Source organism: Companilactobacillus miaonis (assembly GCF_036913615.1).
Lineage (GTDB): Bacteria > Bacillota > Bacilli > Lactobacillales > Lactobacillaceae > Companilactobacillus.
In genome coordinates, this window is sequence record NZ_JAYKTX010000003.1 from 115,343 (window position 1) to 230,685 (window position 115,343).

At 35.9% G+C, this 115,343-nt stretch carries 125 protein-coding genes, 1 tRNA gene, 1 pseudogene and 1 other annotated feature (2 of these 128 running past the window's edge); of the genes and pseudogenes, 110 read left to right on the forward strand and 17 right to left on the reverse strand.

The features are described from left to right. Nucleotides 1-41, reverse strand: partial view of a hypothetical protein gene (locus U8521_RS03420; protein ID WP_334332989.1) — the start only. It extends 160 nt beyond the left edge of the window; only the first 41 of its 201 coding nucleotides appear in the window; it begins with the start codon at nucleotides 39-41; its stop codon lies beyond the left edge, outside the window. 182 nt (nucleotides 42-223) lie between these two features. Between U8521_RS03420 and U8521_RS03425 the strand changes: the two genes are divergently transcribed. The 15 genes from U8521_RS03425 to recN all read left to right on the forward strand — a co-directional run bounded on the left by U8521_RS03425 (nucleotide 224) and on the right by recN (nucleotide 12,113). Beyond that, a complete protein-coding gene (locus U8521_RS03425; protein WP_334351863.1) occupies nucleotides 224-1,627 on the forward strand; it encodes a carboxylesterase family protein in 1,404 nt (467 codons plus the stop codon). Between the two features lie 101 nt (nucleotides 1,628-1,728). Further along, nucleotides 1,729-1,980, forward strand: coding sequence for a hypothetical protein (locus U8521_RS03430; protein WP_334332987.1), 252 nt, complete (start codon nucleotides 1,729-1,731; stop codon nucleotides 1,978-1,980). A 100-nt stretch (nucleotides 1,981-2,080) separates the two neighbouring features. Beyond that, nucleotides 2,081-3,634, forward strand: coding sequence for a hypothetical protein (locus tag U8521_RS03435; RefSeq protein WP_334351864.1), 1,554 nt, complete (start codon nucleotides 2,081-2,083; stop codon nucleotides 3,632-3,634). 52 nt (nucleotides 3,635-3,686) lie between these two features. Next, nucleotides 3,687-3,754 (forward strand) — a sequence feature (ribosomal protein L21 leader region). Nucleotides 3,755-3,763: 9 nt separating this feature from the next. Then, entirely contained in the window at nucleotides 3,764-4,075 is a 312-nt protein-coding gene (rplU, locus tag U8521_RS03440; protein WP_059073571.1) for a 50S ribosomal protein L21, read from the forward strand. Nucleotides 4,076-4,077: 2 nt separating this feature from the next. Continuing rightward, a complete protein-coding gene (locus tag U8521_RS03445) occupies nucleotides 4,078-4,422 on the forward strand; it encodes a ribosomal-processing cysteine protease Prp (protein ID WP_334351865.1) in 345 nt (114 codons plus the stop codon). A gap of 12 nt (nucleotides 4,423-4,434) precedes the next feature. Beyond that, nucleotides 4,435-4,707 carry a 50S ribosomal protein L27 gene (gene rpmA / locus U8521_RS03450; protein ID WP_135374143.1) on the forward strand — a complete coding sequence of 91 codons (273 nt, stop codon included), beginning with the start codon at nucleotides 4,435-4,437 and terminating at the stop codon, nucleotides 4,705-4,707. 137 nt (nucleotides 4,708-4,844) lie between these two features. Further along, nucleotides 4,845-5,408 carry an elongation factor P gene (efp, locus tag U8521_RS03455; RefSeq protein WP_334332984.1) on the forward strand — a complete coding sequence of 188 codons (564 nt, stop codon included), beginning with the start codon at nucleotides 4,845-4,847 and terminating at the stop codon, nucleotides 5,406-5,408. Nucleotides 5,409-5,431: 23 nt separating this feature from the next. Further along, on the forward strand, nucleotides 5,432-5,851 hold the full coding sequence (locus U8521_RS03460; RefSeq protein WP_135374139.1) for an Asp23/Gls24 family envelope stress response protein: 420 nt from the start codon (nucleotides 5,432-5,434) through the stop codon (nucleotides 5,849-5,851). 5 nt (nucleotides 5,852-5,856) lie between these two features. After that, nucleotides 5,857-6,261 carry a transcription antitermination factor NusB gene (gene nusB, locus U8521_RS03465; RefSeq protein WP_334332983.1) on the forward strand — a complete coding sequence of 135 codons (405 nt, stop codon included), beginning with the start codon at nucleotides 5,857-5,859 and terminating at the stop codon, nucleotides 6,259-6,261. A gap of 28 nt (nucleotides 6,262-6,289) precedes the next feature. Next, nucleotides 6,290-7,150, forward strand: coding sequence for a bifunctional 5,10-methylenetetrahydrofolate dehydrogenase/5,10-methenyltetrahydrofolate cyclohydrolase (locus tag U8521_RS03470; protein ID WP_334332982.1), 861 nt, complete (start codon nucleotides 6,290-6,292; stop codon nucleotides 7,148-7,150). Further along, a complete protein-coding gene (xseA, locus tag U8521_RS03475; protein ID WP_334332981.1) occupies nucleotides 7,143-8,492 on the forward strand; it encodes an exodeoxyribonuclease VII large subunit in 1,350 nt (449 codons plus the stop codon). The genes U8521_RS03470 and xseA overlap by 8 nt, the downstream gene beginning before the upstream one ends. Further along, nucleotides 8,485-8,724 carry an exodeoxyribonuclease VII small subunit gene (locus U8521_RS03480; RefSeq protein WP_135374131.1) on the forward strand — a complete coding sequence of 80 codons (240 nt, stop codon included), beginning with the start codon at nucleotides 8,485-8,487 and terminating at the stop codon, nucleotides 8,722-8,724. Before xseA ends, U8521_RS03480 begins: the two co-directional genes overlap by 8 nt. A 2-nt stretch (nucleotides 8,725-8,726) precedes the next feature. Beyond that, nucleotides 8,727-9,575, forward strand: a complete 849-nt coding sequence (locus U8521_RS03485) for a polyprenyl synthetase family protein (protein WP_334332979.1) — start codon at nucleotides 8,727-8,729, stop codon at nucleotides 9,573-9,575. A gap of 10 nt (nucleotides 9,576-9,585) precedes the next feature. After that, entirely contained in the window at nucleotides 9,586-10,410 is an 825-nt protein-coding gene (locus U8521_RS03490; RefSeq protein ID WP_334332978.1) for a TlyA family RNA methyltransferase, read from the forward strand. A gap of 8 nt (nucleotides 10,411-10,418) precedes the next feature. Continuing rightward, nucleotides 10,419-12,113, forward strand: a complete 1,695-nt coding sequence (gene recN / locus U8521_RS03495; RefSeq protein WP_334351866.1) for a DNA repair protein RecN — start codon at nucleotides 10,419-10,421, stop codon at nucleotides 12,111-12,113. Here recN and U8521_RS03500 read toward each other — a convergent pair. Continuing rightward, nucleotides 12,105-12,425, reverse strand: a complete 321-nt coding sequence (locus tag U8521_RS03500) for a hypothetical protein (protein WP_334351867.1) — start codon at nucleotides 12,423-12,425, stop codon at nucleotides 12,105-12,107. The genes recN and U8521_RS03500 overlap by 9 nt on opposite strands. 179 nt (nucleotides 12,426-12,604) lie before the next feature. Between U8521_RS03500 and gmk the strand changes: the two genes are divergently transcribed. The 10 genes from gmk (at nucleotide 12,605) to U8521_RS03550 (ending at nucleotide 23,230) form a co-directional block, all read left to right on the forward strand. Beyond that, a complete protein-coding gene (gmk, locus tag U8521_RS03505; RefSeq protein ID WP_135374121.1) occupies nucleotides 12,605-13,216 on the forward strand; it encodes a guanylate kinase in 612 nt (203 codons plus the stop codon). Nucleotides 13,217-13,220: 4 nt separating this feature from the next. After that, on the forward strand, nucleotides 13,221-13,475 hold the full coding sequence (gene rpoZ / locus U8521_RS03510) for a DNA-directed RNA polymerase subunit omega (protein WP_135374119.1): 255 nt from the start codon (nucleotides 13,221-13,223) through the stop codon (nucleotides 13,473-13,475). Nucleotides 13,476-13,578: 103 nt separating this feature from the next. Beyond that, the gene (priA, locus tag U8521_RS03515) at nucleotides 13,579-15,984 is read left to right on the forward strand and encodes a primosomal protein N' (protein WP_334351868.1); all 2,406 of its coding nucleotides are present in this window, start codon (nucleotides 13,579-13,581) and stop codon (nucleotides 15,982-15,984) included. Between the two features lie 10 nt (nucleotides 15,985-15,994). After that, a complete protein-coding gene (gene fmt / locus U8521_RS03520; RefSeq protein ID WP_334351869.1) occupies nucleotides 15,995-16,945 on the forward strand; it encodes a methionyl-tRNA formyltransferase in 951 nt (316 codons plus the stop codon). Next, complete coding sequence (gene rsmB / locus U8521_RS03525; protein WP_334351870.1) at nucleotides 16,935-18,257, forward strand: 16S rRNA (cytosine(967)-C(5))-methyltransferase RsmB; 1,323 nt, start codon at nucleotides 16,935-16,937, stop codon at nucleotides 18,255-18,257. The genes fmt and rsmB overlap by 11 nt, the downstream gene beginning before the upstream one ends. 19 nt (nucleotides 18,258-18,276) lie before the next feature. Next, nucleotides 18,277-19,023, forward strand: coding sequence for a Stp1/IreP family PP2C-type Ser/Thr phosphatase (locus U8521_RS03530; RefSeq protein WP_334332972.1), 747 nt, complete (start codon nucleotides 18,277-18,279; stop codon nucleotides 19,021-19,023). After that, complete coding sequence (pknB, locus tag U8521_RS03535) at nucleotides 19,024-20,997, forward strand: Stk1 family PASTA domain-containing Ser/Thr kinase (protein WP_334332971.1); 1,974 nt, start codon at nucleotides 19,024-19,026, stop codon at nucleotides 20,995-20,997. 7 nt (nucleotides 20,998-21,004) lie between these two features. Then, the gene (gene rsgA / locus U8521_RS03540) at nucleotides 21,005-21,895 is read left to right on the forward strand and encodes a ribosome small subunit-dependent GTPase A (RefSeq protein ID WP_334332970.1); all 891 of its coding nucleotides are present in this window, start codon (nucleotides 21,005-21,007) and stop codon (nucleotides 21,893-21,895) included. 13 nt (nucleotides 21,896-21,908) lie between these two features. Beyond that, nucleotides 21,909-22,580, forward strand: a complete 672-nt coding sequence (rpe, locus tag U8521_RS03545) for a ribulose-phosphate 3-epimerase (RefSeq protein WP_334332969.1) — start codon at nucleotides 21,909-21,911, stop codon at nucleotides 22,578-22,580. Beyond that, the gene (locus tag U8521_RS03550; protein ID WP_334332968.1) at nucleotides 22,577-23,230 is read left to right on the forward strand and encodes a thiamine diphosphokinase; all 654 of its coding nucleotides are present in this window, start codon (nucleotides 22,577-22,579) and stop codon (nucleotides 23,228-23,230) included. The genes rpe and U8521_RS03550 overlap by 4 nt, the downstream gene beginning before the upstream one ends. Nucleotides 23,231-23,407: 177 nt before the next feature. Here the strand turns inward: U8521_RS03550 and U8521_RS03555 are convergent, their stop codons facing one another. Further along, nucleotides 23,408-24,220, reverse strand: coding sequence for a hypothetical protein (locus U8521_RS03555; RefSeq protein ID WP_334332967.1), 813 nt, complete (start codon nucleotides 24,218-24,220; stop codon nucleotides 23,408-23,410). 95 nt (nucleotides 24,221-24,315) lie between these two features. Continuing rightward, a complete protein-coding gene (gene rpmB, locus U8521_RS03560) occupies nucleotides 24,316-24,501 on the reverse strand; it encodes a 50S ribosomal protein L28 (protein ID WP_135371836.1) in 186 nt (61 codons plus the stop codon). 198 nt (nucleotides 24,502-24,699) lie between these two features. On the opposite strand from rpmB, the gene U8521_RS03565 reads away from it, so the two are divergent. From U8521_RS03565 to rplS, 14 genes are all read left to right on the forward strand, one after another. Continuing rightward, on the forward strand, nucleotides 24,700-25,068 hold the full coding sequence (locus U8521_RS03565; RefSeq protein ID WP_135371834.1) for an Asp23/Gls24 family envelope stress response protein: 369 nt from the start codon (nucleotides 24,700-24,702) through the stop codon (nucleotides 25,066-25,068). A gap of 63 nt (nucleotides 25,069-25,131) precedes the next feature. After that, nucleotides 25,132-26,766, forward strand: a complete 1,635-nt coding sequence (locus tag U8521_RS03570) for a DAK2 domain-containing protein (RefSeq protein WP_334333054.1) — start codon at nucleotides 25,132-25,134, stop codon at nucleotides 26,764-26,766. 75 nt (nucleotides 26,767-26,841) lie between these two features. Further along, the gene (gene recG, locus U8521_RS03575) at nucleotides 26,842-28,878 is read left to right on the forward strand and encodes an ATP-dependent DNA helicase RecG (protein WP_334351871.1); all 2,037 of its coding nucleotides are present in this window, start codon (nucleotides 26,842-26,844) and stop codon (nucleotides 28,876-28,878) included. A gap of 12 nt (nucleotides 28,879-28,890) precedes the next feature. After that, nucleotides 28,891-29,895, forward strand: a complete 1,005-nt coding sequence (plsX, locus tag U8521_RS03580; RefSeq protein WP_334332965.1) for a phosphate acyltransferase PlsX — start codon at nucleotides 28,891-28,893, stop codon at nucleotides 29,893-29,895. A 10-nt stretch (nucleotides 29,896-29,905) separates the two neighbouring features. Continuing rightward, nucleotides 29,906-30,148 (forward strand): acyl carrier protein, encoded by a 243-nt coding sequence (gene acpP / locus U8521_RS03585; RefSeq protein WP_135371828.1) that lies wholly within the window; start codon nucleotides 29,906-29,908, stop codon nucleotides 30,146-30,148. A gap of 85 nt (nucleotides 30,149-30,233) precedes the next feature. Further along, nucleotides 30,234-30,923, forward strand: a complete 690-nt coding sequence (gene rnc, locus U8521_RS03590; RefSeq protein ID WP_334332964.1) for a ribonuclease III — start codon at nucleotides 30,234-30,236, stop codon at nucleotides 30,921-30,923. 10 nt (nucleotides 30,924-30,933) lie between these two features. Next, nucleotides 30,934-34,479, forward strand: a complete 3,546-nt coding sequence (gene smc, locus U8521_RS03595) for a chromosome segregation protein SMC (RefSeq protein ID WP_334351872.1) — start codon at nucleotides 30,934-30,936, stop codon at nucleotides 34,477-34,479. Nucleotides 34,480-34,489: 10 nt separating this feature from the next. After that, nucleotides 34,490-35,956, forward strand: coding sequence for a signal recognition particle-docking protein FtsY (gene ftsY / locus U8521_RS03600; RefSeq protein WP_334351873.1), 1,467 nt, complete (start codon nucleotides 34,490-34,492; stop codon nucleotides 35,954-35,956). Then, entirely contained in the window at nucleotides 35,956-36,297 is a 342-nt protein-coding gene (ylxM, locus tag U8521_RS03605; protein WP_334332961.1) for a YlxM family DNA-binding protein, read from the forward strand. Before ftsY ends, ylxM begins: the two co-directional genes overlap by 1 nt. A gap of 9 nt (nucleotides 36,298-36,306) precedes the next feature. Beyond that, on the forward strand, nucleotides 36,307-37,743 hold the full coding sequence (gene ffh / locus U8521_RS03610) for a signal recognition particle protein (RefSeq protein ID WP_334332960.1): 1,437 nt from the start codon (nucleotides 36,307-36,309) through the stop codon (nucleotides 37,741-37,743). An 89-nt stretch (nucleotides 37,744-37,832) separates the two neighbouring features. Next, nucleotides 37,833-38,105, forward strand: coding sequence for a 30S ribosomal protein S16 (gene rpsP / locus U8521_RS03615; protein WP_334332959.1), 273 nt, complete (start codon nucleotides 37,833-37,835; stop codon nucleotides 38,103-38,105). Between the two features lie 67 nt (nucleotides 38,106-38,172). Continuing rightward, nucleotides 38,173-38,688, forward strand: a complete 516-nt coding sequence (gene rimM / locus U8521_RS03620; protein WP_334332958.1) for a ribosome maturation factor RimM — start codon at nucleotides 38,173-38,175, stop codon at nucleotides 38,686-38,688. Further along, nucleotides 38,688-39,416 (forward strand): tRNA (guanosine(37)-N1)-methyltransferase TrmD, encoded by a 729-nt coding sequence (gene trmD / locus U8521_RS03625; RefSeq protein WP_334332957.1) that lies wholly within the window; start codon nucleotides 38,688-38,690, stop codon nucleotides 39,414-39,416. Before rimM ends, trmD begins: the two co-directional genes overlap by 1 nt. Nucleotides 39,417-39,528: 112 nt before the next feature. Further along, the gene (rplS, locus tag U8521_RS03630) at nucleotides 39,529-39,882 is read left to right on the forward strand and encodes a 50S ribosomal protein L19 (RefSeq protein WP_135371810.1); all 354 of its coding nucleotides are present in this window, start codon (nucleotides 39,529-39,531) and stop codon (nucleotides 39,880-39,882) included. Between the two features lie 53 nt (nucleotides 39,883-39,935). On the opposite strand, the pseudogene U8521_RS03635 reads toward rplS, so the two are convergent. Both U8521_RS03635 and lexA read right to left on the reverse strand, forming a co-directional pair. Continuing rightward, nucleotides 39,936-40,554: pseudogene (locus U8521_RS03635) on the reverse strand (histidine phosphatase family protein). 45 nt (nucleotides 40,555-40,599) lie between these two features. Next, the gene (gene lexA, locus U8521_RS03640; RefSeq protein ID WP_334332955.1) at nucleotides 40,600-41,223 is read right to left on the reverse strand and encodes a transcriptional repressor LexA; all 624 of its coding nucleotides are present in this window, start codon (nucleotides 41,221-41,223) and stop codon (nucleotides 40,600-40,602) included. Nucleotides 41,224-41,318: 95 nt separating this feature from the next. On the opposite strand from lexA, the gene U8521_RS03645 reads away from it, so the two are divergent. The 13 genes from U8521_RS03645 (at nucleotide 41,319) to purD (ending at nucleotide 53,334) form a co-directional block, all read left to right on the forward strand. After that, complete coding sequence (locus U8521_RS03645) at nucleotides 41,319-41,561, forward strand: DUF896 domain-containing protein (RefSeq protein ID WP_334332954.1); 243 nt, start codon at nucleotides 41,319-41,321, stop codon at nucleotides 41,559-41,561. A gap of 62 nt (nucleotides 41,562-41,623) precedes the next feature. Continuing rightward, a complete protein-coding gene (locus tag U8521_RS03650; protein ID WP_056951281.1) occupies nucleotides 41,624-41,842 on the forward strand; it encodes a YneF family protein in 219 nt (72 codons plus the stop codon). A gap of 238 nt (nucleotides 41,843-42,080) precedes the next feature. Next, a complete protein-coding gene (gene purE, locus U8521_RS03655; protein ID WP_334351874.1) occupies nucleotides 42,081-42,566 on the forward strand; it encodes a 5-(carboxyamino)imidazole ribonucleotide mutase in 486 nt (161 codons plus the stop codon). Then, nucleotides 42,559-43,689 carry a 5-(carboxyamino)imidazole ribonucleotide synthase gene (purK, locus tag U8521_RS03660; protein WP_334351875.1) on the forward strand — a complete coding sequence of 377 codons (1,131 nt, stop codon included), beginning with the start codon at nucleotides 42,559-42,561 and terminating at the stop codon, nucleotides 43,687-43,689. Before purE ends, purK begins: the two co-directional genes overlap by 8 nt. A 2-nt stretch (nucleotides 43,690-43,691) precedes the next feature. Then, the gene (purC, locus tag U8521_RS03665; protein WP_334351876.1) at nucleotides 43,692-44,393 is read left to right on the forward strand and encodes a phosphoribosylaminoimidazolesuccinocarboxamide synthase; all 702 of its coding nucleotides are present in this window, start codon (nucleotides 43,692-43,694) and stop codon (nucleotides 44,391-44,393) included. Nucleotides 44,394-44,402: 9 nt separating this feature from the next. Further along, nucleotides 44,403-44,648, forward strand: coding sequence for a phosphoribosylformylglycinamidine synthase subunit PurS (purS, locus tag U8521_RS03670; RefSeq protein WP_135371796.1), 246 nt, complete (start codon nucleotides 44,403-44,405; stop codon nucleotides 44,646-44,648). After that, nucleotides 44,649-45,323: a phosphoribosylformylglycinamidine synthase subunit PurQ gene (purQ, locus tag U8521_RS03675; protein WP_334351877.1), complete on the forward strand. Its 675-nt coding sequence runs from the start codon at nucleotides 44,649-44,651 to the stop codon at nucleotides 45,321-45,323. Further along, nucleotides 45,323-47,530 (forward strand): phosphoribosylformylglycinamidine synthase subunit PurL, encoded by a 2,208-nt coding sequence (purL, locus tag U8521_RS03680; protein WP_334351878.1) that lies wholly within the window; start codon nucleotides 45,323-45,325, stop codon nucleotides 47,528-47,530. The genes purQ and purL overlap by 1 nt, the downstream gene beginning before the upstream one ends. Continuing rightward, on the forward strand, nucleotides 47,515-48,921 hold the full coding sequence (gene purF, locus U8521_RS03685) for an amidophosphoribosyltransferase (protein ID WP_334351880.1): 1,407 nt from the start codon (nucleotides 47,515-47,517) through the stop codon (nucleotides 48,919-48,921). Before purL ends, purF begins: the two co-directional genes overlap by 16 nt. An 11-nt stretch (nucleotides 48,922-48,932) precedes the next feature. Continuing rightward, nucleotides 48,933-49,952 (forward strand): phosphoribosylformylglycinamidine cyclo-ligase, encoded by a 1,020-nt coding sequence (gene purM / locus U8521_RS03690; RefSeq protein ID WP_334351881.1) that lies wholly within the window; start codon nucleotides 48,933-48,935, stop codon nucleotides 49,950-49,952. Beyond that, nucleotides 49,949-50,524 (forward strand): phosphoribosylglycinamide formyltransferase, encoded by a 576-nt coding sequence (gene purN, locus U8521_RS03695; RefSeq protein WP_334332946.1) that lies wholly within the window; start codon nucleotides 49,949-49,951, stop codon nucleotides 50,522-50,524. The genes purM and purN overlap by 4 nt, the downstream gene beginning before the upstream one ends. Further along, nucleotides 50,521-52,062 carry a bifunctional phosphoribosylaminoimidazolecarboxamide formyltransferase/IMP cyclohydrolase gene (purH, locus tag U8521_RS03700; protein WP_334351882.1) on the forward strand — a complete coding sequence of 514 codons (1,542 nt, stop codon included), beginning with the start codon at nucleotides 50,521-50,523 and terminating at the stop codon, nucleotides 52,060-52,062. The genes purN and purH overlap by 4 nt, the downstream gene beginning before the upstream one ends. Nucleotides 52,063-52,074: 12 nt before the next feature. Next, a complete protein-coding gene (gene purD / locus U8521_RS03705; protein WP_334332944.1) occupies nucleotides 52,075-53,334 on the forward strand; it encodes a phosphoribosylamine--glycine ligase in 1,260 nt (419 codons plus the stop codon). 41 nt (nucleotides 53,335-53,375) lie between these two features. Here the strand turns inward: purD and U8521_RS03710 are convergent, their stop codons facing one another. Beyond that, nucleotides 53,376-54,002 (reverse strand): lysophospholipid acyltransferase family protein, encoded by a 627-nt coding sequence (locus tag U8521_RS03710; protein WP_334332943.1) that lies wholly within the window; start codon nucleotides 54,000-54,002, stop codon nucleotides 53,376-53,378. 62 nt (nucleotides 54,003-54,064) lie between these two features. On the opposite strand from U8521_RS03710, the gene U8521_RS03715 reads away from it, so the two are divergent. The 26 genes from U8521_RS03715 to U8521_RS03840 all read left to right on the forward strand — a co-directional run bounded on the left by U8521_RS03715 (nucleotide 54,065) and on the right by U8521_RS03840 (nucleotide 85,319). Then, nucleotides 54,065-54,793: a tRNA1(Val) (adenine(37)-N6)-methyltransferase gene (locus tag U8521_RS03715; RefSeq protein WP_334351883.1), complete on the forward strand. Its 729-nt coding sequence runs from the start codon at nucleotides 54,065-54,067 to the stop codon at nucleotides 54,791-54,793. Next, nucleotides 54,783-55,070 (forward strand): GIY-YIG nuclease family protein, encoded by a 288-nt coding sequence (locus U8521_RS03720; RefSeq protein ID WP_334332941.1) that lies wholly within the window; start codon nucleotides 54,783-54,785, stop codon nucleotides 55,068-55,070. Before U8521_RS03715 ends, U8521_RS03720 begins: the two co-directional genes overlap by 11 nt. 121 nt (nucleotides 55,071-55,191) lie before the next feature. Then, complete coding sequence (gene rpsB, locus U8521_RS03725; RefSeq protein ID WP_334332940.1) at nucleotides 55,192-56,001, forward strand: 30S ribosomal protein S2; 810 nt, start codon at nucleotides 55,192-55,194, stop codon at nucleotides 55,999-56,001. 64 nt (nucleotides 56,002-56,065) lie between these two features. Further along, entirely contained in the window at nucleotides 56,066-56,941 is an 876-nt protein-coding gene (tsf, locus tag U8521_RS03730; RefSeq protein WP_334351884.1) for a translation elongation factor Ts, read from the forward strand. 168 nt (nucleotides 56,942-57,109) lie between these two features. Next, a complete protein-coding gene (gene pyrH / locus U8521_RS03735) occupies nucleotides 57,110-57,844 on the forward strand; it encodes a UMP kinase (RefSeq protein WP_334332938.1) in 735 nt (244 codons plus the stop codon). Further along, the gene (frr, locus tag U8521_RS03740) at nucleotides 57,834-58,391 is read left to right on the forward strand and encodes a ribosome recycling factor (RefSeq protein WP_334333053.1); all 558 of its coding nucleotides are present in this window, start codon (nucleotides 57,834-57,836) and stop codon (nucleotides 58,389-58,391) included. Before pyrH ends, frr begins: the two co-directional genes overlap by 11 nt. Nucleotides 58,392-58,399: 8 nt before the next feature. Further along, a complete protein-coding gene (uppS, locus tag U8521_RS03745) occupies nucleotides 58,400-59,143 on the forward strand; it encodes an undecaprenyl pyrophosphate synthase (RefSeq protein ID WP_334351885.1) in 744 nt (247 codons plus the stop codon). 14 nt (nucleotides 59,144-59,157) lie between these two features. Continuing rightward, the gene (locus U8521_RS03750; protein ID WP_334332936.1) at nucleotides 59,158-59,952 is read left to right on the forward strand and encodes a phosphatidate cytidylyltransferase; all 795 of its coding nucleotides are present in this window, start codon (nucleotides 59,158-59,160) and stop codon (nucleotides 59,950-59,952) included. Nucleotides 59,953-59,971: 19 nt separating this feature from the next. Next, nucleotides 59,972-61,234 carry an RIP metalloprotease RseP gene (rseP, locus tag U8521_RS03755; protein WP_334351886.1) on the forward strand — a complete coding sequence of 421 codons (1,263 nt, stop codon included), beginning with the start codon at nucleotides 59,972-59,974 and terminating at the stop codon, nucleotides 61,232-61,234. A gap of 12 nt (nucleotides 61,235-61,246) precedes the next feature. Then, nucleotides 61,247-62,953, forward strand: coding sequence for a proline--tRNA ligase (locus tag U8521_RS03760; protein WP_334332934.1), 1,707 nt, complete (start codon nucleotides 61,247-61,249; stop codon nucleotides 62,951-62,953). A gap of 37 nt (nucleotides 62,954-62,990) precedes the next feature. Next, a complete protein-coding gene (locus tag U8521_RS03765) occupies nucleotides 62,991-67,295 on the forward strand; it encodes a PolC-type DNA polymerase III (protein ID WP_334351887.1) in 4,305 nt (1,434 codons plus the stop codon). A 118-nt stretch (nucleotides 67,296-67,413) separates the two neighbouring features. Beyond that, a complete protein-coding gene (rimP, locus tag U8521_RS03770; RefSeq protein WP_334333052.1) occupies nucleotides 67,414-67,887 on the forward strand; it encodes a ribosome maturation factor RimP in 474 nt (157 codons plus the stop codon). Between the two features lie 10 nt (nucleotides 67,888-67,897). Next, nucleotides 67,898-69,103, forward strand: coding sequence for a transcription termination factor NusA (gene nusA / locus U8521_RS03775; protein WP_334351888.1), 1,206 nt, complete (start codon nucleotides 67,898-67,900; stop codon nucleotides 69,101-69,103). 11 nt (nucleotides 69,104-69,114) lie between these two features. Further along, entirely contained in the window at nucleotides 69,115-69,423 is a 309-nt protein-coding gene (rnpM, locus tag U8521_RS03780; RefSeq protein WP_334332931.1) for an RNase P modulator RnpM, read from the forward strand. Next, nucleotides 69,423-69,719 carry a L7Ae/L30e/S12e/Gadd45 family ribosomal protein gene (locus U8521_RS03785; RefSeq protein WP_334351889.1) on the forward strand — a complete coding sequence of 99 codons (297 nt, stop codon included), beginning with the start codon at nucleotides 69,423-69,425 and terminating at the stop codon, nucleotides 69,717-69,719. The genes rnpM and U8521_RS03785 overlap by 1 nt, the downstream gene beginning before the upstream one ends. A 13-nt stretch (nucleotides 69,720-69,732) precedes the next feature. Further along, nucleotides 69,733-72,525, forward strand: coding sequence for a translation initiation factor IF-2 (gene infB, locus U8521_RS03790; RefSeq protein WP_334351890.1), 2,793 nt, complete (start codon nucleotides 69,733-69,735; stop codon nucleotides 72,523-72,525). Nucleotides 72,526-72,534: 9 nt separating this feature from the next. Continuing rightward, entirely contained in the window at nucleotides 72,535-72,894 is a 360-nt protein-coding gene (gene rbfA, locus U8521_RS03795) for a 30S ribosome-binding factor RbfA (protein ID WP_334332928.1), read from the forward strand. Nucleotides 72,895-73,001: 107 nt separating this feature from the next. Further along, nucleotides 73,002-73,904 (forward strand): tRNA pseudouridine(55) synthase TruB, encoded by a 903-nt coding sequence (gene truB / locus U8521_RS03800; RefSeq protein WP_334351891.1) that lies wholly within the window; start codon nucleotides 73,002-73,004, stop codon nucleotides 73,902-73,904. Between the two features lie 13 nt (nucleotides 73,905-73,917). Further along, nucleotides 73,918-74,847 (forward strand): riboflavin biosynthesis protein RibF, encoded by a 930-nt coding sequence (locus tag U8521_RS03805; RefSeq protein WP_334351892.1) that lies wholly within the window; start codon nucleotides 73,918-73,920, stop codon nucleotides 74,845-74,847. Between the two features lie 160 nt (nucleotides 74,848-75,007). Next, nucleotides 75,008-76,054, forward strand: a complete 1,047-nt coding sequence (hrcA, locus tag U8521_RS03810; protein WP_334351893.1) for a heat-inducible transcriptional repressor HrcA — start codon at nucleotides 75,008-75,010, stop codon at nucleotides 76,052-76,054. Between the two features lie 16 nt (nucleotides 76,055-76,070). Continuing rightward, nucleotides 76,071-76,643 (forward strand): nucleotide exchange factor GrpE, encoded by a 573-nt coding sequence (gene grpE / locus U8521_RS03815; RefSeq protein ID WP_334351894.1) that lies wholly within the window; start codon nucleotides 76,071-76,073, stop codon nucleotides 76,641-76,643. A 34-nt stretch (nucleotides 76,644-76,677) separates the two neighbouring features. Beyond that, entirely contained in the window at nucleotides 76,678-78,534 is a 1,857-nt protein-coding gene (gene dnaK, locus U8521_RS03820; RefSeq protein ID WP_334332923.1) for a molecular chaperone DnaK, read from the forward strand. Nucleotides 78,535-78,658: 124 nt separating this feature from the next. Beyond that, nucleotides 78,659-79,798 carry a molecular chaperone DnaJ gene (gene dnaJ / locus U8521_RS03825; protein ID WP_334332922.1) on the forward strand — a complete coding sequence of 380 codons (1,140 nt, stop codon included), beginning with the start codon at nucleotides 78,659-78,661 and terminating at the stop codon, nucleotides 79,796-79,798. Nucleotides 79,799-79,971: 173 nt separating this feature from the next. After that, entirely contained in the window at nucleotides 79,972-81,819 is a 1,848-nt protein-coding gene (gene lepA / locus U8521_RS03830; RefSeq protein WP_334332921.1) for a translation elongation factor 4, read from the forward strand. 64 nt (nucleotides 81,820-81,883) lie between these two features. Then, complete coding sequence (locus U8521_RS03835) at nucleotides 81,884-83,188, forward strand: dihydrolipoyl dehydrogenase family protein (protein WP_334351895.1); 1,305 nt, start codon at nucleotides 81,884-81,886, stop codon at nucleotides 83,186-83,188. A gap of 193 nt (nucleotides 83,189-83,381) precedes the next feature. Then, nucleotides 83,382-85,319 (forward strand): Ig-like domain-containing protein, encoded by a 1,938-nt coding sequence (locus U8521_RS03840; protein WP_334351896.1) that lies wholly within the window; start codon nucleotides 83,382-83,384, stop codon nucleotides 85,317-85,319. A 111-nt stretch (nucleotides 85,320-85,430) separates the two neighbouring features. Here U8521_RS03840 and galE read toward each other — a convergent pair whose 3' ends face one another. After that, the gene (gene galE, locus U8521_RS03845) at nucleotides 85,431-86,420 is read right to left on the reverse strand and encodes a UDP-glucose 4-epimerase GalE (protein ID WP_334351897.1); all 990 of its coding nucleotides are present in this window, start codon (nucleotides 86,418-86,420) and stop codon (nucleotides 85,431-85,433) included. 163 nt (nucleotides 86,421-86,583) lie between these two features. Here galE and U8521_RS03850 point away from each other — a divergent pair, with 163 nt between their 5' ends. The 4 genes from U8521_RS03850 to U8521_RS03865 all read left to right on the forward strand — a co-directional run bounded on the left by U8521_RS03850 (nucleotide 86,584) and on the right by U8521_RS03865 (nucleotide 90,298). Further along, the gene (locus tag U8521_RS03850; RefSeq protein ID WP_334351898.1) at nucleotides 86,584-87,243 is read left to right on the forward strand and encodes a class A sortase; all 660 of its coding nucleotides are present in this window, start codon (nucleotides 86,584-86,586) and stop codon (nucleotides 87,241-87,243) included. An 86-nt stretch (nucleotides 87,244-87,329) separates the two neighbouring features. After that, nucleotides 87,330-89,636, forward strand: coding sequence for a single-stranded-DNA-specific exonuclease RecJ (gene recJ / locus U8521_RS03855; RefSeq protein WP_334351899.1), 2,307 nt, complete (start codon nucleotides 87,330-87,332; stop codon nucleotides 89,634-89,636). A 22-nt stretch (nucleotides 89,637-89,658) separates the two neighbouring features. Beyond that, complete coding sequence (locus U8521_RS03860; RefSeq protein WP_334332913.1) at nucleotides 89,659-90,177, forward strand: adenine phosphoribosyltransferase; 519 nt, start codon at nucleotides 89,659-89,661, stop codon at nucleotides 90,175-90,177. Between the two features lie 31 nt (nucleotides 90,178-90,208). Next, nucleotides 90,209-90,298: transfer RNA gene (locus U8521_RS03865), tRNA-Ser, on the forward strand. Nucleotides 90,299-90,502: 204 nt separating this feature from the next. Here the strand turns inward: U8521_RS03865 and U8521_RS03870 are convergent. The 8 genes from U8521_RS03870 to U8521_RS03905 form a co-directional block, all read right to left on the reverse strand. Further along, on the reverse strand, nucleotides 90,503-91,651 hold the full coding sequence (locus tag U8521_RS03870) for a site-specific integrase (RefSeq protein ID WP_334351900.1): 1,149 nt from the start codon (nucleotides 91,649-91,651) through the stop codon (nucleotides 90,503-90,505). A gap of 146 nt (nucleotides 91,652-91,797) precedes the next feature. After that, on the reverse strand, nucleotides 91,798-92,853 hold the full coding sequence (locus tag U8521_RS03875) for an Abi family protein (RefSeq protein ID WP_334351901.1): 1,056 nt from the start codon (nucleotides 92,851-92,853) through the stop codon (nucleotides 91,798-91,800). Nucleotides 92,854-93,077: 224 nt separating this feature from the next. Beyond that, the gene (locus U8521_RS03880; RefSeq protein WP_334351902.1) at nucleotides 93,078-93,653 is read right to left on the reverse strand and encodes a hypothetical protein; all 576 of its coding nucleotides are present in this window, start codon (nucleotides 93,651-93,653) and stop codon (nucleotides 93,078-93,080) included. A gap of 85 nt (nucleotides 93,654-93,738) precedes the next feature. Beyond that, the gene (locus tag U8521_RS03885) at nucleotides 93,739-95,112 is read right to left on the reverse strand and encodes an SNIPE associated domain-containing protein (protein WP_025084974.1); all 1,374 of its coding nucleotides are present in this window, start codon (nucleotides 95,110-95,112) and stop codon (nucleotides 93,739-93,741) included. A 115-nt stretch (nucleotides 95,113-95,227) separates the two neighbouring features. Next, on the reverse strand, nucleotides 95,228-95,896 hold the full coding sequence (locus tag U8521_RS03890) for a hypothetical protein (protein WP_334351904.1): 669 nt from the start codon (nucleotides 95,894-95,896) through the stop codon (nucleotides 95,228-95,230). A gap of 1 nt (nucleotide 95,897) precedes the next feature. Further along, on the reverse strand, nucleotides 95,898-96,266 hold the full coding sequence (locus tag U8521_RS03895; protein WP_334351905.1) for a transporter: 369 nt from the start codon (nucleotides 96,264-96,266) through the stop codon (nucleotides 95,898-95,900). 21 nt (nucleotides 96,267-96,287) lie between these two features. Continuing rightward, nucleotides 96,288-96,758 (reverse strand): phage exclusion protein Lit family protein, encoded by a 471-nt coding sequence (locus tag U8521_RS03900; RefSeq protein ID WP_334351906.1) that lies wholly within the window; start codon nucleotides 96,756-96,758, stop codon nucleotides 96,288-96,290. Continuing rightward, nucleotides 96,742-97,140, reverse strand: coding sequence for a helix-turn-helix domain-containing protein (locus U8521_RS03905; RefSeq protein ID WP_334351907.1), 399 nt, complete (start codon nucleotides 97,138-97,140; stop codon nucleotides 96,742-96,744). The genes U8521_RS03900 and U8521_RS03905 overlap by 17 nt, the downstream gene beginning before the upstream one ends. 145 nt (nucleotides 97,141-97,285) lie before the next feature. Here U8521_RS03905 and U8521_RS03910 point away from each other — a divergent pair, with 145 nt between their 5' ends. The 12 genes from U8521_RS03910 to U8521_RS03965 all read left to right on the forward strand — a co-directional run bounded on the left by U8521_RS03910 (nucleotide 97,286) and on the right by U8521_RS03965 (nucleotide 102,741). Beyond that, nucleotides 97,286-97,498: a helix-turn-helix transcriptional regulator gene (locus tag U8521_RS03910; protein ID WP_334351908.1), complete on the forward strand. Its 213-nt coding sequence runs from the start codon at nucleotides 97,286-97,288 to the stop codon at nucleotides 97,496-97,498. Between the two features lie 91 nt (nucleotides 97,499-97,589). Continuing rightward, complete coding sequence (locus U8521_RS03915; protein ID WP_334351909.1) at nucleotides 97,590-98,072, forward strand: hypothetical protein; 483 nt, start codon at nucleotides 97,590-97,592, stop codon at nucleotides 98,070-98,072. Nucleotides 98,073-98,077: 5 nt separating this feature from the next. Next, nucleotides 98,078-98,407 carry a DUF771 domain-containing protein gene (locus tag U8521_RS03920; protein WP_334351910.1) on the forward strand — a complete coding sequence of 110 codons (330 nt, stop codon included), beginning with the start codon at nucleotides 98,078-98,080 and terminating at the stop codon, nucleotides 98,405-98,407. After that, nucleotides 98,408-98,710, forward strand: coding sequence for a hypothetical protein (locus U8521_RS03925; RefSeq protein WP_334351911.1), 303 nt, complete (start codon nucleotides 98,408-98,410; stop codon nucleotides 98,708-98,710). Further along, nucleotides 98,703-98,861, forward strand: a complete 159-nt coding sequence (locus U8521_RS03930) for a hypothetical protein (RefSeq protein WP_334351912.1) — start codon at nucleotides 98,703-98,705, stop codon at nucleotides 98,859-98,861. Before U8521_RS03925 ends, U8521_RS03930 begins: the two co-directional genes overlap by 8 nt. A 46-nt stretch (nucleotides 98,862-98,907) precedes the next feature. Further along, a complete protein-coding gene (locus U8521_RS03935; RefSeq protein WP_334351913.1) occupies nucleotides 98,908-99,030 on the forward strand; it encodes a hypothetical protein in 123 nt (40 codons plus the stop codon). Further along, the gene (gene bet, locus U8521_RS03940; RefSeq protein WP_334351914.1) at nucleotides 99,030-99,827 is read left to right on the forward strand and encodes a phage recombination protein Bet; all 798 of its coding nucleotides are present in this window, start codon (nucleotides 99,030-99,032) and stop codon (nucleotides 99,825-99,827) included. The genes U8521_RS03935 and bet overlap by 1 nt, the downstream gene beginning before the upstream one ends. Beyond that, a complete protein-coding gene (locus U8521_RS03945; protein WP_334351915.1) occupies nucleotides 99,748-100,590 on the forward strand; it encodes a PD-(D/E)XK nuclease-like domain-containing protein in 843 nt (280 codons plus the stop codon). The genes bet and U8521_RS03945 overlap by 80 nt, the downstream gene beginning before the upstream one ends. An 11-nt stretch (nucleotides 100,591-100,601) precedes the next feature. Beyond that, on the forward strand, nucleotides 100,602-101,465 hold the full coding sequence (locus U8521_RS03950) for a phage replication protein O (protein ID WP_334351916.1): 864 nt from the start codon (nucleotides 100,602-100,604) through the stop codon (nucleotides 101,463-101,465). Then, nucleotides 101,452-101,778 carry a hypothetical protein gene (locus U8521_RS03955; RefSeq protein ID WP_334351917.1) on the forward strand — a complete coding sequence of 109 codons (327 nt, stop codon included), beginning with the start codon at nucleotides 101,452-101,454 and terminating at the stop codon, nucleotides 101,776-101,778. The genes U8521_RS03950 and U8521_RS03955 overlap by 14 nt, the downstream gene beginning before the upstream one ends. Nucleotides 101,779-101,851: 73 nt before the next feature. Then, a complete protein-coding gene (locus U8521_RS03960) occupies nucleotides 101,852-102,586 on the forward strand; it encodes a phage antirepressor KilAC domain-containing protein (RefSeq protein ID WP_334351918.1) in 735 nt (244 codons plus the stop codon). Then, nucleotides 102,583-102,741: a hypothetical protein gene (locus U8521_RS03965; protein ID WP_334351919.1), complete on the forward strand. Its 159-nt coding sequence runs from the start codon at nucleotides 102,583-102,585 to the stop codon at nucleotides 102,739-102,741. Before U8521_RS03960 ends, U8521_RS03965 begins: the two co-directional genes overlap by 4 nt. On the opposite strand, the gene U8521_RS03970 is transcribed toward U8521_RS03965, so the two are convergent. Then, a complete protein-coding gene (locus U8521_RS03970) occupies nucleotides 102,738-102,944 on the reverse strand; it encodes a hypothetical protein (RefSeq protein WP_334351920.1) in 207 nt (68 codons plus the stop codon). The genes U8521_RS03965 and U8521_RS03970 overlap by 4 nt on opposite strands. A 162-nt stretch (nucleotides 102,945-103,106) precedes the next feature. Between U8521_RS03970 and U8521_RS03975 the strand changes: the two genes are divergently transcribed. The 16 genes from U8521_RS03975 to U8521_RS04050 all read left to right on the forward strand — a co-directional run. Further along, nucleotides 103,107-103,316, forward strand: a complete 210-nt coding sequence (locus tag U8521_RS03975; RefSeq protein WP_010019121.1) for a helix-turn-helix transcriptional regulator — start codon at nucleotides 103,107-103,109, stop codon at nucleotides 103,314-103,316. After that, a complete protein-coding gene (gene ssb, locus U8521_RS03980; protein WP_334351921.1) occupies nucleotides 103,306-103,812 on the forward strand; it encodes a single-stranded DNA-binding protein in 507 nt (168 codons plus the stop codon). The genes U8521_RS03975 and ssb overlap by 11 nt, the downstream gene beginning before the upstream one ends. Nucleotides 103,813-104,331: 519 nt before the next feature. Next, a complete protein-coding gene (locus U8521_RS03985) occupies nucleotides 104,332-104,784 on the forward strand; it encodes an ArpU family phage packaging/lysis transcriptional regulator (protein WP_010019135.1) in 453 nt (150 codons plus the stop codon). 557 nt (nucleotides 104,785-105,341) lie between these two features. Then, nucleotides 105,342-106,076 (forward strand): hypothetical protein, encoded by a 735-nt coding sequence (locus U8521_RS03990; protein WP_334351922.1) that lies wholly within the window; start codon nucleotides 105,342-105,344, stop codon nucleotides 106,074-106,076. 20 nt (nucleotides 106,077-106,096) lie between these two features. Beyond that, on the forward strand, nucleotides 106,097-107,269 hold the full coding sequence (locus tag U8521_RS03995) for a spr1629 family repressor/antitoxin (RefSeq protein WP_274764781.1): 1,173 nt from the start codon (nucleotides 106,097-106,099) through the stop codon (nucleotides 107,267-107,269). 108 nt (nucleotides 107,270-107,377) lie between these two features. After that, complete coding sequence (locus U8521_RS04000; RefSeq protein ID WP_334351923.1) at nucleotides 107,378-107,506, forward strand: hypothetical protein; 129 nt, start codon at nucleotides 107,378-107,380, stop codon at nucleotides 107,504-107,506. Nucleotides 107,507-107,515: 9 nt separating this feature from the next. Further along, complete coding sequence (locus U8521_RS04005; RefSeq protein ID WP_120144261.1) at nucleotides 107,516-108,100, forward strand: helix-turn-helix domain-containing protein; 585 nt, start codon at nucleotides 107,516-107,518, stop codon at nucleotides 108,098-108,100. After that, nucleotides 108,087-109,520 (forward strand): phage terminase large subunit, encoded by a 1,434-nt coding sequence (terL, locus tag U8521_RS04010; RefSeq protein WP_334351924.1) that lies wholly within the window; start codon nucleotides 108,087-108,089, stop codon nucleotides 109,518-109,520. The genes U8521_RS04005 and terL overlap by 14 nt, the downstream gene beginning before the upstream one ends. Before the next feature lie 18 nt (nucleotides 109,521-109,538). Beyond that, on the forward strand, nucleotides 109,539-111,212 hold the full coding sequence (locus U8521_RS04015; RefSeq protein ID WP_334351925.1) for a phage portal protein: 1,674 nt from the start codon (nucleotides 109,539-109,541) through the stop codon (nucleotides 111,210-111,212). After that, nucleotides 111,184-112,155, forward strand: a complete 972-nt coding sequence (locus U8521_RS04020) for a minor capsid protein (protein ID WP_334351926.1) — start codon at nucleotides 111,184-111,186, stop codon at nucleotides 112,153-112,155. The genes U8521_RS04015 and U8521_RS04020 overlap by 29 nt, the downstream gene beginning before the upstream one ends. 126 nt (nucleotides 112,156-112,281) lie before the next feature. Next, nucleotides 112,282-112,902, forward strand: a complete 621-nt coding sequence (locus tag U8521_RS04025; RefSeq protein WP_334351928.1) for a DUF4355 domain-containing protein — start codon at nucleotides 112,282-112,284, stop codon at nucleotides 112,900-112,902. Between the two features lie 16 nt (nucleotides 112,903-112,918). Further along, nucleotides 112,919-113,983: a capsid protein gene (locus tag U8521_RS04030; RefSeq protein WP_334351929.1), complete on the forward strand. Its 1,065-nt coding sequence runs from the start codon at nucleotides 112,919-112,921 to the stop codon at nucleotides 113,981-113,983. A gap of 12 nt (nucleotides 113,984-113,995) precedes the next feature. Continuing rightward, nucleotides 113,996-114,364 (forward strand): phage head-tail connector protein, encoded by a 369-nt coding sequence (locus tag U8521_RS04035; RefSeq protein WP_334351930.1) that lies wholly within the window; start codon nucleotides 113,996-113,998, stop codon nucleotides 114,362-114,364. After that, nucleotides 114,357-114,683, forward strand: coding sequence for a hypothetical protein (locus U8521_RS04040; protein ID WP_334351931.1), 327 nt, complete (start codon nucleotides 114,357-114,359; stop codon nucleotides 114,681-114,683). Before U8521_RS04035 ends, U8521_RS04040 begins: the two co-directional genes overlap by 8 nt. Further along, on the forward strand, nucleotides 114,680-115,159 hold the full coding sequence (locus tag U8521_RS04045; RefSeq protein WP_334351932.1) for a hypothetical protein: 480 nt from the start codon (nucleotides 114,680-114,682) through the stop codon (nucleotides 115,157-115,159). The genes U8521_RS04040 and U8521_RS04045 overlap by 4 nt, the downstream gene beginning before the upstream one ends. Nucleotides 115,160-115,168: 9 nt before the next feature. Further along, on the forward strand, nucleotides 115,169-115,343 hold the 5' end (the start) of the coding sequence (locus U8521_RS04050) for a hypothetical protein (RefSeq protein WP_334351933.1). It continues 230 nt past the right edge of the window; 175 of the gene's 405 nt are visible here — the first part of the coding sequence; its start codon is at nucleotides 115,169-115,171; the stop codon falls past the right edge of the window.

Below are 115,343 nucleotides of genomic sequence, written 5' to 3' on the forward strand. Positions count from 1 at the left end.
CATTTTTCATTGGCACGTTTTTGTGCATCTGTTAATACCATAAATTCCTCTCCCTTAAAGACATATCCTTGAAATTATATACAAGGTTAATTAACTTAACAAGGTAAACTATGAATAAATTTATATAACTTTCTTGTAAAAATGGTTACATGAATTCTTGTACATTATCATTTTTAGTTTAGAATATTAAATAAATCAAAATTTTGTTTGGGGGTTTATTTTGATGGATAATATTATTAAAACTACTACTGGAACTTATCAAGGAATTACAGATCATAACCACACTGATTTTTTAGGGATTCCTTTTGGATATGGTAAGAGATTTCAACGAGCTGAAGAATTTTCAATGGCTAAGTTTGGTAAAAATGAAATCAATAAATTACAGTATGCGGTTCACAATGGGATTCAGCCCATGCAAGATGAAGCCCTAAAACAAAATGATGATAAAATTCATTTTGGTGAAAATTGTTTAAATTTGGATATTTGCACACCAAATGTTGATGGTAAATTTCCAATTGTAATCGAGTTTTTCGGTGGTGGTTTTACCAAAGGTGGAAATTTTGAAAAGCAAATGTCTTGGCTTGATCATCAAAACGTTGTTCACGTTACGCCTAATTATCGTTTGGGTTTGTTCGGTTGGGGTGTTGTTGAAAATGGTGAAACTAACGTTGGCCTTTCTGACCAAATAATGGCCGTTCAATGGGTTTTTGATAATGCTGCTAGTATCGGTGGCGATGTTAACAATGTGACCTTAGTCGGCCTGTCAGCGGGTGCTAAATCAATTTCAGCGTTAATGTCTTCCAATGCCGAAATTTTAGATCGAGTGAAAAAAGTGATCTTATTTTCTGGTGGAGTACAAACAATTCGTGATATGTCGACTGCTAAAGCAGTAATCGATCGAATTTGCCAAACTAACCATATCAAGACAAGTAAAGATTTATTTAATTTAACCGATGATGGTTTGCAATTAGTTCAAGAAAAAGCTTTGAAAGGTCATTTTGCCACTAATTGGTTTGGACCAATTATAGATGAAGATTTGATCTCTTCGAATTGGCGTGAAAAACTTATACAAAGAGTTCAAAAATCTAATTTCAAAGCAATTATTTCCGCTGGAAGTAATGAATTGAAATTTTTTGAAGATATGAGTGTCGAAAAAATCAAGAAAGAAGTTTTGCCTGATTTATTTGGAAAAAACGTGGATGCATTTTGCCAAGCCTTTTTGAATGAAAATTATACAAAAGCAGAATTGATCAAGATGCTGGGGATAGCGATGTATTCATTCCCAGCTAGACGTTTGGCAGAGTTTTTGACTCAAAATAGTGACGCCGAGATTTTTTGTAACTATGCTCGAGTTGATCAAGGCCGGCACGGTGGAATCATCAAGTATTTGAACTTACCGCTGGATGATTTGAAAATTGACTACCGTAAAAATAGAAACTATATGGCAAAATTACTTTCAGAATTTATTTCCACAGGTAAACCTTATAATGAAACAATCAAATATGAATGGCCACTTTATGATGAGGACCGTTTAGTCTTGGAATTGGACCCAGATGATATAAAAAGTGTATCCGTGATAAACCGCCGTTACCCAACGGATTTGCCATGGCAATCATATAAATTGTAAAAAAAATACATTGCAATTTATAAAAGTGGCGCTTAGACTAAAGGTGTTGTGCTTAAGTTTAAGCACCTTTTTTGGTGCTTAGGATTTTAGAGGTGGGCGAATTGAAAAGAAAGTTTTCATTTGTTATTACTATTGCTTTCATTTTGATAGATGTTATTGCAGCATTTTTGACACAGCAAGCGATTATTAGTAATTTAATGGGGATTTTAATTGGTATTGGGTTAATTATTGCTTTGATACTAATAACTAGCGTAATTAGAAGATTAAAAATTAGTGGCGGTAAATTAGTGATTGCTACATTATTTTTCTTTTTGGTCATCGGCCATGTGCTTGTGACAACATTACCGATTTAATAAATTTAGAATATTTATAAAAGGATTGTGTTGAGCTAAGTCTTCACAGTCCTTTTTTAGTATAATTATTTGTGAAAATGTTTTAAGAAGGGTTATTCGTATGTCCAATCACGCACAGAAAAAAGTTGTTCTTGGAATAATTTTTTTAATACTAAGTCTTTTTTATACTGTCCTCTTTTTCAATTTTGCGGCACCTAAAGATATAATTTTCAATATTGCTCACATTAAAAGTTTGACGAATATTCTTAGTTCACCGATTAATTTTGATTATTGGAATCATTCTGGTAGCTTGATCAATTTATATAGTCCTTGGTTAACTATCAGTATGGGGAATCTATTTTTGCATGGAAACATGGTCATTGGTTTCTTAATTTTCTTTGGTGTTATTACGTATTTGACTGTTTGGAGTGCCTATCATTATATGCACCAATTTTCACAGGATACGTTTGAGGCCTTGTTGTTTTCAATCTTTTATACGCTTTCAATGAATCGTATACTGTTAGTTTTTCAAGAACAGCGCATTGAAAACTACTTAGTGATGATTTTTTTACCAATGTTTTATTATGGCGTTTTTCAAATATTCAGTGGTAGATCAAGACATTGGCTGAATTTTACTTTTGGATTAGCAATGATTTTGTGGACCAGTCCTTACGTAGCACTAGCAGTGGTGCTAACAGTCATACCAGTTGTTTTTTTGATTTTATTTAACAAAGTTTCACATCACTGGCAGTATTGGGGACAGTTGATCCTTGCGCTGTTGAAGAGTTTAGTGTTGTTCGTTTTTTTAACAATTGGTTTTATTGGACCGTTAATTGAGAATCAACTATCTAAAAAGATTGTTCAAAATCATTATCATAATTTTAATTACTTAGCTTGGATTCAAAAATTTCATTTATCGCAGACAAATTTGTATTTACTTTTATTTACCGTGGCCTTGATTCTTTTATTACTAGGAATTGTTTTTTTGAAAAGTCCGTTCAGTTATAAAGTCATCATGCTGGAATTAATTCCTTTAATTTATTTTTCAGTTGTAAAAATAAATTTGCCTTATGATTTTAGTCGTCTGATTTTGGCGTTTCGAACAATCATCGATTTCTTTTTGATCTTGGTAGCAATTAGAATAATCATGTTACTGTTTCAAGAAAGTCCGGCCGTTGTCCGGCTGTTGATCGTGTTAGTGGCAGTGGTCATGATGGGGAGTGGAAATTACTTTTTTGCACAAAGTCAACAGACATTACCCTTAAAAATCAATCAAAAAATCAATTATCATAAAATAGTTACGAATTACCATGACCAAGCCGCTAGGGCTAACAATCATTATTTGATCAATGGGAATAGTCAAAAAATTCAATTTTTTACTAAAGGCGGAAATTATTGGATTCAATATTACAACTCACAAGTAGTAACAATGGATATACCAATTCAAATGTATCCAGGTAATCAGATTACTGTTAATAACGAAAGAACCCGAATCAAGCGAACTGATCTCAATACAGTCCAATTACGAACTGATCCAAATAAAAATATTATTGAAGTACATTCCCATCACACACTGATAGCTTTCATCTGCTTGTTACTAAACGGAATTGGCTTTGTCAGCTTGCTGTATCTTTTTATTCATCAAAAACAACGTAAAAATAAAAAAATTGATTAGAGAGTTGAAAAAGTATGTGAAATTTGCTATATTTTATTAGTTGCAATCGCTATTGCATCTACAACCGCTCAAAACTAGGTTTAAGCTTAGTGCACCTAGTTGGCGAGTCTTAGAAGGGAGTGTACGCTTATGTACGCAATTATTAAAACTGGTGGTAAGCAATATAAAGTTGAAGAAAACTCTTCAATCTATGTTGAAAAGCTTGATGTCAAAGAAGGAGACGCTGTTACATTTGACGATGTAATTTTAGTTTCTGATGGCAAGTCTGTTAAAGTTGGTAGCCCTGTAGTTGAAGGCGCTAGTGTTTCTGGTAAGGTTGAAAAGCAAGGTAAGGAAAAGAAAGTTGTTACTTACAAGTACAAACCTAAGAAGCATTCACATACAAAGACAGGTCACCGTCAACCATATACAAAGGTACTTATCGATAGTATCAAGGCTTAATCATGATAAGAGCTAGTTTTCATCACGATTCCAACGACAAGATCGATTCATTCCTAATCAAAGGACATGCCGATTCTGGCCCCTACGGTCAAGATTTGGTCTGTGCCGCTGTTTCGGCAGTGACTATTGGAACGATTAACAATATGGAAAAGTTGACTGAGGCTAAACCTCAAGTTGTTATTGATGAAGTCAACGGTGGCCATCTTGGTTGCCAGTTTGGTAAAGCTGTATCACATGATACGGAATTACTTTTGGAAAACTTATTTTGGACATTGAAAGATGTCGAAGGTAGTTATCCTCAAAACATTGAAGTTCAAGTACAAAAAAATAAGATAGATTTTGATTAGGAGGTAAATTTCATGCTTAAGATGAATTTACAATTTTTCTCTCACCATAAGGGTGGTGGATCAACTTCCAACGGCCGTAACTCAGCTGGTCGTAGACTAGGTGCAAAGCGTGCTGATGGACAAGCTATCACTGCTGGTGCAATTATTTACAGACAACGTGGTACAAAGATTCACCCTGGTACAAACGTTGGTCGCGGTGGCGACGACACATTGTTCGCCCTTACAGACGGTGTTGTTAAGTTCGAAAGACTTGGCAAGAACAAGAAGAAAGTTTCAGTATATTAATATATTGAGAAAAAAAGAGGACAATGTTCCTCTTTTTTTTATATAATAAGTGTGAGATATTGCCATTAACACCGAAATATTGGTAAGATATTGTATAGTGTTTTATGGGATGAATTTAATTAACCAAGGAGAATAGTATGTCAATTTCAGTAAATGATTTTAAAAATGGTTTAACAATCGAAGTAAAAGATGGTATCTGGCGTGTTGTAGAATTTCAGCATGTTAAGCCTGGTAAAGGTAGTGCCTTTGTTCGTTCAAAGTTAAAGAACCTTAGAACTGGTGCCGTTCAAGAAATGACATTTAGATCAACAGCTAAAGTTGAAAAGGCAAATATCGAAAACAAGAAGATGCAATATCTTTACGCTGACGGTGACAACTATGTTTTCATGGATACAACTACTTATGAACAACTTTCATTACCAGGTGATGAAATCAGAGATGAGTTGAAATATTTGAAAGAAAACATGGAAGTTAGTGTCATTATGTATAATGGTGAAACACTAGGTGTTGATTTACCAAATACAGTTGACCTCAAGGTTGTTGAGACAGAAGCTTCAATCAAAGGTGATACACAATCTGGTGGTTCTAAACCAGCTACAATGGAAACAGGTGTAGTTGTTCAAGTACCATTCTTCGTTAACGAAGGTGACATGTTAACTATTAACACACAAGATGGTACATACATTTCACGTGCTAATTAATAATTGATTATGGAGATAAGTTTATGGCTGAACAAAAATATGTTTCTCTACAACAAGATAGTGGAAAAATAAACGGTAATGTTGAAATATCACATCAAGTTATTGAAATCTTACTTGGAATCGCCACAAATCAAGTTGATGGTGTCTATGAAATGAGAGGTACGATTTCTAACCGGATCGACTCACTTTTCGGCATTATCAATCATGGTAAGGGTGTCGATGTGTCATTTAATGATGACCAAATATCTGCTGATGTATACGTATATTTGGACTATGGTGTTTCGATCCCTAAAGTTTCATTAGAGATCCAAAAATCAGCCATTGAACAACTTGAATTCATGACCGATTTAGATTTGAGTGAAATCAACGTACATGTCGTAGGATTGATCGCTAAAAGAGATACTGGCGAAATCGAACGTGTAACAACAGATAAAAAGGACTAAAACTAGTGATAAATAGACATAAAATCAGAGAACTCGCAGTTCAATCACTATTTTCTATTGAAACGACTAAGGATGAGCCTCAAGATGCTATTTCTTCTACCATGCAATTATGCGATTTAGCTACGGAGCCAGTTCCAGATTATTTAACATTCTTAGTTTCTGGTGTTATTGAACACCAAGATGACCTTGATAAAGAAATTGCCGCTCATTTGAAAAACAAATGGACCGTTTCACGTTTGTCAAGAATTGACCGTTCAATTTTACGTGTCGGGTTATTTGAAATGGAAAACAGTTTAGAAGTACCAAAGAAAGTGGCTATTGATGAAGCAATTCAGATAGCTGGTGACTTTGGCGATAAGGACTCTAAGTCCTTCATAAATGGAATATTATCTAATTTTGTAGAAGGGTAAGGCTGGTGAATTATTTACCAGCCTTTTTATGGTGATTAGTGTGAAATTATTAGAGGGAAAAAAAGTAGCGCAAGCATTAGATGAAACAATGACTAAACGAGTACAACTGCTCAAACAAAAAGGAATTACTCCAGGTCTTGCTGTAATTTTAGTTGGAGACAACAGTGCTAGTGCCGTTTATGTTAGAAATAAGAAACGCCGTGCTGAAAAATTAGGAATCGACTTTCAATTAATTCACTTCGATGCCACCGTTAGTGAAAAAGAATTGTTAGCTAAAATTGATGAATTAAACCACGATCAAACAATTGATGGATTTATCGTACAATTACCAGTTCCAGATCACATTGATGAAGATAAGGTGATTGAAGCTATTAGTCCCAAAAAAGATGTCGATGGTTTTACACCTATCAGTGTTGGAAATCTTTGGATTGGAACGCCACTAACTAAGCCGGCTACTGCTTCAGGAATTTTGATGATGTTAGATTACTACAACGTTAATTTAGATGGTAAAAATGTCGTTATCGTTGGACGTAGTAACATTGTTGGAAAACCCACTGCTGCTTTGATGCTAGATCGTAACGCCACTGTTACGATTACGCATTCTCACACAAAACACCTCAAAGAAATAACTAAAAAGGCTGATGTGCTAGTAGTTGCCATTGGACAAAGTAAATTCATTACTAAAGAATATGTCAAAGATCAAGCCATTGTGATTGACGTTGGTATGGATCGTGACGAAAATGGAAAACTTTGTGGAGACGTTGACTTTGATGATGTTAAAGAAAAAGTTTCCATGATCACACCTGTTCCTGGTGGTGTTGGTCCAATGACGATTACTGCCTTAGTAGATCAAGTGATCGAATTAGCCGAAGGCAGGGCAAATGGATAATGAACAATATTTAACCGTTACAGCTTTAACACAATATTTGAAAAGAAAATTTGACGTTGATCCTTATTTAGGTCACGTTTATTTGATGGGAGAAATTTCAAATTTTCGGATGCGACCAAATGCTCATCAATACTTTTCACTTAAAGACGATAAGGCTAAGATTTCGGCGATTATGTTCAAATCAAACTTCAGTAAAGTGAAATTTCGTCCGGAAGAAGGAATGAAAGTTCTAGTTAAGGGAAGAATTTCACTCTATGAACCAAGTGGTTCCTATCAAATTTACGTTGAATCGATGGAACCAGATGGTTTAGGAGCATTGTATTTGGCATTTGAACAGTTGAAGAAGAAATTGGCGGCTGAAGGTGTATTTGACTTGCCTAAGAAGCCAATTCCTCAATTTCCGAAAAAGATTGCTGTTGTAACCAGCCAATCAGGTGCAGTTATTCATGATATTATGACGACTGTCCAGAGACGTTTCCCAATTGTCCAACTAGTGCTTTATCCAGCACAAGTTCAAGGGCAAGAAGCAGCACCGACTATTGTCAAGCAGTTAAAGCGAATCAATGAAGATGGTGGTTACGATACAATTATTATTGGACGTGGTGGTGGTTCGATCGAAGATCTCTGGCCATTTAATGAAGAAATTGTGGCTCAAGCCATCGTTCAAAGCCAAATTCCAGTGATTAGTTCAGTTGGACATGAAACAGATACGACGATTGCAGATCTAGTAGCTGATCTTCGGGCGGCAACACCAACTGCGGCAGCTGAACTGGCAACGCCAGTTTTACGAGATGTTTTGGTTCATCTTCAAGATTTGAATACAAGGCTTTACAACGCTCAATTTCAAATCATTGCTAACTACCGGGATAAGGTTAAAAACTTAGCTCAGAACGTATTTTTGCAACAACCAGAGCGAATCTATTCAGTTTATTCTGAAAAGGTTGACCGGTTAAAAAATACTTTGGAACAAAATTTGAATAATCAGCTGTATCATTCTAAAAGTGAACTGATCAATTATGCTAATCGTTTGGTACAAGCTTCACCACGTGACCAAATTTACAGTAACGCTAATCAAGTTAATCGACTGTATCAAATTTTGATCAATAACATCAATAAGATTATCAATAAAGACCGTAATATATTTAATAGTAGAGTTGCTGCGCTAGATTCATTGAGTCCATTAAAGACTTTGAGCCGTGGCTTTGCTATTCCGACTGATAAATCTGGAAAAGTTTTAAAAGATGTTTCTGATTATCAAAAGGATCAAATAGTTAACTTGCGTGTGACAAAGGGTAACGTTAAATTAATAACCACAGAAGTAAGTGAGGATAAAAATGACTGAAAAGAAAAAAACTTTTGAAGAGAACCTTGCTGATTTAGAAGAAATCGTCACTAATCTTGAATCTGGTAATGTACCACTTGAAGAAGCCATGGAAAAGTTCAAGAAGGGTGTTACTCTTAGTAAAGAATTGGAAAAAACTTTGAGTGATGCAGAAGAGACTGTCACTAAAGTCATGACTAAAGATGGCGAGGAAATCAACATTAAACAAGATCAAAATAAGGATCAAGATTAATTATGGATATAAAGAATTTTTCTGATTTTTGTGAAAAAGTGTTACCCGATTTCAATCAATTTTTAGATCAGAAATTACAAACAGAAATCAAACAAACAACTTTGAGAGATGCCATGCTCTATTCTCTAGATGCTGGTGGAAAAAGAGTTCGTCCGATGCTGTTTTTAGCTGTCGCTTATTCTAGTGGAGTTAAATTTGCTGACTTGAATAAATATTATGATATTGCTGGTGCAATTGAACTAGTCCACACTTATTCATTGATCCATGATGATTTACCAGAAATGGATGACAGTGATTATCGGCGAGGTAAATTAGCTAATCATAAGAAATTTGGTGTTGGACCAGCTGTTTTGGCTGGAGATGGATTATTAACACAAGCTTTTTATTGGATTGCTAAATCCTCATTGAGTACTGATAAACGGATGGCTGCAGTCAGAATTTTATCTCATAATGCGGGACCGATGGGTATGGTTGCTGGCCAGATGACGGATATTACAATGGAAGATAAGATACTTAGTGAAGCTGAATTAACGACTTTGCATAAGGAAAAAACAGCGGACTTAATTACTGCTGCTGTTACAATTGGAGCTTTTTGTGCTGGACATGAATTGTCGTCACATTTGGTTCAATATGCTAATGATATTGGGCTAGCCTTTCAATTAAAAGATGATTTGAATGACGCTGATGATGGCGAAGATGATAATAAAAATACTTTTCCAAATTTGATTGGTAAGGAAAAAACGGAAGAAAAATTAGCTGCACTCATTAAAGACGCTTTGAATGCAGTTTTGAAGGAAAATGAATTCGATAAAAACTTATTGATTAGTTTTCTAGATTATTTCAAAGAATAGGTGACACATATTGGCAAAAAAAAGAATTGATGTTTTATTAGTAGAGCAAAATTTATTCGAATCAAGAGAACAAGCTAAGCGTTCGATCATGGCTGGTGAAGTTTACAATCAAGACAATTTACGTTTTGATAAACCTGGTGAAAAGGTTGATCCTGATACTGTTTTTCACTTGGCTAAAAATGCTCATAGTAAATACGTTAGTCGAGGTGGCTACAAGTTAGAAAAAGCCTTGAAGTCATTTAACATCGATTTGAGCGACCGCATTTGTCTTGATATAGGTTCATCAACTGGTGGCTTTACGGATGTAGCATTACAAAATGGTGCAACTAAAGTGTATGCGCTCGATGTTGGTTACAATCAGTTGGCTTGGAAATTGAGAAAAGATGAACGTGTCGTTGTTATGGAGCGAGTAAACTTTCGTTATAGCAAGCCAGAGGATTTTAAAGAAGGTTTGCCACAATTTGCGATGACAGATGTTTCCTTTATCTCATTGGAATTGATTTTGCCCCCAATGTTCAACATCATTTTGCCAGGGTCCGATGCCGTATGTTTAATCAAACCTCAATTTGAAGCTGGTCCCGAAAATGTTGGTAAACATGGAATTGTACGTGACAAAAAAGTCCATCAGATGGTCTTGGAAAAAATCACTAACTTTGCCAAAGAAGCAGGATTCATCGTTTCTGGATTGGATTACTCACCAATTAAGGGTGGAGAAGGAAATATTGAATTCTTAATGCATATTCAAAAACCAGCTCAAAAGCAAGATGGCGAGATTCTTGAAAATGTTTCAATTGAAAAAACAATGGCAGCAGCTTATGCAAATCTTAATAAATAGGTGAGAGAATGCTCAAAAAACTAATTATCAATAACTTTGCAATTATCAATAAGTTACAAATTGATTTTAAAAGTGGAATGACAGCTTTAACTGGTGAGACCGGTGCAGGTAAGTCAATTATTATTGATGCACTGGGTTTGTTAGTTGGTAGTCGGTCATCAATTGATTTTATTAGAACCGGACAAGAACAGCTGAATGTGCAAGGACTATTTGAAGTAAAATCAAGTAGTCCTATTTTTGCTATTTTGACTGAATACGGGATTAATTGTGATGATAATCAAATAATCATCAAACGAGAGATCAATCGCAAAGGCCGTAATGTTTGTCGAATCAATAATGAATTAGTTAAAACAAATGTGTTACGTCAGGTTGGTAAGTACTTAGTAGAGATCCATGGTCAAAATCAACAACAGGAATTATTAGATGAAGATAATCACATCAATATTTTGGATCGTTTTGCTGATGATAAATTTCAAAATGATTTATTAACTTATTCAAAATTATTTGCTACATATCAAGCAAAAAAAAATCGTCTACGAACGATTCAAAAAAATTCTCAAAATTTAGTACAACGAATCGACATGTTGAAATTTCAAATCGAGGATATCGATAGTGCAAAGATTTCTGCGGGCGAAGATGATCGACTAGAAGATGAAAAAAATCAATTGTCCAACTTTGAAAAAATCAGTTCGGCATTGCAAGAAAGTTATCGTGGTCTATCGGAAAATAATGTTGGAGTAGTTGACGCTTTAGGAAATGTCCGTGATCAATTGGAAGAAATCATGGATTTTGATAAATCTTATCAAGAGTTGTATGACTCAGTAAATGGTGCTTACTACCAATTACAAGACAATGCAGCTACGATTGCTGATGCGATTGAGAACTTAGACTTTGACGAAAATCGGCTTGATAATATTCAAAAACGGTTAATAACTTTGGATAATTTGAAAAAGAAATACGGACCAACCTTGGATGAAGTAATTGAATTTGGTCAGAATGCTCATGATGAATTATCAAAAATCGACATTGATGATGATACTGAACAAAAACTTGAGGCAGAAATTGCGGCTGAACAAAAAGAGTTGCTTAACTTAGGAAAAGAATTATCGAAAGCACGTCATCAAACAGCTACTAATTTGGAAAAATCAATCAATCGTCAATTAAAAGATTTATACATGCCTAATGCACGGTTTAGTGTCGCTTTTAAGTCGCTTGATGATGATATGTCGAGTAAGGGAATCGATCAAATTCAATTCAATTTGAAGACTAATGTTGGTGAAGACTATAAGCCATTAGTTAAAGTTGCTTCAGGTGGTGAGTTGTCACGTGTTATCTTGGCTTTTGAAGCAATTATTGCTGAAAAAATGAATGTTGAAACAATTGTCTTTGATGAAATAGATACTGGTGTTAGTGGTCGTGTGGCTCAAGCTATCGGTGATAAAATTTATAAAGTTTCACAATTTTTGCAAGTTCTTTGTATTACACATTTGCCACAAGTTGCAGCTATGAGTGATATTCAATTTGAAATTAAAAAGGAGACCGTTAAGGATAAAACAGAAACAAAAGTTTCATTACTTAACGATCTCCAAAGAATTGAAGCCATATCATTGATGTTGGCTGGTACCAAGGTGACTGATTTAACTAGAAAACATGCCCAAGAGCTATTAGAATTAGCTGAAGGCGAACAAAAACGTTTAGACTAAGCTAATTGATTTAAGATGGTCCAAAGTTACAATTTCAAAAAAGGTTGAATTGACCTTGAAAACGAATTTATTTTTATTAACTTGTGAAATAAATTTGCCATGGAACTGTTCATCGTTTAACATTGTAATAACGACAGAAAAATGTTTTTGATAACTTTGTTCTGCAAAAAGTTCTAATTGCATTAATGGCATTTGTTTTATTTGTTTATTTTGACTACTTTCAATATTGAAATCGAAATTATTATTAATAAAGTTAGCGGTGTTGTTGATTAGATTTGTAGTGAAACGATTGTATGATTGTCTTGCTTGCATTTTTAAACCCCCGAACGCTTGTTTGTGTCTTCATTATACGAACCTTTGTTCGAAAGAGCAACTCTATTTTTTTATTTCTTTAAAAATTTTTATATTGACAAGTGGGAAAACCTTGAAAAACAAGTGATTTTATTGCATGATAGATACCATATTAAATAGATAGTAGGGATAATTTAATTATGTCAACAAGGGGAATGTTAATCGTTTTATCAGGTCCATCTGGAGTAGGTAAAGGTACAGTAAGAAAAGCTATGCTGAAAAATTCATCAATTAAGTTTGATTATTCAGTCTCAATGACTACTCGTCAAATGCGTCCTGGAGAAGTCGATGGAGTCGATTACTATTTCCGAACAAATGAGGAATTTGAAGAAGAAATAAAAAATGGTGGTATGTTAGAGTACGCTAAATACGTTGACCATTACTATGGAACACCATTAAAATATGTTAACCAAAAACTTGATGCTGGCATTGATGTCTTGTTAGAGATAGAAGTCAATGGAGCAATGCAAGTTCGTGAAAAGATGCCGGACGGAGTGTTTATTTTCTTAACACCACCTGATTTGACAAGTTTAAGAGATCGGATTACAAATCGTGGAACAGACGATGAAAAGACGATCGATAAACGAATGGTTCAGGCCAAAAAAGAGATTGAAATGATGACAAGCTATGACTATGCCGTCGTTAATGATAAAATACCTAATGCAGTTGAAAAAATTGAAGGTATAATTAGAAGCGAACACTTGAGAGTGCCTCGTGTGATTGACCAATACAAAAAAATAATAGGAGATTGATAATATGATTATTTATCCATCAATTGATAAACTTTTAGATCGAGTTGACTCTCGTTACTCATTGGCAGTTTTGGCAGCCAAACGTGCCCATGAATTGGAAAATGGTGATATTGAACTATTAAACAAGTATGAATCACCAAGAACAGTTGGTCGTGCTTTTGAAGAAATCGCTGACGACAAGATTGAAATTGATCCAGATTCAATTCTGCTTGAAAAAGAAGCCGAAAAAGTAGAAGAAGAGAAAAAAGAAGAAAATTAATTAAAACGATCCCACTAATTCGTAATTTGAATTAGTGGGTTTCTCTTTTTATAGGCAAATGTTATATAATTTTTTTATGAAATTTTTTTGATAGGTGGTTTATATGGCAGTAGCGGAAATAATTGTCGATGTACCTACGATGCAAACAAATCGTCCATTTGAATATTTGATTCCAAAAACCTTAGAAGACGTTGTTGTAGCAGGGATGCGAGTTGAAGTGCCATTTGGTCGTGGTAAGCGTCAAATACAGGGCTTTGTGATGCAAGTCAAACAAGAAAGTGACTTTAAAGGTAAATTGAAACCGATAACTCGGGTCATCGATCTGCGTCCAGTCTTGTCAAAAGAGATGCTGGAATTATCTTATTGGTTAGCTGATCAAACTTATTCTTTTCAAATATCTTGCTTGCAGACTATGCTTCCTAGCGTCATGCGGGCGAAGTATCAGCAATTTGTGATTCCTAAAGCCGATAGTCCCGAAGTGAAAAAATTGATGCGAGGTCAGAATGAATTAGAAATCACCAATCAACTAAGCGACGAAGAGATTCGTTTGATCAATAAATTACGTAAGAATCAACAAGTTGATATTTCTTATGTCGTTAAAAATAAAGCACAGCAAGTTAAACGCCAGGCTGTGACGACAGATTTGAATCAGGTTCAATTGGTGGAAGCTAAGAATACCTTGCGAAGTAACGCTAAAGCTCAAATTAAATTATTGGATTTTTTGGCTAATCATCTGACTGATTTACCGATTGAAATGAATATTTTGGAAAAAGACTATGAGATCAGTCGTTCAGCCATCAAAACTGCCGAGAAAAATCAATTATTGAAAATAGTTGAGGTTACAAAATTGCGTAAGCCAGTCGGTATAAACGCTAAAAAGACAACCAAGTTACAACTAACGGCGGAACAAAAAGTGGCAGTGGATCAAATTTCAACAGCCATCACGCAACAAAATCCCGAAACTTTCTTGATTGAAGGAGTAACCGGTAGCGGCAAGACTGAAGTTTATTTGCAAACAATTGAAAAAGCACTCCAAGCTGGGAAAACAGCCTTGATGTTAGTTCCAGAAATTTCTTTAACACCACAGATGGTCAACCGAGTTGTCGGTCGTTTTGGTGATCAAGTAGCGGTCCTACATAGTGGTTTATCAAGTGGTGAACGTTATGACGAGTGGACTAGGATTGAGAAGGGCAATGTTAAAGTTGTTGTTGGCGCTAGAAGTGCAGTTTTTGCGCCTTTAGAAAAAATTGGCTTGATTATTATTGATGAAGAGCATGAAGCAAGTTATAAACAGGATGATAATCCCCGTTATAACGCTCGTGATGTGGCCTTATGGCGGAGTAAAGTTAATAAGTGTCCGGTCGTTTTAGGAAGTGCTACACCATCATTGGAATCCAGAGCTCGAGCTGAAAAAGGCGTTTATCATTTGATCAGAATGACGAAAAGGATCAATAATCAAAATTTACCTCACGTTGAAATTGTTGATATGCGAGATGCAGAAAATTCAGCTGTCAAAGGTGATTTTTCACCAGCGTTACAAGCGGCTTTACAAAAAACATTAGATAAACACGATCAAGCAATTGTTTTGTTGAATCGTCGAGGATATTCCTCATTTATGATGTGTCGAGAATGCGGCTTTGTATTGAAATGCCCTAATTGTGATGTTTCATTAACCTATCACAAGGATCTAGGTAGAATGAAATGTCATTATTGTGGACATGAAGAGCCGGTACCAAATAGTTGTCCTAATTGCCGAAGTAAAAAAATTGGCTTTTATGGTACAGGTACCCAAAATATTGAACAACAGTTAAATGATTTATTTCCTCAAGCTAAAGTTTTAAGAATGGACGTTGATACAACTCGTCGCAAAGGAGCACATGCCAAAATTTTACAAAAGTTTGGTAGTCATCAGGCGGATATTTTGTTAGGGACGCAAATGATTGCTAAAGGCTTGGATTTTCCAGATGTGACACTTGTTGGGGTAATCAACGCTGATACAACTTTGAGCTTGGCGGATTTTCGGGCTAGCGAGCGGACTTTTCAACTATTGACTCAAGTCAGTGGCCGAGCTGGTCGAGCGGACAAAACTGGTCACGTGGTGATTCAAACTTATAATCCTGATCATTACGCCATCAAAGATGCCGCTAAGCAAGATTACGAAACTTTCTTTAAACAGGAGATGTATATCCGTCATCAAGCGAACTATACGCCGTATTATTTTACGACTTTGATCAGTGTCGCTAACAAAGATGAGGGACAGACTTTGAAACAAAGTTATTGGTTAAAAAAACAGTTACAGTCATCGTTATCAAAGGATGCCATCTTGTTAGGACCAAGTCCAACGATGATTTCTCGGAAACAAAATAAATATTATTACCAAATTATTGTAAAATATAAACATGAACCAAAATTGCATCAGAAATTATTGGAAATTCTCAATGAGACACAAGCCGATGCTAAAAAGGGTTTTACAATTGCGATTGATAATGAACCACAACATATAGATTAAGGGTGATTGAATGACAAGAGTTATATTTTTAGGAACACCAGAATTTTCAGCGACAGTCCTTCGCGGGCTTTTAAAAGCAAATTATGACGTCGTTGCAGTGGTAACACAACCAGATAAACCAGTTGGTCGTAAACAAAAGTTACAAAAGAGTCCAGTAAAATTAGTGGCTGAAGCAGAAAATATCAAGGTTTATCAGCCAGCTAAATTGCCAAAGAGTCCTGAAATGGAAGAACTAAAGGCACTTAACGCAGATCTTTTGATTACTGCGGCTTACGGTCAATTTTTACCAACATCATTTTTAAATTCAGCTAAAGTGGCTGCTATCAATGTTCACGGATCACTTTTGCCTAAATATCGTGGTGGAGCTCCAATTCAATGGTCTTTGCTAAATGGTGATAAAGAAACTGGTATCACGATCATGTATATGGTTAAAGGGATGGATGCCGGTGATATTATTAGTCAAAAGAAATTGCCGATAGCGGAAAGTGATGACAATGGTAGTCTATTTGATAAGATGGCAATCGTTGGTCGTGATTTATTACTAGACACGATCCCCAAGATTTTGAGTGGTGATATCCATCCAATCAAACAAGATCCTGATAAAGTTGTCTTCTCACCAAATATTTCTAAAGAACAAGAGCATATTGATTTTTCAAAGAGCGCTGAAGAGATTTTTAACCAAATCAGAGCCTTGAGTCCCGATCCTGGTGCTTGGGTGATGCTAAATAATCAAAGAACAAAGCTTTATCAAACTCAAGTAGAACAAATAAATTCTGATCAACCAGTCGGCAGTATTTATGATCTTGGGAAAAAGCGCTTAGTGATTGTAGCTGGGGATGGCCAAGGAGTTGCAATTAAAAAGATTCAACCAGCCGGTAAAAAAATTATGGATATTGCCAACTATATGAATGGTTTAGGCAAAAATCTAGAAAAAGGACAACAAATTATAGATGAAAAATAATCCACGTGCGTTAGCCGTAACAGCCTTAACTCGAGTTTTCCAAAGTAAGGCTTATTCAAATATTGAAATTAATAATCTGTTAAAGAATTCCGATTTATCAGACGCTGACAGTCGTCTGATGACCAATATCGTTTATGGCGTTATTCAACATAAATACGTTTTAGAGTTCCAATTAAAACCTTATTTGGAAGATAAGAAAGTCGAACTGTGGCTTGATCTTTTATTGATGAGTGCGATTTATCAATTACAATATCTGGATAAAGTCCCTGATCACGCTGTTTTAAATGAGTCGACCGAAATTGCCAAGCAAAAAGCAGGTCGTGGCGCTGGAAATCTGGTTAACGCTGTTTTACGTAATTATCAACGTCATGGATTTAAGAACTTACCGAAGGGTGATTCAGTCTACAATCTTAGTTTGCGTAACAGTGTTCCTAGATGGTTAGTCGATCTAATGATTGACCAGCAAGGTTTTGACAAAGCTAAAGAGATTTTAAGTTCAGTCAATCAGCCATCACACGTCTCAATCAGAGTGAATACTAATAAAACGAATGTTGATGACTTGAAGAAAGCTCTTGATGAACAAGGCTTTGAGATGCATTACAGTAAGATTTCTTCAGTTGGATTAGTATCTAAGAGTGGAAATTTAGTTAATACGCAAGAATTTCGTGACGGTTTGTACACAATTCAAGATGAGAGTTCAATGCTAGTGGCACCAGCTTTAGATATTCAACCTGACAGTAAAGTCCTTGATGCTTGTTCAGCACCGGGAGGCAAGACGACTCACATTGCCAGTTATTTGAAAGATGGAGAGGTTTTTGCCTTAGATATCCACAAACATAAGACCAAATTAGTTCGTGAGAATGGTCAAAGAATGGGTTATGGCGATATTATTAGTACAGGTGCAGTTGATGCTAGAAAAGCTAAGGACGTTTTGAATACTAAATTTGATCGAATCTTAGTCGATGCACCTTGTTCTGGTCTGGGATTGATCAGAAGAAAACCAGAATTACGTTACTTTAGAAAACCCGAGGACTTAGAAAATCTTCAACGGGTCCAATTAGAAATTTTGGATAGTATGGTAGATTTGTTGGAAGTAAATGGGAAATTAGTATTTAGTACTTGTACTTTCGATGATGAAGAAAATGAGTTAGTTGTGAAGAAATTCTTAGATAAGCATTTGAATTTCGATTTGATTCCAGTTAAACATGACCCAGTATTGGACGAATCAATGACTCACGGTATGTTGAAGATTTTCCCAAGTGATTACTTTACAGATGGATTCTTTATAGCAGCTTTTGTTAGAAAAAATTAAAGAGGTAAGGTTAAGACTAATGAAGTATGCGTTATTAACTGACGTTGGAAAACTCAGAGAAAATAATCAAGATTATGTCAATGTTTTTAAAAATAAAAAAAATATTGTGTTCGGAATCGTTGCTGATGGGATGGGCGGCCATCGTGGCGGAGATGTTGCTTCAGATATGGCAGTGTCGCATTTGGGGCACAATTTTCAAGAATCAGAAGTCGATGATATTGATGAATTACGTGAATGGATCATCAGTGAATTGAGCAAGGAAAATGACCGAATCGTTTCAGTCTCAAATCAGTTTGATGATCTAAATGGTATGGGTACGACGATGGTTGGTGTCTTTTTCGTTCAAAATAAACTAATGGTTGTCAACGTAGGTGATTCCAGATGTTATATTTACACCGATGGTGCGTTGAAACAATTGAGTGTTGACCATTCATTAGTTCATGAATTGTTAGAAACTGGCCAAATCAGTCCTGAAGAAGCCGAAAATCATCCTCAAAAAAATATCATTACACAAACGCTGGGTGTTTCGCAGACGGTTCAACCAAGAGTGAAGAATTTCGATTTGATCGATGATTCAATCATTTTATTGTGTACGGATGGTTTGACTAATATGGTTCCTGAGAATGAAATTAAAGATATTTTGGCTCAAGAGATCAGTTTAGATGCAAAATGCCATTTGTTGATCAATAAAGCAAATGCTGCTGGAGGAAGAGATAATATAACCGCCTTGCTCTTCTCAACTAAAAGTGATGGAGGTAAGCAGTAAATGGAGAAGGGTTACCTAGTAGGCGGTCGTTATGAGATTCTAGGTACACTTGGTGAAGGTGGAATGGCTAATGTTTATTTAGCTAATGATACCTTGTTAAATCGCAAAGTTGCTGTTAAAGCTTTACGTTTTGATCTCCAAGATGACGAGTCAGTCAAGAGGAGATTTGCACGTGAAGCCAAAGCAACAAGTGGGCTCTCCAATCCTAATATTGTCAATGTCTTAGATGTTGGAAACGATAACGGCGTGCAGTACATCGTCATCGAATATGTTGACGGACCGAATTTGAAGAAATACATTCGGACACATTATCCAATTCCTTATCACGAAGTCGTTGATATTATGAAACAGATCTGTATGGCTGTGTCTGATGCGCATGAACATGGAATTATTCACCGTGATTTAAAGCCGGAAAATATTTTGGTTGACGAAGCTAAGAAACCGATACAAGTTAAAGTTTCCGATTTTGGTATTGCGTTAGCTTTAAGTGAGCGTTCAATTACAAGAACTAATTCGTTGTTAGGTTCAGTGCATTATATGTCACCCGAACAAATCAAAGGATATTCAGCTACAGTTTTGTCGGATATTTATGCTCTAGGGATTATTTTGTTTGAATTGATAACAAAACATGTTCCTTTTACTGGAGATACAGCGGTCACAGTCGCTTTAAAGCATTCTAAGGAAGATATGCCAGACTTGCGTAAGATTGACCCAGATATTCCACAACCACTTGAGAACGCAGTTTTGAAAGCTACAGCCAAGGATCCAGAACAACGTTATCAATCAGTCAAAGAAATGTGTGAAGATTTGAATACTTGTCTGATGCCTGAGCGTAGCGACGAACCCAAGTTCATACCGACCCCAATTAATAATTTAGAAGAAACAAGAGTGATGCAGCCACTAGATAATACTAGTGACGAAGCGGCTGCTCCCAAGAAACAAGTACCTAAAAAAATTAGTCGGAAAAAAAGAATGATCATTCTTTTGTCTTTAATTCCGCTAGTTCTAATTTTGTTCTTAGTCGCAATGATTATTAAGAGCAATCAAGAAACAACCGTACCCGATTTGTATAATTTAACGCTGAAACAAGCTTCGGTTATGTTGAAGAGTTCTAATTTACAAGTTGGAGAAGTTTCAAAAGAAAATGATGATGATGTTGAAGCCGGACACGTTGTCAAATCGATTCCTGCTAAAGGGCTCAAGTTAAAAAATGGTGCTGATGTTAATTTAGTAATTAGCCTCGGTGCAACGTATTATAAGATGCCTAAATTAGTCGGTAAACAGTATGAAGACGTTTCCGATAATTTGAAAAAACGTGGTTTTAATGTCAAAGTTAAATATAGAGCGACGAATGATTATGAAGCGGGAACTATTTTGAACCAAAGTATTCCTAAAGGTAAACGAGTCGTTACTAAGAATAAGTCGTTGACTTTGACGTTAGCAAAAATAAAAGCGGTTAAACCAAAAGTCATTAAAGTCAGAGATCTTGAAGGTTATAATTTAAAGAGCATTCAAGATTATGCCAGTGATGCTGGATTGATTTTGGATGTCTCATATGAATATTCTGACAGCGTTGCGGATGGGATTTTAATTAGACAAGATCCAGGACCAAATAGTACCCTCAATGAAGGGGGAACTTTGACAGTTGTGATGTCTAAAGGTAAAGATCCTGATAAGTCCACTACTAGTGACAGTGATGATTCAGATTCTAATAATAGTAATAACAGTAGTAGCAATTCTTCTACTACAAGTACAGTAACCAAAGACATTACGATTCCTTATGACACAAGTGGCGATAATAACATTACGATCTATATTTCTGATGCTACCCACAATATTTCAACCGTTTATAAGACAATGACGATTACACAAGATACACCAGTAACATTAAGTTTTAATTTAAAAGATGGACAAACTGGATCCTACGTTGTCGAACGTGACAATAAGACTGTTTTAGGTGGTTCAGTTAAATAGGTGATTTATGGAAAAAACAGGACGGATTATTAAGTCGATCAGTGGCTTTTATGATGTTTTTGATAATGAAAGTGAAACAATTATTCGAACAAGAGCACGTGGTAATTTTCGAAAGAGAAAAATCAAGCCAGTGGTAGGAGATAAAGTAACTTTTGATGCAACCGGTGATTTGGGTTATATTTTGGAAATTCTGCCACGTGAGAACAGTTTGGTTAGGCCACCGATAGCTAATGTTGACCAAGCAATCGTAGTTACATCGTCAGCACAACCAAATTTCTCCAGTAATCTCTTGGATAAAATTTTGATCAATTTGGAACATAATAAAATTGAACCAGTGATTTATTTAACTAAAGCAGATCTTTTGAGTGACGAGCAATATCAGCAATTAAAAGAGAATTTGCTGGGATATCATCAAGCGGATTACTTAGTTTTTGATGATCGAGATAGTTATAACGAACACCAGATTGCCAAATTAGAGGAGACTTTTGCTGATAAAGTGACAGTCTTCACGGGTCAATCTGGTGCTGGTAAATCAACGTTATTGAATCATATTGATACAGAATTAGGTTTAGCCACAGCTGAGATCTCACAGACCTTAAATCGTGGTAAACATACAACTAGACAAGTTTCATTGTTCAATATTGCTGACGGACTGGTCGCTGATACTCCAGGCTTTTCATCAATTGACTTGATGGACATCTCAGCCGAGGAATTACCAAAACTTTATCCAGAATTTCTTGATTACAGTGGTGATTGTCAGTTCAGAGGTTGCCGCCACGTTAACGAACCAGGTTGTGCTGTTAAAGAAGCTTTGTCAGAAGGCAAAATAATGCAAAGTCGCTATGATAATTATTTGTACTTTTTGAATGAAATTAATTCGTATAAAAAAAGATATTGAGGAGTTGAATTAAATGACAGTAAAAATTGCACCTTCAATTTTATCTGCAGATATTATGAACTTAGAACGTGACGTGAAACTAGCTGAAGATGCTGGAGCAGATTTGTTCCACATTGATGTGATGGATGGTCACTTTGTACCAAATATGTCTTTTAGTCCAAGTGTCGTTGAAGGGATGCGTCGAGTAACCGACAAGCCTTTAGACGTTCACATGATGGTCGATAATCCAGATCAGTATATTAAACCAATTGCTGATGCCGGAGCTGATACGATTTTGGTACATGCGGAAAGCACTAAACATATTTATCGTTCAATCGATTTGATCAAGAGTCTAGGTGTTAAAGCTGGGGTTGTTATTAATCCAGGTACCTCATTAGAAGCAGTTAAAGAATTATTCCCAGTGATCGATCAAATTTTGGTTATGACGGTTAATCCTGGTTTTGGTGGTCAAAAGTTTATTACTAATATGACTAAGAAGATTCAACGACTTGATCAATTACGTCAAACAGCGGCTGATGATGATTTTGAAATTGAGGTCGATGGCGGTGTCAACAATGAAACAATTGCCAAGTGTGCTCATGCCGGAGCTGATATTTTTGTAGCCGGTTCATATTTGTTTGGTCACGATGATATTAAAGAGCGCGTTGCTGATTTGAGAACAATGGCTGTGGATGCTAAAAAATGAAACGAGTAAATATTCTCTTGGGTGGTCCAAAAACAGAATACCCGCAAGAATTAAGTAGTATCAAGGCGATTCCTGGACCTTGGATTGGAGCCGATCGAGGTAGCCTTTATTTGCTCGAACAAGGAATTATTCCAGAAATTGCCATCGGTGATTTCGATTCAATTAGTAAAAAAGAACAAAAATTGCTCAAAGAAAATGTTCCGGATTTTAAAAAGTATCCACCTGAAAAAGATGATACTGATTCTGAACTTTGTTTATTGGCGGCACGGGACAAATTTGATGCACAAGAATATTACGTCTATGGGGCAACTGGCGGTAGAATCGATCATTTCTTAGTCAATCTGTTTCTACCATTTGATCCACGATTCTTAGATTTTTACGATAAGTTGTACTATAAATCAAAGACAAATACGATCCGTTTCTTTAGACCAGGTCATTACACGATATATCATGAAAATGGCATGAAGTATGTGGCTTTCGTCAATTTGGGACCAGTTACGCACTTGAAATTAAAAGATGCCAAATATAAATTGTCCGACTTTAGTGCTGGACATCCAGTCAGTTGGGCTAGCAATGAATTTCTTGGTGAGACGATCGATTTTGAGTTTCAAAGTGGAATTGTCGCAGTGATTCAAAGTAAAGATAACTAATGTTGTTGTTCTAGACTAAAAAAGAAGCTGAACTAATGCTACTTGCATTAATACAGCTTCTTTTTTAAAACACTAGAAAGAAATCATAAATCTACCATTCAATTTGTTGCAGAAGATGAAGGGACAGTAATTAAGATTAAGCAGGAAACCAATTACAAAACTTGTGCAGAATCAAAATCAGTTAGCAAAATCATTTTTAGGTGTCTGTTTGTCAGCTAAGACTTTTGAGGTTTTATCATACTTAAAGTGAATTTTATTTAATTGTGGATTAAATTTTTCAACGTTAAAATTGCTTTTTAAAATTCTAACGTTTGGTGATTGACGATAGAATCGTAATTCTTGTCCTTGAAAACTTGAATTACTTTTCACGGCTAAGTCGTTTTTGGCGTAGACAAAGGTTGTATCGATCTGTAAATCTCGAAAGAATAAGTTCGTTTTCCGGCGTAGTTCCAATTTGTTAAAAATGACTGAATTCTTTAAATAGATCGTTGAATTTTTGGCAAATAAATAGGCAAAAGTGGTATTTTGGGCAAATAATTTACTGTGATCTAAGGAAAGTCCAATGGCTTTGGTTTTATTACCAGTACCAATTTGACTTTCTTTGAATGAGAAATAGGAATTTTGACCGTAAATGGTGTCCCAACTGTCACTTGTGTTGCGGTCGATGGTTACGTTATCGCCATATACTTTTGAAGCATCGTAAGCACTGAGAGTGTTTTCGTCGTTGGCAGTGTAACTGAGTAATAGATTTTTGAAAATAACAGTTGCTCCTTGAACGACTGTAATGCTGGCGTACAATTTGACAGCTTCATTGTCATAAGTTTTACCAATGATTGAAATATTGTTGGTAATGGTACAAATTAAGGGATTATCTTTTGTAAAATAGGAGCCAGGTAATAATTCGATCACATCACCATCTTGAGCGTTAACGATGGCATTAGAAAGTCGATCATCATTATCTTTTTGATTTCCTATGAGTATTTTCATCATGAATCCCTCCCTTACAGAATAGAATATATTATAAAGTGTAAAATAAAAGAGACCAACAAGTAAATGTTAGTCTCTTTTAAATTCTAAAGTGATAATTATACACGAGTAACTTTTCCTGATTTCAATGCTCTAGCTGAAACCCATACACGTTTTGGCTTACCATCTACCATGATACGAACTTTTTGCAAGTTTGGCTTCCAAGCACGCTTTGTTTGGTTAAGAGCGTGTGAACGTTTGTTACCGAACACTGTCTTACGGCCTGTAATAATATCTTTTGCCATGGGACCGACCTCCTTTGGCTACATGTTTTTTCTTTAAAATATCACCTGACTAATTTACCATAACCTAGAAATGAAATCAATAGACTAATTGTGTAATAATAGAGTTTAATATGGTTTAAATCTTTAATTCGAAATGTTGCTATGATAAAATTTTAATGTTTATGATAGCTTAGGTCCAAAGAATAGGAGGATCCTGATATGGCAGTTACAATAAAAACAAAGCATGGTGAAATTGAAATTTCAACTAATACTGTTGCAACGATCGTTGGTGGAGCTGCTTCTGATATCTACGGTATTGTAGGTATGGCAAGCAAAAATCAATTGCGTGACGGCATGAATACAATTTTAAACCGTGAAGATTTTTCTAGAGGTATAGTGATTCATCAAGAGGACGGAAAGCTAGCCGTTGATGTTTATATTATTGTCGGATATGGAATTAAGATATCTGAAGTAGCTAAGAATTTAAAAGAAAAAGTGAAATACAACCTAGAAACAATGCTTGGGACACCAGCTGGCACTGTTAATGTATATGTTCAAGGAATTAAAGTTCTAGATGACATTGAATAGGTAAGCTAGTTGGAGGGAAAACTTTTGAGCAAAGAATTAATTACAAAAAAAGAATTTTCAGATATGATTCGTGTGGCATCACATCGACTCGAGAAGAATGCTAAATTTGTTAACTCATTAAATGTCTTTCCGGTTCCTGATGGTGATACCGGTACTAATATGAGTTTAACGATTCAGAGTGGTTTTAAGGCCGTTAATGAGTCTGAGAGCGACAACGTTGGTATTTTAGGAAAAGCCTTAGCTAAGGGGCTATTAATGGGTGCCCGTGGAAATTCAGGGGTTATTACATCACAAATTTTCCGTGGTTTTTCAAAGAGTATTGAAAATAAAGATACTTTAAATGCCATGGATTTGGCTAAAGCCTTTGATGACGGTGTAAAAACAGCCTATAAAGCTGTTATGAAACCAGTTGAAGGAACAATTTTGACAGTAGCACGTTTTGGTGCTGAAGCTGCCATGAAGAAAGTTGAAAGTACTAATGACACTGTTGAGATTTTAAAAGCAGTTGTTAAAGGTTCTAAAGTCGGTCTTGAAAAGACACCATCACTTTTGCCAGTTTTGAAAGAAGTTGGCGTAGTGGATTCTGGTGGTCAAGGACTAGTTTTCATTTATGAGGGCTTTTTAGAAGGTCTAAGCGGTCAAACTAGTGGTGATGAAGAATATGTTCCAGATGAACGTGATATGGCTGAAATGGTCAATGCGTCCCATCATCAATCAGTTCAAGGACAATTCAATACTGATGAGATTCAAAATGGTTATTGTACCGAAATGATGGTCGAATTGGGTAAAGATCCTACTAGTGATGAGAAATTCAACAATGATACCTTACGTAATTACTTAGATACAATTGGGGATTCATTGATTTGTGTGGCTGATGACGAAGTAGTCAAAGTTCACGTTCACACTAATTATCCATATAAAGTTTGGGCAGCCGGTCGCAAGTATGGGGCTTTGAGCAAAATTAAGATCGATAACATGCGTTTGCAACATGAAACAATTGTTGAAGAAGACGAACCAGTTGCAGAACCTGAACAAAAACAAATCGATTACGCAGTTATTGCTGTCTCCTCTGGGGAAGGTTTAGCTCAATTATTTGAAAGTTTAGGTGTCACGCATATTATCAGTGGTGGTCAAACGATGAATCCATCAACCAATGACATCGTGGATGCAATTAACAAATCTAATGCTAAACGTGCGTTAGTGCTACCTAATAACGGAAATATCATCATGGCAGCCAAACAAGCGGTTGATTTAGTAGATATCCCGGTGGCTATTGTTGGCACGAAGACGATTTCTCAAGGAATGACAGCCATGCTTTCATTCAATCCTGAAGCAGATTTGGAAGAAAATGAAGAGAACATGGAAGATTCATTGGATACAGTTAAGAGTGGTCAAATCACTCAAGCAATCCGTGATACAGAAATTGATGGTTTGAAGATCACTAAAGGTCATTACATGGGAATCGTCGATGGTAAAATTTTAGTAGATGATCCTGATATTGTTGCTGGAACTGAAAAAATGCTTGATAAGATGATCGATGAAGATAGCGAAGTTATTACTATCATGGTCGGTCAAGATGGAAATACTGAAGATGCTCAAAAGGTTGCAGATTACTTAGATGATAAATATTCTGACCTAGAGACAGAAATTCACCAAGGTGATCAACCAGTTTATCCATATTTGATTTCAGTTGAATAATTAAAAATTGAGGCAATGATGAAACAACAGTTTTGTCAGGCCTCTTTTCGTTCTAATCCAAAGAAAGGGGAAATTATGGATCTTAGAAAAGTATCATTAGCAACATTACCTTCGGTGGGGCCAAAACGTTTAGAAGCGTTGAAGTCATTAGGAATCGAGAATGTCTATGATTTGTTGTTTTATTTCCCGTTTCGTTATGAGGATATGGAAGCTAAATCTTTAGACGAAGCAGTTGATCAGGAAAAAATCTTACTCAAAGGCGTAGTTGCTAGTGATCCAGTTGTTTTTCGTTATGGCTATAAGAAAAATCGCTTGAATGTTCGCCTATTGGTAGAGAACGAATCGATCATGGTGACATTTTTTAATCAGCCTTGGTTAAAAGATAAGTTTGAAACAGGCCTCGATGTGGCTGTTTATGGCAAATGGAATGAAAACCGCCGAGCACTGACAGGAATTAAAGTAATTGATGTTAATAATGACGATTCGATTGATTCAGTTTATTCAGTCAATAAAAATATTCATCAAAAAACTTTAATAAATTTGATTAAAGTTGCTTTCGAAAAATACCATCAAGAAATTGAGACCGTCGTGCCAGATTATTTGCGGAAAAAGTATAAATTGTTAGATGATGAGGAAATTGTTGCTGGAGTACATTTTCCTAAGACACCTCAGCAGAGTGATGAAGCGCGTCGCAGTGCAAAATTTAGGGAGTTTTTCTTATTTCAATGTGGCTTGCAGAGTATCAAATTAGAAGATAACCAAAAGAATTTAGGTATTATCGAAAATTATGATAAAAAATTTATTCAACAATTTATTGCTGATTTACCGTTCACGTTAACTGATGCCCAACAAAAGGTCGTCAAAGAAATATTGGGTGATATGGATTCAGATCATCACATGAATCGACTTTTACAAGGGGATGTTGGTTCTGGAAAGACTATCGTCTCAGTAATTGCGATGTTAGCTTCGGTGACAGCGGGATTTCAAGCTAGTATTATGGCGCCAACTGAAATTTTGGCACAACAGCATTTTGATAAAATCAGCAAATTGCTAGCGCCATTAAAGATCCGTGTGGCATTATTGACCGGTTCACAAACTAAAAAAGAGCATGATTTTATTACTGAAGATATTGCTAGTGGAAAAACTAATATCGTGGTCGGAACGCATGCTTTGATTCAAGAGGGAGTTGATTTCAAAAATCTTGGTTTGATCGTCATTGATGAGCAACATCGATTTGGAGTCAATCAACGAAAGGCTATGCGGCAAAAAGGTGACAATCCGGATGTTTTAGCGATGACTGCCACGCCAATCCCGAGAACTTTAGCCATTACGACTTATGGGGACATGGATGTTTCAAGAATCGATCAGTTACCAGCTGGTCGAAAGAAAATTGAAACCTACTGGATTCGTAGTCAAAAGATTGAACAGATGTATCAATTTGTGGCTAAAGAATTATCCACTGGAGCTCAGGTTTATGTCGTGACGCCTTTGATCTCAGAATCTGAAAAAATAGATTTAAAAAACGCTGAATTGATTTATGATAAGTTTAATGAATTATTTGGTCAAAAATATCAAATTGGTTTGTTACATGGGCAAATGCCAAATGATCAAAAAGAAGCAGTGATGAATGATTTTGCCGACAAAAAAATCGATGTCTTAGTTTCAACGACGGTCATTGAAGTTGGGGTCGATGTTCCTAATGCTTCAGTGATGGTCATTTATGATGCCAATCGGTTTGGCTTGTCACAATTACATCAGTTACGTGGCCGTGTTGGTCGTGGAGAAAAGCAATCGTACTGTATTTTAATTGCTGATCCTAAAAATGAAGCTGCTTTAGAAAGAATGAAAATTTTAACATCAACTAATGATGGTTTCGTTTTGGCTGAAGCTGACTTGAAAATGCGTGGGGCTGGTGATTTATTGGGGAATCGTCAGTCAGGGTTGCCGGAATTTAAAGTCGGTAATCCAATCAATGACATTAATATTTTGGAAATTGCTCAAGAGGAAGCAACGAACTTATTTGAAAATGAATCTTTGATGAATAGTTCAGAAACTTTAAATTTACGGATGTTTATTAAAGATGAATTCGATCAATTAAATAATTTTGATTAGTGAGGAAATAAAATGAAAATAGCTGTCGATGCAATGGGTGGAGACAATGCTCCACAAGTGATAGTTGAAGGAATCGAACAAGCTCGTGATGAGTGGTCAGATCTAGAATTTGTACTGTATGGAGATCAAGCTCAAATTAAAGATTATTTGAAGGATGATACTCGAATTAAAATTGTCCACACTGATGAAGAGATTCTCGGTACGGATGAACCAGTTAAAGCAATACGTACTAAGAAAAATGCTTCAATGGTTTTGGCTGCTAAGTCAGTCAAAGATGGTGAAAATGATGCTTTATTTTCACTTGGAAATACTGGTGCTCTTTTAGCTGCAGGAATTTTTATCGTGGGAAGAATCAAACAAGTGTCACGCCCTGCTTTGATGCCAACCTTGCCAGTAACTAATTCTCCATTAGGAGTAAATATTTTGGATGTTGGAGCCAATGCAGAAGCTAAACCAGCATATTTACAACAATGGGCTATTATGGGGTCAATTTATGCACGAGACGTCAAGAAAATCGATAAGCCAAGAATTGCTCTTTTGAATAATGGGACTGAATACGACAAAGGTGACACACTTCATAAAGAAGCTTATCAATTATTGAAAAATACTGAAGGTATCAATTTTATCGGTAACGTTGAATCAAACAATATCTTAGCCGGTGTGGCCGACGTTATTGTTACGGATGGCTTTACTGGTAATGCTGCTTTGAAGGCTACTGAAGGTACAGCGACGATTCTTTTAAGTGAGTTGAAAGATGCCTTGCTAAATAATGGTATTTTTACTAAAATGGGTGCAGCTATCGTTTCGCCTTCTCTAAAGGGATTAAAGAAGATGTTTGATACTTCTCAAGCAGGTGGAGCAGTCCTTTTGGGTCTGAAGTCACCAGTTATCAAAGCTCATGGGGCAGCCGATGCTAAGACAGTCTTTTATACTGTTAAGCAGATTAATGATATGCTAAAGAACGATACGATTAATAAAGCAAATAAATATTTTGAACAAATGAATCCAGAAAAATAAGGAGATCTCCATGACAGAACAAGAAGTTTTTGATAAAATCGTTTCACTAATTGCTGATAAATTTGAGGTTGATGCTTCAACAATTACTAAAGAAACATCCTTCACAAAGGATCTTGATGCAGACTCAATCGACCTAGTTGAATTTGTACTTGAATTAGAAGATGCCTTTGGTTCAGAAATCCCTGACGACGATGCAGAAAAGATCACCACCGTCGGTGAGGCAGTTAGTTACATTTCATCACATCAAAAATAAGGCCGAATGGTCTTATTTTTTTATCCGGATAATTATTTAAGTGGAAAGTTTAGTATAATTAATATTATTGGAAAGGGGACACGTTATGTTAGATCCGAAATTCTTAGAGTTTTTAGATGAAAAATACGGAATTAAGTTTAACGATAAAAGTTTGGTTGAGAGAGCAATGACTCACTCGTCATTTGACAATGAGCACAAGGAGTTGGGAATTGGTGATTACGAGCGTCTGGAATTTTTAGGAGATGCCGTTTTGGAAATTAATATCTCTCGTTATTTATTTAAGAAATATCCTGAATTACCTGAAGGAAAATTGACTCGTTTGAGATCAGATATTGTGCGAACAGATAGTTTTGCACGTTTTGCAAAGGAAATTCAAATTGACAAGTACTTGTTGATTGGTAAAGGCGAAGAAAAACAAGGCGCTCGTCAAAGACATACCTTGCTTGAAGATATCTTTGAAGCCTTTAATGGAGCCTTGTACCTTGATCAAGGTAACGAAGTGGTCAATGATTTCTTGAAGAAAGTCGTTTATCCACACATCGATTCTGGCGAATTTTCAGAAGATACTGACTTTAAGACACACTTACAAGAAAAATTACAACAATCAGGTGAAGTCGAAATTGATTACAAAGTAATTGATGAAGAAGGTCCTGATCATGACAAGAAGTTCAAAGTTGAATTGATTGCCAATGGTAAAATTTTATCCAAAGGTCTTGGCTACAGTAAGAAGCATGCTGAACAGATGGCAGCCAAGCGCGCACTAGAGGAATTATAGGAGTTTATTTATGCCGTTAAAATCATTAACGATCAATGGGTTTAAGTCATTTGCTGATAAAACAAAGATTGATTTTACGAGTGGAATCACTGGTATCGTCGGACCCAACGGGAGTGGAAAATCAAATATTACTGAAGCAATTCGTTGGGTAATGGGTGAACAATCAGCAAAAAGCTTACGTGGAGACAAGATGGTCGATGTGATTTTTGCTGGTAGTGCGACTCGTCCTCAGATGAATCGTGCTGAAGTGATTTTAGAGTTTGACAATCACAATCATGAATTGAAATCGGCCCAAGATAATATTACGATCTGTCGCCGCTTGTTTAGAAATGGCGATACTGAATTTTTGATCAATAAAAAGGCTTGTCGATTGCGTGACATTACTGAATTATTTATGGATTCTGGGATGGGAAAGCAGTCATTTTCAATCATCTCTCAAGGTCGAGTTGAAGCTATTTTCAACAGCAAACCGACTGAAAGACGTAGTATCATTGAAGAATCCGCTGGAGTGTCACTTTTTAAGCAGAAGAAACAACAAGCTGAAAATAAATTGTCAGAAACGACGGATAACTTGCATCGTGTGTCTGATATTGTTTCAGAGTTATCTAAACAAGTCGAACCATTAAAAGAGCAAGCTAGTATTGCTCGAGATTATCAAGAACAAAAGAGCAAGTATGATAGTATCTATCAAAAAATCTTAACGATTGAAATCAAAGATTTGTCTTCACAAAAACATCAGATTGATAAAGAATTACGTGAAGTAAAATTGAGTGCTGAAAATATTGCCCAACAAGTTAAAATCGCTAATAAACAAGTTGAAGACAATAACCAAAAGATTCAACAACTTACGAAAAAAATCGACGAACAACAAAATAAATTGACTGATAATACACGAATTTTAGAAGTCTATAACGGAAAAGTTGCTGTAGCTGATGAGAGAAGTGGCTTTAATACTACCAGTCAAGCTTCTTTGAAGAAGCAGTTGTCAGATTTGTTAGAGCAGAAGCAAGCTAATCAGGAAAAATTAACTGCCTCTAGTCAAAAACTAGCTGATTGTAAGGCGAAAATCCAACAGTTTGAAAAGCAGCTGAAAGATGTTCAACAATTGAAGCAGAAGACACCGGCTGATATTTCTAAAAATATTGATCAATTGCGTGACGACTATGTCAATTTCTTACAGGATCAAGTTTCTAATAATAATGATCAAAAGTATTCTCAAAAGCAATTGGACCGAGTTCTTGCTTCTATTGCTGAACAAAATAAACAAGTGGCAGAAATCAATCAAAGTACTAAGGAATCACAATCTAAAGCTGATATTTTGCAGAAAAGAATTGCTGATTTGATAAGTGATAACAAATCTTTGATTGAACAAGATCAAACTCTCTCAAAACAAATTGAACAAATTACTGAAACTGGTAAGAAGGAAAATAGTAATTACTTAGCTATTTTGGAGGGCTTACAAGAAATTAAAGCGCGTAAAAAAGTGTTGGAAAACATGGAACAAGAGCACGCTGGTTTCTTTGAGGGCGCTAAGAATGTTTTAAATAATCAAGAAAAGTTGCCAGGTATTGTCGGTGCTATTGCTGAATTAATTTCTGTACCTAAAGATTATCAATTAGCAATTGAGACTGTAGTAAGTAATCAATTACAATCGATTGTTACAGAAGATGAGTCTGCAGCTAAAAAAGCAATTTCATTTTTGCGTCAAAGTCGTGGTGGACGGGCCACTTTCTTGCCGATCAATATCATTCGTCCTCGTGAGATCTACGCTAACGATTTGAACAAAGCCAAAGCAATCGCCGGTTTTGTTGGGGTCGCTAGTGATTTGGTAAAGTATGACCAAAAAGTTGGTAATATCGTTAAAAATATTTTAGGTAACTTATTAGTGGCTCAAAATATCGATGTTGCTACGAAAATTTCTGCAGCTGTGGCTCGTAAATATCGGGTGGTAACTTTAGACGGAAATGTTGTTAATGCTGGCGGATCTTTAACTGGTGGACAACAACGCCGAGTTAATTCCAATATTTTAACGAGAAAAGATGATCTAACGCAGTTAACAAAACAACTGTCACAAAAAGAATTATCACTTGATCAAAAGCAGCAAGAAGTTCAAGATTTACGGAATCAATTGATCAAACTAAATGCAGAAAAGAAAACTGCTGATGAAAAATTAGCTAGTTTTAATCAAGAAAAGAATCAATTAGAGAATTCGTTGTCAACTTATCAAAATGAAAAGAAACATTTTGATGAGCGTTTAACGATTGTTCAATATGGTTTGTCTAAAAATCAAACTGAAGCAAGTCAATTGCAACAAGATTTAGCGAAACAAACACAATTAGCAGAAAAAATTAAGCAAAATATTTCCCAAAATCAAGCAGAAATTGAACAGAAGCAAAAGTTACTAACTGATTTTGATGCAGAATTGAAATCGATCAATGAAAATGAACGTCAATTACAGACGCAACTGGCCGTCATTAAGAGTACTTTTGAAACTGCCTCGGTTCAAAACGATGAATTGAAATCAGCCGGTCAAAAACTTGATTTGCAATTGGATGATGTCAATCAACGTTTGAAGACCTTGGATTCAGAAAAAGACCAGTTGAATTTGAGTAATTCAGAAGTGAAAAAACGAATTGAAACGCTTAAAAAAGAAATCGCTCAACTTGAAAAGAGCCTGGCTTCTTTGAGAGAGCAACGTGAGCAACAACAAGCTTTGTCGAGTGATTTGAATAATAAAGCTCAGAGAAATTTTGATTTACAAAAAAATGCTTCTGATCAACAAGAAGGTTTAGCAATTAAGAATACCAAACTCTCCAATGAGATTAATAGTCGCCTTGATACGCTGTCTCAGGATTATCAAATGACTTATGAAGCTTCACTCTTAGAATTAAACAAAGGTGATTTTGATCCGCAACAGTTGCAAAAAGAAGCTCGCTTACTCAAAATGGGAATTGAAGAGTTAGGTGAGGTCAATTTGGCTGCTATCGCTGAATATGATAAGGTCAAAGATCGTTATGAATTCTTAACTCAACAGCAAAATGATTTATTGAAAGCTCGTGCTCAGTTGTTGGATACGATGGCAGAGATGGATAAGGAAGTAACGACTCGCTTTAAAAAGACTTTTGATGAAGTTGCCGCTGCCTTTGAAGTGATTTTTCCGGAGATGTTTGCCGGTGGTCGAGCCAAGTTAGTTTTGACGGAACCAGATAATTTGTTAGAAACTGGAATTGAGATCATTGCCCAACCACCAGGGAAGAAATTTCAACGTTTGAGTTTGTTGTCAGGTGGTGAAAAGGCTTTGACGGCAATCACTTTATTATTTGCCATTATCAAAGTTAAACCAGTTCCTTTCTGTATTTTGGATGAAGTTGAAGCTTCACTTGATGATGCGAATGTTTATCGTTTTGCTAACTATTTGAATCAATATGATGACAATACTGAATTTATCGTAATCACTCATCGTAAAGGAACGATGATGAATGTCAATCGCTTATACGGCGTCACGATGGAAGAGTCTGGTGTGTCATGCATGTTAAGTGTCGAAGTTAAAGGATAAGGAGTAAATTATGGGATTATTTGATCGAATTAAAAAAGCTTTTACGGGAAAAGATGATTCTAAAAAAGATGAAGAATTAGAAAAGAAATCCCAAGAAGCCCAAGCAACTGACCAAAACGAAGAATCTGATAAAACTTCATCTGAGTCAACTGAAACTAAAGTTACCGATAATGATGCAGGTACAGAAGAAAAGTCTGCTGAGTCAACGATTCAAAGTCATGAGGAATCTGAACCATCAAATGGACCAGAAGATTCTAATGAAGAGGATGAACCCGAGACAAAAGAAACTGAAATTAATGAGGAAATTCAGCAAGCAGAGCCTGAATCTGAAACAAAAGAAGCAGATACTACTAAATCAGATGTAGAAGCAGAACCTGCAGCTCAAGATGTACAAGCAGAGATTACAACACAAGAGGATGAATCCGAGTCTGAATCCGATTCTGAACCTAAGACTGATTCAAATGAAGATTCTAAAGAAAATTCAGAAGAACAGACATCGACGGAGCAAGCTGAAACAGAATCTAAAGATGATGTCAAAGAGTACGACGAAGGCTTAAAGAAGAGTCGCAATTCCTTCAGTGCTAGATTTAATCGTTTCTTAGCTAATTTCCGTAGTGTTGATGAGGACTTCTTTGACGATTTGGAAGAATTACTGATTGAATCAGATGTTGGTTACGAAACAGCAATGCGAATTTCAGATGAGTTGCGTGAAGAAGTTAAATTAGAGAATGCTAAAAAGCGTTCTGACGTTTCAAATGTTATCGTGAAGAAATTAGTTGATATGTATGGTGAAGAAGGTAAGAATGAAGATAATACCTTGAGTTTTAGCCAAGATAAGACACCTACTGTTTTCCTATTTGTCGGTGTTAATGGTGCTGGTAAAACAACCACAATTGGTAAATTAGCTCATCGTTATCAACAAGAAGGTAAAAAAGTTTTACTAGCTGCTGGTGATACTTTCAGAGCTGGTGCAATTGAGCAATTGCAAGAATGGGGTAAACGTGTAGACGTGCCGGTTCAAGCAAGCAAAGCTCATACCGATCCTGCTTCAGTCGTTTACGATGCTGTTCAAAGGGCAGTTAATGAAGACTTTGATATTCTGTTGGTCGATACGGCTGGACGTTTACAAAACAAAGAAGGATTGATGCGTGAGCTAGAAAAAATTAAGCGAGTCATTACCCGTGAATTACCTAACGCACCTCAGGAAGTCCTTCTAGTTTTGGATGGGTCAACTGGTCAAAATGCTTTGAGTCAAGCTAAACAATTTAATGAAACGACAGATGTTTCGGGAATTGTTTTGACAAAACTTGATGGTAGTTCTCAAGGTGGAATCGTATTGGCAATTAGAAATGAATTACACATTCCGGTCAAACTAGTTGGTCTTGGTGAACAGATGGATGATTTACGCGATTTTGATCCAGAGAAATTTATTTATGGACTATTCAAAGAGCTGATCGTTGGGTCTTCAGATAAATAATGAATATTGACGAAACAACTCGCGTGAATTTACTGTATAATTTTTACAGTTCACTTTTGACCAAGAAGCAGAGTCGCTACATTGATTTATATTATGTAGAAGATTTTTCGCTGAGTGAAATTTCTGAACAATTGGACGTTTCTAGACAAGCTGTTTTAGATAATTTGCATCGATCAATCAATCTTTTAGAGTCATTTGAAAAAGAATTAGGCTTGATTGAAAAAACGGTTGAAATCGATGATATTGCTGACAAATTACGGACAATTGTTGAGAATAAATATGCAGATGATAAAGAATTGTTAGATTTAGTACAGAGAATTACAAAAATTAATGAGAAATAGGAGTTAAATATGGCTTTTGAAGGATTAAGCGAACGCTTGCAAAAAGTTTTCTCTTCTTTAAAGGGAAAAGGAAAACTTTCTGACGAAGATATTCGTAAAGTTATGCGTGAAGTACGTATGGCCTTGCTGGAAGCGGACGTTAACTTTGATGTTGTTAAAAGTTTCGTTAAAACAGTAAGAGAACGTGCTCTAGGCGCCGAGGTAATGGAAAGTTTGACTCCATCACAACAAGTTATCAAAATTGTTGATGAAGAGTTAACGAAGTTGATGGGACAAGAAGCTGTTCCATTGAACAAAGCTCCACATATACCGACGATCATCATGATGGTTGGTCTTCAAGGTGCTGGTAAGACTACGACTGCTGGTAAGTTAGCCAACCGTTTGAAGAAAAATGATAAAGCTCGTCCTTTGTTTATTGCCGGAGACGTTTATCGTCCAGCTGCAATCGAACAATTAAAGACGATTGGTCAGCAACTAGATATTCCAGTTTATGATGAAGGTACTGATCATGATCCGGTCGAGATTGTTAAAAATGGTCTAGCAGTTGCGGCCGAAAACAAGAATGATTATGTCATTATTGATACGGCTGGTCGTCTTGAAATTGATGAGCAATTGATGGAAGAACTTCAAAAAATTAAAGACCTAGCACATCCAAACGAAATTTTGTTTGTTGCCGATTCGATGACTGGTCAAGTAGCTGCTAAAGTTGCCCATGGTTTTGATGAACAATTAGATATCACCGGTGTCGTTTTGACTAAGTTGGATGGTGATACTCGTGGTGGTGCTGCGCTTTCAATTCGTTCCGTGACCGGTAAACCAATCAAATTCATCGGACAAGGTGAAAAATTAGATCAATTAGATGTTTTCCATCCTGATCGTATGGCTAACCGTATTCTCGGCATGGGTGACATGTTGACTCTGATCGAAAAAGCCCAAACCGATTACGATGAAAAGCAAGCTAAGCAAGTTGCTGAAAAGATTCGTGAAAATAGTTTTGACTTTAATGATTTTATCGATCAAATGGATCAAATCCAAAAAATGGGACCACTTGACGAGTTGATGAAGATGATCCCTGGAATGGCAAATAATCCTCAATTAGCTAATATCAATATTGGTGAGAAGGATATTGCCCATTTAAAGGCAATCGTTTACTCAATGACACCTCAAGAGCGTGAAGATCCGGACTTGTTGAATCCATCTAGAAGACGTAGAATCGCTAAAGGTTCAGGTCAAAGTGTGCAAAATGTTAATCGGATGATCAAACAGTTCAAGCAATCACGCGATATGATGAACAAGATGAGTAAAGGTAACATGGCTGGTATGGATCAGCTAATGGGTAATGGTATGCAAGGTCGTCTTGGTAAGATGGCCATGCATTCGATGGTTCGAAAGAGTAAAAAACGTAAGAAGAAGCGTTTAAAGAAGATCAAACGTTTTAAATCATAAAAAAATTAGCAGTGTAAAGAAAAAAACTTTACACTGCTGTTTTTTTTGTGTATACTAACAAAGTTAAGTATTTAGGAGGAAACAAACATATGTCAGTTAAAATCAGAATGAAACGTATGGGTAGTAAGTTAAGACCATTTTATAGATTAGTTGTTGCAGACTCACGTGCACCACGTGATGGCCGCTTTATCGAACAAGTTGGTTACTACAACCCAATTTCACAACCAGAAGAAATCAAATTAGACGATGACAAGATCGTTGAATGGTTGAATAAAGGTGCTCAACCTTCAGATACTGTTCGTCACTTGTTGAAACAACATGGTATTATGCAAAAGTTCCATGAAAGCAAATATTCAAAATAGTAATTTTGGTGGGACCAGATAAAACATTGTTTTGTCAGGGTCCTATTTTATTTATCACGGAGGGAAAATGGCCGAAAAATTATATCGAGTTGGTACTATCGTCAATACGCATGGTATTAAAGGTGAATTAAAAGTCGTTCCAATTACAGATTTTCCAGCAGATCGTTTTAAAGCGGGTGCTAAACTTTATATTAAGCAAGCTAGTTCAAAAATTGAATTTGTCGTTGAATCAGCACGACCACATAAGAATTTCTTTTTATTGAAATTGAAAGGTTACGACAATATCAATGACGTTGAGAAGTACGTCAAATCGGAAATATTTGCGGATGAGGAAATATCAACACCGCTCAACGATGGTGAATTTCTTTATAAGCAGATTATTGGTTTGACCGTGATTGATCAAAAATTAGGTGAGATTGGTAAAGTTACTGAAATCATGGAGCTAGGTCCCAATGATGTTTGGGTCGTAAAAGGAAACAAGTATAAGGAAGTTTTGCTTCCTTATATTGATGATGTAGTTAAGAATGTCGACCTCGAAAAAGAAATTATCGAAGTCGAAATACCGGATGGATTGATAGATTAATGGATATTACAATTTTAAGCATTTTTCCAAGAATGTTTCAGGCGTTAAATGAATCTTTAATAGGCAAGGCTCAAGAAAAGGGATTAGTAAATATCGATGTAGTAGACTTTCGAGATTTTACGACCAATAAGCAACATCACGTTGACGATACTACTTATGGTGGTGGAGCAGGGATGTTGTTACAAGCCCAGCCGATTTATGATGCGATGGATTACGTTGAAACAAAAAAGCCAGGTAAAAAAAGAGTGGTTTTGCTAGATCCAGCTGGTAAGACTTTCGATACTAAAATGGCTCGCGATTTTGCTAAAGAAGATCAATTAGTTTTTATTTGTGGTCATTACGAAGGTTTTGATGAACGAGTCAAAGATTTGGTGACTGATGAAGTTTCAATTGGTGATTACATTTTGACTGGTGGCGAGTTACCAACGATGAGCATGATCGATGCTACGTTGCGATTTGTTCCTGGAGTCTTAGGAAATTCTTTTTCAGCTGAAGAAGAATCTTTCTCTAATGGTTTATTAGAGTATCCACAATATACTAAACCAGCTGATTTTCGTGGTAAAAAGGTTCCCGAAGTACTAACGAGTGGGGATCATGAAAAAATCCGTCTTTGGCGTCTGACACAAGCTCTTAAAAAGACTTTAGAACGTCGACCAGATTTGTTGGAACAAGCTGAGTTGACCGATGAAGAAAAGAAGCTAATACGTGAAATTCGTCAAAATATATAGTTTACAATTAAGTCCAAATAAAGTATCATATTAAGAGTGTTTGGACACATATTAACGATATTCCGCTGTATGTCAGAGATATATAAGAGTGTCGAACAGGGAGAAATTATTTATGAATAAACTTATTCAAGATATTACTAAAGAACAACTACGTTCTGATATTCCTGATTTCCGTAGTGGTGACACAATTCGTGTACATGCTAAGGTTGTCGAAGGTAGTCGTGAACGTATCCAATTATTCGAAGGTGTCGTAATTAAGAGACATGGTGCAGGTATTAGTGCTACATATACTGTACGTAAGATGAGTAATGGTGTTGGTGTTGAGAGAACATTCCCATTAAATACACCACGTGTTGAAAAGATCGAAGTTATCAGATATGGTCGTGTACGTCGTAGCAAGCTTTACTACCTACGTGATCGTAAAGGTAAGGCTGCTCGTATTAAGGAACGTCGTCGCGACATCTAAAATACGTCTAGCAAAAAACTCTAGCCAATTTTGGCTAGAGTTTTTTTATTAACTTAGTTTAATAATTGATTGTAAAATTCTAGGTACCATTCTTCTTTTGAGAGACCAATCACTTTAGTGATACTAGTGTTTCTTGGTTCGGGAATACTCATCATGTTTTTAGGTTGAACGACAGCTAAAGCTGCTGCTTTAACGGTGAATCCGTGGGTCACACAAATTAATTTTTCGCCCGGGTACTTCTTTAATAGATTCCTCTAAAAAATCTCTTACACGGTCAATAACATCTGTAAATGACTCTCCTTGATGGGCATATTGGTTATAACTTGGTAAAGCGTCATTCCAGTATTCGTTATAGGCATCAGGATACTTCTTTCTTAAGTCGGCATTCTTTTGACCGTCCCATTCACCATAAGAAATTTCTCTCAGTCGGTTATCCAAGGTGATGGGTAATTGATATTTTTGATTAAGGATTTTTGCCGTCTGTTGGGCTCTTTGTAAGGGACTGCAAATGATTCGATCAGCAAAGCTGATATCAAAATGCTTAGCTAAATTTTGAGCTTGTTGTTGGCCTTTCTTAGTTAAATAGGTGATTTCTGTATTAATATTGCCTTGCTTCATTTTTAAAACATTGGCTTGAGTCTGTCCGTGACGGATCAGAAAAAATTCTGTCATATTTCCTCCAAAAGAAAAAGCCACTCGAATAAGTGGCTAGATTTATTAAAAAATTTGGGAACGATAGAGACCAACAACTTTTCCGATAATTTCAACATTGTCGAGAATAATTGGATCCATCGTATCATTTTCCGGTTGTAGGCGGTAATGTCCATTTTCTTGATAGAATCTCTTACATGTTGCTTCAATGTCTTCAGTCATAGCAATCACAATTTCACCGTTATTGGCAAAATTTTGCTCATGAACGATTACGTGATCACCATCATAAATACCACAGTTGATCATACTTTCACCGTGAATCTCTAACATGAATAATTCGCCTGATTCACGATTTAGGTCAGGTGGTAGCGGAAAATAACCGTCAGGGTTTCTTTCCGCTGTAATGGGTTGACCAGCAGCAACGGCACCTAATATTGGAATCTCTTCCGGTTTAATACCGATTGATGCCAAACCTTCCTGAGTTAATTCAATAGCTCTAGGTTTAGTAGGGTCACGTTTGATATAACCCTTTTTCTCTAATCGAGATAAATGGCCATGAACAGTTGAAGTGGAAGATAAGTCAACTAAATCGCAAATCTCCCTAACTGTGGGTGGGTAACCATGATCATCTAAATAATCATGAATACATCTCAGAATTTGTGACTGTTTAGAACTTTCAGCTTTTGACATTAGAACACCTCATTGTTAATATCTTAATTAGATTGTATCAAAATATGAATGCAAGTTCAAACAAGTGTTCGATATAATGAGAGGGAAATGTAATTATGGACGAACAAAAAGAATTGCTCAAAAAAATCAACGAGTTGGCACACAAGGCTAAAGCTGGTACTATTACTAAAGAAGAAGAGGATCAGCAAGCCCAGTTGCGGAAAGAATATTTGAAGAATTTCCGAGCAAGTTTTAGATCACAAATTGAGATGTTGAGAGTCTTTGACAAACAAGGAAATGAAGTTACCCCAGAAAAAGTTCGTGAGATTCAAAGAAAAAAGGGATTACGTGACGATTAGTACTTTCAATTAGTAACTTTTTTTTGTAATATTAGTAGATGTATGGAAAGGGTGAAACATAAATGGGAACAACAATTATCGTTGGTATTCTAGCCTTATTAATTGGCCTCGTCGGCGGATTCTTTATTGCCAGATGGTATATGAAGAAATATTTCCAAGACAATCCACCAATCAGTGCGGATATGATTAAGCAAATGATGGCTCAAATGGGACAAAAGCCTTCACAAAAGAAACTTAACCAATTAATGAGTACTATGAAAGCATCACAAAAAAAGAAATAGATTAAAAAATTTTAGGCAGTATACATATTTTTATATGTATGCTGCTTATTTTTTTGTCCAAAAAATCAATAGTTCGTTAATAAAACAAATAAATAATAATAAATACTAAAACAATCTAAATGTAAGCGATAAATACGAATAATAAGCTAAATATTTTAAATTAAATACGTGTTTTTGTTGAAAGAATTTTAATTACTTGATAGAATTTGGGTACCAAGGATAGAAAGGTGGAAAACCAATGAGTGATGTAGCAGTAGTTATGGGCTCAATCTCTGACTTGAAAGTTATGCAAAGTACTATTGATCTTTTGAAAGAACTTCAAGTCACTTACACGGCTAAGGTGATTTCGGCACACCGGACGCCACAAGAAATGTTAGATTTTGCTAAAAACGCCAAATCTGATGGTTTCAAAGTAATTATCGCTGGTGCAGGAGGAGCGGCACATTTGCCGGGAATGCTCGCCTCTTCAACTAGTCTGCCAGTGATTGGTGTTCCAGTACCGTCTAAGTATTTAAAAGGGATGGATTCTTTACTATCAATTGTTCAAATGCCGGCTGGTGTACCAGTTGCAACCGTTTCGATTGGCGAAGCGGGTGCAAAAAATGCGGCAATTCTAGCTACTAAAATTTGTGGATTGAGTAATGAGGAATACACTGCTTCGTTGAATAAATATGTCCAAGCAATGCATGATAGTTCGTTAGAAAGTGGGAAAGATCTTGAGTAAAACAATTTTACCAGGAGCAACGATTGGGATTATCGGTGGTGGTCAACTTGGTCAAATGATGGCCTTTTCAGCAAAAGAAATGGGCTACAAAGTCATCATTTTAGATCCAACGCCAAATTGTCCAGCGGCTCAAGTTTCAGATGACCAAATCGTTAGCAACTATGATGATTTAGAAAAATTGATTGAATTAGCTAAACGTTGTGATGTGTTGACTTACGAATTTGAAAATGTTGATGCGGAAACAATTGATGAAGTTAAAAAATATACCCAAGTTCCTCAAGGAACGAAGGCGTTAAGTATTACACAAAATCGAATTTCCGAAAAAAACTTTATTGAAAAATCAGGCTTTGCGGTCGTACCACATGCTGAAATTGAAAATATTTTTGAATACCATCGAGCAGTTGAAAATTTGGGTGCTCCAGTAATCGTTAAGACGATTCGAGGCGGCTACGATGGTAAAGGGCAAATTCTAGTCAATGATCCAAAAAAAGCTTGCTTTGCTGATATTGAACGTTTATTGATGAGCGGAACTTGTATCGTTGAAAAGAAAATCGATCTTCAAAAGGAAGTTTCAGTTGTTGTTGCGGCTAACAGTGATGGTCAGACTTCAATTTTTCCAGTAATTGAAAATGTCCATCGTGACAATATTTTGCATCTCAGTAGTTGTCCAGCAATGATTAGTTCAAAATCGCAAGCCCATATTTATCAAGTGGGTGAACAATTAGCACGTAATTTAGAGTTGGTTGGAACGATGTGTATTGAATTCTTTATTTCGACTGATGACCAAGTTTATGTTAATGAAATAGCTCCAAGACCACATAATTCAGGTCATTTGACGATTGAAGCTTGCAACATCTCGCAATTCGATGCACATATTCGTGGCGTTTGTAATTTAGCCATGCCAAAAATCGAATTACTCAAACCAAGTGTGATGGTTAATTTATTAGGACAACATTTGGAAAATGCCAAAAAAGAATTAAATCAACATCCAGAATGGCATTTCCATGATTATGGAAAAGATGAAATTAAACATAATCGTAAGATGGGTCATATCACGATCTTGACCGATGACCTAGAAAAAACGAAACAAAGTATTGATCAAAATAAAATTTGGGATGTGTAAAGATGGCTAAATTATTGTACGAAGGTAAAGCAAAAAATGTTTACGAAACTGACAAAGCAGACGAAGTGTTGATGGTTTATAAGGATCAAGCCACTGCTTTCAATGGCAAGAAAAAAGAAATTCTACCTGGTAAGGGAGTTTTGAATTGCCAAATCTCAGTTTTAGTTTTTGATTACTTGATTAAGCAAGGGATTAAAACTCATTTGATCAAAACTTTGTCAGATCACGAACAACTAGTTAAAAAAAGTGAAGTTTTCCCTTTGGAAGTAGTTGTTAGAAATATTGCTTCTGGTAGCTTAGTTAAAAAATTTCACGTTGAAAATGGTATGAAATTGCGTGAACCAATTGTTGAATTTTATTACAAGAGTGACGCATTAGATGATCCCTTTATCAATGACTCGCAAGTACATGCTTTAGCAATTGCTGATAAAGAGGAAATTAATTACATCAAAGAACAAGCATTGAAAATCAATCAACTATTGATTTCTTTCTTTGCTGAAAGTGATTTTGATTTAGTTGATTTCAAACTAGAATTTGGAAAAGTCGCTGGTGAAATTGTTTTAGTAGATGAATTCTCACCAGATAACTGCCGCTTATGGGACAAGAGAAGCCATCATTCGATGGATAAAGATGTTTTTCGTAAGCACGAAGGTGATTTAGTTAAAACATATCAAGAAGTCTTAGAACGACTAACAAACCACTAGGAGAGAATAATGAAATTAGTAAAAGTATATGTGACCCTCAAACCATCAGTTTTGGATTCCCAAGGAGAAGCTATTAAGTCAGCCGTTCATTCAATGGGGTATGACCAAGTTGAAAAAGTTTCTATGGGTAAGTATTTTGAATTACATTTTCAAGATTACGAAAATTTGGAAAAAGATGTCGATGCAATTTGTGATGAATTGTTGACTAATCCTAATATAGAAACTTATCGTTACGAAATTTTGGAGGAAAAATAAATGAAGTTTGCCGTAGTTAATTTTCCTGGTTCTAATTGTGATATGGATCTTTTTTATGCTATTAAAGATGGTATCAAGCAGGACGTTGAATTAGTTGATTATCGTCAAACTAGTTTAGTCGGCTTTGATGGGGTATTGATTCCAGGTGGCTTTTCTTATGGTGATTATTTAAGAAGTGGTGCAATTGCCGTTCACGCACCAATTATTTCAGAAATTATTCGTTTTGCTAATGAAGGCAAAATAGTTTTAGGAATCTGTAACGGATTCCAAATTTTAACGGAATTACATCTCTTACCAGGGGCATTGATTCGTAATGAAAAAGGTCGTTTCATTTGCGAGACCGTGACTTTAGAAGTAGAAAATGTTGAAACACCTTTTACAAATCAATATCAATTGGGTGAACAAATGAGAATTCCAATTGCTCACGGTGAAGGTCGTTATTTCTGTGACGACAAAACTTTAAATGAATTAAAAGAAAATAATCAAATTGCTTTCAAATATACGGAAAACGTCAATGGTAGTGTTGATAGGATTGCTGGTGTAACTAACAAGCAAAAAAATGTTCTAGGGATGATGCCTCATCCAGAGCGAGCAATTGAAGATGTTCTCGGTTCTGATGATGGTTTGAAGTTATTTCAATCAATAATCAATTATCAAGTAAGGGTGAATAATTAATGACTGAACCTACTGCAAAACAAATTAAAGATTCAAAATTGTATCAACAATGGGGATTAAGCGAATCAGAATACGATTTGATCAGTGAAAAGATTCTAAAAAGACTACCTAATTATACTGAGACGGGTCTTTATTCAGTAATGTGGAGTGAACATTGTTCGTATAAGAATTCAAAAAAGGTTCTAAGAAAGATGCCTAATAAGAGTTCTCGAGTTTTGGCTGGCCCAGGTGAAGATGCTGGTATTCTCGATATTGGTGATGGTCAAGCAGTTGTTTTCAAGGCTGAAAGTCACAACCATCCTTCAGCGGTGGAACCTTATCAAGGTGCAGCAACTGGTGTCGGAGGAATTATTAGAGATATCTTCTCAATGGGCGCTCAACCGATTGCTTTACTGAACAGTTTAAAATTTGGACCTTTGGATAACGGTAAGACAAAACATTTAGTTGATGAAGTCGTTGCCGGTATCGGTGGTTATGGAAATTGTATCGGTTTGCCAACAGTTGGTGGTGAAGTATCTTTTGAAGATTGTTATGAAAATAATCCTTTAGTTAATGCAATGTGTGTCGGCTTATTGAATAAAACTGACTTTAAACATGGGACAGCTAGTGGTAATGGTAATTTGATCGTCTACGTTGGTGCCAAAACTGGTCGTGATGGAATTCATGGTGCAACTTTTGCCTCAGATGAATTTACTGATACTAAAAATAAACAACGTTCAGCGGTACAAGTCGGTAATCCTTTTATTGAAAAATTGTTGATGGATGCTTGTGTTGAAATAATTGATCAACATCCTGATTGGGTTTTAGGAATTCAAGACATGGGTGCTGCAGGATTAGTTTCTTCAACTGCTGAAATGGCTTCTAAAGCCGGTAGTGGTTTAGTTTTGAACCTCGACAACGTACCACAGCGTGAAACTGAAATGTCGGCTTATGAAATGATGCTTTCAGAATCACAAGAGAGAATGGTTCTTTGTATCAAACCTGAATTTGAAGCTGAAGTATTGAACTTTTTCAAACATTTTGAACTCGATGCAGTTGTTATTGGACATGTGACTGAAGATAAGCAATATAAAATTTATCATCAAAATAAATTAGTGACTGATATTCCTGTCGATAGTTTGACTGAGATGGTTCCTGAATACGATCGACCAGAAGTTGAACCAGCTAGAATTAAAGCGGATAAAGATTATCATTTTGTCCCCGTGATCAATTCACTAAGTGACACTTGGCTAGATATGTTAAAACAACCTAACATCGCTAGCAAAAAACATTTTTACCAAACATATGATTCTCAAGTGCGAGCAAATACTTTAGTTTGTCCTGGTAGTGATGCAGGTGTAGTTCGGATTCGTGGCACTAAAAAAGCCATCGCAATGACAAACGATAGCAATTCAAAATTCGTTTATTTAAATCCATTTGTCGGTGGTCAAATTGCGGTAATGGAAGCAGCTCGAAATATTGTTGCAAGTGGTGGTTTGCCAATTGGTTTAACAGATTGCTTGAATTACGGTAATCCCGAGAATCCCGAAGTGTTCTTTGAACTAGATAAGTCAGTTGAAGGAATTGCTTCTGCTTGTGAGAAATTAGATACGCCAGTAATTTCTGGTAATGTGTCACTCTACAATGAATACAACGATGAGGCCATTTATCCAAGTCCAATGGTCGGGATGGTTGGCTTGATTGAAAATTATGATCATGTAACGACCATTGCATTCAAAGAAAGTGGCGACTTAATTTACTTAATTGGTGAAACTAACGATGATTTTAATGGATCAGAAATTCAAATGTTACAAGAAAAACAAATCAAAGGTGATTTACGTAATTTAGATTTAGATCAGGAAAAAAATCATCAAGAACTTGTTTTAAAGGCTATCCAACAAGGTCTGATTACGAGCGCTCACGATCTTAGTGAAGGTGGATTGGCAGTAGCTTTATCAGAAGCTAGCTTTGAAAATCAATTAGGTTTTGAGATTCAAACCGATTTATCATCTGCACAGCTATTTTCAGAAACACAATCTCGCTTTATCGTGACTGTTAAAGCAAAAGATAAGGATAAATTTGAAGCAATGAGCTCAGATCTAACCTTGTTAGGTCAAGTAATTGCTGATCCTAAATTTAAAGTAACAACTAAAGATGATTCAGTTGTAATCGATGCAAACAAGGCATCTAAAAATTGGAAAGAGGCGATAACGTGTTTGATGAAGTAAAAAGTTTAAATGAAGAATGCGGTATTTTTGGTGTTTGGGGTGCTGATAACGCTAATTATTTAACTTATTTAGGACTTCATAGTTTGCAACATCGTGGCCAAGAGGGTGCTGGAATCGTCGCTAATGATAGAAAAAAATTGCGTGCTTACCGTAATTTAGGATTGTTGACACAAGTATTTTCTAAGCCAGAATATTTGAATGATCTAGTCGGTGATTCTGCCATTGGACACGTTCGTTATTCCACTGCTGGTGAAAATAAAATTGAAAATGTTCAACCTTTACTATTTGATTTTACTGATAATCAAATTGCTTTAGCTCACAATGGTAATTTGACTAACGCCATTACTTTGAAAAAAGAATTAGAGAAAAGTGGTCATATTTTCAAATCTAGTTCTGATTCAGAAGTACTCTTGCACTTGATCATGCAGTCTAAAAAAGAAACTTTTCATGATCGAATGGTCGAAGCACTTAACAAGATTCAAGGTGGCTTTGCATACTTGCTGTTAACTAAAGAGGCAATGTACGTTGCGTTAGATTCACATGGATTCCGTCCTATTTCAATTGGAAAACTAGAGAATGGTGCTTATGTAGTAGCTAGTGAGACTTGTGCCTTGGATGCCGTTGGAGCAACTTTTGTCCGTGACGTTCAACCTGGAGAGTTGATTACAATTTCTGATTCAGGGATGCAAATTGATCATTGGACCACAAAGACACAATTAGCGATCTGTTCAATGGAATTTATTTATTTTGCCCGTCCAGATTCCAATATTTTGGGAATCAATGTTCATTCGGCTAGAAAACGTATGGGAGCCAATTTAGCTAATGAATTTCCGGCACCTGGAGATATTGTCGTCGGAGTACCAAATTCATCGCTTTCTGCTGCTAGTGGATATGCTGAAGCTAGTGGATTGCCATATGAAATGGGTTTGATCAAAAACCAATACATGGGTCGTGAATTCATTCAACCAACTAAAGAGTTGCGTGAAAAGAGTGTTCGACAAAAATTAGCTGCCGTTAAAGGGGTTGTGGCTGGCAAGCGCGTCATCTTGGTTGATGATTCGATTGTTCGTGGAACAACTTGTGCTTATATCGTTCAACTGCTGAAAGAAGCTGGAGCAACTGAAGTTCACCTCCGGATTGCTTCACCAAGATTCATGCATCCATGCTTTTACGGCATCGACATTCAAGAAAAAAGTGAATTGATAGCTGCTCATAAGAGTATTGATGAAATGAATCAGATCTTTGGTTCTGATTCCTTACGTTTCTTGAGTGAAGAAGGTTTGATCGATGCGATTGGATTAAATGCTGATGCACCATATTCAGGCTTAGATATGTCGTACTTTAATGGCGATTATCCAACTTACTTGTACGATTATGAGTCTAAAAAATAAGGAGGCAGATTATGTCTAATCCCTATCAAGATGCTGGCGTAAACGTCGAATCAGGATACAAAATTTCCAAATTTGTAAAAAAAAATACCAACAATCGCAGTATTGGTAATTTTGGTGGTGTTTATGAAATACCTGAAGGTTATCAACATCCAGTGTTGGTTTCTAGTGATGATGGTGTCGGAACAAAATTATTATTAACGAATGAATCTAAGAAATGGGACACTATTGGGATTGATTGTGTTGCTATGTGTGTCAACGATATTTTGGCACAAGGTGCAATTCCGCAGTATTTTCTTGATTATATTTCAACCGGGAAAGTTGATGAAAAGATTGAGGAAATTTTGAAGGGTGTTATCAATGGCTGCCAGCAAGCCAATGCAGCTTTAATTGGTGGTGAAACAGCTGAAATGCCTGGTGTTTATAGTCCCAGTGATTATGATATTGCCGGTTTTGCGGTTGGTATTTGTGAAAAAGAAGATTTATTAAAACCAGAAAAAGTTCACGAAAATGATGTTCTAATCGGCATTAAATCTAGTGGAATTCATTCAAATGGTTACTCATTAGTACGAAAGATCTTCTTTCAAGAGCATCAATTTACCACTGAAACGGTTTTACCAGAATTACCACATCAAACTTTAGGTGATGTACTATTAACGCCAACTAAAATTTATACATCTGAACTAGTGCCACTTTTACAAGAAAAATTAGTTCACGGAATTGCTCATATTACTGGTGGTGGATTTTTTGAGAATGTTCCAAGAATTTTACCTGAAAATCTTGCTGCTGAGATCAATTTTGATGTTTGGCCAGTCTTACCAATTTTTGATGTTTTACAAAAATATGGAAAAATTGAAACAATCGACATGTATCACATCTTTAATATGGGTCTAGGAATTGTTTTAGCAGTTGATCCAAAGGATGAACTGAAAGTATTACAACAATTGAATCAAAAACAAACTTTGGCCTATACGATTGGGTCAGTTGTAGCTAAAGAGTCAGAAAGTCTGATTTTGAAAGGGGACAAACTGTGAGAGTAGCGGTCTTTGCTTCAGGTAATGGCACAAATTTTGAAACCATTGCCGGATCAGACGAATTAAAGAAATTAGGCCTTGAAATTGAGTTGTTAGTTTGTGATCAACCACAGGCCAAAGTAATTAAAAGAGCGGAAAAATACCACATTCCGGTTTTTGTTAACCAATTAGCTGACTATGAGAATCGTGGAGCTTATGAACAAGCAATCGTTGAAAAATTGAAACCTTTAAAGATCGATTATATTTTTCTGGCCGGTTATATGCGTGTTGTTACACCGGTTTTATTGAGCCAGTATCCTAATAAAATAATCAATATCCATCCATCGCTTCTGCCGAAATTTTCCGGTCTTGAAGCAATTCATCGAGCATTCGTTGCTAATGAACCAGTGACAGGCGTGACGATTCATTACATTGATGAAGGTGTTGATACTGGACCAATTATTAAACAATCAAAAGTTGTCAGATTAAAAAATGATACTGAGGAAAGTTTGGAAGCAAGAATTCACCAAACTGAACATCAAATGTATAAAGAAGTCATTGCTAATTTATTAAAAGGGGTAAGTAAAAAATGAGAAGAGCTTTAATTAGTGTATCCGATAAAACTGGTGTCGTAGAATTTGCCAAAGGTTTGATTGCCAATGGCTTTGAAATTGTTTCAACTGGTGGTACATATAAAAAGTTACAAGAAAATGGTGTTAAAGTAACTGAAATCGATGAAATTACTAATTTTCCAGAAATTTTGGATGGACGAGTTAAAACACTGCATCCAATGGTTCATGCTGGGCTTTTAGCCAAACGTGACAATCCCGAACATATGAAAACTTTGGAAAAATTAAATATTCACACTATTGATCTAGTTTGTGTCAATTTATATCCGTTCAAAGAGACAATTTCTAAAGATGGTGTTACACCAGCTCAAGCAATTGAACAAATTGATATTGGTGGACCATCAATGATTCGTTCTGCTTCGAAGAATTTCAAGAGTGTTTACGTTGTAATTGATGCCAGTGACTATCAAACTGTTTTAACAAGCATTGAATCAGGCAATGATGATCTAGTTTTGAGACAAAAATTGGCTGCGAAAGCTTTCCGTCACACAGCTGAATATGACAGTATTATTGCTCATTACTTATCTGACTTGAACCATGAAGAATTCCCCGACGTTGAAGTTTTAGGCTACGACTTCCATCAAGAATTGCGCTATGGTGAAAACTCTCATCAAAAGGCAGCCTTTTATCAAAGTGCTCTTCCTAGTGCTTATTCAATTGCTTCTGCCAAGCAACTTCATGGCAAAGAATTGTCCTTTAATAATATTAAAGATGCGGATGCAGCTTTAAGAATTGTGGCTGACTTTGACAAACCTTGTGTTGCTGCCTTGAAGCACATGAATCCTTGTGGCGTCGGTATTGATGATGAATCAATTTATCAAGCTTGGCGTAAAGCATATACAGCAGATACTATGTCGATCTTTGGTGGGATTGTGGCTGTTAACCGTGAAGTTACTAAAGAAATTGCCGAAGAGATGCATAAGATCTTCTTGGAAATTGTCATTGCTCCAAGTTTTACTGATGAAGCTTTGGAGATCCTTGAAGCTAAAAAGAATATTCGCTTATTGACACTTGATTTCTCGAAGGCAAAAGATGCTGACAAGCATGAATACGTTTCAGTTATGGGTGGATTGTTAGTTCAAGAACGAGATACAACGGTTGATAAACTTGATGAATTTAAAGTTGTTACTGAAAAGGCCCCAACAGCTGAAGAAATGAAGGCATTATTGTTTGGTCAACAAGTAGTTAAACATGTGAAGAGTAATGCAATTGTTATTTCTACGACTGATAAGACTTTAGGAATTGGTGCCGGTCAGATGAATCGTATTGGTTCAGTGAAAATTGCCATCGAACAAGAAGAACAAGCTCAAGAACATAAGCCATTGATCATGGCATCGGATGCTTTCTTCCCAATGGATGACTGTGTTCAATATGCAGCAGAACATAACATTACAGCTATTATTCAACCTGGTGGGTCTATCAAAGATCAAGACTCAATCGATATGGCTAATAAGTTTGGTATCGCAATGGTCTTCACTGGTAGAAGACACTTTAAACACTAGAGAGGTCATTAAATGAAAATACTTGTAATTGGTTCCGGAGCACGTGAAGATGCAATTTGTAAATCATTGTTAAAAAATAAAGATAATGTAGTTTTTTGTGCCCCAGGTAATGATGGGATGAAGTTATCGAAAATCAAGACAATTGCTATCGACGAAAATGATTTTGAACATTTAGCTAAATTTGCTGAAACAAATGAGATCGATTTTTCAATCGTTGGTCCCGAAGAGCCATTGGTTAATGGAATTGTTGATTTCTTTAAAAATAAAAAGCTAAAGATCTTTGGTCCCAATCAAGAAGCAGCTCAGGTAGAAGGGTCAAAAACTTTTACTAAAAAAATCATGGCTGATGCTAATATTCCGACGGCTCAGTATCAAGAGTTTACAAATTTACAGGCTGCAAGAGCTTTTCTGCAAAAAAATCAAACTTATCCAATCGTAATTAAAGCTAATGGATTAGCTGCGGGTAAAGGGGTCTTTATCGTCCAAGACCTTTCAGAAGCTGAAAAAGTGATAAATGAATTATTAGATAATCATAAATTCAATACTTCTAAAGTGATCATTGAAGATTATCTAGAGGGAGAAGAATTTTCTTTGATGGCCTTTGTCGACCATAAACGCTTTTATCCCATGCCTCTAGCTCAAGATTACAAAAAGATTTTTGATGGCGATTTAGGGCCTAATACTGGTGGTATGGGCGCAGTTTGTCCAGTTCAAAATATTTCTCAAGAGGTTGAACAATCAGCCATTGAGACGGTTTTGAAGCCGTTTGTTTCTGAGTTAAGAGCTCAAGGTATTAAATATACAGGAATTTTGTATGCAGGCTTGATTTTGACTAAACAAGGCATAAAAGTTATTGAATTCAATGCTCGCTTTGGTGATCCTGAAACTGAGGTGGTCTTGCCACGTTTGAAAACCGATTTAGCTTCGATTATTGATCACATTTTACGTCATAAAAAAATTAAGCAGATCGAATGGAAACAAAAGGGACTTAATTTAGGGGTTTTTGCAGTCAGTCAAGGGTATCCTCAAAAGCCCGAACCAGGAACATTAGGAAAAGTGACTGATTTTAAAAATTGTCCTTTGGAAATAAATTTTGCCAGTGTCAAAAAGGAGGATCACCAGTTGTTTAGTAATGGTGGTCGACTCTATTTGATGAAAGCACATGCTAAAGATTTGTCAGATGCACAAAAAACGATCTATGAACAATTACAGAAGATGAACAATAATCATATTTTTTATCGAAAAGATATTGGTTGTAACTCAATTGACTAAAAAAAGCGGCCTTTGCAGGTCGCTTTTTTTTGTTATCATTATTAATGTTTTTTCTTTGGTGGGATATACTTGAATTCAGGATTAATTTCTTGGTCCACCTTTTTCCATGCTTTTTCCATGTCATCATTAACTTGTTTAGTTTGTTGTTCATCCAACTTAGCTTTGAAGTCAAAGTCGATTTCCGGGCCAACACCGATGGTGATTTTTTGATGTTTCAGTAGGCCAGAAAATTTCAAAGGTCCCTGATAAACAAAAGGAACTAGTGGTGCTTTCGAAAGCTTGGCAATTAAAGAAGCTCCACCCTTTAATTGCTCGGAATAACGTGTTCCAGATGGAAACATGATTAAAACTTTATCCTCTTTCTTTAAAGCCTTAACAGGGGTCTTAATTACTGAAGGACCAGGATGAGCTCGATCAACTGGAAATGCATGTGCATGAACGAGAATAAATCTCAGAATTGGATTTTTGAATAATTCTTTTTTGGCCATAAAAGTAGCTTCTCTTGGAGAGATCACTAATGCAAAAAAGATTGGTTCCCACCATGTGCGGTGTGGTGCCACAATAATGTAGGGTTTGTCAGGTAGGTTTTCTTTACCAACAATATCAAAATGACCGTTGAGAAGAAAAACGATCCCTCTAGCTATTACTCGGATAAACTTATAAAACATAAAATTATCATTCTCCCTAAAATAATCTTAACTTATTTAAAATACCATAAAGTAGGTGCAACATGTCGATAAATTCCCAAGATATTATTTCAAATAGTGGAATCATTATTAATCAGGATAAAGAACTTTATTCTTTTAACCTTGATACTATTTTACTGTATAATTTTGCAAAACCAGCACAAAAAGGCAAAATAGTAGATCTATGTTCTGGAAATGGCGCAATTGGCTTGACTTTGGCTAATAAAACTAAGGCGCAAATCTATTTAGTAGAAATTCAAAAAAAACTCGCTGAATTATCACAAAAGAGTATTGAAGACAATCATTTGGATAATCAAGTCCATTTGATCAATGCTGATTTAAAAGATATCCAGAAATATTTAGATCACGATACGATTGATACTATCGTCTGTAATCCACCGTATTTTAAAGTTAATCAAAATACTGCTACTAAGGAAAATCCGGTTTTAGCAAACGCTCGACATGAGATTTTAGCTGATCTTGAGGATGTATGCTATGCCATCAAAGTATTGTTAAAAGAAAATTCACATGTTTTTTTAGTTTATCGACCCGAAAGATTAACTGAGTTATTAATTGAGATGTCAAAACAAAAATTGCAAGCTCGAAAATTACGCTTTGTTAGAACTACCAAACAGAAAGTGGCTAATTTAGTTTTAGTGGATGCGGTAAAAACGGTTAAAGAAGCATCGTTACAAATTGAACCGGATTTGGTGATGTATGATGATAATCATCAATTGAGTGAAGAGGCGAATCAAATAATCAATGGCAAATAATAAATATTACGTCTATATGTTATTGTGCAGTGATCAGACTTTTTATACTGGTACTAGTAATGATGTAACTAAAAGAGTAGCTACTCATAATGCAGGTAAAGGCGCTAAATATACCAAAGTACGACGACCAGTGGTATTGATGTATAGCGAGGAACTGGAAAATAAATCGCAAGCTTTGAAACGAGAAATTGCTATCAAGAAGCTTAGTCGTTCTCAAAAAGAAAAATTATTAAAAAGTCAGGGAATAAATTGGCGTGACTACTTGATTTCAAAATAATCTTCCCTTATAATATTAAACCGTATTGAATACACACACTTAACGATTCATTTGATGGTGCGCAGGTCGCGTTTTGAATGAATAAGACTTAAGTGGAGGTAAAAACCAGGAGGAACTTTTTATGTCAGTTATTTCTATGAAACAACTTCTTGAAGCCGGTGTACATTTTGGTCACCAAACAAGAAGATGGAACCCTAAGATGAAGCCATTTATCTTTACACAAAGAAATGGTATTTACATCATTGATTTACAAAAAACAGTACGCATGATCGACGATGCATACAACTATATGAAGGCCGTTGCCGGTGATGATGGTATTTTCCTATTCGTTGGTACAAAGAAACAAGCACAAGATGCTATTGCTGAAGAAGCAACACGTGCTGGCCAATACTATGTTAACCATCGTTGGTTAGGTGGTACTTTGACTAACTGGAACACAATTCAAAAACGTATCAAGAGATTAAAGGACATCAAGGCTATGTCTCAAGATGGTACTTTTGAACGTCTACCTAAGAAAGAAGTTGCTTTACTTACAAAGCAACAAGCTAAGTTGGAGAAATTCCTTGGTGGTATCGAAGATATGCCAAGAATTCCTGATGTTATGTTCATTGTTGACCCTCATAAGGAAAACATTGCTGTTAACGAAGCTAAGAAACTTAACATTCCTATCGTAGCTATGGTTGATACAAATACTGATCCAGATCCTATCGATGTTATCATTCCATCAAACGACGATGCTATTCGTGCCGTTAGATTGATTACATCTAAGATGGCTGACGCTATCGTTGAAGGTAAACAAGGTGAAGAAGCTGTTTCAGATGCAGACTTCGCTAAGGAAGATAACAACGAAAATGCTGATGCTGCTGATGCAAAATCTATTGAAGATTTAGCAGAAGCTAAGAATTCATCAAATAACGAAGATAACAAATAATAATAAGCGTAAAATAGAGTCATCTGAGTAAGATGGCTTTATTTATACGACTGGAGGATTACTAATGGCTAAAATTACTGCTGCTCAAGTTAAAGAATTACGTGATAAGACAAGCGTTGGTATGATGGATGCTAAAAAGGCATTGGTTGCTGCTGACGGTAACATGCAAGAGGCTATCGACAAACTTCGCGAAAAAGGTATTGCTAAAGCCGCTAAGAAGAGTGGAAACATTGCTGCTGAAGGTTTGACACATATCGAAGTTTCAGGTAACAAAGCTGCTATTATCGAAGTTAATTCAGAAACTGACTTTGTTTCATCAAACGACAAATTTATCAATCTTGTAAATGAAATTGGTAAAGCTATCGTTGAAAATGAACCAAAAGACATGGATGAAGCTTTGACACTTAAGATTGGTGACCAAACAATTAACGACGCCATCACAGGCTTAACAGCTGTTATTGGTGAAAAGATTTCATTGAGACGTTTCAAAGTTCTTGATAAGACTGACTCACAAGTATTCGGTGCTTACCTACATAACGGTGGCCTAATTGGTGCAATCGTTACACTTGAAGGTAAGGATGAAGATGCTGCTAAAGACGTAGCTATGCACGTTGCAGCTATTAATCCTGAATACATGGATCGTAATCAAGTTCCTGAAGACCGTTTGGAACATGAAAAGGCAATCTTCACTGAAGAGACAAAGGCTGAAGGTAAACCTGAAAAGATCATTCCTAGAATCGTTGAAGGACGTCTAAACAAGTTCTTGTCAGAAATTAGTTTGGCTGACCAAGAATTCGTTAAGGACTCTGATATGACTGTTCAACAATTCGTTGAATCAAAGAACAGTAAGCTAGTTTCATTCGTTCGTTACGAAGTTGGCGAAGGAATTGAAAAGAAACAAGAAGACTTTGCTGAAGAAGTAAAGAACCAAATGAAGTAATTATTTACTAATTTGAAAGAGAGGTCGCTTAATTCGTAAGAATTAAACGACCTTTTCTTGTATTTAGGGTTGTATCCAAGCAATTTTTATTTAAAAATAGTCAATAGATAAATTTAGACTAATCTAATATGTTAAAATGTTAAATAGCAAAATTAAAGGAGAGTACTTATGCCTGATATCAAGTATAAAAGAGTTATTTTAAAAGTTTCTGGAGAAGCCCTAGCTGGTGAGAAAGGATTTGGAATCAATCCCCCAGTTATTAAACAAATTGCTGAACAGATTAAAAGTGTTCACGATTTAGGAGTTCAAGTAGCCATTGTTTGTGGTGGTGGAAATATTTGGCGTGGTGAAACTGGTGCCGAAATGGGTATGGATCGTGCTCAAGCAGACTATATGGGTATGATGGCCACTGTTATGAACGGTTTAGCATTGCAAGATGGTTTGGAACATATTGGTGTTCCAACACGCGTTCAAACATCAATTGAAATGCGTCAAGTTGCTGAACCATATATCAGAAGAAAGGCTATTAGACATCTAGAAAAGGGACGTGTAGTGATTTTTGCTGGTGGTACTGGTAATCCATACTTCTCAACTGATACTACATCTGTTTTACGTGCTGCTGAAATTGAAGCCGATGTTATTTTAATGGCTAAAAACAACGTCGATGGTGTTTATTCAGCTGATCCTAAGAAAGATCCAAATGCTAAGAAGTATTCAGAATTGACACAACTTGATATTATTAATAAGAACCTTGGAGTAATGGATACAACAGCTTCTTCATTGTCAATGGATAATGACATTCCATTGATCGTCTTTAACTTGAACAAGCCAGAAAACATTAAAAAGGTTGTTCAAGGTGAAAATATTGGAACAATAATAAAGGGTGGTAATGATGACGAATAAAGCGATAACTAAGGCACAAGAAAATATGTCTAAATCAATTGAAGTATTGAGAAAAGAATTGGCCAACATTCGTGCTGGTAAAGCCAATGCTTCAATTTTGAATAATATTAAAGTTTCTTACTATGGGACTGACGTTCCTTTGAACCAAGTAGCATCAATCAATATTCCAGAAGCTCGAGTATTGTTGATCACACCTTACGATCAATCTTCACTTGATGATATTGAACATGCTATCAATTCATCTGATCTAGGTTTGAATCCAGCTAATGATGGTAAAGTAATCCGTTTGGTGATTCCACAGCTCACTGGTGAACGTAGACAAGAGATTGCTAAGCAAGTTGGTAAAGAAGCTGAAGGCTCACGAATCGCCGTTAGAAACGTTCGTCGTGAAGCTATGGATGATTTAAAGAAGCAATTGAAAGCTAATGATGTAACAGAAGATGAATTCCATGATTTGGAAAAAGATGTTCAAAAAGTTACTGATTCAGCAATTGCTGATGTCGATAAACTTGCAGCAGATAAAGAAAAAGAAATTACTGAAGGATAAAATTCCTTATGACAGATGATAGTAAAAAACAATTAGATCCAAAGATATCAGTTCCAAAGCATATTGCCATCATTATGGACGGAAACGGCCGTTGGGCTAAAAGAAAGGGCCAACCAAGAATTGCCGGACATAAAGAAGGTATGAATAATGTCAAAACGATTGCTACTGCTGCCAGTCATTTAGGAGTTAAAGTTTTGAGTCTATATGCCTTTTCAACTGAAAATTGGAGTCGTCCAAGTAAAGAAGTCAATTTTCTAATGAAATTACCAGTCGACTTCTTTGGAACTTTTATGCCTGATTTAATTAAAGAGAACATTCAAGTGTTCGTGACTGGATTTACTGATCACTTGCCAGAAAAGACCAAAAAAGTAGTTTTAAAAGCAGTTGAGGATACCAAGGATAATACTGGGATGATCCTCAATTTTGCTTTTAACTATGGTGGTCGTGCTGAAATTGTCAATGCTGCTAAAAATTTGGCAATCGAAGCTGCAAGTGGTTCAATAGACCCAAGCAAGATAGATGATTCTGTATTCGCTGATCATTTATTAACTAGTCATTTGAAAGATTTGGCAGATCCAGACCTTTTGATTAGAACTAGTGGAGAAGAAAGAATCTCTAACTTTATGCTTTGGCAATTAGCATATACAGAAATGATTTTTGATGACAGTTATTGGCCAGATTTTACGGTCGATGATTTAATTAAAGACATTAAAGAGTTCGATCGCAGAGATCGGCGTTTCGGATCAGTTTAGTTTGGGGGAAAATTATGAAACAACGTGTCATTACTGCCGTTATTGCATTAGCAATCTTTATTCCCATATTGCTAGCGGGCGGAGTTTGGTTAGAGGTTGCAGCTGCAGCTTTAGCCGCAGTTGGTGTTTTTGAGATATACATTATGCGTAAGCGTATCATTGTCTCAGTAGATTTCTTAGTAACAATTTTAGGAACTCTGGCATTAGTTGTGCCTAATGGATTTTATGCTGGATGGTTGCCTAAGAGTTTTACACGATTAGATTTATTTTATGTTTTTGCTGTAATTTTGTTAGTTATTACTGTATTGACAAAGAATAAATTCAATTTCGAAGATGCTGGTGTCTCAGTAGTTTCAATGCTTTACATCGGTACTGGATTCCATTATTTAGCTGCTGTAAGAAATTCTCAACCCGGTCTTGGCTTATTGATGTACGCCTTGATCGTTGTTTGGTCAACTGATATTTTTGCTTATACTTTCGGTAGAAAAATTGGTAAACATAAACTTTGGCCAGCTATCAGTCCCAATAAAACTTGGGAAGGTACGGTTGCTGGAATCATTATGGCGCTCATTTTATCTGGAATTTACATGATTTTTGTTCCGCAAGAGTATTCAATCACAACAATGTTAATGATTGCCTTTGTCTTGTCGATCATGGGACAAATGGGTGATTTGATTGAATCAGCTTACAAGCGTTATTACAAAGTTAAAGATTCAGGAAATATTTTGCCAGGACATGGTGGAATTTTAGATCGATTCGATAGCATGTTGATCGTGTTACCGTTGTTACACATTTTTGGTTTAGTTTAAGCAACTTCTGGAGGTTAAAATGACCGCAATAATTACGTTTATTATCGTTTTTGGAATTTTGGTTATTGTTCATGAATTTGGACATTATTATGCAGCAAAAAAATCCGGTATTTTAGTTCGGGAATTTTCTGTTGGAATGGGTCCGAAAATTGTCGCTTATCGTAAAAACCATACGACGTATACCTTGAGACTGTTGCCCTTAGGTGGTTATGTTCGAATGGCCGGAGCGCAAGAAGATGATTCTGATATCCAACCAGGAACGATGGCATCTTTAGTTTTAAATGATCAAGATAAAGTAATCAAAATAATAACTTCCAGTAAGGTTTATGATGCAAATGCGGTCCCTGTTCAAATTTCTAAATCAGATCTAGTTGATGATTTAGTGATTGAAGGGTATGAAAATGGCGACGAATCTGTCGTTAAAAAGTATTCTGTAGATCATGATGCAACAATTGTTGAAGAAGACGGAACTGAAGTTCAAATTGCACCACGTGATGTGCAACTTCAGTCTGTTTCTGTATGGAAACGAATGATTACTAATTTTGCTGGACCGTTTAATAACTTTGTACTTGCTGTCGTAGCTGCTATCTTAGCGGCTTTTATGATGAATGGTGTAGCTACTAATCAGTTAGGGCATATTGAAAAAAATTCAGTTGCTCAAGCAGCGGGATTACAAGTTAATGACACTATTTTGAGTGTTAACGGTAAAAAAACAGGATCTTGGACAGCTTTGTCGACCAATATTCAAAATAATCCTGGTAAGAAAACTACTTTGCAAGTTAAATCTGGCAAAAGGGTCAAAACAGTTACTTTGACACCGAAGACGGTTAAATCACAAGGTCAAAAATATGGCTTGATCGGTATTATGCCAAAGCGTGATTCTAGTGTCATCGCAAAGATCAAGTATGGCTTTTCTTACAGTTGGGGTACGACAGTGATGGTCTTCCAGGCATTAGGAAAAATGGTTTCCGGAGGGTTCAATATCAATCAGTTATCGGGACCAGTCGGGATTTATTCGATGACGTCACAAGTAGCTTCACAAGGATTGATCAATATTATTTTATTTACATCAATGCTTTCAATGAACTTAGGAATTGTTAATTTAATTCCAATTCCAGCCTTAGATGGTGGAAAGATTTTATTAAATATCGTTGAAGCAATCAGAAGAAAGCCAATTCCAGAACAATACGAAACAGCCATCACGCTTGTCGGTGTCGGAATTTTGGTGCTTTTAATGATTGCTGTTACTTGGAATGATATTCAGCGTTTCTTTATAAAGTAGGGGGATAAGAACTTGAAACAATCAAAATTATATATTCCAACACTGAAGCAAACACCTTCAGATGCGGAAGCTGTCAGTCATCAATTGATGTTGAGAGCCGGATATGTTCGTCAAGTTTCAGCCGGTGTGTATAGTTATTTACCACTTGCTTGGTCAGTAATTCGTAAACTTGAAGATATTATTCGTAAGGAAATGGATAAAGTTGACGCAGCCGAAATGCAAATGCCTGCTATTTTGCCTGCTGATTTGTGGAAGGAAAGTGGCCGTTATGAAACATATGGCGACAATCTTTTCAAACTAAAGGATCGTCATGACAGAGAGTTCGTTTTAGGACCAACTCATGAAGAAACTTTTACAAGTGTCGTTAAAGAAAGTTTGAATAGTTACAAGAAATTACCTCTTGTTTTATATCAAATGCAAATGAAGTATCGTGATGAGGATCGCCCTCGTTACGGTTTACTGCGTGGTCGTGAATTCTTAATGCAAGATGCCTATTCATTCACAGCTAATAAAGATCAGTTAGATGTTATTTTTAATCAAATGGAACAAGCCTACCGTAATATTTTCGATGCTGCTGGACTTAACTATCGAGCTATTATTGGTGATGCTGGTGCCATGGGTGGAACTGATTCTAAAGAATTCTCCGCTATTGCTGATATCGGTGAAGATACTATCGCTTATTCAGATGACAGTGATTATTCAGCTAATTTGGAAATGGCCGCAAGTAAAATGGATGAAAATCTAGTTGAAGACAAAAAAGATGCTAAGGAAGTTGATACTCCTAATGTTCATACAATTTCCGCTTTGGCAGAACTTCTAAAAGTTGAACCAGCTAGAATCATGAAGGCCGTAGCTTACATGGCTGACGACGAACCAGTTTTAGTAATGATTCGTGGTGACTATGATGTCAATGACGTTAAGTTGAAGAACTATTTGGGTGTTGATTTCTTGCGTGAAGCTACACCTGAAGAAGTTACTGATGTATTTAAGAGTGTACCTGGCTTTATTGGTCCTAAGGGTATGGATGAAAAAGTTAAGGTTTTATATGATAGTTCATTAGTTGGTTTAATGAATTTTGTCGTTGGCTTGAACAAAGCTGATGTGCATTTGTTTAACGCTAACTTTGAAGATATTGTTGAAGAAACTCCTGAATTTCGAGACTTCCGTGTGATCAAGGAAGGTGAAACTTCACCAGATGGTCACGGTAAAATCAAGTTTACTCGTGGAATTGAAATTGGACATATCTTTAAATTAGGAACTAAATTCTCAAAGGCTTTAGGTGCTAATTTCTTAGATGAAAACGGAAAATCAAATCCATTGATTATGGGATGTTACGGTATTGGAATTTCTCGTTTATTGTCAGCTATAATTGAACAACACAACGATGAAAATGGAATTATTTGGCCAGTAGCTTTGGCACCATATCAAGTTCATGTCGTGCCAATTAAGTACAATAATGACGTTCAAGGCAAATTGAGTGACGAAATTGTTGAATTGTTGCAAAATGAAGGATATGATGTTTTACTTGATGATCGTAAGGAACGTCCAGGTGTTAAATTTGCCGATTCAGATTTAATTGGTTTACCAATTAGAATCACTGTAGGTAAAAAGGCAGCTGACGGAATTGTTGAACTAAAGATCAGAAGTACTGGTGAAACAATTGAAGTAAGTAAAGATGAATTAGTAAATTCAGTAAAAATATTGCTTAAGAATCAGTAATGAGGCTTAGGCCTTTTTTATTTTTGAAGGAAAGAATATGTCAGATACAAAACAACTTTTTCAAATTTTAGTTAAGCAAATCAAACTTGAAAGTCTTTTGACATCGCAAGATTCGTTTGCTGATGGAAAATTAAATAAGTTAGAAGTCCATAAAAATAGCAAAAGATGGACTTTCTTTTTTGAGTTCAAACAAGTTTTGCCTTTTAAAGAATTCATGACTTTTGTTCAAGCCTTGAAAGCTAGTTTTGAGGGAATAGCACAAGTCGATTTTGAAATCAAAACGACTCAATCTCGTTTGAATGAACAAGATATCAAAGATTATTGGAACTATGTTTTAAACGATTGTAACGTTCAATCACCAATGGTCTTGGATAAAATTAGCCAAACGCCACCACATATGGAAAATGACCAAGTCTTTTTAGATGTTTCAAATGGTTTCATGGCTGATGTAGTCAATGGTAAAGTCGTTGAAGGATTGCAATCAGAATACAGTAGTCTGGGCTTTCCTGACTTCAAGATCCGGACTAATATTGATGAAGTCAAGTACCAACAAAAAGCTGCTGCAGTAAAAAATATCAATGCCGAAAAGACTAAGCAATTTCAAGCTAAGGCTAAAGAGGTCAGTGAGAAAAAAGCTGCCAAACCAGCTGGAAATGTTTCTAAAGTTGGTCGTAAGATTCCTAACGATCAAGAAATTACGCAAATGGTTGACATTATTGAAGAAGATCGTAACAAAGTCGTTGAAGGCTACGTTTTTGATATTGATGTTCGTAAATTGAAGTCTGGTCGCTCCTTGTTGATTATGAAGGTGACAGATTATACTTCATCCTTTAGTATCAAGAAATTCTCCAATGGTGAAGATGATGAGAACTTCTTCGCTAGTTTAGATAAGGGGACTTGGATCAGGGTTCGTGGAAATGTTCAGGAAGATAATTTTTCTCGTGAATTAGTCATCATGGCTAACGATATTAATATCATTAAGCATGAAAGTCGCCAAGATACTGCCCCTGAAGATAACAAACGAATTGAGTTGCATGCTCATACGAATATGAGTCAGATGGATGCTATCCCTAGTGCAACTGATTTAATTAAGCGAGCAAGTTCTTGGGGTCAAACGGGAATTGCTATCACTGATCATCATGCACTACAAGCTTTTCCGGAAGCTTACAATGCCGGTAAGAAATTTGGCGTTAAGATTGCTTATGGTGTTGAAGTTGATTTAGTTGATGAAGGCAATCCAATTGCTTATAACTTGCGTGATCAGGATCTAAAAGGTAGCGAGTACGTCATTTTTGATACCGAAACTACGGGTCTTTCAGCAGTTTATGACTCTATCATTGAAATTGGGGCCACGAAAATGAAAGACGGTGAAGTGGTAGCCCGTTTTGATAAATTTATTAATCCAGGACACCCACTATCTGAAGTCACGACTAACTTAACCAGTATCACTGATGAGATGGTCAAAGATGCTGGAGATGAACAGACTGTCGTTGGTGAATTCATGGACGATTTCGTGGGCGATGCAATTTTGGTTGGTCACAATGTTACTTTTGATATGGGCTTTATGAATGCTGCCTTAACAAGGATGGGCCGTTCAAGATTATCAATGCCCGTAATCGATACCTTGGAAATGTCACGAACTTTGCATTCCGAATATCGCAATCATAAATTGGACTCATTGGCTAAGCGCTATAACATTGTTTTGGAACATCACCATCGTGCTGATTCTGATGCCGAAACAACTGGTTATTTGATGTACAAATTGTTTGAAGAATTGGAAGACAAATTTGGTACAACTAATGTTAATCAACTAAATGATCACATTGGTGGAGATGAAGCCTACAAACAAGCTCGTCCAAGTCACGCTATTTTACTAGCCAAGACTCAAGCTGGTTTAAAGAATATGTTTAAAATTGTTTCATATTCAATGACTCGTTATTTCTATCGAACAGCCCGAGTTCCTCGTCGTTTATTGAATAAGTATCGTGAAGGGATTATCGTTGGATCAGCTTGTGAAAATGGTGAAGTCTTCACTAGTATGATGCAAAAAGGTTATGACGATACTCGTGAGTTAGCGCAATATTATGACTATTTGGAAGTTATGCCTAAAACTCTGTATCAACATTTAATCGATATCAAAATCATTAAAGATGAAGCTGCTCTAGAACAGATTTTGAAAAATATCGTTAAATTAGGAAAAGAATTGAATAAACCAGTTGTAGCAACTGGGGATGTTCATTATCTTGATCCACATGATAAAATTTATCGTGATATTGTAATTAAAGCTGTTAAGAGTAACGCCTTAGCTCGTCGACCAGAATTGCCAGATGTTCAATTTAGAACTACTAATGAAATGTTTGATGAATTTAGTTTTATGGATCAGCAAACAGAACAAGAGATTATCGTTGATAATCCAAAGAAAATTATGGATTCAATCGATGAGATGTCACCCGTCAAGGATAAACTGTATACTCCAAAGATGGAGGGTGCCGAAGATGAAATTCGTAGTTTGACTATGAATAAAGCTCATGAATTGTACGGTGATCCGCTACCAGAACTTGTTCAAAAACGAATGGACCGAGAATTGAAGAGTATCATCGGTAATGGATTCTCAGTTATTTATTTGATTGCTCAACGGCTGGTTTATAAATCTAATAAAGATGGATATTTGGTTGGTTCCCGAGGTTCCGTTGGATCAAGTTTCGTTGCGACGATGACCGGAATTACCGAAGTTAATCCTTTGCCACCACATTATCGTTGCCCTAAGTGTAAATATTCTGAATTCTTTACTAAAGGTGAAGTAGGTTCTGGTTACGATTTGCCAGACAAAAAGTGTCCTAAGTGTGGGGCTGATCTGGCTAAAGATGGTCAGGATATTCCGTTTGAAACTTTCTTAGGTTTTAAAGGTGATAAAGTTCCTGATATTGATTTGAACTTCTCTGGTGATTATCAGCCAGTTGCCCATAACTATACCAAAGTATTGTTTGGGGAAGATCATGTTTTCCGTGCTGGTACTATTGGTACAATTGCTGATAGAACAGCGTTTGGTTACGTTAAAAATTATGAAGAATTAACTGGACAAAATTTCCGTAATGCGGAAGAAGAACGTCTAGCGATGGGTTCAACTGGTGTCAAGCGAACGACCGGACAACATCCGGCTGGTATTATCGTTGTACCTGACTATATGGATATTTTTGACTTTACTCCAATTCAATATCCGGCTGATGATCAAAGTGCTCTTTGGAAGACAACTCACTTTGATTTCCATTCGATTCATGATAATATCTTAAAACTTGATATCTTAGGACATGATGATCCGACGATGATTCGTATGCTACAAGATTTGTCTGGAATTGATCCTAAGAGTTTGCCAGTTAAAGATCCTGGAGTTATGCAGCTATTTAGTGGTACTGAATCGCTGAATGTTACACCGGAACAAATTTTTTCTAAGACTGGTACGCTAGGTGTGCCAGAATTTGGAACAAGATTTGTTCGTGGAATGTTAGAAAAGACTCATCCAACTACTTTTGCCGAATTGCTCCAGATCTCAGGTTTGTCTCACGGGACAGACGTTTGGTTAGGTAATGCGGAAGAATTGATTGATAAAGGGATTGTTACGCTAAAAGATGTTATCGGTTGTCGTGATAATATCATGATGGATTTGATTCACTACGGAATGGATTCACAAATGGCCTTTCAAATTATGGAGCATGTTAGAAAGGGTCGCGGTATTCCAGATGATTGGAAACAGGCTATGAAAGATGCTGATGTACCTGATTGGTATATTGATTCTTGTTTGAAAATTAAGTACATGTTCCCAAGGGCCCATGCGACAGCTTATATCATCATGGCACTTCGAATTGCCTACTTTAAAGTTCATTATCCACTTTATTATTATTGTGCTTACTTCTCAGTTCGTGCCGATGATTTTGATCTCGTAGCGATGACAACTGGAAAAGATGCTGTAAAGGCTTCAATGAAAGCTATCAATGATAAAGGAATGGACGCTTCAACAAAGGAAAAGAATTTGTTGACAGTTTTGGAACTAGCTAATGAATGTTTGGAACGTGGTTTTAAGATTAAGATGGTTGATTTAGAGAAATCAGATGCATTTGACTTTAAGATCATCGATGATAAAACACTTTTGGCTCCATTCAATGCTATTCCAGGCCTAGGTGACAATGTTGCTAAGCAGATTGTTGCAGCGCGTGAAGAACAACCTTTCTTATCTAAACAAGATTTAGGTACTCGTGGGAAAGTTTCTAAAACTATTATCGAATATATGACAGAAAATCATGTGTTAGATGGTATGCCTGACGAAAATCAGTTATCCTTGTTCTAGGTATGGTTGTTATAAGTTGCTTTAATAGTTAAAATATGTTAAATTAACTACTAGTTAATTACTGATTAATGAGTGAGCAGAAATGCTCACTCTTTTTATTGCCGATTACTTTGGAGGAATGTCCTTGGATACAAAAGTTGAAGAATTAAAAGCCATTTTACAACCAGTCTTAGATCAACATGGTTTCTTTTTAGTTGATCTTGAGTTTGTACATGAACGTGGAGACTGGTATTTAAGAGTTTATGCGGATAAGAAGGGCGGAATCAGCATTGATGATTGCGCGCTTATTAGTGAAGAATATGGTGAAAAGTTGGATGAATTGAACCCAATTGAACCAGCTTACTATTTGGAAGTTTCATCTCCAGGTGCAGAACGTCCCTTAAAAAATGACGAGTCTTTATCAAATTACGTTGACGACTACGTACACGCATCACTCTATCAAAAACAAGATGGTCAAAAAGCTTTTGAAGGAACATTATTAGAAGTAACAGATGCGAAGATAACTTTAAATGTAAAAGTTAAGAATTTAAAGAAACAAGTAGAGATTAGTCGTGACAACATCGCTAAGATCAGACTTGCAATCGAATTCTAAGGAGAAAATCATGAGTAAAGAAATGGTTGAAGCACTTGATGCACTTGAAAAAGAAAAAGGTATCAAGAAAGAATATGTTATTGAATCATTGGAAGCCGCTCTAGTAGCTGCTTATAAGAGAAATTATAACCAAGCTCAAAACGTTGATGTTGAATTTGACGCCAAAAAGGGTAATATACATGTTTATGCAGTTAAAGAAGTAGTTGAAGAAGTTGCTGATGAACGTTTGGAAGTTAGTTTAGAGGATGCTCAAAAGAAAAGTAAGGGCTACGAAATCGGTGATCACATCAAAGAAGAGGTCACACCAAAAGATTTCGGCCGGATTGCAGCTCAAACTGCTAAACAAGTTATCATGCAACGTGTTCGTGAGGCTGAACGAGACATCATCTATAATGAATATAGTCAATATGAACATGAAATTATTCAAGGAACAGTTGAACGTTCTGACAATCGTTATGTTTATATCAACTTTGGTAAAATCGAAGCGGTCATGTCAAAAAATGATCAGATGCCTGGCGAAGTTTACAATTCACGTGACAGAATCCGTGTATATGTAACAAAAGTTGAAAATGCTACTAAGGGTCCACAAGTCTTCGTTTCTAGAACTGATCCAGGTTTAGTTAAACGTTTATTTGAACAAGAGGTTCCCGAAATATATGATGGAACTGTAGAAATTGTTTCAATCGCTCGTGAAGCAGGAGATAGAACTAAGATTGCCGTTAAATCAGATAATCCTGATGTCGATCCCGTTGGTACATGTGTTGGTCCAAAGGGTGCGCGTGTTCAAGCAGTAGTAGATGAATTAAACGGCGAAAATATCGATGTTGTTCCATACGTTGATGATCCAGTTGATTTCATTGCTAATGCTTTGAATCCTGCTGAAGTAATTGCTGTTCAATTCGATGAAAATGATAAGAAACAATGTATTGTAATTGTGCCTGATTATCATTTATCATTAGCAATTGGTAAAAAAGGTCAAAACGCTCGTTTAGCAGCTAAGTTGACTGGCTATAAGATTGACATCAAACCAGAATCACAAGTTGAATTCGTTGATGACAATGATCAAGATGTTGATATTGAAGACGTCGAAAGTGGCAAAATCGATATAGATAAGACTAGAGAAAATGCTGCCAATGCAGATGATGCTCATAATCCCGCTGACGACATCCAAGACGATGACGACAATGGTGAAGACGATACAACATCACAAGAATAGGGGTGATAGATTTGGCAACTCATAAGATACCTATGCGTAAAGATATTTTAACGAATAAGATGTATCCAAAAAGAGAAATGGTTCGGATCGTTAAAGATAAAGAAGGTAACATTTCAATTGATCCAACTGGCAAGAAGCCCGGTCGTGGTGCTTATGTCGGTCTAGATCCTGAAGCCGTAAAAACTGCAAAATCTAAGAAATCACTTGAGAAAGTATTTTCTCATGCAGTACCAGAAAACTTTTATGATGAATTGTTTGAATTCGTTGATCATCAAAAAGCTAGAATGGATCTTTTTGGAGATCTAGGAAAGAAACATTAATGGAATCATTTTTAAATTTATTAGGCTTAGCTGTTCGGGCTGGCAAATATATTAGTGGAACAGATTTAACTCTTAATGGAGTGCGTTCTAGAAAAGTTAAACTGGTTATTATGGCTGAAGATTGCAGTCCTAGGACAAAAAAAGATTTGCACAATAAGGCAAACTATTATAATGTACCAGTGATAGACACGATAAGTAGTAATTCATTAAAAATGGCTATAGGAAAAGACAGAAAAGTTATGGGAATAACAGATTTTGGATTTGCTAAAAGGTTAGAAGAAATTATGGACAATTAAGGAGAGTGATAGGATGGTCAAAAAGAGAATTTATACTATTGCAAAAGAAAACGGTGTTGAAAATCAAGTAGTTCTTGATGCCGCCGCAAAATTGGGTGTGGATGTGAAGAATCATATGTCATCAGTAGATGAGAATGCTGAAAAGAAAATCGTAAATAATTTAAAGGGTGCAAAGAAGACAACTAAGCCTTCAACACCAAACAAAAACCAATCACAAAGTAATCATTCGCAACATTCTAATGATGAGAAACGTGAGAATGGTAATCACAATTCAGGTGATCACAAGACAAAAATTAAGATCACCGCTGTAAGAAGAGATACTAATAAGGGTAAAGGTCATTTTGACCGTCGTAACAACAACCACAACTCCAATGGTAATCGTCCAAACAGCAACAATCATCGCCCTAATAACAATAGCAATAATAGTAACAACAATCGCAATGAGCGAAACAACCACAATAATCACAACAATGAGAATCGTCGAGATAATCGTAATTCTCAAAATCGTGATAATAGAAACAGAAACAACAATAGACGTGATCGTTCTACTGTCCAAGGTCAAGCTCCACGTCCAAGACAAAGTGCAGGTAATAAGTATCTAGAACAATTTAAGACAAATATTCAAGATGCTAGTCATATTCCTAGTCACCCAACTAGAAATAACAACCATAACAATCGCAATGGTGAAAATAGTAATAACCATAAGAACAATCACCGTCCTAACAATAACGAAAATCGTTATAAGAACAATAACAACCATAACAACGTTAACCGTAATAACAATTCTCAAAACAGAAAACCTAATAACAATAACAATAATGTTGCTGCAAAAGCTCAAACTGCTCCAAAAGCAACAATGAAATCTGTTGAAATTCCAAAGCCAGAATACAAGAAATCAAAGCCTACTAATAATAATCGTGACTTTGGTCACAAGCAAAATCTTGCCAATCCATTTGGAACTCGTAAGAAGAAGAAGGAACGCAAGCGTCAACAAAGACAACGTACTGAACCTAAGAAGCCAATGCCACAAAGAAAGGAACGTCCATTACCAGAAACACTTGTTTACACTGTTGGTATGAACGCTCAAGATATTGGTAAGTTGATTCATAGAGAACCAGCAGAAATCGTTAAGAAACTATTTATGCTTGGTATTATGATCAACCAAAATAAGTCTTTAGATAAAGATACAATTGAGTTATTAGCTGAAGATTATGGTATTAAGGCTCAAGAAAAAGTTCAAGAAGATGTTGCCGATATCGACAAGTACTTCGAAACAGAAGTTAATACAACTGATAATCTTGAAACACGTCCACCAGTAGTTACTATCATGGGACACGTTGATCATGGTAAGACAACCTTGCTTGATCACTTGAGACATACTCATGTTACTGCCGGTGAAGCTGGTGGTATTACACAACATATCGGTGCCTATCAAGTTCGTTTAAAGGAAAGATTGATTACTTTCTTGGATACTCCAGGACATGCTGCCTTTACTAACATGCGTGCTCGTGGTGCTGATATCACTGATATCGTTGTTCTAGTTGTAGCTGCTGATGATGGTGTTATGCCACAGACAGTTGAAGCTATCAACCATGCTAAGGCCGCAAATGATCCAATTATCGTTGCTATTAATAAGATCGATAAACCGGGTGCCAACCCACAACACGTTACTGAAGAATTGATGAAGTATGATCTTGTACCAGAAGATTATGGTGGGGATACTATCTTTGTTAATATTTCAGCTAAGATGGGTACTAACATTGATGAATTGCTAGAAATGATCCTTTTGGAAGCCGATGTTTTGGAACTTAAAGCAAATCCTAAGCAAAAAGCTGTTGGTACAGTTATTGAAGCTAAATTGGATAAGGGTCGTGGACCAGTTGCTTCACTATTAGTACAACAAGGTACATTGCATGTTGGTGATCCAATCGTTGTTGGTAATACCTTCGGTCGTGTCAGAACTATGACAAATTACAATGGTAAAGAAATTAAGAATGCTAAACCTTCAGAACCAGTTGAAATTACAGGATTAAATGAAGTGCCTGAATCAGCTGATAAGTTCGTTGTCTTTGATGATGAAAAGACAGCTCGTGCTGCTGGTGAGGAACGTGCTAGTCGTGCCCTTCAAAAGGAACGTCAAAACACTAACCCAGTTACACTTGATAACTTATTCGAAACAATGAAAGAAGGAGAACTCAAGCAAGTTGACGTTATTATTAAAGCCGATGTGCAAGGTTCTGCCGAAGCCATTGCCGGTAGTTTGAAGAAGATTGAAGTTAAGGGTGTTCGTGTTAATATCATCCATTCTGCTGTTGGTGCTATTACTGAAAGTGATGTTAACCTTGCTGCAGCAAGTAATGCTATCATCATTGGATTTAATGTACGTCCAACTGCTCAAGCTAAAGTTCAAGCTAAGGATGAAAATGTTGATATCCGTCTTCACCGAGTAATCTACAAGGCTATCGATGAAATCGAAGCTGCCATGAAGGGTATGCTAGAACCAGTTTATGAAGAAAAAGTTATTGGTAACTTAACAGTCCGTGAAACATATAACGTTTCTAAGATTGGTACCATTGCTGGATGCTACGTCAATAGTGGTAAGGTTCAACGTGAAAGTGGAGTTAGACTTATCAGAGATGGTATCGTTATTACTGAAGGTAAATTAGCTTCACTTAAACGTTTCAAGGATGATGTCAAGGAAGTTGGTTCTGGATTTGAATGTGGTATCACAATCGAGAACTACAATGACATCAAGATTGGTGATGAAATTGAAGCCTATGTAATGGAAGAAGTTCCAGTTAAGTAGGAGGAGAATATGGTAAAACATCGAATTGGTCGAGTTGAACAAGAGATTCAAAAAGAAGTTAACGATATTCTTTTAAAGCGTGTGCGTGACCCACGTGTACAAGGCGTAACAGTCACTGGTGTTGAAATGACTGGAGATTTGCAACAAGCTACGATTTATTTCAGTATTCTTTCTGAAAAAGCTAGTGATGTTGAAAAGACTCAAGCCGGATTAGACAAAGCTAAGGGCTTGATTCGTCGAGAACTAGGTCAAAAATTAACACTTTATAAGGTTCCTGAATTGGAATTTAAGCAAGATGAATCTGTTCGCTATGGTGAAAAGATTGATAAATTAATTGCTAAATTACATCAGGATGAAGCTAATCGTTAAATTGAAATAGGAAAATCCATTTGGATTTTCCTATTTTTTTTTGCTTTCTATTCCGCAAAAAGACTAGTAGAATTGTTCTTAATGATATTTTAGAGATGAGGATTATTATGGACGGAGTTATTCCATTAAATAAAGAAATTGGACAAACTAGTTCTGATTACGTTTATAAATTACGCAAAATTTTGCATACTAGAAAAATAGGTCATACAGGAACACTAGACCCATTAGTAAATGGTGTTTTACCAATTTGTGTTGGTCAAGCTACTAAATTAGTCAATACTTTAACGAGTTCACCTAAAGAATACGAAGGTGAAATTACCTTAGGAAAGTCAACTACGACCGAGGACCGCGAAGGTGAAGTTGTCGAAGAAAAAAAGTTAGACAAACCATTTGAAATTTCAGAATTAAATAAAATTTTTCAAAAGATGACTGGTGATCTGACACAAATACCACCGATGTTTTCGGCTGTACGTGTAAATGGTAAAAAGCTATATGAATATGCTCGGGCTGGAATCGAAGTTGAAAGACCACAAAGACAGATTCATATTTATGATTTTCATATTATGGATGAGCCGATTTTTGTCGATGGTTATCAAAAGATCAAATTTCATGTTAAATGTTCTAAAGGAACTTACGTTAGAACACTTGCAGTTGAATTTGGGAGAATGTTAGGCTTACCAGCTTTTATGTCGCAATTGACTCGTGTTAAGAGTGCTGGATTCAGAATCGAAGAAACTTTTACGATCAGTCAAATCCAACAGATGTTAGATCAAAATGATCATAGTTTTTTGAAGTCGATCGATGAAGTTTTACAAAATGTTCCCAGTCATGAACTAACAGATGAGGAATGGGAGGTTAGAGTCCTCCATGGAGGCTTCTTAGAGCTTAAAGGACTAGATGAATCCAAACAGTTACGAGTTCTTCGTAGTGGCATAACCAAGGCAATTTATAAGTATGATAAAATACGGGGTATGTGGATTCCTGATTTAATGTTATTAAATAATAAATAAAAGAGATTTAAAAATGCAGATTATTAATGTCAAACATCCATTAAGTGTTGAGGATAGACCTAAAGAAAATACAGTTTTAATTATGGGTTTCTTTGATGGGGTTCATTTAGGTCATCAAAAAGTGATTGAGACCGGAGTAAATTTGGCCAAAGAACAGGGACTAAAATCAGTTTTATTAACCTTTGACCGTTCACCACGAACTGTCTATCAACATGAAAAAAATTATAAATATTTATCAACAATGCGACGTAAAGCAGAACTAGTTCGTGATTTAGGAGTAGATGCTTTGTACTTCGTCGAGTTTAGTCAAGACTTTGCACAGTTGAAACCACAAGAGTTTGTTGATCAGTATATGATCGATCTGCAAGCTAAATTTGTTGTGGCCGGATTTGATTATACATATGGCAAAAAAGATGTAGCTAATATGCAGAATTTGCCTAAATATAGTCGTCAACGATTCGAAACGATCACTGTTCCGGAACAATTGATTGATGGTCGAAAAATTGGTTCGAGTGCCATTAAAGAATTCATCCACAATGGACAAATTGAATCAGCTAATCGTTTCTTAGGCTATCGTTATCAAAATCAAGGAACAGTAATTCATGGTCTGCAAAGAGGACGAACACTTGGTTTTCCGACAGCGAATTTGTCAGTTTCAGATGATCAGTTATTACCTGGAATCGGTGTTTACACAACTAGAGTTGAGGTTAATGGTAAATGGTATGGAGCTATGACTTCAGTTGGTTATAACGTTACTTTTAAAGAAAACACTGGCATCACGGTCGAGACCAACATCTTTGATTTTGATCAAGATATTTATGGTGATGAAATTCGATTAGAATGGGTCAAAAGATTACGTGGTGAAGTAAAATTTGCTGGCGTTGAAGGCTTAATTGCCCAGCTAAAACAAGATAAAAATGATTCTTTGAATAATTTAAAATAAAAAATTCATCTCACATTAGCAGATGAATTTTTTGAGTTAATAAAGAATCTTCAATAAATTAGTAAAAATAAGCTTGCATACTTGACACCATAAGGATAGATTGTTATATTTTACATTGTTAGCACTCAGGTATGAACAGTGCTAAAAGGAGGACGGTATAATGTTATCACAACGTCAAGATGCAATCTTGAGAGAAGTCGTGCGCATTTTTACAGATACCGGCCAGCCGGTTGGTTCGAAAACATTGATGAATCAATTACCTTTCCATGTCAGTTCGGCAACGATCAGAAATGAAATGGCTGTTCTTGAAGAAGTGGGTTACCTCGAGAAAACTCATTTGTCGTCAGGAAGAATTCCTTCAGCAATGGGATACCGCTATTATCTTGATCATTTGGTACAGCCAACTAGCGTACCGCAAGATATTGCACAAAGAATTGACGAAGATTTTGGTAAAACGTATCATCAGATAGGTGATATCATTGAACAATCTGCCAAAATTTTATCTCATCTAACTAGTTATACAGCAATCACGCTGGGTCCAGAGAGCAGTACGATTCGATTAACTGGATTTCGGATTGTTCCTTTGAACTCGCATCAACTTATGGCAATCATTGTCACAAGTGATAATAATGTTGAAAATAATATTTATACAATTGATGATGACTTTGATAGTTCTTTGATTGAAAAAATCGTTAATATCGTTAATGATAAATTAGTCGGACAACCTTTACCAAAAGTCATTAAAATGTTGCATACAGATGTTCCAGCAATCCTTTCGGATTATATGTATTCAACTGATGGCCTTTTGGACATGATGGATACATTGTTCAAAAAAGCTGGTTCGGAAAAATATTATGTTGATGGTCAATTGAATCTTTTAAATTATGCTAACAATGATGATTTATCACAAGTTCAATCTTTATTTTCATTAATGAACCAGAGTACAGACTTGAGAAAGTTGTTAGATTCAAGTATTTCTGATGACGGAATCAAAGTTCGTTTAGGTAGTGAATTGGATTCGGATGTTTTGAAAAATTACAGTATCATTACTGCTAATTACGATGTCGGACATCACGGTAAGGGTGTAATTGCTTTACTTGGTCCTACTACCATGCATTATTCGCAATTGATCGGTTTATTAGGAGAATTCAGAGTTGAATTAGCAAAAAGATTGATTGATTATTATTCAAGGTATGATGATTCTTGAAATTTAGGAGGAAGTAATGGCAGATAAGAACAAAAATCAAGATTTGAAGCAGGAGTCTACTAAAGACAAAGCTCCAAAGACTGATAAGAAAGCTGAAAAATCAGCTAAAGAAGAAAAAGCAAAGGTTGATCCTCGCGACAAAGAGATCAAAGACCTTAAAGCTAAGAATGCGGATTTGGAAGATAAATTCTTGAGAAGCCAAGCTGAAATTCAGAATATGAATAATCGTCATAAGAAGGAAGTTTCCGGAATTCTAAAGTATGATGGTCAAAAGCTAGCAACCGAGATTCTTCCAGTTTTGGATAATCTAGAACGTGCCCTTGATGTTAAAGCTGACGATGAAGCCAGCAAGCAACTCAAGAAAGGGATTGAAATGGTTCAACAACACATGGTTAAAGCCTTAGATGATAATCATGTGACTGTGATCGATAATGCTGGTGAAGTTTTTGATCCAACATTTAGTCAGGCCGTTCAAACTGTTCCTGCTGATAAAGATCATAAGAAGGATACAGTCGTTCAAGTCTTGCAAAAGGGTTATAAATTAGAAGACCGCGTTTTACGTCCAGCAATGGTTGTCGTTGCTCAATAATTTAAATAAAAGAAATTAAAAAAGAGGTTTTATTATGTCTAAAGTTATTGGTATTGATTTAGGTACTACAAACTCAGCTGTAGCCGTCTTGGAAGGTGGATCACCAAAGATCATCACTAACCCAGAAGGTGCTAGAACTACTCCATCTGTTGTTGCTTTTAAAGATGGTGAAATTCAAGTTGGTGAAGTTGCAAAGCGTCAAGCTATCACAAATCCTGACACAGTTTCATCAATCAAACGTCATATGGGTGAAGCAGGTTACAAGGTAAAAGCTGGTGGAAAAGAATATACACCACAAGAAATTTCTGCTTTCATTCTTCAACACATCAAGAAATTCTCAGAAGATTACTTAGGTGAAAAAGTTACAGATGCTGTTATTACAGTTCCTGCATACTTTAATGATTCACAAAGACAAGCTACTAAAGATGCTGGTAAGATTGCTGGTCTAAACGTTCAACGTATCGTTAACGAACCAACAGCTTCAGCACTTGCTTATGGTCTAGATAATGATAAGGGTGACGAAAAGATCCTTGTTTATGACCTTGGTGGTGGTACATTTGATGTTTCTATCCTTCAATTAGGTGACGGAGTCTTCGAAGTACTTTCAACAAATGGTGATACACATCTAGGTGGAGATGACTTTGACCAAAAGATCATTGATTGGTTAGTTGCACAATTTAAAGAAAAGAATGGCGTTGACTTATCACAAGATAAGATGGCTCTACAAAGATTAAAGGATGCCGCTGAAAAAGCCAAGAAAGATTTGTCAGGTGTTGCTCAAACATCAATCAGTCTTCCATTTATTTCATCAGGTGCTAATGGCCCACTTCACTTGGAAGAAACTTTGACACGTGCTAAGTTTGATGAATTGACATCCGATTTAGTTGAAAGAACTAAGATCCCCGTTGACAATGCTTTGAAAGATGCAAATCTAACAAATTCTGATATCGACAAGGTTATCTTAAATGGTGGTTCAACACGTATTCCTGCTGTTCAAGATGCTGTTGCTAAATGGACTGGTAAAGCCCCAGATCACTCAATCAACCCTGATGAAGCCGTTGCCCTTGGTGCTGCTATTCAAGGTGGTGTTATCTCTGGTGATGTTAAGGATGTTGTTTTGCTTGATGTTACACCTCTATCACTTGGTATCGAAACAATGGGTGGCGTCTTCACTAAGTTGATCGATAGAAATACAACTATCCCAACAAGCAAATCACAAGTCTTCTCAACTGCTGCTGATAACCAAAGTGCTGTTGATATTCATGTCTTACAAGGTGAACGTCCAATGGCTGCTGACAATAAGACCTTAGGTCGTTTCCAATTGACAGATATTCCTGCTGCACCTCGTGGTGTACCTCAAATTCAAGTTACATTCGATATTGATAAGAACGGTATCGTAAATGTATCTGCCAAAGATTTGGGCACAAATAAGGAACAAAAGATTACTATCAAGAGTTCATCAGGCTTGAGCGATGAAGAAATCGACAAGATGATGAAGGAAGCTAAGGAACACGAAGAAGAAGATAACAAACGTAAGGAAGAAGTCGATGTTAAGAATGACGTTGAACAAACATTGTTCGCAACTGACAAGACTCTAAAAGACGTTAAAGGTAAAGTTTCTGATGATGAAATCAAGAAAGCCCAAGATGCTCGTGATGCTTTGAAGAAAGCTCAAGACTCAGGTAATCTTGAAGACATGAAGAAGAAACGTGACGATTTGAATAAGATCGTTCAAGATTTGTCTGTAAAACTTTATCAACAAGCTCAACAAGCACAACAAAAAGCTGGCGGCGACGCTAAGGGTAATACTGGTGATAAGAAGTCAGATGACAACACTGTTGATGGCGACTTTTCAGAAGTAGATCCTGATAAAGATAAGGATAATAAATAATAATTGTGATAAAGAGCAGTCATTTAATTACTAAAACCAGTTATGGTATAGTAAGAACATAACTGCTCTTTTGAGCGTTAAAAAGGAATAGGACAAAATTGTCCTGTCATACAAAGGTGATTTAATGGCAGATAGAAATCCATATGACGTACTAGGCGTTGATAAAAATGCTTCTGATGATGATATTAGAAAGGCGTTTCGTAAACTTTCAAAAAAATATCATCCTGATTTGAACAAAGCTCCCGATGCGGAAGCTAAGTTTAAGGAAGTTAATGCAGCCTATGAAATCTTAAAAGACCCACAAAAGCGTGCTCAATATGATCAATATGGTTCTGCCGGTATGAATGGTGGCCAAGGTGGATTTGGCGGCTTCGGTGGCGGAGCTGGTGGAGATCAGTTCGGCGGCTTTGAAGATATCTTTAGCCAATTCTTTGGCGGTGGCGGAGCTGCTCGTCAAAATCCAAATGCCCCAAGACAAGGTTCCGACCTTCAATACCGCATGGATTTGACTTTTGAAGAAGGAGTTTTCGGTAAGAAGACTAATATTTCTTATAACCGTGAAGAGGAATGTTCTACTTGTGGTGGTTCTGGTGCAAAACCAGGGACACATCCAGAAACTTGTTCAAAATGTCATGGTTCAGGCTATGTTGAAGTTGATCGTCAAACTCCACTTGGTCGTATGCGTACAAGAGTTGTTTGTGACGTCTGCAATGGTACTGGTAAAGAAATTAAAGAAAAGTGCAACATTTGCCACGGTTCAGGTAAGGTAAATGAAAAGCATGAATTAAAAGTTACCGTACCAGCTGGTGTTGAAGATGGACAACAAATGCGCCTTGATGGTCAAGGTGAAGCCGGAACTAACGGTGGACCTTATGGTGATCTTTATATTGTCTTCCACGTTGCTGCAAGTAAGGAATTTAGACGTGATGGCTCAACAATTTATGCCTCAGTGAATATCAGTTTCCCTCAAGCTACTTTGGGTGATGAAATCAAAGTTAACACGGTTCATGGACCAGTTAAGTTGAATATCCCAAGTGGTACGCAAACTGGTACAACGTTTAGATTGCGTGGCAAGGGTGCTCCAGTTCTTAACAGCAAGAGTATTGGTGATGAAAAGGTCACAGTTAATATTGTGACGCCAAGAAAACTTTCCGCTGAACAACGTAGCGCTTTGAAGAAATTTGCCGAAGCTGGTGGCGACAAGGTTAAAGAAAAAGATAGTAACTTTTTCAATAAAGTAAGAGACGCCTTTAAAGGTGAATAACAATAAGAGAGTGGAACAAGAGCGCTCAGCTCTCGTAGGGAGTTGCTCTTGTGTAACTCGTTTCAGTTAGAAAGAAGGGGTTTTGACCTCTTCTTTTTTGTTGTCTAGAACATCGGTGTACAATAGTGTAAAATAGAAAGAATGATAAATTTCTGATAGAAGGGAAATAATTTATGGATTTAGATCTCGATAAGTTAAAAGAAAGACAAAAGAGAATTCGTAATTTTTCTATCGTAGCGCATATCGATCACGGTAAATCAACGATTGCTGATCGAATTTTGGAAAGAACTAAGACAGTAGCAAAACGTGATATGAAGGCTCAGATCCTAGATGATATGGATTTGGAACGTGAGCGTGGAATTACTATTAAATTGAATGCGGTCGAATTAGAGTACGAAGCCAAGGATGGAAAAACATACATTTTTCATTTAATTGATACCCCAGGACACGTGGACTTTTCTTATGAAGTTTCACGATCTTTGGCAGCTTGCGAAGGAGCTTTATTAGTAGTTGATGCAGCTCAAGGGGTTGAAGCTCAAACCTTAGCCAATGCTTATTTAGCAATTGATAACGATTTGGAAATTGTTCCCGTAATTAATAAAATTGACTTACCATCGGCTGAACCGGATAAAGTTAAAGAAGAAATTGAAGAGATGATCGGTATTGATGCTGAATCTTCAATTTTGATGAGTGCAAAAACTGGTGTTGGTGTGGATGAATTACTTGAAAGAATCGTTTCTGATGTGCCCGCCCCAGAAGGTGATTTAGATAAGCCATTAAAAGCTTTGATCTTTGATTCAGTTTACGATAGTTATCGTGGAGTTGTTTTGGATGTTCGTGTCCGTGAAGGCGTTGTAAAGGTCGGAGACACGATTGAATTGATGAGTAATAAGAAGACCTTTGAAGTTACAGAAGTCGGTGTAATGTCTCCTAAAGCCGTTAAACGTGATTATTTGATGGCAGGGGATGTTGGCTATATCACAGCAAGTATCAAGACAGTTAAGGATACTCAAGTTGGTGATACAGTTACCTTAGCTAATAATCCGACTGATGCACCATTGACAGGTTATCGTAAGAGTACACCAATGGTATATGCTGGTCTTTATCCAGTCGATAACGCAAAGTATGAAGATTTACATGAAGCACTTGATAAGCTGCAATTAAATGATGCTGCTTTGGAATATGAACCAGAAACTTCTCAAGCTTTGGGATTTGGTTTTCGTGTTGGCTTCTTAGGGCTATTACATATGGATGTTGTTCAAGAACGTCTAGAACGTGACTTTGACCTTGATTTAATTACCACATCGCCATCTGTTGATTATCATGTAACAACGACTGATGGTAAAGAGATCATCGTTGATAATCCAGCCGAATTGCCAGATGCTTCAGAAATAAAAGAAGTACGTGAGCCGTTCGTTCGAGCTGAGATCATGGTTCCAGAAGATTTTGTTGGTCCAGTCATGGAGCTGTGTCAAAGAAAACGCGGTGAGTTCGTGACTATGGATTATTTGGATAAATATCGTGTGAACGTTATTTATAAGTTGCCACTACTCGAAATTATCTTCGATTTCTTTGATGATTTGAAGTCAAATACTAAGGGATATGCTTCGTTGGATTATGATGTCGACGACTATGAACCAAGCGAATTAGTCAAAATGGATATTCTTTTGAACGGTGAACCCGTTGATGCCTTGAGTTTTATCGTTCACAAGGACTTTGCACAAAAACGTGGTCGCGATATTGTTGCCCGTTTGAAGGAAGTTATTCCAAGACAAATGTTTGAAATTCCAATTCAAGCAGCGATTGGTAATAAGATCGTGGCTCGTGCCAATGTTAAAGCTTATCGAAAAGATGTTACTGCTAAACTTTATGGTGGTGATAGAACTCGTCGTGATAAGCTATTGAACAAGCAAAAAGCTGGTAAGAAACGAATGAAGGAAGTTGGAAAAGTTTCGATTCCTCAAGAGGCCTTCATGTCTGTCTTAAATCTTAACCGAGGCAAAGAAGACGGAAATAATTAGGAAATTGCTTATAATGGGTTTATAAACTCGTTATAGGCTTTTTTATTTATTGGGAGGTTTTGTTATGGAAAAATTTGATACGATTATCATCGGTGCTGGCCCAGGAGGATTAGCTGCAGGCTCTAATTTAGCTGCCGCCGGTCAAAACGTTGCCATTATCGAAAATAATCTTTGGGGTGGAACTTGTCCTAATCGTGGTTGTGATCCTAAAAAAGTTTTCATTGCGGCCGTCGAAGCTAGAGACAAAGTAGCACAATTAAAAGGTAAAGGGTTTGACGATGTGCCGTTTGTCAATTGGTCTGAAATTGAAAAATTTAAAGAAACCTTCACTGATCCAGTTTCTAAGGGCAGTAAAGACGGAGCTATTAATTCGGGTATCACAACAATTGATGGCGAGCCTAAATTTGTTTCAGAGAATGAATTAACAGTAAATGAAGCAACCTATTCAGCTGATCACTTCATTATTGCAACTGGACAACGTCCAAGTTATTTGGATATCAAAGGAAAAGAAAATCTTTTATCCAGTACTGACTTCTTATCTTTGAAGAAATTACCTAAAACAGTTGCCATCATCGGTGCTGGTTACATTGCTTTTGAAATGGCCACGATTGCTAATGCTACTGGGGCTGATGTGCATGTGATCCATCACAATGATCATCCTTTGAAAGCTTTTGACCAAGATTATGCAGATGAATTAGTTAAGCAATTGGAACAAAAGGGTGTAAAATTCCATTTTAATGTTGATACTAAAGAAATTACGAAAAATAATGACCAATTTGTTGTCAAAGCTGATAATTTAAATTTGACAGCTGATTTAGTGATTGGTGCAACTGGAAGGATTCCTAATACTGACTTTTTAGATTTGGAAAAGGCTAATGTGGAAACTGATAAACATGGTGTAGTCGTAAATTCTAAATTGCAATCTAGTAATGACAAGATTTTTGCTATTGGGGATGTTGTTTCAACTAAAGCTCCTAAATTAACGCCTGTAGCTGGATTTGAAGCTAACTATGTTAGTGAAGTTATTTTGCAAAAGACTACTGCAGATATTTCATTGCCGCTTATTCCAACAGTAGTTTATGGCAGTCCAAAGCTTGCTAAAGTGGGTGCGCAAACTGGAAGTAAAGTAGTTGATCAGGATGTTACAAACTGGTTCTCATATCGTCATAGTAATGAACCAGTTGCCAAAGTAAAGATCTTCTTGAACGATGATGGTCAAATTATTGGTGCAACTGTTTTGAGTCAAGAAGCTGATAGTTTTATCAATTTGTTGACTAAAGCAATTGAGCAAAAGATGACTCATCAAGACGTTCAGAAGGAAATTTTAGCTTATCCGACTGCTGCTAGTGATTTAGAATATTTATTTTAGATAAAAAAATATAAGAATATTTTATTTGTCAAATGAATTGTATTGCTTTTAAATCTATTTATTTAAAAATATTTTGTTAAATTTGACTTTTGTACATATTTTTGGATGATATAATTCTTGTAGAATGAAAGAAAGGGCATTCATAAATATGCGCAAATCAACTAATTTCAAAAAATTCCTTATTTGCATAATTATGTTTTCTTTTTTTGCAGGACGCTTAGTACTCAAGAAAAATAAAGAAATCGAAGCAGCTGAAATTGCTACCGAAGTAATTGGTGATCGTGATGAGGTCAATATTGTCCCAAAACATGAGCCAACTGGTGAGGTTAGAAAATTTTTAGGGATGTGGATGACTTCTGGCTACAGCCTTCAACCGGAAGAAAAGGTCTATACGATTGAAGGAAATCCTGTGACGCTCTATACCGATGCTGGTCGTTCAGTGGTGACAAGGATTTTAACGATTACTTCTTGGCAACATTATCAATGGTATGAGAGTTCAGATGGCAAGAAGTGGGATAAAGTGAGTAGTAAAAATGGTGGGACTGATCAAAATTTAACGGTCACTCCCAAAGAAGTAGGAGTGAAATATTATCAACTAAGAACATCGTGGTATATGTTACTGGGACCTTCGATTTTTGATCCACAAGTTTGGACTAAAGTTGCAGCAGTGCATGCTTTAGATAGTGATGTTGATGTCACAGATATAAGTGTAACGACTGATGATGATTATATTTATAATTTAGAAAATGAAATCACCACGACCTCAACTTATGCCAGGGCACGCATTTCACCAGCAGATTTTACTGGTACAGTAAAATGGAGTATTGATAAACCTGATATTGCAACGATTGATGAAAATACTGGTCTGATTACTGCTAACAATCGCGCTATTACTGGAGAAGTTAAAGTTACTGCTACAGCAATTAATAGTTCTGATGGTGGTACCAAGGAAGCTAGTACCACTGTAATGGTCGGTGGAGGTTTGGATGATCAAACAGTTTATGCTGGAGAAACTGCTACTTTCAAGTTGTTAGGAAATATTGGTGAATTTGAAGAGCAAGAAGATTTAGCTTATTCTATTCGTTGGTTCAAAGAAGATCCAATTACCCATGAACAATCTGAAATTGAAATTGGCAATAATTCAGTTTCTCACACCACACCAGTGACGACTTTAGATGATGATGGTACTGAAATTTTCGCTCATATTGAAGTTAAAAGTAGTGGTCAAAAGTATGAATATGATACTAACAAGGCTAAATTGAATGTCTTATCAAAGGATGGTCCAGAGATTGCTATTGAAGATACTTTAACTAATCAAACTGTGAGTGATCGCAATGACTTACCAACTATGTTGTTCGATGTAATTGGGGATGACAATGTCGTTTACAACACGGAAATTGCTAACAAGAGTACTGGCAGCCGTTTAAAAAATGCGACTTATTATTTACCAATTCGCAAGGGCAGTAAAATTAATGAAGTTTTAGTTGATGGGACTGCTGTAGATTATAAGGTCAATACTGATAGTAAGTCCGAAGATGTGGTGGAAATTTCTGATTTGAATTTTGGCATCAATCAGAGTCACGAATTAGAAGTAAACACGACGATCAGTGATGTTAATAAGCGTGAAACTTATCGGTCGACCGGATACGTCCATGGTGTTGATGATAATGGGACTGAATATCAAAAATTTGGTGATACCAGAACAGTTAATTTGATCACGAATAAATTGGAATATTCAATTAACGATATTGATTACGGTAATATCAAACCGATTGCCAATGAAAAAATAATTTATCGTCAGGCAGAAACTAATTGGCCAAATAACATTTTGGAAATCGACGATATGAGACGTAATAAAACCGCTCTGAAGCTCTTTTTATCACAGGAAGCTCCACTAAAGGATGAACAAGAAAATGAGCTTCAAGGACATTTAAAGTACATTAACGACGATTCTGAACTAGATCTATTAGAAAATACAACCTTAGTTTCTGAAACTGCTGGTGGCCAGATGATGAACTCACTTTCTTGGCGAACCGATAAGGGTGTTTTATTAGAAATGAATAATAAGTTAAATAAATCAGGTAGCTATCACGCAAAGTTAAATTGGACTTTCGTTGATAGTGTAGAATAAAAAAAGCTTACCGGAATTTTTCCGATAAGCTTTTTATGTCATGCTCTTTAATTAAAATGAGTTAGATAAGTAAGACTCAAACAGCTAGTCTAACCGGCTTGTTCCACTCTCTTAATCTTCATAACCATTTAAGTGTTTTGATTTAAAGTTCCAAGCATCAGTGATAACTTTTTCAACATCATCGTACTTAGGTTGCCATTTCAAAATAGTTCTAGCCTTTGTAGAATCAGCAATCAAAGTACTTGGGTCACCGGCACGTCTTGGACCCATTTTTGCAGGAATTTCTTTGCCAGTAGCTTTACGAGCTGCTTCAAGAATCTCCTTGTTAGAGAAACCAGTTGAAGAGCCAAGGTTAAAGACATCGCTGTCATTACCAGCACGCAAGTATTCCATAGCCAAGCGATGTGCTTCAGCTAAGTCTTCAACGTGAACGTAATCACGGACATTAGTACCATCCTTAGTATCATAATCATCACCGAAAATAGTCAATTCATCACGTTGTCCAGCAGCAACTTGAAGTACAACTGGGATCAAGTGAGTTTCAGGATTGTGATCTTCACCGATAGTACCATCTGGTTTTGCACCACCAACGTTGAAGTATCTCAAGGCAACAAATTTGATACCGTAAGCTACATCACACCAGTGCATGATTTTTTCCATAGCAAGTTTACTTTCACCATATGGGTTAGTTGGCACTGTTGGATCAGTTTCCTTAATTGGAATTTGTTTAGGTTCGCCGTATGTTGCGGCTGTTGATGAGAAGACGATGTGCTTTACACCAAAGTTGTGCATTACTTGAAGTAGAGAGATCATCCCACTAGTATTGTTATCGAAGTATTTGAGAGGATCTTTCATTGATTCTGGAACAACTGAGAAAGCCGCAAAGTGAATGATATCAGTAATATCTTCATTTTGGAAAAGTTTGATCAAAAATTCCTTATCACGGACATCACCTTGATAAAACTTAGCTTTTGAATTAACAGCTTGTTTGTGTCCTGTTGATAGGTTATCTGCTACAATGACGTCGTAACCTAGTTCACACAAGTGATCAACTGTATGTGAACCGATGTAACCGGCACCACCTAAAACAAGAATGCTCATAAAATTACCTCCAGATTTGTTTATGATTATATTATAACTTATTTATTAAAAATTAAATCGCTTTCTAAAGAACTCTCAAAATTTAAAATCTTAACTTTATTGATTCAATGCATTACTATATTAACTATATTGTTTAATTAAAATATGGAACGGAATGGAAAATATGAAGAAATTCTTTTCAATTTTTGGAACTATCCTATTATTATTGGTTGCATTAATTCTGATCTTCAATCAACCAATTAAAGAATATGCAGTTAAACAAATTGCACAAAAGAATTACACAACCTTAACTGCCAAAAAAGTTGAGGCCAATAAAAAGAAAAAGGGTGAATTTAACTTTAAAAAAGTTAAACCAATTTCGGCGAGCCAAGTAGCCAAAGCAGCTGTTAACAATGATGCAGCAGTGATTGGAAAAATGGCTGTTCCTTCAGTCAATTTGAAGTTACCAATCGTTGTCGGACTAAGTGATAATGCTTTATCGACCGGTGGCGGTACGATGAAAGAAGACGAAGTAATGGGGAAAAAGAATTATGCCTTGGCAGGTCACTATATGACTAACAAAGGTGCACTATTTTCACCGTTAGAGAATGCTAAAATTGGTGATTTAGCCTACATTACAGATATGAAACGAGTTTATACGTATAAAATTTTCTACAAGAAAATCGTTCCTCCAACAGCAGTCTACTTGTTAGACGACGTTGAAGGACAGAGTTTATTAACATTAATAACCTGCGCAGATGGGGGAACGAATCGCTGGGCCTTACAAGGTTCACTAGTCAGCAGTAAACCAGCGAATAAACAAACTTTAGCTGTTTTTTCTTAATTGGAACTTAAAAAGTTTTGATGCTATGTCAAGACTTTTTTTTTACGTTTGATAATTGCTATAATTAGTTGTTAGTAGGTGATGGATTGACATTAATTAATTGGGAGAAACGTAAGAATCCCACAAAACAAGAGATAGAAAAATTTGCTTCCGAAAAACACGTGAATGAGATAGTGGCACAACTATTGATTCAAAGAGGTATTACCGATAACTTGGAAATCGAATCTTTTCTGCATAGTAATGTAGATGAATTACAAGATCCGTTCGGTTTGCATGACCTCGATAAAGCTTTGGAAATAATTGATGATGCGGTCAGCAGTCAACAAAAAATTGCCATTTATGGTGACTATGATGCTGATGGTGTGACAAGTACTTCAATAATGAAATTGACTTTACAAAAACTGGGAGCTAAGCCGATCTTTTATGTTCCAGACCGTTTTAAAGATGGCTATGGCCCAAACCTTGACCGTTACAAAGAATTAGCTGACAAAGGAATCGACTTATTAATCACGGTTGATAATGGTGTCAGTGGTAAAGAGCAGATCAAGTATTTAAAGGATCGTGGTATTAAAGTCATCGTAACTGATCATCATGATTTACCGAAAGAATTACCTGATGCTGATGCAATCGTTCATCCTAGTATCCCAGGCTCGGAATATGTTTGTCCGTATTTGTCTGGTGCCGGAGTGGCTTTTAAGATTGCTGATGCACTTTTAGGCGATGAAGCTTTGGAATTGATAGATTTGGCGGCTATCGGAACAGTTGCTGACTCTGTGGCTTTAAAAGGTGAAAATCGTGTCATCGTCAATGTTGGTTTGCAAGAAATGCAAAAAAATCATCACGTTGGTTTAAGCGAGTTGATCAAGAAATGCAAGATCAAGTTGCGTGATATCAATGAGGAGGATATCGGTTTCAAATTAGCTCCAAGAATTAATGCTTTAGGACGCTTGGATAATGCCTCCTCTGGAGTTGAACTGTTGACGACTGGTGACGATAGTTTTGCTAAAGAAATCGTCGATGAGACTGAAGATATCAATGCTAGACGTCAAGACTTGGTTAATTCAGCTTTCAACGATGCTCAGAGCCAAATTGCTGCCCAAAAAGATCATGGTGTGATAGTTTTAAAGGGTAACGATTGGCATCAAGGTGTGCTCGGAATAGTTGCTAGTCGGGTCATGGATCAAGAAAATAAACCAGTTTTAGCCACTCAATATGATGAATTTAGTGGTGTGATGAAAGGGTCCGGTCGTAGTCCTGAAGGATTCAATTTGTTTACGGCTTTGCAGCAATATCAAGACTTGTTTACAGCCTTTGGTGGTCATGCTCAGGCGTGTGGTTTTTCGATTGAAGAAAGTCAATTAGATAAATTAACTGAGTTGGTGCAATCTGAGCCAGAAAAACAAGGTTTTGATTCTCAAGCACCGGTCGTTAAAGACTATGATCTAGATTTATCGATTGCAGACTTGAATTTTGATCTAATCAAAGATATTAATCAGTTGGCACCGTTTGGAATGGGAAATCCTAAACCGGTGATCAAACTGACTAATGTTGAGTTAAGCCAGATGCGCTCGATTGGCAAAGACGGCAGTCACTTGAAGACATTCATTGAGGATAACGACCACCAAATCGATGCGATAGGTTTTGGCATGTTTAAGCAAGCTCAAGAAGTCAAGAACGCACCTTGTAACGTTTATGGTGAATTGGGCATCAATGAGTGGGCTGGTCGGAAAAACTTGCAATTGATGTTAGATGATTTGCAAGTGTCACCCGAGGCCAAAAAGATTCAAGCTTTGAAAAAAGTTTATTTAGATTATCGCAACAAACGAATATCGGCTTCGATCATGGAACATTTCGATGCCATAGTTTTCTTCAATGATGCTTATTATGAAGCTGCTAAACGGTCAAAAGTGAACGTTAAAATGGCTAAATTTGATGAAAATGTCGACGGAGAAAATATTTTAATTTACGATCGACCACATAATTTGCAATTGTTCGAAAATTTTTTGAAGACGAATCAAGCTGCACACACGGCGTTATTTTTCCATACTAATTTAACTAGTGGTTATTTAAAACCCGATATGGCAAGAATGAAAACGCTCTTGAAGTATTTGTACACGCATCAAAATATTCGTGCTGATCAAATGAATTTAGTGGCTGAATATTTAAATTTTGAAAAAAATGACGTAGATTTTTATTTAAAAGTGTTTTTTGAGTTAAATTTTGTTAAAATGGTAAATGGCTTTGTTGAAAAAGCTGATGCTCAACAACGCAAATTGATTGAATCTCCAACTTACGTGAAGAGATTACAACGCAATGATGTTGAAAAAATATTAATTGAATCCAACTTTGACGATCTCTTATCTTGGATGAGTGATTTTGATTGCCACTGTTAGATTGAATGGGGAATTTAAAAAAATGGATATTGATTTTAAGAAATATGTTGCTAATGTTCAAGATTTTCCAGAACCTGGTGTACTATTTCGAGATATTTCACCATTAATGGCTGATGGCAAGGCATATGCTGCAGCAACCGATAAGATTGTTGACTATGCTAAAAGTCGTGGTGCAGAAATGATTGCAGGACCTGAAGCAAGAGGATTTATCGTGGGATGCCCAGTAGCTTACAAGATGGGTATTGGATTTGCTCCTGCACGTAAAAAAGGTAAGTTGCCTCGTGAGACTGTTTCGGTCACATATGACCTTGAATACGGTCAAAGTTCTTTGTATATGCAAAAAGATGCCATCAAACCAGGTCAAAAAGTTTTAGTTGTTGACGATTTAATGGCAACAGGTGGCACATTAGCTGCTACAATTAAGTTGATTGAAAAGTTAGGTGGAATCGTTGTTGGAACCGCCTTTCTAATTGAGTTAACTGATTTGCACGGACGTGATAAAATAAAAGGGTACGACATGTATACCCTAATGCAATATTAATTACAAAGGGGTCTGAAAGGGCCTTTCTTATGGAGAGTTGGCAGAGTGGTAATGCATCGGACTCGAAATCCGACGAACCTGTTTTATAGCAGGCGCGCAGGTTCAAATCCTGTACTCTCCTTATTTAGAATAAAAGAGAACAAAAGTTCTCAAAAATAGTTAGAGGAACACTGAATTAACGGTGTTCCTCTTTTTTTGCTTTATAAAAAATGTAAGAGAATTTAAATGCTATTTGCGCAGAATTTTGCGCAGCGGAAGATTCATTGTCCCATTTTGCGCAGGAAAAAATCAGCAAAAAAGGTGTGCGCAAAATATTGTATTAATGCTAATCATTATTATTAGTTTCTTCAATGCCGTTAAATAATTTTCTAAGATCACTACTTTGCTCAAGCGATGTTGAATCGAACATATGAGTGTAATATTTTAATGTAGTAGCAGTTGTTTTATGACCGACACGTCTTGATACATATTTAAGATTAAAGCCCTGATCAAGTAGGTAGGATATATGAGTATGTCTAATCCCGTGAAAATTAATTATTTTACTTGCGCCGATTTCATTTAGTAATTTTTTTAATTGCTGATTGACTGATTGAGAAGTAGGTGTTTCTTTGCGCCTACTTCTAAAAACATAATTGTAAGGATCAGTGTAATTAATTCTATTAAAGTATTCTTCCTGACCAATTTTGAGCTTTTTAAGTACATTAATGCAGTCACTACTAACATCAACATACCTAACACCAGCAGGTGTTTTAGTGGCCTTTTGATTACGGGTATCATTTTCGATGGCTTTATTGACACGAATTACTTTTTTATTAAAATTGATATCATTCCAAGTAAGCCCCGCACATTCCTCGTATCTCATTCCTGTTTGTGTTACTAAATATACTTCAGCTGATGATATATCATTAATAGAAGTATGCATTTTAGCAACTTCAATCAGTTTTATGTAATCATCAGGTTCAAGAAATTTTTCATCGGGGCTTTTTGATTCCTTACCGGCAACAATGGTTGTATTTCTAGTAAAGTCCGTATAGATTAATTGTTCTGCTATTGCATCTTCACACATTGATCTAAAGAAACTATTGTATTTGCTAACGGTTACTTTTGTGCGAGTTTTGCCAAACTCATTTAAAAAATGCTGATAGTCTGCTTTAGTAATATCAACTAGTCTCATGTTTGGAAAGTATTTTTTGATTACATCTATCGCAAAATAGTATCTATTAACTGTAGAATGTGATTTGCCTTTAATGCGATATAGTTCAACCCATTCTTTAAAATAATCGGAGAAGAGCATATCTTGCTTTGCAAGGTTAGCATGATTTGATTTTTGTAATTCAATTTTCCTAGCGGCTTCCTCACATTCTGTTTTCCTGACGAACCCGCCCTTTGTTTTATTTCTATATTTGCCAGTAGTAGGATCTTTATAGGAAACACGATATTCCCATTTTCCATTGCGTTTATGGATTGACGCCATAATTGACCATATCCTTTCTAAAGTAAAGTTTTGATTGATAATGGTTTGAATTTATTTATATTTTTGAAATCAAATTGACGAATAGGAGAGTTTTGTCAATTTAATGGGGTACATATGTTCTTTGGACGTTAAAAATAAAAAGCCTTTTAAGGCTTTTTATTGTGATTGATCGCCAATACCTTGCTGTGTTGAAAGTTTAATTCCATGGAATCATATAACATTTCTTTATCTTGAGGATATATTGTAAGATATTGGTCCATATAAACTGATAGCCAAGTTTGCAAAGTAGAATAGCAATCTGAGGAATCGATGGCCCATAAACAGCTCAATAATGCACCAACACTACTTCTTCCATGTCCTTTTAAGAATTGTGATCTAGTAACATTTATTATATTTGGAAAGAAATATGATGAGTTTCTTAGCTGGTATTTATGGGACCGCCTATTGTATATCCTTCCTCCATGAGATGATTCGTTTCGATAGTAAAGGCATAGGGATAATATATCCCCAAAAGACTGTCTTATTTTGAATTTATCATCAGCAACAGGTACAAGACGGGAATCTAAATTTATCATTCTTCCGAGAACCTTGTCTCTAACATTTGGTTTACTTAATTTATAAAGATAAATGGCTTCGCCAAACATTAGACCCTTTATAGCTATCCAAGGTGGAACATTATGATGGTCTTCACGGTAATGTTTAAAAGGTTGATAGTCATTATGCTTTGTAATGTATTTTAATTTCTTTAAAAGTCTATCACGATCGTTTTCAGTAACAATATTACCCTGTCTGTCACGTAAAGGCCTTCTATGTCTATAGATTATATGAGATTTACCAGTGTTATAGTTACTTATTGCAATATATCTACTATCATTATCTGAATATTCCTCAGCTATTGTATAAGCTAAAATTTGTTTAAAGGATAATTCGAATTCTTCCAGTGCATTTTTAAGTGAGGCTCTTATATTTTTATCAAATTTATATAATGCAAGGATATGTTCGAATGTGATTCCATCTTTGAATCCTTCATCATCGTTATCTGGGTTTATTAAGAATTTATCCTTGTAACCGTTAATTATTTCATAATAACCATACTTTATTAAAGATGATCTTACAGTGTCAGGATTCTCAAAAGTTAAATTTCTAGATTTTAATAACTCCATTTGTTCATCTATTGTTTTAAATGGTTTATCAGCTTGCATAATTTTCTCCAAAATAAAAGGACGAATAATAGAATAAACTATATCCGTCCAGTGGCGTACTAAGTACGCGCTCATTTGTATAGATATAGTATATCATTCATGATTCATTAAATCTAACATTTTAATGAATCATGGTTAGATAATTTTACATAGTCATACATATTCCTACAGTTCTGATGAATTGTTTTTACAGTCATGCCACGACATGGCTTTTTTACTCGTAATTATTGACCTGTATAGTTACCATTCTCGTCAATGTATCCTTGCTGCATTCCTGTTTGAGTTTGCATCTCACCAAACGTCTTCATGTTGTCTGGCGTACTTTCTAACGCTTGTTGCTGTGACATTCCATCATGATCCATTTTATAAGCGGCAGGGGATTCACCATATTTGTTAACGAATCCTGTTAAAGTATTTTCATCATACGAGATACCACTAGATTGTTGCTGTGTATTTTGATCGTTTTGAGATGTTTGTTGTTGGCTATTGGTATTTGTGTCTGAAGCCTGTTGAGATTGATTAGAAGTCTGATTTTGAGCTTGTTGATTGGTGTTATTTTGTTGAGCGTCATTCTGATCAGTTGCTTGCTGATTATTGTTACTATCCTTTTTTTGATCAGATTTCTTAGGGGACTTCTTCTTAGTTGAAGAAGCCTTTTTCTTTTTGTCAGTTTTCTTCTTAGAAACTAGGGTAGTCTTATCCTTTTTTTCAGCAGAAGAACTGGCTGACTTGTTATTTGAACATGCTGCTAGCGAAAGGGTAGTAGCAATTAATAGAGCAGATGTGATAATACGTTTCATCTTGATATCCCCCATATCGTGAATAATAGATTCCAGAATTACTGTTAATTATTTTTGTGTTATATAAATTAATAAAATATAAACCCTAATGTTCCAAAGCCAATGATTGATTATATTCAACTGCTTCTGGAATCTCATTAAAGTCAACCGTCAAATCCTTATATTCTTCTAAGACTTTTTCAATTTCATCAATTGATACGTGAAAATATTCTTTTCTATTATTAACTTTGTTGATACGTTTATCATTAAAACGTTGGTGTAATTCGGCTTCTAGTGAATATGCATCATATGAGAATATAAATGCATGAACATCAAATTTGAATGGAACAGATGCGGATCCTAATTCATCAATCCGTTCTTGAGGATCAAGTCTCCTTGTAACGCCAATTTTTACTACATCTGGTCCAAAAGAGCCGATATTTGAAATTATATAGACATAACCAGCCGTGGCATTTTCTTGTCGATAATCCAAATCATTTTTCTCTGCTTCACCTTTAGAGATATTTTGATTTAGTTCATCAATGCTTTGCTGAACGTCGTCACGTTCTTTTCCCTCTAAAGTCGATAATTTAGCAGTAAGTTCTACGAGTGCTTTTTTATAATGATCAAGTTCTTTATTTAATTTCTTTTGAGCGTCTTGGATTTGCTTTTGTGCTTTTTTATCTTCTCGTTCACGTTCACGCTGTTCACGTAATTCTTCTTTTTCCTCTTGTTTCTTTTCAGAGTATTCATATGCTAGATGTAGTTCATCTATCTTGCTGTCCAAGTATTCAGGCGCAATAGAAATTCCATTCGGATCATTTAGTTTATTCAATTGGTCGTAGGATTTATGTATACGTTTCTCTATACGATCTATATTAGAATAAGTTATTTTGTTGATTGCAGCTTCGCATTCACCATTAAAGGCTCTAATCAGTTGTTTTCCGTTTTTCTTTTGCATTGAGCGGCCTTTTGCTTCTGAGTTGTTTAAGGTCATTGGGGTGAAAATAGAGTATGCTTCAAAGCTACGAATCATTCTTTTTTGTGTTTGACGGACCTCATCAAGACGAGCCTTATATCCAAGAGAATTTGCAAAATCATAACGTGGTTTATAGAGTCCGTACGACTGCATATTCAATTTATCTTCAGTGTCATCCAATTCCTTTTTCAGTGATGATATTTGTGAAGTTAAATTCGAAATTTCATTACGTAAATTGGACTCTTCGGTGGTTAATTTAGACAATGTGCTTTCATGTGTTTTCACTATGTTACTAAGTTCAGATTTTTTTGAGCTTAATTCATCTTGTTTCTTTTTAATTAGTTCATTTAATTCAGCCGGTTTCATTTGACTAGCAGTTAATTTTAAATTGGCCTGTTGAGTAAGTTCATTGTTCCTATTTGTGAGTTCGGCGTTTTCATTTTTAAGTGTTTCTATAGTTTCTTTGTACTGTTGTGTTTTGAATAAGTCAGAAAGTGACATCATTTTACCCCTTACAAAATAGTTTTTTTGTCCTCATATCTTGAATGTATTTTAAATCCCCAAAATTTGTTTTTTTTGGAACTGTCTAAAATAAAAAGCCGTTGCCGGCCATTTATTAATTTAAGTTTAAAGTGATGTCAAAACTGTGATCAGAGTTTTCATCTTCATAATCATCTGTATCATAGTAAGCATCAAATTTAAGACGTAATGTCTTCATATCACTAATCTTACTTAGCTTTTCAATAGGGAAGAGGATATCACCTTGTTTTGTAACACCTTTGGAGATTTCTCCCGCCCAATTTTCTTTGTACCCTTTAACGGTATCAAGAACAGCATCTACTTGTTGTCCGTCGTTTGTTACTAAGGTACCTTGATCAGGATAAGTCGTAATGTCTCTGTTAGCTGCGACACTCATATGAATGATAATATAGCCCTCAGCTTTAGTATTTGAGTCATCATCTGAAGTGTATGGATTCAATTTAAAGATAGATACCTTTGAGACTTTAATGTTGGCTGGTTGCCAAGAATTATCATTAAATGAAACGTCATAAGATTTTTGATCTAAAATCTTGTGATTATCGTAATTGATATCCAAGGTATCTTTATTTGAAGATGATTTTGAACCTTTTTCTGTTTGTGTTGTAGTGTGTCCAGATGCCTTATTAGAAGTATCGTCATCAGATGAACTTCCGCCGCCACCAATCATTCCAAATATAATAACAACTAAGACAACAACAATAAGCCAAAACCACCAAATTTTGTAGAACGGTTTATTATTTTTCATCCTAGTTCACCGCCTTAGCATTTTTTGAAGGGTGGTGTAATAAGATAAATACGGTACCCACAATAATAACTACAATTGCAGGAAATGCCATTGCAGCGGATATTAAGAACAGTGCATTACCAATAATCCCCAGAATAGGTCCAACCATTGAAATATTTTTATTTCTGCTTTGAATAAGGGCAATAATATTTAAAATAATACCAATAGCAGCCATAACGTAGAAAAATGTACCAGTACCGCTTGTCAAATTAGTACCGCCAAAAGCATCACTTGCGGCTGTACTAAAAATAACAGGCCACGAGACAGCAAACAAAACACAGTTAATAATATCTAGAATCCCAGTCCAGATGTTTATTTTTAGATTTTTCATAATAAAAACCCCCCCTAAAATTCAGCTTTTTATGTCGTCAGTATTTGGACATGTTTTTAAGTTAAAATAGTCAATATTTAAATCTGGTAACCCATAATTGTATCGCAGGTCTTGCGATGTATTAGGTAGACAACCGTGTTCTTCAATATAAAGATTAGTGACAACTGTCATAGCAAATTCATCAGCTTCACGCTCGGTTCTACGTTCATGAACCTTATTTGATATGTAGTAGGCTGCTAGACCTTTATGTTCAAGAACATGTCCAATTTCGTGAGCCAAAACAAAATAACGTTGATTTGAATATTTGATATTATTTGACATTATTATTACTGGTACATCAAAGAAATAGACCGTTTTGGCCAATGGTTTTGGTAATAGTTCTTTCCATTGAATATCTAAATTTAGCTTGTCCGCCCAAGTGAAAGGATCAAAGGTGCCATACCTTTGGCCGATGGTGAAGACAAGCTTATTTAAATCACTTGTTTTCACCATTTTTCTTTACTTCCCTTGCCTTAATCTTTTTAAGTTTTTCCCAAAAAATTTGAGTCATGGCAATTTCAACTTTTTCTTTTTCCTCTTTAGTTAAGTCCTCACCATCAAAAGTCATTCCACCCTGGGAATTTTCATCAATGAAGTTTCTAAGCTCAAGAGTATCTTTTTTTGTTGCCCATTCGGGGGTCTGATTACGACCTAATAAATAATCAGTAGAGACATTAAATATATCAGCTAGTTTGTCAACTGTGGATAGAGATGGCTCTCTTGTGCCACGTTCCCAAGCACCAATTGTTTTAGAGGACACCCCAATTTTATCTGAAAGTGTCTCTTGGGTATATCCATTTTGAACACGAAGCTCTCTTAGTTTTTGACCGAACATATTGTCACCTCTTAGTATTAATGATACTACAATATGTAGTATAAAAAGAACCTACAAAAAGTAGCATTTTCATGTTGACATACTACAAAACGTAGTTTATTATAATAACTGTAATAACTACAAAACGTAGTTAGGAGGTGATTCAATGAATAATACGAATAAGCTAAAAGAGATCCGAGAAAATAAAGATATGAAACAAATTGATCTTGCTTTAATGCTTGATGTATCACAAAAAACCATAAGTGCATGGGAAACAGGGAGACGTACGCCGTCCCCAAAATTCATGCAACAAATTGAAGATATTTTCAACGTTCCAAAAGAAGATATTTTTTTTACAGCTTTTAGCTACAAAATGTAGTGAATAATATTTACACACTAAGAGTACAAAAAAACCGATTTACAAATGAAGTCAGTTTTGTAAACCGGAGTTATCAAGGAGGTGATAACTGATGGGCGACATAAACATTGTTAAGGAAGTTTTAGATATGCAAGATCGTCAAAATTTCAATGATACTGATTTGGCAGCAATAGCAGGAACGTCAAAAACAACTGTTGGTAAATGGTTTAAAGGAACTCCAATCAAAGATGAATATCTAGTCAATCTATCTAATGCCATTGATGATACAAGATTTTCATTGGCGGTTAATTGCTACCTATTCAATCTACCGCCGGTTTTGTTAAATATTTCTAGTGAGTATAACCAAGAAACATCATCATTGCTGATAGGTACGCAGATTGAAGATTTGAATAGTGATAGTGCAATCGAGAATGCACTTAAAGAAATTAGCAAGAGTAATCCTGATGAAAATATTATCAAATTTGGAATATTCGAAATGTTCAGAACGAGTTCAATTATGCGTGCTTGTGCAACAGCAATGTCACATAGGTACCACATATCACTTAAACAAGCTGCATTAGGTGAAAGAGGGTGAAATAAATGCAAGAACCAGAGACTTTACCATTTGGTATTCCGGAAAAAGATGGATACGTACTGGCTTGGGTACGAAAAGATAAACTGAAGGATTTGATCAGCAAGCCTGCTGACGAGGGTATCGAATTGCTTCCTTGGGCATGTAAAATTGCTGGTTGTTCAGCCCCAACTTTAGTAAAGAAACTAGAAAGATACCGTGATGTCCTAGATATGGATAAGGGTGGATGTGTTAGATATTCTACTGGTTCTGGTAGCCCTTGGAAGTTTCAAGCACCCGAATTTAAAGAATTTGTTTTAAAGCACAAAAGAGAGTTTATGAAATCGGAGGAAATTTAAATGGAATACACACCAGATTATATCGATGAAACAGTTTTAGCAGCAGACAAAATCGGTAAAAAAATCCGCAATGACGAAGACACCTATGAAGAAATTTGCAGGCAGTTATCTCAATCCATTATTCGGGGAAACGGAAGAATCAGAAAGACATACGATCATCCGTTGAGTGATAGAGTTCTTGAGCCATTCTGTGAAGCTAGTCACGTGATTGTTAAAGCTCGCATAAGCAAATACATCCAAAAAGATATTACCAGCTATGAATACACTTTTATCTTCAATAGAGGGGATGGCATCAATGAGTAAACTATCCAAATGGTTCGATGAGTTCTTCTTTGGACCAGATGAGAAACATGCATGGGATCCAAAGAAGGTTGTCAGCATGGCTGACTACAATGCTGAGATTTTGAAACAAAAAAAGACTCACTATCCACAAAATAGCGAGTCCGGCATTTAAATAAAAATTTTATATGAAAATTATATCACGAAAAGGGGCTTTAAACATGCATGATTCAAATTATGATGCTCGATTAGCCGACGAAGACTCTGTTAATACTGAAAAGTCACTATATGGAAGTAAGCAAGAAGAATGGTCAATTAAAGAAGATATGGCGGAGGAATACTAATGAAAGAAATGACAGCTCCAAAAGAAGAAAAAGTAATTAGCTATGAAGTCAATGGCGAAGAAATAAAACTAACCGCTAATATGGTTCAAAACTTTATAACTAAAGGTAATTCAAAGATTACACCACAAGAAACCATGATGTTTATGTCTCTATGCAGATATCAACATTTAAATCCTTTTTTAAATGAAGCATATATTATTAAATTTGGATCAGCACCAGCACAAATTATTGTTTCTAAGGAAGCTTTCATGAAACGTGCTGAATCAAATGTTAATTATGACGGCATAAAAGCTGGCTGTATTGTCCTAAGAAATAATGAGGTGGACTATACGAAAGGCGCATTTGTATTACCCACAGATCAATTGGTAGGTGGCTGGGCTGAAGTATATCGCAAGGATAGACAAACACCTACAAGAATTGAAATATCATTACATGAATTTGAGAAAACAAAAAATGGTCAACCGTCTTCTACATGGGCTTCAATGCCATCAACAATGATTCGTAAAACTGCAATGGTCAACGCTTTACGTGAGGCATTTCCTCAAGACTTAGGGGCTATGTATACAGAAGATGATAAGCGTAACGAAGATATTAGTAGCCCTAAACAAGTTAATGGCACTGAATCAAGCCTAGAGCCTAAAAAGAACATTAATGAACTATTAGGATTGAAACCTAAAACCACAAAAACAAATACAGACAACAGTGTAGAGGCGATTGATGATGATGGAAACGAAAAGATTCAAAACAGTGAAACTGAGACACAAGGCCAAGACTTTAAACAAGAAAACTTACTATAATATTTCAACCGACAGATACTATCAGTCACCTACTTTTTTTAAAAAGTTTCTGTCATGTGAAGCTGAAGCATTCGCGGAACTTCAATTGAACTATAAGCCTGATTCTGATTCTACTCCATTGATAGTAGGAAATTACTTACATTCATATTTTGAGAGTAGCAAGGCTCATCAAGCTTTCATTGATCAACACAAAAGCGATATTGTAACACGTTCAGGAACGCTAAGAGCCCCCTATCAACAGGCTGAAACAATGATAGACACATTATCATCAGACAAAATGTTCAAAAAGTTATACAAGGGACGCAAAGAAGTAATTGTTAGAGGAAAGATTAATGACATTGATTGGAAAGGTAAAATTGATTGCTTAAATCTTGAACGCGGTTACTTCATTGATCTGAAAACAACAAGAGATATCAATAAAAAGTATTGGAACAACGATGAGCATTCTTGGGAATCCTTTGTAGCGGCATACAACTATCAACTTCAAATGTACGTTTATCAGCAACTAATCTATCAACAATATGGAGTTATGTGTGTGCCTTATATTGTGGCTGTTACGAAGGAAAAGGTGCCAGCTAAAGCAATTATATCTATTTCAGATGAAAGGCTACAAGAAGCGGAATATCAGATTGATGGAGTACAAGAACATATTGAAGATGTTAGGAATGGCATTGTTAAGCCTGCAAGATGTGAACATTGTGATTATTGCAAGTCCACAGCAATACTAAATGACATCGTGGATATGGATGACTTAATAGACTAGGAGGTGACTTTATGAATTACCTAAAACAGTTACAGGCGTTTAGAGATTATCAAATGTTTGAAACCGAGTTATCCAGTGGACAAATTGCTTTATACTACGCACTTTTGCAGATAAACAATAAATGTTCATGGATAGAATGGTTTACTGCTGCTAATCAAACGCTTGAAACACTTTCGGGATTGAGCCGGTCAGGTATCAATAAGAACAGGAATGTTCTTAAACAACTTGGGCTAGTCGATTTTGAGAGTAATGGCAATCGCAAAGCCACGTCTTATAAGATATGTGTACTTTATAACGAAGATAGTACACATAACAGTGAACATAGGAGTACACATAATAGTACACATAACAGTGAACATAAGGGTACACATAACAGTAGCACATTAATTAAACAAGACAGAAACATAAACAAAACTAATAAAGATAGTCACAACTCAAAACACGACAAGCGTGTTTATGAGTCTGATGACATTAATTTTAAACTAGCTCAATCGCTATTATCAAAGATTGAGGAACAAAACCCAGACCACAAGAAGCCTGATCTACAGAAATGGGCTAATGATATTCGATTAATGCACGAGCAGGATAATCGTTCGTACGACAAGATTCAAAAAATGATTGATTGGTCTCAAAACAATGACTTTTGGTCTAGCAATGTACTTTCTGCCACTAAATTGCGTAAACAGTATGACACGATGGCGGCACAAGCTAATAACGAGGCCAAAGGTAAAACCACAGGCTATCATAAAAAGTCCGGACGTATTGAAGCTGCGACAGATTGGAACAAAGTTAAGGCCAAAAAAATGTCAAATAATTCAAATGAACTGCAAGAAAGACTAGCAAAAATACGAGGTAAACAAGATGCAGCAAATTAAAGAGCCGATCAGATTATTACCTGAGCAGAAGACTTTTCTGCTACCACAAGGGCAATTCAGAAGAGACAGTATCGAGAATGTCATCAATACAACAATCACAGGTAGCGACACTATGGCTAGAGTATATAAATCAATGTTTGATGTAATTACTCGTGTGACTAATTTAGATGATGAAAATTCTCACTACCAAGGTGATATCGAATTGAATAGAAAACTAATTGCAATCGCAAGTTTAGCTGATTGGTGTCAAAAAAGATTTGATCAGAAAACTATTGCTGCTAATCCCAATATTCTCAAGTTAGGGAGTGAATGAAATGAGAGCAATTATAGTAATAGCAATAATTTACTTCTTAGTGAAGACATTTAAATTCGTGGAGGATAAATAAATGGATCAATTAATAAAAGTAGACGTTAAAAATAACCAGCAAGTTTTGAGCGCTAGAGATTTATATAACGGTTTGGAAATTGCTCAACGTTTTAGCCGCTGGGTACTAAATAATTTTGAAATGTTTGAAGAAGGTATTGATTATGTGCCCTGTACATCAAGTACACAGCTAAATCAATATGGTGGAACTAAAGAAATAAATGATTATACGATCACAATAGGCATGGCTAAGGAATTAGCAATGATGGTCAGAAATGACAATGGTAAAAGATACCGTAAGTATTTCTTGAAGCTTGAAGAAAAATGGAATGATCCTCAAGAAGTAGTTAAACGAGGTTATGAAATTCTTCAAGATGAAAATATTCAATTGAAATTGGAAAATAAAAAACTCAAACCTAAAGCCACATACTTTGATCAAATCATGGCTAGTAAATCATTGATGATTACTACAACGATCGCAAAAGACTATGGAATGAGTGCCAAAGCATTTAACGATCTACTTAAAAAACTCAAAATTCAATACAAATTGGGTGGCATCTGGTATTTATATTCTAAATATCAAGATAACGGCTGGGTTAGCTCATCAACCAGAATCATCGATAACAAGCCACGTATTATAACTAAATGGACTCAAAAAGGTCGTGTAGGACTATACAACCTATTAAAAGCTCACGATATTGTTCCTATGATTGAGAAGCTAGATATTAAGACGGTAACTATTGGAGGTCAACAATGAAGAATAATGATAAAAAAAAGGCCAATTCAATTAAGAATTGGCAGAATATAGTGATTGTAAATAATGATTCAGAGCCAATTGCCGTAATTTCAGACAATCAGATAATATTGAAAAATGGTTATAAATATGAGATTGATGTTGGATTAGACAATTAGCCCAAATTATTATTTTTGGATGAGTCGGGTTTAGAAACTGGAGTTGGCTTGTTACCTATATTTTTAACAGTATAGTTGTTATAATTTCCAGCTTTAATCTCATGAATAAATTGAGTTCTAGTCATGTTTTTTCCAGTGTGATTATCATGAAATGCTGTGTTTCTTCCAGATTTAGTTTGCGATGTTACCTTAATTCTTGCCATTATTTTGGCTCCTTACAAAGTTTATTTTGAATAACACGATTAAGAAGTAATCCTGGGGAGGATAAGCAAAACGTGTATTCAATACCGATATTCTAGTGAAAAAATTGCAGCATGTCAATATATTGTGCAGAACAAAAGTTCTTATACAAGATGGAGTGTAAAATGTACAAAAATAACTTAAAAAAAATACTCAAATCTAAAAATATTAATCAAAGTGAGTTATCAAGAATTGCCAATGTGCCGCGGACAAATATAGTTTCTATTATTAACGGTAAAATAAAGAATCCAACTATTGGATTGATGATTAAGATTGCTGATGCACTTAACATTAGTTTAGATGAATTTAGAGGTGATAATACAAATGATAAATAGAGTAGTTCTAGTAGGACGCTTAGCACGTGATCCAGAGTTGAAATATACCACCAATGGTGTAGCAGTTGCCAGTTTCACATTGGCCGTAAATAGACAATTCACTAATTCTCAAGGTGAACGTGAAGCCGATTTTATTAATTGTGTTATTTGGAGAAAAGCTGCCGAAAATTTTGTTAACTTCACTAAGAAGGGCTCATTGGTAGGTATTGATGGACGACTTCAAACACGTAACTATGAAAACCAACAAGGTCAAAAAGTTTATGTAACAGAAGTTGTCGTTGATAATTTCTCATTACTTGAATCTAGAACTGACAGAAAACCAACAGATGACCAGCAGAATAAATCAAACAACAACGGTTCTAGCGGTAAAGGTGCAAATGGCCAACAGAAACAAAACGCAAATCAAACGTATTCGAACGTAAATCAAACAAATAGCGATCCGTTTGCTGACAACAGTAAACCAATTGATATTTCAGATGACGATTTACCGTTTTAATATAGATGGGAGCAATTATTATTTGAATTTGGAGGCAAAATAATGAATTATGAAAAAATCTATAAGTCATACATAAGGTCAATATTTAGCGATGAATGTCATAACATTGCTAGGACAATCATGTATATTCAAAAGCGTTTTTATGCCATGCCAAAAGAGTTTCAAAATGCTGACAGAGAACTTAGCGATCGGACTAAGAACAGAATAATTCAATCAATTCTTTGGGAGGACGAGTTTGCTAACAGATATAAATTGTGCCGTATATGAGATGCGTTGTAATAAGTATCTATCCATTGAAATTGATGATGATTAACACATATGTGTGGGTGCAAGTTAGGAGCAGACGAATAAAAAACTGGCATTTAATACTAATATGGTAAATTATTGGGAAATTACAGATAGTGATTTAAGAATCAACGACGATCGTAAATAGACAACAAAAAAGCCACCCACAAAGTGAGCAGCTAATTAATTGGTTCCAGCAAATCAATTATATCATAAGTGGAGGCTGTATATATCGTGGGATTACTATTACCAGATATTGATGAAGAAAAAACAATTAAGAATGTTAAAAATTATTTTGAGCATGAATTTCCAAGATTAATTGCTCAATCTCACATGAGTCTCACGTATGTGCAGTCTCCAAGTTTTGATTGTATTGGGAGTGGAATTAATACGAGAAATACTCAAGAGGATAAAATTGTGGGTAAATTAGGTGCAAAGGAATATATTCAAATAACGATGAAACTTATTAGCAACTGTCCACATGATTATATGGTTATTTTGAAAAATTATTATATCCATAATATGACGAACATTGATTTGCAAGAATTATTAGGCTATGGACAAACGCGATGTAATGAGCTAAAGAATATGGCTTTGCTATACTTTGCTGATGCTTTTATTGATTATTACGATTTGCATGTTTATATTCCAGAAAATAAAAAAAGCGATGTAATGCCGACGTATTAGCGATGTTTTAGCGATGAAAGAGCGTTACACAAGCGACCACTTTACGTGTTATATTAGTACTATCGAAAGATTAAGAGATATGCGGTTACTCTACCGCTTAAAAGGAGCTCATTTGTTAGAAGAGTTATGATAACGCTCTTCATTTCGTGAGAACACATGGGCGAGCTAATATTAAAATTTTTCAATGAATTTCCCCTATAAATTATATTTGAATACACGCTTATTAGCTTGAGGTTCGAATCCTCATTCTCACATTGGCCGGCGGAAAATGACCATAAAATATAAAGGAAGCCTCATTCTTCCTTTTTGTAAATAAACAACAGTATATGAATACGGTAGCGACACTAATTCATATACAACATAGCTAGTGGTGCAAAGGGTAACACTCCAGTGTAAGGATACTGGGTTAGAAATTTCGTGTGCATGGTTCGATTCCGTACCTAGCTATCATAAGTTCTTATAATTATCGATAAGTTAAAGTAAATGAATAAAATATCCAAAATAATGAAAGTAAGTGATATACTTAGTATAATATTAAGAAAGAAGATTTGACTTATATGAAAAAAATAAGCAAAACAATAGAACAAATTTTAGTAGATGGACTACGTAAAGGATATATTGATTTTCTAGAGGAACTCGCAAAAAGAAGAGAATCAATGCTAACTAGTTCTGGATGGCTATGGACCAGAAGTAATTTTGTTGATACTGCCATCGGTAAAGCTCTTAGCGAAAATAAAGTTGGGGATTACGAGAAATTTACTTCAGGTGCTTGGGAATTTTTAAGATTTCAAATTCCATTAGAAGATGAAAAAAATACTTGGATCGTACAGAAGACTGTCAACTATGTTTATAACAATGCAAACTTTCAAGGAACTAAAGATCAAAAGCAAAACTTTATTTCTGATTGGGGAAATCAAGTTAATGAAAAAAATTCTAAAAAATCATCTGATAAATTGGGACAAATTGATTTATTTGATTCGTCTTCTAATATTGATCGAGCTGTTGATGCCAGCGAGTTTAATAATGTAGATTCTTTTTTACTTTTAACATATTCTATTGCAGAAGATAAAAACATCAATGATATTAAATTGAATTTAATTTATGATCGTAGAATTACATTAATCGAAAATTTAAATGATATTAATGCTGCTAGTGATGTGAAAATTCCGGATGAATTGTATTCAAAATTAAACAATATGAAGGTAATAGATCCAAAAGAGGAATCATTTGATACCTATGATTATTATAGTGGTGTTAATGAGAAGAAAGACACTAAACAAAACAAGCAGTAGTAAAAGGAGAGACTTTAATTATGTTTTATGGAGAAAATGTTAAAGTCCTAAGAATGCTTTATGGAATGTCCAGAAGGGAACTAGGAAAGCATTTGTCTGTTTCTGAACAGGCAATTGGGCAGTATGAAAATAGTGAGATTTTTCCAGAAATGACAAAAATACTTAAGTTGAGCAAAATTTTTAATGTTAAAAGCCAATTTTTTTTAACAAAGAGCTCGATAGATGTAGTTACAAATGAAAACTCTATTGCTTATAGATCTAATGATAGAGATAGCCGAAAAAGTGTTAGAGAAGGTGCTATGCAAATAAATTTTGCAGATACAATAATTCATTATTGTGAATCCTTCTTTGATCTAAATACGTCGGTGTTATTAAATATTGTATATTCCGGAAAAAAAATAGCATTAAATTCAAAACTAAATAGAGATGAAATAATAGATCAAATAGCTAATATGACAAGAAAGTCACTTGGAGCATTTAATAATAAAGACTTGTTATTTTTTATTGAAAATGCAGGAGCATATGTGATAGAAAAGGAGTTAGATTCTAAAACAGATGCTTATAGTGTATGGACTAGAAATAGTGATGGAACACTCAGATCCGCATTCATTGTGCTGGGATCAAATAATAAAACTGCGGTTAGAAGAATATTTGATGTTGCACATGAATTAGGACATTTAATTCTTCATTCAGATATCGATTTTAATGAGCTTGAAAAAGATGATTTTAGAAGGTTAGAACACGAGGCAAATGAATTTGCTTCATCATTTTTATTGCCTTCAAGTATTATGCCAGGTCTTATACAAACGGTACAAAAGAAGTCGGTACCAGAAGCATATGTTCCTATAAAAGAAGAATATTATGTTTCGTTAGTAACAATTGAATATAGAGCATTTAAAATGGGATTGATTTCTAAGGATGATAATAAGAGATTCTTTGCTAATAGATATAGAAAGCACTATACGACATTTGAACCTCTTGATGATGAACTGATAATAAAAAAACCTGGAAAAATAGAAGCCTTATTTAAATTAGTAAATAGTAAAATAATGCCTTTAGAGCAACTTTTGGACGACTTTCATATAGATCCATATTTTTTAACTAAAGTTTTTAGCTTACCTAATAAATTTGTAATGAGTATGATTTCTGTCAATGATGATTACAAATACAAGATTCACAATTTAAATAGTTAACTAATTCAAGATCACATCAAGCGATGTGGTCTTTTTATTTTGGAGGAAGAAATATGACATTAAGAGCTGTAAAGAGATCTGACGAGAAGTTTAGAAAGCTGTGGTTCCATGAAAATGATTAAGACATCGTGTGGATATATGACTGCTCAAGAAGCCAAGATAATTGGCGACATTGCTAGAGATGAAAAGAAACAAAAAAAGAAGTACCTTAACAGACCAAAAACAGTTAGAAAGTAGGTGATGATGTTGGCTAAGTCAAATATTGGTGAATGGATAACTCCCGAAGGACTACTTCAATTAGAAGGCTGGGCACGTGATGGCTTAACTGACGAACAAATAGCCCATAATATTGGGATTGTTCCATCAACACTTTATGAGTGGAAAAAAAAGCAATCGGAGATATCGGAGACCCTAAAAAAGGGGAAATCCGTTGTTGATCGTGAAATTGAGAACGCCTTATTCAAGCGTGCCAAGGGATTCACGACTACCGAGACACAATACAAAGTTGTCCCGCTTGACGATGAATTAATTGATGTTAGAAGACGTGACTATGAAAACAAGTGGAAGTTGAAGCACCCTGAAGCATCTAAACAAGAGATTCAAGATGCTGCTATCAAAGGTGTGAAGACTACCAGACGAATTAAATTGGGATTAGTTGAAAAAGAGGTTCCACCTGATACGACTGCTGCTATATTCTGGTTAAAGAATCGCAAGCCTGAAGAATGGCGTGACAAGCATGAGACTGAGTTATCTGGTGGTTTAAATGTTCACAATCCATATGCCAATCTTACTGATGCTGAATTAAAGAAGATTGCTCATGAACAGAAGTGATTGGATAAGACGTGGTGCAGAAATTGAATTGGCACGACGACATTTCTTTGATTTCTGTAAATTGCGAATGCCAGACTTCTATAAGCCAAATCGTAAGTATCTAGTTGATTTATGTAATGACTTGGAAAACTTTTTAACTAGTGATGATCAAGTGCTAGTAGTTAATGAACCACCACGGCATGGGAAGTCTTTGACAGCCACCAATTATGTTGAGTGGTTACTTGGTAGGGATAGCACTGAAAGAATCATGACAGGCTCATATAATGAGACACTGTCCACTGTATTTTCTAAATCCGTTCGTAATACGATCCAAGAAGTTAAAGCTGATGACAGCATACTTGTTTATAATGACATCTTTCCAGACACTCATATCAAATATGGTGATGCTGCTATGAACATGTGGAGCCTTGAAGGCAATCCAGTTAATAATTATCTTGCTACATCACCAAGTGGTACAGCCACTGGTTTTGGTGCTGATTTAATCATTATTGATGATGTTATCAAGTCAGCTCAAGAAGCTAATAATGCTAACAGGTTAGATGATATTTATAGATGGTATGTTGATACAATGCTTTCACGTCTTGAAAAAGGTGGTAAGGTATTGATCATCATGACAAGGTGGGCTAGTGGTGATCTAGCTGGACGTGTATTAACTGAAATGCCAAAAGCTGGATACAAGGTCAAGCATATCAATATGAAAGCTCTACAAGACAACGGGACAATGTTGTGTGATGATGTCTTGTCACTTGCTGAATATAAACAGAAGACATCGGTAATGAGTCCTGAAATTGCAGCAGCTAATTATCAGCAAGAGCCAATTGACTTGAAGGGTGCTTTATATCAGAAATTCAATACTTATACGAAACAACCTGAATTTAGCGGTATTTATGCTTATTGTGATACTGCTGATGAAGGTAGTGATTATCTTGTATCAATCGTTTATGGGATGTACAAGCAAGAGCCTTATATCTTAGATGTAGTTATGACACAAGAACCAATGGAAGTAACTGAATCACTGGTTACTGAAAGTTATTACCGAAACAAAGTTAATCTCGCTAGGATTGAATCTAATAATGGTGGTAAAGGATTTGCCAGACAAGTCGATACTAAGTTAAAGAATGAGTACAAAACTAACCGTACCGTTATTAATTGGTTCCACAATAGTCAAAATAAAGATGCACGTATCTTATCCAACTCAAGTTGGGTAGAAGAACATGTTCATTACCCTGAAGACTGGAAGTCACGATTTCCGGTCTTTTTTGATGCAATTAAGAAATATCAACGTGCTGGTAAGAACCTACATGATGATGCATCCGATGCTTTGACTGGTGTTGCTGAATCCGTCATGTCTATGGAAACAGAAACATCAGCACCATCAATCAATGATCAAGCTAGTTATTTAGATAGCTTAGGACTTTAAAGAAAGGAGAGTGATTTAATGGCGATAGAAGATAATGCAATGGGATATTATTCAAGCCTTCCTTATCCAAATAGAAGAACTGTACACATGCTCAGTGGCAGGCGTTTCTCGCTCGATTCAAACAAGCAGTATAAGATGCCACAAGAAATATTTGATGCTATTAAAGAAGACCCAATCAAGTTAGGCGAAATGGCTACTAAATTTATTGAGAAGCATCAATCACTGCAAGTACCAAGACTGTTAACACTTTATCGCTACTATATTGGTGATAATGATATTCATTATTGGGATAGTGAAAAATCAGCAAATAGAGCTGATAACCGTATTGCCAGTGGATTTGCTCACTTCATTACATCGATTAAAACTGGTTATCGCTTTGGCAATCCTATTAAGTTTCAATACAATGATGATTCTGATACTTCAAAAGGCGATGAAGAAAAGTTAGATGAATTGATTAAGGATTTTAACTCTAAAAATGACGAAGAATATCACGAGAAAATTATGGGTAAGAACTTGTCTATTATGGGACGTGCCTATGAACTGATGTACGTTCGTCAAAGTTCCAATGAAGTGGCTCTGAGACCAATTGACCCCGCTAATGCTTTTGTAGTTTATGATTCCTCAATGGAACAGCATTCTTTATTTGGCGTTTATTACTATAATGTTAATTTCAATGAGCAAGATTATTGGTACACAGTTATCTATACGGATGATCATATCTATTACTACAAGCCAACGTCCAACTTTGATGGGCAATTGAAGTTATCAAAGAAAGAAGAACATGCATTTGGTGCTGTTCCTATAACTGAATACATCAATAATGATGAGCGTATGGGTGACTGGGAATATAAACTAGATACGATTGATTCGATTGATAAAAGCAAGTCTGAGATGGCCAACTCACAAGAAGATTTCAGTAACGCAATGCTGATGATTACTGGCGATATTGATGTTCCAAAAGTTCCAATAGTTAATGCCAATGGTGATCCGATGCTTGATGAAAATGGCAAAGTTATTTATCGTCGTACGCCAGATATAGATACTCATAAAAGTAAAATCTGGTTAAAGCCTGCAATTGTAAAAGATGGTATCAGTTCTACACAAACTGTTATTCCTCCAACAGCATCATATCTGACTAAGGAATTAAACTCTGACGGTTGGAAGCTATACATTGATGCATTGAATATGGAAATCCATAAAGATACAAATACGCCTGATACATCAGATGCCAACTTTGCATCTAACGCTTCGGGCGTTGCTATGACTTATAAGCTTTGGGGTAACGATCAAGAGCGTGCTAATCAGGAATCACTATATACGCGTGGATTGATGAGACGTCTTAGATTACTTGGAAACTATTGGAGTAAATTAGAAAGCATTTCTAGTGCGGATATGGTGGAAAATATCAATCCAATTTATACGCCGAACCTTCCTAAGAATGATACCGAGATTATGCAGAACGTTGCTTCACTTGTTAATACTGGGAAAGTATCGGATGAAACTGTATTGGATATGATTGAACCATTTACTGGCGTTAGTTCAACAGCTGAAAAGAAACGTCTCAAGGACCAACGTGATGAAGAACTCCGAAATAGTCCGGTTGATAAGTTATTCAATAGAAAGCCAAACGATAATGAAGATGATTCCGGTGAGGTAACTGATAATGAAACTGACGAAAAGCCAAGCGATTAGTATTGCTCAAAAGATTTACGGGAAACAAGATGAACGCGTTAAAGAAATCGAATCAATGTATCGAGATACTCAATCAAAAGTTATCAGTGATGTTGATGCTTTTATTGGCGCTAATAAAGCATGGTCAGCTAAAGCTAATCCTACTGAGATAGCCGATTTTCTAGCTAATTTGAAAGATACATTTTATAATGCCAGTTCTGATGATCAGAATCTTATCAAGATGGCATTTGGTGATAATAAATTGAAGTCTAATGGTGACATGTTGATGGCAAAAGTTACTCAAGATATTGTCAGACAGTCGATGGCACAGAAGATTCATTTAGGTGTTGCCACCGAGAATATTCCTAATGTTGTCAATGCGCCAACATATGCACAGGCGAAGAACACGATCAAGAATCATCAGCATATTGCTGAGCAAAGTAAAAACGTTGATGCAATTCTTTATAAGTCTACTAAAAACGCTGTATTAGATAGTCATGTGGATTCTGATATGTTTTCTTCAGTTAATAAGCAAACTATGCAGACATTAAGAAAGGTCCGTGAAGTGGCTGAAAAGGCTGCTAAGAGTCCTAAGGATTCTCTAAATTGGACTAAAGATATTAAGGACATTCTTACTGGTGGAGATACTTCATCTAATGGTCAAATGGGACGTGCAGCAGGCATGATTCGAACGGCTACAGCTCAAGCAATGAATAGAACTAGATTACAAGATTTAGAATCACAGCATGTTAAGAAATATAAATATATTTCGCTGGAGTCTCCAACGACATGCACTGATTGTGATGCACTAGATGGTCAAATTTTCAATGTTGATGACGCTGAAGAGGGTATTAACTTTCCATTGATGCACCCAAATTGTCAATGTACAGTTATTGAAACCAATGATGATGATGATTGGGACACAAGCGATCATGATGTTACAGATGAATTAAATAATTTATAGACGACTTTAATAGTCGCCTTTTTTCTTGCCTTCAAACGTGTGTCAGGCGTTAAAGAGCCATGGATATATAGTCGACGGACTCTAAATGGAAAATAGTCGACGGACTTAAAACGGGAGGATAACTCAATGACCGAAATTATTAATGATCCAAACAAACAACAAGATCCAAATGGTCCTGCTGAAGTAGAAGTGAAGTTTGATGATAAGCAGCAAGAAAAGGTTGATCAACTTATCAGTCAATGCAAGGCAAAAGAAAAGGCCAAAGCAGATGAAACTATCAAGGATTTACAAGGCCAAGTAGCCAATATTCCAAACATGATTAAAGAAGCTATTTCAAAGCACGATGCTGAAGCCAAGATGACTGATAAAGAAAAAGCGGATGCCGAAACTGCTGACTTGAAGAAGAAACTTGAAGAATTACAAGCAGAAAACGAACATCGTACATTGATTGAGTCAGCCTATAAGATTGCTGCTGATAAGGAACTACCACAATCATTTGCAAAGTTGTTTGTTGGGTCAAACGATGAAGAAACTCAACAAAACCTTGATAATGTGAAAACAATATTTGATAACGCTGTGCAAGAAAGTGTTGAGAAACGTCTTAAGGGCAAAAGTACACCTCAAACTGCCACAGGCAATGCGACAGTGACACTTGATAAGGATTTAAAAGATATGAGTCTTGAAGAGCTTACCAAGGTTTATATGGAAAATCCCGATCTAATTAAGAAAGATTATTTAAACGAATAGAAAGAAGGAAATTTAAATGCCACAATTTACTGGCTCAACATTTTTAGGACAATTGGTTATTCCTGAATTATGGGCACAATACATTAACAACGACTCTACTAAAACTAATCGTCTTTTAACATCTGGTGCGGTTACCGCCGATGATGTGATGGGCGCACATTTGCAAGATCCCGGTCGATTGATGAATATTCCGGTTTTAAATGATTTAAGTGGTGAACCTCAAGACTGGAATGATACTGACGATATTACTGTTGAAGGTATCACCAGTGACGAACATAATGCCGTCAAATTTTACCAAGCAAAAGCATTTGGTGAAACAGACTTTTCTCAACAAGTATCAGGTGCAAATGTCGAAGGACGTGTCACATCTAAATTCTCCAATTACTGGCAACGACAAGATCAACGATTATTGCTTGCAATGCTCAAAAACATGTATCTTTTAGATGATTTAAAAGAAAGTAAGTCATTTGGCTTTGATACTGTTCAAGACTTATCAGCCGGCAACTACTTAGCTGCTCTATCTCGCATGGGTGACGTTGCTACTCCAACACTAACAAGATTAGTAGTCAATTCAGCTACTGTATATGCAATGCGTGAGCAAAACTTAATTGCCGATGTTCAACCATCACAGGGTGGAACTCCATTGACAACCTACAATGGTATTCCAATTGTTGAAGATGATGACATTCCTTTGGATGCTGACGGCACAACAATTATGTATGCAATGACGGACGGTGCATTACGCTATTCAACTGCACCAGCTAGTCAAAATGCGGTTGAAGTAACACGTGACGCACTTGGAAAAGGTGGTCAATCAGCATTGATTAATCGTCGCATTGTTTCAATGCATCCGAATGGTTTAGGATACGATATTACTCAATCTTATGTTGGACTAACGGTGAATACATTAGAAAATGCCACCGTACCTTATTACAAGATTGTTACTGATCCAAGAAATATCGGTACTGTTGCTTATAAATTTAAGGTTGATCCTAAGTATGTCGTTACAAATATCAATACCAAGGCTAAGAAGTCATCAGCATCAACATCTGGTACTACATCTACTACATCAAGTAAGTAATGAGGTGATTTTATGAGTGAAGAAACTCAAAAGACCACGGTTAATGATTCGGTACTGGCAAATATAAAAGTCGTCAATGACTTAGAAGAGAATGATCCAAGGATTCCTCGCATTAAGATTTATATCGAAAATGCTGTAGATGAAATTGAGCTATATTTAGGCGTTGATGATCTGGATTCAAAGCTATCTGTTGCCGTTCAAAAAGTCACACAGAATGCAATTACCAGGGAAAATTATGAGGGAACTAAGTCAGTTAGCGAAGAAGGGATGTCTTTGACATTCAGTGATACTGACCTAGAGCCGATTCAAAGCTTGCTTGATTCATATAAGAATAGCCTTGCTGATAATGACCACAGAGGGGGCGTATTTACCTTTGATTAGACCAGTTATTTATTTGATACGAAAAGTTAATAGTTCTAAAGATGATGTACTCAATCACACAAAACCATTGGTAGCGACTAAGTTTTACGGTGCTAGAGTTACAGAATTGAATGGCTCACAGGAGCAAATTAATGTAATTGGTAAGCAATATGATAAGTCATGGGTAATCAGACTGAATTGCCCTGAAACGGCTGATTATGTCGCTTTTGATGGTGAATATGATGAAAAGAAACAATCCCCTAAGTATATTGTTAAACAAGTTAGACACCATAAGAGCAGAACGACATTATATGCTGTTGGAACGGAAGTGAAGCTATGAGTTGGGATAATGAACACGTACCAGTAGTCAGGATTCAAGCTAAGGATAATTTCAGTGATGATTTAACTAATATGGCTAGATCACTAAAACAGTCTGGCAATGCTGATTTGGCAGAAATGATACTTCAAGATAAAGCACGGCTCAAAGCCAATGTACCTAAGGCTGTTGATAAGATTGCTAACGATGAAGTTGATGGAGCACAAAAGTTAATCAAGGAACGTGAATATCACTCAAAGTCTGGGTATGTTGGACATGGTAACTTGTGGAAGTCTGTAGCTAAGCACCCTTCTAAGGATAAGATGTTATCTGATATCTATGCCAATGCTGAGTCCAAAGAAGGATATGAATACATCCAGGCGTTCGAAAATGGTCTGAAAGATAGAAATTATCCAGCCCAGCATGTCATGCATGATAGTGGTATGCAACTCGATGTAGACAAGTATTCAGATGAAATTATTAAGAATTCAATTAAGTAGGTGATTAATTTGATTTCACCACAACGTGACTTAGTTACTAGTGCCATCAAAGTATTGAGCATTATTACTGACAACATACCAATATTTGATTCAAGCGAGAGTGATACCAATGAATATCCTCAAATAATTGTTTCAACTGGTGGTACTGGAGACAATAATCGTGCTAAGAATGAACAGCTTTCAA

What these genes read in the sequence shown, in the direction of transcription:
- U8521_RS03425 (WP_334351863.1), top strand. Translation starts at nt 224, where the DNA reads ATGGATAATATTATTAAAACTACTACTGGAACTTATCAAGGAATTACA.
- U8521_RS03435 (WP_334351864.1), top strand. Translation starts at nt 2,081, where the DNA reads ATGTCCAATCACGCACAGAAAAAAGTTGTTCTTGGAATAATTTTTTTA.
- rplU (WP_059073571.1), top strand. Translation starts at nt 3,764, where the DNA reads ATGTACGCAATTATTAAAACTGGTGGTAAGCAATATAAAGTTGAAGAA.
- U8521_RS03445 (WP_334351865.1), top strand. Translation starts at nt 4,078, where the DNA reads ATGATAAGAGCTAGTTTTCATCACGATTCCAACGACAAGATCGATTCA.
- rpmA (WP_135374143.1), top strand. Translation starts at nt 4,435, where the DNA reads ATGCTTAAGATGAATTTACAATTTTTCTCTCACCATAAGGGTGGTGGA.
- efp (WP_334332984.1), top strand. Translation starts at nt 4,845, where the DNA reads ATGTCAATTTCAGTAAATGATTTTAAAAATGGTTTAACAATCGAAGTA.
- U8521_RS03460 (WP_135374139.1), top strand. Translation starts at nt 5,432, where the DNA reads ATGGCTGAACAAAAATATGTTTCTCTACAACAAGATAGTGGAAAAATA.
- U8521_RS03470 (WP_334332982.1), top strand. Translation starts at nt 6,290, where the DNA reads ATGGTGATTAGTGTGAAATTATTAGAGGGAAAAAAAGTAGCGCAAGCA.
- xseA (WP_334332981.1), top strand. Translation starts at nt 7,143, where the DNA reads ATGGATAATGAACAATATTTAACCGTTACAGCTTTAACACAATATTTG.
- U8521_RS03480 (WP_135374131.1), top strand. Translation starts at nt 8,485, where the DNA reads ATGACTGAAAAGAAAAAAACTTTTGAAGAGAACCTTGCTGATTTAGAA.
- U8521_RS03485 (WP_334332979.1), top strand. Translation starts at nt 8,727, where the DNA reads ATGGATATAAAGAATTTTTCTGATTTTTGTGAAAAAGTGTTACCCGAT.
- recN (WP_334351866.1), top strand. Translation starts at nt 10,419, where the DNA reads ATGCTCAAAAAACTAATTATCAATAACTTTGCAATTATCAATAAGTTA.
- U8521_RS03500 (WP_334351867.1), bottom strand. Translation starts at nt 12,425, where the DNA reads ATGCAAGCAAGACAATCATACAATCGTTTCACTACAAATCTAATCAAC.
- gmk (WP_135374121.1), top strand. Translation starts at nt 12,605, where the DNA reads ATGTCAACAAGGGGAATGTTAATCGTTTTATCAGGTCCATCTGGAGTA.
- rpoZ (WP_135374119.1), top strand. Translation starts at nt 13,221, where the DNA reads ATGATTATTTATCCATCAATTGATAAACTTTTAGATCGAGTTGACTCT.
- priA (WP_334351868.1), top strand. Translation starts at nt 13,579, where the DNA reads ATGGCAGTAGCGGAAATAATTGTCGATGTACCTACGATGCAAACAAAT.
- fmt (WP_334351869.1), top strand. Translation starts at nt 15,995, where the DNA reads ATGACAAGAGTTATATTTTTAGGAACACCAGAATTTTCAGCGACAGTC.
- rsmB (WP_334351870.1), top strand. Translation starts at nt 16,935, where the DNA reads ATGAAAAATAATCCACGTGCGTTAGCCGTAACAGCCTTAACTCGAGTT.
- U8521_RS03530 (WP_334332972.1), top strand. Translation starts at nt 18,277, where the DNA reads ATGAAGTATGCGTTATTAACTGACGTTGGAAAACTCAGAGAAAATAAT.
- pknB (WP_334332971.1), top strand. Translation starts at nt 19,024, where the DNA reads ATGGAGAAGGGTTACCTAGTAGGCGGTCGTTATGAGATTCTAGGTACA.
- rsgA (WP_334332970.1), top strand. Translation starts at nt 21,005, where the DNA reads ATGGAAAAAACAGGACGGATTATTAAGTCGATCAGTGGCTTTTATGAT.
- rpe (WP_334332969.1), top strand. Translation starts at nt 21,909, where the DNA reads ATGACAGTAAAAATTGCACCTTCAATTTTATCTGCAGATATTATGAAC.
- U8521_RS03550 (WP_334332968.1), top strand. Translation starts at nt 22,577, where the DNA reads ATGAAACGAGTAAATATTCTCTTGGGTGGTCCAAAAACAGAATACCCG.
- U8521_RS03555 (WP_334332967.1), bottom strand. Translation starts at nt 24,220, where the DNA reads ATGATGAAAATACTCATAGGAAATCAAAAAGATAATGATGATCGACTT.
- rpmB (WP_135371836.1), bottom strand. Translation starts at nt 24,501, where the DNA reads ATGGCAAAAGATATTATTACAGGCCGTAAGACAGTGTTCGGTAACAAA.
- U8521_RS03565 (WP_135371834.1), top strand. Translation starts at nt 24,700, where the DNA reads ATGGCAGTTACAATAAAAACAAAGCATGGTGAAATTGAAATTTCAACT.
- U8521_RS03570 (WP_334333054.1), top strand. Translation starts at nt 25,132, where the DNA reads ATGATTCGTGTGGCATCACATCGACTCGAGAAGAATGCTAAATTTGTT.
- recG (WP_334351871.1), top strand. Translation starts at nt 26,842, where the DNA reads ATGGATCTTAGAAAAGTATCATTAGCAACATTACCTTCGGTGGGGCCA.
- plsX (WP_334332965.1), top strand. Translation starts at nt 28,891, where the DNA reads ATGAAAATAGCTGTCGATGCAATGGGTGGAGACAATGCTCCACAAGTG.
- acpP (WP_135371828.1), top strand. Translation starts at nt 29,906, where the DNA reads ATGACAGAACAAGAAGTTTTTGATAAAATCGTTTCACTAATTGCTGAT.
- rnc (WP_334332964.1), top strand. Translation starts at nt 30,234, where the DNA reads ATGTTAGATCCGAAATTCTTAGAGTTTTTAGATGAAAAATACGGAATT.
- smc (WP_334351872.1), top strand. Translation starts at nt 30,934, where the DNA reads ATGCCGTTAAAATCATTAACGATCAATGGGTTTAAGTCATTTGCTGAT.
- ftsY (WP_334351873.1), top strand. Translation starts at nt 34,490, where the DNA reads ATGGGATTATTTGATCGAATTAAAAAAGCTTTTACGGGAAAAGATGAT.
- ylxM (WP_334332961.1), top strand. Translation starts at nt 35,956, where the DNA reads ATGAATATTGACGAAACAACTCGCGTGAATTTACTGTATAATTTTTAC.
- ffh (WP_334332960.1), top strand. Translation starts at nt 36,307, where the DNA reads ATGGCTTTTGAAGGATTAAGCGAACGCTTGCAAAAAGTTTTCTCTTCT.
- rpsP (WP_334332959.1), top strand. Translation starts at nt 37,833, where the DNA reads ATGTCAGTTAAAATCAGAATGAAACGTATGGGTAGTAAGTTAAGACCA.
- rimM (WP_334332958.1), top strand. Translation starts at nt 38,173, where the DNA reads ATGGCCGAAAAATTATATCGAGTTGGTACTATCGTCAATACGCATGGT.
- trmD (WP_334332957.1), top strand. Translation starts at nt 38,688, where the DNA reads ATGGATATTACAATTTTAAGCATTTTTCCAAGAATGTTTCAGGCGTTA.
- rplS (WP_135371810.1), top strand. Translation starts at nt 39,529, where the DNA reads ATGAATAAACTTATTCAAGATATTACTAAAGAACAACTACGTTCTGAT.
- lexA (WP_334332955.1), bottom strand. Translation starts at nt 41,223, where the DNA reads ATGTCAAAAGCTGAAAGTTCTAAACAGTCACAAATTCTGAGATGTATT.
- U8521_RS03645 (WP_334332954.1), top strand. Translation starts at nt 41,319, where the DNA reads ATGGACGAACAAAAAGAATTGCTCAAAAAAATCAACGAGTTGGCACAC.
- U8521_RS03650 (WP_056951281.1), top strand. Translation starts at nt 41,624, where the DNA reads ATGGGAACAACAATTATCGTTGGTATTCTAGCCTTATTAATTGGCCTC.
- purE (WP_334351874.1), top strand. Translation starts at nt 42,081, where the DNA reads ATGAGTGATGTAGCAGTAGTTATGGGCTCAATCTCTGACTTGAAAGTT.
- purC (WP_334351876.1), top strand. Translation starts at nt 43,692, where the DNA reads ATGGCTAAATTATTGTACGAAGGTAAAGCAAAAAATGTTTACGAAACT.
- purS (WP_135371796.1), top strand. Translation starts at nt 44,403, where the DNA reads ATGAAATTAGTAAAAGTATATGTGACCCTCAAACCATCAGTTTTGGAT.
- purQ (WP_334351877.1), top strand. Translation starts at nt 44,649, where the DNA reads ATGAAGTTTGCCGTAGTTAATTTTCCTGGTTCTAATTGTGATATGGAT.
- purL (WP_334351878.1), top strand. Translation starts at nt 45,323, where the DNA reads ATGACTGAACCTACTGCAAAACAAATTAAAGATTCAAAATTGTATCAA.
- purM (WP_334351881.1), top strand. Translation starts at nt 48,933, where the DNA reads ATGTCTAATCCCTATCAAGATGCTGGCGTAAACGTCGAATCAGGATAC.
- purH (WP_334351882.1), top strand. Translation starts at nt 50,521, where the DNA reads ATGAGAAGAGCTTTAATTAGTGTATCCGATAAAACTGGTGTCGTAGAA.
- purD (WP_334332944.1), top strand. Translation starts at nt 52,075, where the DNA reads ATGAAAATACTTGTAATTGGTTCCGGAGCACGTGAAGATGCAATTTGT.
- U8521_RS03710 (WP_334332943.1), bottom strand. Translation starts at nt 54,002, where the DNA reads ATGTTTTATAAGTTTATCCGAGTAATAGCTAGAGGGATCGTTTTTCTT.
- U8521_RS03715 (WP_334351883.1), top strand. Translation starts at nt 54,065, where the DNA reads ATGTCGATAAATTCCCAAGATATTATTTCAAATAGTGGAATCATTATT.
- U8521_RS03720 (WP_334332941.1), top strand. Translation starts at nt 54,783, where the DNA reads ATGGCAAATAATAAATATTACGTCTATATGTTATTGTGCAGTGATCAG.
- rpsB (WP_334332940.1), top strand. Translation starts at nt 55,192, where the DNA reads ATGTCAGTTATTTCTATGAAACAACTTCTTGAAGCCGGTGTACATTTT.
- tsf (WP_334351884.1), top strand. Translation starts at nt 56,066, where the DNA reads ATGGCTAAAATTACTGCTGCTCAAGTTAAAGAATTACGTGATAAGACA.
- pyrH (WP_334332938.1), top strand. Translation starts at nt 57,110, where the DNA reads ATGCCTGATATCAAGTATAAAAGAGTTATTTTAAAAGTTTCTGGAGAA.
- frr (WP_334333053.1), top strand. Translation starts at nt 57,834, where the DNA reads ATGACGAATAAAGCGATAACTAAGGCACAAGAAAATATGTCTAAATCA.
- uppS (WP_334351885.1), top strand. Translation starts at nt 58,400, where the DNA reads ATGACAGATGATAGTAAAAAACAATTAGATCCAAAGATATCAGTTCCA.
- U8521_RS03750 (WP_334332936.1), top strand. Translation starts at nt 59,158, where the DNA reads ATGAAACAACGTGTCATTACTGCCGTTATTGCATTAGCAATCTTTATT.
- rseP (WP_334351886.1), top strand. Translation starts at nt 59,972, where the DNA reads ATGACCGCAATAATTACGTTTATTATCGTTTTTGGAATTTTGGTTATT.
- U8521_RS03765 (WP_334351887.1), top strand. Translation starts at nt 62,991, where the DNA reads ATGTCAGATACAAAACAACTTTTTCAAATTTTAGTTAAGCAAATCAAA.
- rimP (WP_334333052.1), top strand. Translation starts at nt 67,414, where the DNA reads ATGTCCTTGGATACAAAAGTTGAAGAATTAAAAGCCATTTTACAACCA.
- nusA (WP_334351888.1), top strand. Translation starts at nt 67,898, where the DNA reads ATGAGTAAAGAAATGGTTGAAGCACTTGATGCACTTGAAAAAGAAAAA.
- U8521_RS03785 (WP_334351889.1), top strand. Translation starts at nt 69,423, where the DNA reads ATGGAATCATTTTTAAATTTATTAGGCTTAGCTGTTCGGGCTGGCAAA.
- infB (WP_334351890.1), top strand. Translation starts at nt 69,733, where the DNA reads ATGGTCAAAAAGAGAATTTATACTATTGCAAAAGAAAACGGTGTTGAA.
- rbfA (WP_334332928.1), top strand. Translation starts at nt 72,535, where the DNA reads ATGGTAAAACATCGAATTGGTCGAGTTGAACAAGAGATTCAAAAAGAA.
- truB (WP_334351891.1), top strand. Translation starts at nt 73,002, where the DNA reads ATGGACGGAGTTATTCCATTAAATAAAGAAATTGGACAAACTAGTTCT.
- U8521_RS03805 (WP_334351892.1), top strand. Translation starts at nt 73,918, where the DNA reads ATGCAGATTATTAATGTCAAACATCCATTAAGTGTTGAGGATAGACCT.
- hrcA (WP_334351893.1), top strand. Translation starts at nt 75,008, where the DNA reads ATGTTATCACAACGTCAAGATGCAATCTTGAGAGAAGTCGTGCGCATT.
- grpE (WP_334351894.1), top strand. Translation starts at nt 76,071, where the DNA reads ATGGCAGATAAGAACAAAAATCAAGATTTGAAGCAGGAGTCTACTAAA.
- dnaK (WP_334332923.1), top strand. Translation starts at nt 76,678, where the DNA reads ATGTCTAAAGTTATTGGTATTGATTTAGGTACTACAAACTCAGCTGTA.
- dnaJ (WP_334332922.1), top strand. Translation starts at nt 78,659, where the DNA reads ATGGCAGATAGAAATCCATATGACGTACTAGGCGTTGATAAAAATGCT.
- lepA (WP_334332921.1), top strand. Translation starts at nt 79,972, where the DNA reads ATGGATTTAGATCTCGATAAGTTAAAAGAAAGACAAAAGAGAATTCGT.
- U8521_RS03835 (WP_334351895.1), top strand. Translation starts at nt 81,884, where the DNA reads ATGGAAAAATTTGATACGATTATCATCGGTGCTGGCCCAGGAGGATTA.
- U8521_RS03840 (WP_334351896.1), top strand. Translation starts at nt 83,382, where the DNA reads ATGTTTTCTTTTTTTGCAGGACGCTTAGTACTCAAGAAAAATAAAGAA.
- galE (WP_334351897.1), bottom strand. Translation starts at nt 86,420, where the DNA reads ATGAGCATTCTTGTTTTAGGTGGTGCCGGTTACATCGGTTCACATACA.
- U8521_RS03850 (WP_334351898.1), top strand. Translation starts at nt 86,584, where the DNA reads ATGAAGAAATTCTTTTCAATTTTTGGAACTATCCTATTATTATTGGTT.
- U8521_RS03860 (WP_334332913.1), top strand. Translation starts at nt 89,659, where the DNA reads ATGGATATTGATTTTAAGAAATATGTTGCTAATGTTCAAGATTTTCCA.
- U8521_RS03870 (WP_334351900.1), bottom strand. Translation starts at nt 91,651, where the DNA reads ATGGCGTCAATCCATAAACGCAATGGAAAATGGGAATATCGTGTTTCC.
- U8521_RS03875 (WP_334351901.1), bottom strand. Translation starts at nt 92,853, where the DNA reads ATGCAAGCTGATAAACCATTTAAAACAATAGATGAACAAATGGAGTTA.
- U8521_RS03880 (WP_334351902.1), bottom strand. Translation starts at nt 93,653, where the DNA reads ATGAAACGTATTATCACATCTGCTCTATTAATTGCTACTACCCTTTCG.
- U8521_RS03885 (WP_025084974.1), bottom strand. Translation starts at nt 95,112, where the DNA reads ATGTCACTTTCTGACTTATTCAAAACACAACAGTACAAAGAAACTATA.
- U8521_RS03890 (WP_334351904.1), bottom strand. Translation starts at nt 95,896, where the DNA reads ATGAAAAATAATAAACCGTTCTACAAAATTTGGTGGTTTTGGCTTATT.
- U8521_RS03895 (WP_334351905.1), bottom strand. Translation starts at nt 96,266, where the DNA reads ATGAAAAATCTAAAAATAAACATCTGGACTGGGATTCTAGATATTATT.
- U8521_RS03900 (WP_334351906.1), bottom strand. Translation starts at nt 96,758, where the DNA reads ATGGTGAAAACAAGTGATTTAAATAAGCTTGTCTTCACCATCGGCCAA.
- U8521_RS03905 (WP_334351907.1), bottom strand. Translation starts at nt 97,140, where the DNA reads ATGTTCGGTCAAAAACTAAGAGAGCTTCGTGTTCAAAATGGATATACC.
- U8521_RS03910 (WP_334351908.1), top strand. Translation starts at nt 97,286, where the DNA reads ATGAATAATACGAATAAGCTAAAAGAGATCCGAGAAAATAAAGATATG.
- U8521_RS03915 (WP_334351909.1), top strand. Translation starts at nt 97,590, where the DNA reads ATGGGCGACATAAACATTGTTAAGGAAGTTTTAGATATGCAAGATCGT.
- U8521_RS03920 (WP_334351910.1), top strand. Translation starts at nt 98,078, where the DNA reads ATGCAAGAACCAGAGACTTTACCATTTGGTATTCCGGAAAAAGATGGA.
- U8521_RS03925 (WP_334351911.1), top strand. Translation starts at nt 98,408, where the DNA reads ATGGAATACACACCAGATTATATCGATGAAACAGTTTTAGCAGCAGAC.
- U8521_RS03930 (WP_334351912.1), top strand. Translation starts at nt 98,703, where the DNA reads ATGAGTAAACTATCCAAATGGTTCGATGAGTTCTTCTTTGGACCAGAT.
- U8521_RS03935 (WP_334351913.1), top strand. Translation starts at nt 98,908, where the DNA reads ATGCATGATTCAAATTATGATGCTCGATTAGCCGACGAAGACTCTGTT.
- bet (WP_334351914.1), top strand. Translation starts at nt 99,030, where the DNA reads ATGAAAGAAATGACAGCTCCAAAAGAAGAAAAAGTAATTAGCTATGAA.
- U8521_RS03945 (WP_334351915.1), top strand. Translation starts at nt 99,748, where the DNA reads ATGATGATGGAAACGAAAAGATTCAAAACAGTGAAACTGAGACACAAG.
- U8521_RS03950 (WP_334351916.1), top strand. Translation starts at nt 100,602, where the DNA reads ATGAATTACCTAAAACAGTTACAGGCGTTTAGAGATTATCAAATGTTT.
- U8521_RS03955 (WP_334351917.1), top strand. Translation starts at nt 101,452, where the DNA reads ATGCAGCAAATTAAAGAGCCGATCAGATTATTACCTGAGCAGAAGACT.
- U8521_RS03960 (WP_334351918.1), top strand. Translation starts at nt 101,852, where the DNA reads ATGGATCAATTAATAAAAGTAGACGTTAAAAATAACCAGCAAGTTTTG.
- U8521_RS03965 (WP_334351919.1), top strand. Translation starts at nt 102,583, where the DNA reads ATGAAGAATAATGATAAAAAAAAGGCCAATTCAATTAAGAATTGGCAG.
- U8521_RS03970 (WP_334351920.1), bottom strand. Translation starts at nt 102,944, where the DNA reads ATGGCAAGAATTAAGGTAACATCGCAAACTAAATCTGGAAGAAACACA.
- U8521_RS03975 (WP_010019121.1), top strand. Translation starts at nt 103,107, where the DNA reads ATGTACAAAAATAACTTAAAAAAAATACTCAAATCTAAAAATATTAAT.
- ssb (WP_334351921.1), top strand. Translation starts at nt 103,306, where the DNA reads ATGATAAATAGAGTAGTTCTAGTAGGACGCTTAGCACGTGATCCAGAG.
- U8521_RS03990 (WP_334351922.1), top strand. Translation starts at nt 105,342, where the DNA reads ATGAAAAAAATAAGCAAAACAATAGAACAAATTTTAGTAGATGGACTA.
- U8521_RS03995 (WP_274764781.1), top strand. Translation starts at nt 106,097, where the DNA reads ATGTTTTATGGAGAAAATGTTAAAGTCCTAAGAATGCTTTATGGAATG.
- U8521_RS04000 (WP_334351923.1), top strand. Translation starts at nt 107,378, where the DNA reads ATGAAAATGATTAAGACATCGTGTGGATATATGACTGCTCAAGAAGCC.
- terL (WP_334351924.1), top strand. Translation starts at nt 108,087, where the DNA reads ATGAACAGAAGTGATTGGATAAGACGTGGTGCAGAAATTGAATTGGCA.
- U8521_RS04015 (WP_334351925.1), top strand. Translation starts at nt 109,539, where the DNA reads ATGGCGATAGAAGATAATGCAATGGGATATTATTCAAGCCTTCCTTAT.
- U8521_RS04020 (WP_334351926.1), top strand. Translation starts at nt 111,184, where the DNA reads ATGAAACTGACGAAAAGCCAAGCGATTAGTATTGCTCAAAAGATTTAC.
- U8521_RS04025 (WP_334351928.1), top strand. Translation starts at nt 112,282, where the DNA reads ATGACCGAAATTATTAATGATCCAAACAAACAACAAGATCCAAATGGT.
- U8521_RS04030 (WP_334351929.1), top strand. Translation starts at nt 112,919, where the DNA reads ATGCCACAATTTACTGGCTCAACATTTTTAGGACAATTGGTTATTCCT.
- U8521_RS04035 (WP_334351930.1), top strand. Translation starts at nt 113,996, where the DNA reads ATGAGTGAAGAAACTCAAAAGACCACGGTTAATGATTCGGTACTGGCA.
- U8521_RS04045 (WP_334351932.1), top strand. Translation starts at nt 114,680, where the DNA reads ATGAGTTGGGATAATGAACACGTACCAGTAGTCAGGATTCAAGCTAAG.